General features: G+C 72.2%; 78 protein-coding genes and 1 pseudogene. 43 read left to right on the forward strand and 36 right to left on the reverse strand.

All coding sequences use genetic code 11. The annotated features are described in order from the left end of the window. Positions 1–481: 481 nt before the first annotated feature. Complete coding sequence (locus ACGF4F_RS30060) at positions 482–757, forward strand: CPCC family cysteine-rich protein (protein WP_357441830.1); 276 nt, start codon at positions 482–484, stop codon at positions 755–757. A gap of 348 nt (positions 758–1105) precedes the next feature. On the opposite strand, the gene ACGF4F_RS30065 is transcribed toward ACGF4F_RS30060, so the two are convergent. Next, positions 1106–1897, reverse strand: coding sequence for a DUF427 domain-containing protein (locus ACGF4F_RS30065; protein ID WP_393082535.1), 792 nt, complete (start codon positions 1895–1897; stop codon positions 1106–1108). Between the two features lie 164 nt (positions 1898–2061). Here ACGF4F_RS30065 and ACGF4F_RS30070 point away from each other — a divergent pair, with 164 nt between their 5' ends. Next, positions 2062–2595 carry a DUF4188 domain-containing protein gene (locus ACGF4F_RS30070; RefSeq protein WP_357441827.1) on the forward strand — a complete coding sequence of 178 codons (534 nt, stop codon included), beginning with the start codon at positions 2062–2064 and terminating at the stop codon, positions 2593–2595. A 517-nt stretch (positions 2596–3112) separates the two neighbouring features. On the opposite strand, the gene ACGF4F_RS30075 is transcribed toward ACGF4F_RS30070, so the two are convergent. After that, the gene (locus ACGF4F_RS30075; RefSeq protein WP_357441825.1) at positions 3113–4804 is read right to left on the reverse strand and encodes an MFS transporter; all 1692 of its coding nucleotides are present in this window, start codon (positions 4802–4804) and stop codon (positions 3113–3115) included. A 209-nt stretch (positions 4805–5013) separates the two neighbouring features. Between ACGF4F_RS30075 and ACGF4F_RS30080 the strand changes: the two genes are divergently transcribed. Next, positions 5014–6477, forward strand: a complete 1464-nt coding sequence (locus ACGF4F_RS30080) for an aldehyde dehydrogenase family protein (RefSeq protein WP_357441823.1) — start codon at positions 5014–5016, stop codon at positions 6475–6477. 267 nt (positions 6478–6744) lie between these two features. Then, a complete protein-coding gene (locus ACGF4F_RS30085; protein WP_357441821.1) occupies positions 6745–7206 on the forward strand; it encodes a hypothetical protein in 462 nt (153 codons plus the stop codon). 16 nt (positions 7207–7222) lie between these two features. On the opposite strand, the gene ACGF4F_RS30090 is transcribed toward ACGF4F_RS30085, so the two are convergent. After that, positions 7223–8359: an acyl-CoA dehydrogenase family protein gene (locus ACGF4F_RS30090; RefSeq protein ID WP_357441819.1), complete on the reverse strand. Its 1137-nt coding sequence runs from the start codon at positions 8357–8359 to the stop codon at positions 7223–7225. Between the two features lie 185 nt (positions 8360–8544). Between ACGF4F_RS30090 and ACGF4F_RS30095 the strand changes: the two genes are divergently transcribed. After that, positions 8545–9633 carry a methyltransferase domain-containing protein gene (locus ACGF4F_RS30095; protein WP_357441817.1) on the forward strand — a complete coding sequence of 363 codons (1089 nt, stop codon included), beginning with the start codon at positions 8545–8547 and terminating at the stop codon, positions 9631–9633. A gap of 193 nt (positions 9634–9826) precedes the next feature. Here ACGF4F_RS30095 and ACGF4F_RS30100 read toward each other — a convergent pair whose 3' ends face one another. The 4 genes from ACGF4F_RS30100 to ACGF4F_RS30115 all read right to left on the reverse strand — a co-directional run bounded on the left by ACGF4F_RS30100 (position 9827) and on the right by ACGF4F_RS30115 (position 13337). Then, on the reverse strand, positions 9827–10114 hold the full coding sequence (locus ACGF4F_RS30100; RefSeq protein WP_357441815.1) for a phosphopantetheine-binding protein: 288 nt from the start codon (positions 10112–10114) through the stop codon (positions 9827–9829). A gap of 46 nt (positions 10115–10160) precedes the next feature. Beyond that, a complete protein-coding gene (locus tag ACGF4F_RS30105; RefSeq protein ID WP_357441813.1) occupies positions 10161–10775 on the reverse strand; it encodes an NAD(P)H-dependent oxidoreductase in 615 nt (204 codons plus the stop codon). Next, entirely contained in the window at positions 10772–11872 is a 1101-nt protein-coding gene (locus tag ACGF4F_RS30110) for an LLM class flavin-dependent oxidoreductase (RefSeq protein WP_357441812.1), read from the reverse strand. Before ACGF4F_RS30110 ends, ACGF4F_RS30105 begins: the two co-directional genes overlap by 4 nt. Positions 11873–12035: 163 nt before the next feature. Next, complete coding sequence (locus ACGF4F_RS30115) at positions 12036–13337, reverse strand: condensation domain-containing protein (RefSeq protein ID WP_393082543.1); 1302 nt, start codon at positions 13335–13337, stop codon at positions 12036–12038. A gap of 58 nt (positions 13338–13395) precedes the next feature. Between ACGF4F_RS30115 and ACGF4F_RS30120 the strand changes: the two genes are divergently transcribed. Together ACGF4F_RS30120 and ACGF4F_RS30125 are read left to right on the forward strand one after the other, a co-directional pair. Continuing rightward, positions 13396–14352 (forward strand): ferritin-like domain-containing protein, encoded by a 957-nt coding sequence (locus ACGF4F_RS30120; RefSeq protein WP_357441808.1) that lies wholly within the window; start codon positions 13396–13398, stop codon positions 14350–14352. 28 nt (positions 14353–14380) lie between these two features. Continuing rightward, positions 14381–15376, forward strand: a complete 996-nt coding sequence (locus ACGF4F_RS30125) for a methyltransferase (protein ID WP_393082651.1) — start codon at positions 14381–14383, stop codon at positions 15374–15376. Positions 15377–15493: 117 nt separating this feature from the next. Here the strand turns inward: ACGF4F_RS30125 and ACGF4F_RS30130 are convergent, their stop codons facing one another. From ACGF4F_RS30130 to ACGF4F_RS30140, 3 genes are all read right to left on the reverse strand, one after another. Continuing rightward, positions 15494–16699 (reverse strand): cytochrome P450, encoded by a 1206-nt coding sequence (locus tag ACGF4F_RS30130; RefSeq protein WP_393082547.1) that lies wholly within the window; start codon positions 16697–16699, stop codon positions 15494–15496. Positions 16700–16762: 63 nt separating this feature from the next. Continuing rightward, positions 16763–17188 (reverse strand): VOC family protein, encoded by a 426-nt coding sequence (locus ACGF4F_RS30135; protein ID WP_357441803.1) that lies wholly within the window; start codon positions 17186–17188, stop codon positions 16763–16765. A gap of 43 nt (positions 17189–17231) precedes the next feature. Beyond that, on the reverse strand, positions 17232–17960 hold the full coding sequence (locus tag ACGF4F_RS30140) for a 4'-phosphopantetheinyl transferase family protein (RefSeq protein WP_393082550.1): 729 nt from the start codon (positions 17958–17960) through the stop codon (positions 17232–17234). Between the two features lie 157 nt (positions 17961–18117). On the opposite strand from ACGF4F_RS30140, the gene ACGF4F_RS30145 reads away from it, so the two are divergent. From ACGF4F_RS30145 to ACGF4F_RS30165, 5 genes are all read left to right on the forward strand, one after another. Further along, positions 18118–24672, forward strand: a complete 6555-nt coding sequence (locus ACGF4F_RS30145; protein WP_393082553.1) for an amino acid adenylation domain-containing protein — start codon at positions 18118–18120, stop codon at positions 24670–24672. Continuing rightward, positions 24669–29792, forward strand: coding sequence for an amino acid adenylation domain-containing protein (locus ACGF4F_RS30150; RefSeq protein ID WP_393082556.1), 5124 nt, complete (start codon positions 24669–24671; stop codon positions 29790–29792). The genes ACGF4F_RS30145 and ACGF4F_RS30150 overlap by 4 nt, the downstream gene beginning before the upstream one ends. Positions 29793–29877: 85 nt before the next feature. After that, a complete protein-coding gene (locus tag ACGF4F_RS30155) occupies positions 29878–30996 on the forward strand; it encodes a saccharopine dehydrogenase NADP-binding domain-containing protein (RefSeq protein WP_393082559.1) in 1119 nt (372 codons plus the stop codon). Continuing rightward, positions 30993–32126 (forward strand): Gfo/Idh/MocA family oxidoreductase, encoded by a 1134-nt coding sequence (locus ACGF4F_RS30160; protein WP_357441795.1) that lies wholly within the window; start codon positions 30993–30995, stop codon positions 32124–32126. Before ACGF4F_RS30155 ends, ACGF4F_RS30160 begins: the two co-directional genes overlap by 4 nt. Beyond that, positions 32123–32890 carry a thioesterase II family protein gene (locus ACGF4F_RS30165; RefSeq protein ID WP_393082562.1) on the forward strand — a complete coding sequence of 256 codons (768 nt, stop codon included), beginning with the start codon at positions 32123–32125 and terminating at the stop codon, positions 32888–32890. The genes ACGF4F_RS30160 and ACGF4F_RS30165 overlap by 4 nt, the downstream gene beginning before the upstream one ends. 7 nt (positions 32891–32897) lie before the next feature. Here ACGF4F_RS30165 and ACGF4F_RS30170 read toward each other — a convergent pair whose 3' ends face one another. The 6 genes from ACGF4F_RS30170 to ACGF4F_RS30195 all read right to left on the reverse strand — a co-directional run bounded on the left by ACGF4F_RS30170 (position 32898) and on the right by ACGF4F_RS30195 (position 39529). Next, entirely contained in the window at positions 32898–34523 is a 1626-nt protein-coding gene (locus ACGF4F_RS30170; RefSeq protein WP_393082565.1) for an AMP-binding protein, read from the reverse strand. Then, positions 34520–35536, reverse strand: a complete 1017-nt coding sequence (locus ACGF4F_RS30175) for a methyltransferase (RefSeq protein WP_357441791.1) — start codon at positions 35534–35536, stop codon at positions 34520–34522. Before ACGF4F_RS30175 ends, ACGF4F_RS30170 begins: the two co-directional genes overlap by 4 nt. A gap of 66 nt (positions 35537–35602) precedes the next feature. Then, positions 35603–35950: an MmcQ/YjbR family DNA-binding protein gene (locus ACGF4F_RS30180; RefSeq protein WP_357441789.1), complete on the reverse strand. Its 348-nt coding sequence runs from the start codon at positions 35948–35950 to the stop codon at positions 35603–35605. Positions 35951–35985: 35 nt separating this feature from the next. Next, positions 35986–37089 (reverse strand): acyl-CoA dehydrogenase family protein, encoded by a 1104-nt coding sequence (locus tag ACGF4F_RS30185; RefSeq protein ID WP_393082569.1) that lies wholly within the window; start codon positions 37087–37089, stop codon positions 35986–35988. 30 nt (positions 37090–37119) lie between these two features. Beyond that, positions 37120–38277, reverse strand: coding sequence for an acyl-CoA dehydrogenase family protein (locus ACGF4F_RS30190; protein ID WP_393082572.1), 1158 nt, complete (start codon positions 38275–38277; stop codon positions 37120–37122). Positions 38278–38329: 52 nt separating this feature from the next. Then, positions 38330–39529, reverse strand: coding sequence for a cytochrome P450 (locus ACGF4F_RS30195; protein ID WP_393082575.1), 1200 nt, complete (start codon positions 39527–39529; stop codon positions 38330–38332). A 156-nt stretch (positions 39530–39685) separates the two neighbouring features. Between ACGF4F_RS30195 and ACGF4F_RS30200 the strand changes: the two genes are divergently transcribed. Beyond that, a complete protein-coding gene (locus ACGF4F_RS30200; protein ID WP_393082578.1) occupies positions 39686–40960 on the forward strand; it encodes a condensation domain-containing protein in 1275 nt (424 codons plus the stop codon). An 86-nt stretch (positions 40961–41046) separates the two neighbouring features. Here ACGF4F_RS30200 and ACGF4F_RS30205 read toward each other — a convergent pair whose 3' ends face one another. Continuing rightward, positions 41047–41400: a VOC family protein gene (locus tag ACGF4F_RS30205; RefSeq protein WP_073834315.1), complete on the reverse strand. Its 354-nt coding sequence runs from the start codon at positions 41398–41400 to the stop codon at positions 41047–41049. 203 nt (positions 41401–41603) lie between these two features. On the opposite strand from ACGF4F_RS30205, the gene ACGF4F_RS30210 reads away from it, so the two are divergent. Continuing rightward, a complete protein-coding gene (locus ACGF4F_RS30210; protein WP_357441780.1) occupies positions 41604–42629 on the forward strand; it encodes an acyl-CoA dehydrogenase family protein in 1026 nt (341 codons plus the stop codon). A gap of 86 nt (positions 42630–42715) precedes the next feature. Here the strand turns inward: ACGF4F_RS30210 and ACGF4F_RS30215 are convergent, their stop codons facing one another. The 3 genes from ACGF4F_RS30215 to ACGF4F_RS30225 all read right to left on the reverse strand — a co-directional run bounded on the left by ACGF4F_RS30215 (position 42716) and on the right by ACGF4F_RS30225 (position 48691). After that, positions 42716–46633 carry an amino acid adenylation domain-containing protein gene (locus ACGF4F_RS30215; RefSeq protein WP_357441778.1) on the reverse strand — a complete coding sequence of 1306 codons (3918 nt, stop codon included), beginning with the start codon at positions 46631–46633 and terminating at the stop codon, positions 42716–42718. A 250-nt stretch (positions 46634–46883) separates the two neighbouring features. Further along, positions 46884–47120, reverse strand: coding sequence for an acyl carrier protein (locus ACGF4F_RS30220; protein ID WP_073834367.1), 237 nt, complete (start codon positions 47118–47120; stop codon positions 46884–46886). A gap of 44 nt (positions 47121–47164) precedes the next feature. After that, positions 47165–48691 (reverse strand): aldehyde dehydrogenase family protein, encoded by a 1527-nt coding sequence (locus ACGF4F_RS30225; RefSeq protein ID WP_393082584.1) that lies wholly within the window; start codon positions 48689–48691, stop codon positions 47165–47167. A gap of 150 nt (positions 48692–48841) precedes the next feature. On the opposite strand from ACGF4F_RS30225, the gene ACGF4F_RS30230 reads away from it, so the two are divergent. After that, entirely contained in the window at positions 48842–49900 is a 1059-nt protein-coding gene (locus ACGF4F_RS30230; RefSeq protein WP_357441776.1) for an MBL fold metallo-hydrolase, read from the forward strand. Positions 49901–49995: 95 nt separating this feature from the next. Here ACGF4F_RS30230 and ACGF4F_RS30235 read toward each other — a convergent pair whose 3' ends face one another. From ACGF4F_RS30235 to ACGF4F_RS30255, 5 genes are all read right to left on the reverse strand, one after another. Beyond that, the gene (locus ACGF4F_RS30235; RefSeq protein ID WP_393082587.1) at positions 49996–51405 is read right to left on the reverse strand and encodes an NAD(P)/FAD-dependent oxidoreductase; all 1410 of its coding nucleotides are present in this window, start codon (positions 51403–51405) and stop codon (positions 49996–49998) included. Positions 51406–51470: 65 nt separating this feature from the next. Beyond that, entirely contained in the window at positions 51471–52679 is a 1209-nt protein-coding gene (locus ACGF4F_RS30240; protein ID WP_357441772.1) for a cytochrome P450, read from the reverse strand. After that, positions 52676–53167 (reverse strand): VOC family protein, encoded by a 492-nt coding sequence (locus ACGF4F_RS30245; protein ID WP_357441769.1) that lies wholly within the window; start codon positions 53165–53167, stop codon positions 52676–52678. Before ACGF4F_RS30245 ends, ACGF4F_RS30240 begins: the two co-directional genes overlap by 4 nt. A gap of 23 nt (positions 53168–53190) precedes the next feature. After that, the gene (locus ACGF4F_RS30250) at positions 53191–54576 is read right to left on the reverse strand and encodes an FAD-dependent oxidoreductase (RefSeq protein ID WP_357441768.1); all 1386 of its coding nucleotides are present in this window, start codon (positions 54574–54576) and stop codon (positions 53191–53193) included. A 12-nt stretch (positions 54577–54588) separates the two neighbouring features. Then, positions 54589–56220: an AMP-binding protein gene (locus tag ACGF4F_RS30255; RefSeq protein WP_357441766.1), complete on the reverse strand. Its 1632-nt coding sequence runs from the start codon at positions 56218–56220 to the stop codon at positions 54589–54591. Positions 56221–56357: 137 nt separating this feature from the next. On the opposite strand from ACGF4F_RS30255, the gene ACGF4F_RS30260 reads away from it, so the two are divergent. The 19 genes from ACGF4F_RS30260 (at position 56358) to ACGF4F_RS30350 (ending at position 73696) form a co-directional block, all read left to right on the forward strand. Then, positions 56358–56591 (forward strand): ferredoxin, encoded by a 234-nt coding sequence (locus ACGF4F_RS30260; protein WP_357441764.1) that lies wholly within the window; start codon positions 56358–56360, stop codon positions 56589–56591. Continuing rightward, a complete protein-coding gene (locus tag ACGF4F_RS30265; RefSeq protein WP_357441762.1) occupies positions 56588–57763 on the forward strand; it encodes a steroid 3-ketoacyl-CoA thiolase in 1176 nt (391 codons plus the stop codon). The genes ACGF4F_RS30260 and ACGF4F_RS30265 overlap by 4 nt, the downstream gene beginning before the upstream one ends. Before the next feature lies 1 nt (position 57764). After that, a complete protein-coding gene (locus ACGF4F_RS30270; RefSeq protein WP_393082594.1) occupies positions 57765–58958 on the forward strand; it encodes a CaiB/BaiF CoA transferase family protein in 1194 nt (397 codons plus the stop codon). A 163-nt stretch (positions 58959–59121) separates the two neighbouring features. Continuing rightward, entirely contained in the window at positions 59122–59862 is a 741-nt protein-coding gene (gene fabG, locus ACGF4F_RS30275; RefSeq protein ID WP_357441758.1) for a 3-oxoacyl-ACP reductase FabG, read from the forward strand. Then, on the forward strand, positions 59859–60320 hold the full coding sequence (locus ACGF4F_RS30280) for a hypothetical protein (protein WP_357441756.1): 462 nt from the start codon (positions 59859–59861) through the stop codon (positions 60318–60320). The genes fabG and ACGF4F_RS30280 overlap by 4 nt, the downstream gene beginning before the upstream one ends. Then, positions 60317–60868 (forward strand): beta-hydroxyacyl-ACP dehydratase, encoded by a 552-nt coding sequence (locus tag ACGF4F_RS30285; protein WP_357441753.1) that lies wholly within the window; start codon positions 60317–60319, stop codon positions 60866–60868. The genes ACGF4F_RS30280 and ACGF4F_RS30285 overlap by 4 nt, the downstream gene beginning before the upstream one ends. Beyond that, complete coding sequence (locus tag ACGF4F_RS30290; protein WP_357441751.1) at positions 60858–61112, forward strand: acyl carrier protein; 255 nt, start codon at positions 60858–60860, stop codon at positions 61110–61112. Before ACGF4F_RS30285 ends, ACGF4F_RS30290 begins: the two co-directional genes overlap by 11 nt. 3 nt (positions 61113–61115) lie before the next feature. Further along, complete coding sequence (locus tag ACGF4F_RS30295) at positions 61116–62321, forward strand: beta-ketoacyl-[acyl-carrier-protein] synthase family protein (RefSeq protein WP_357441749.1); 1206 nt, start codon at positions 61116–61118, stop codon at positions 62319–62321. Further along, positions 62318–63391, forward strand: a complete 1074-nt coding sequence (locus tag ACGF4F_RS30300) for a beta-ketoacyl synthase N-terminal-like domain-containing protein (protein ID WP_393082599.1) — start codon at positions 62318–62320, stop codon at positions 63389–63391. Before ACGF4F_RS30295 ends, ACGF4F_RS30300 begins: the two co-directional genes overlap by 4 nt. A gap of 3 nt (positions 63392–63394) precedes the next feature. Next, positions 63395–64513: a beta-ketoacyl synthase N-terminal-like domain-containing protein gene (locus ACGF4F_RS30305; protein WP_357441745.1), complete on the forward strand. Its 1119-nt coding sequence runs from the start codon at positions 63395–63397 to the stop codon at positions 64511–64513. After that, a complete protein-coding gene (locus ACGF4F_RS30310) occupies positions 64510–65565 on the forward strand; it encodes a beta-ketoacyl synthase N-terminal-like domain-containing protein (protein WP_393082602.1) in 1056 nt (351 codons plus the stop codon). The genes ACGF4F_RS30305 and ACGF4F_RS30310 overlap by 4 nt, the downstream gene beginning before the upstream one ends. Next, positions 65562–66359 carry an alpha/beta hydrolase gene (locus ACGF4F_RS30315; protein WP_357441742.1) on the forward strand — a complete coding sequence of 266 codons (798 nt, stop codon included), beginning with the start codon at positions 65562–65564 and terminating at the stop codon, positions 66357–66359. Before ACGF4F_RS30310 ends, ACGF4F_RS30315 begins: the two co-directional genes overlap by 4 nt. Beyond that, complete coding sequence (locus ACGF4F_RS30320) at positions 66356–67294, forward strand: thioesterase family protein (RefSeq protein ID WP_357441740.1); 939 nt, start codon at positions 66356–66358, stop codon at positions 67292–67294. Before ACGF4F_RS30315 ends, ACGF4F_RS30320 begins: the two co-directional genes overlap by 4 nt. After that, positions 67291–68028 carry a DsbA family protein gene (locus tag ACGF4F_RS30325; protein ID WP_357441739.1) on the forward strand — a complete coding sequence of 246 codons (738 nt, stop codon included), beginning with the start codon at positions 67291–67293 and terminating at the stop codon, positions 68026–68028. The genes ACGF4F_RS30320 and ACGF4F_RS30325 overlap by 4 nt, the downstream gene beginning before the upstream one ends. After that, a complete protein-coding gene (locus ACGF4F_RS30330) occupies positions 68028–68762 on the forward strand; it encodes a class II aldolase/adducin family protein (RefSeq protein WP_357441738.1) in 735 nt (244 codons plus the stop codon). The genes ACGF4F_RS30325 and ACGF4F_RS30330 overlap by 1 nt, the downstream gene beginning before the upstream one ends. 2 nt (positions 68763–68764) lie before the next feature. After that, on the forward strand, positions 68765–70327 hold the full coding sequence (locus tag ACGF4F_RS30335; protein ID WP_393082607.1) for an AMP-binding protein: 1563 nt from the start codon (positions 68765–68767) through the stop codon (positions 70325–70327). Continuing rightward, positions 70315–71586 (forward strand): cytochrome P450, encoded by a 1272-nt coding sequence (locus tag ACGF4F_RS30340; RefSeq protein ID WP_393082610.1) that lies wholly within the window; start codon positions 70315–70317, stop codon positions 71584–71586. Before ACGF4F_RS30335 ends, ACGF4F_RS30340 begins: the two co-directional genes overlap by 13 nt. Positions 71587–71620: 34 nt before the next feature. Further along, positions 71621–72301 (forward strand): peroxiredoxin-like family protein, encoded by a 681-nt coding sequence (locus ACGF4F_RS30345; protein WP_357441733.1) that lies wholly within the window; start codon positions 71621–71623, stop codon positions 72299–72301. A 66-nt stretch (positions 72302–72367) separates the two neighbouring features. Further along, on the forward strand, positions 72368–73696 hold the full coding sequence (locus ACGF4F_RS30350; protein WP_357441732.1) for an LLM class flavin-dependent oxidoreductase: 1329 nt from the start codon (positions 72368–72370) through the stop codon (positions 73694–73696). A 66-nt stretch (positions 73697–73762) separates the two neighbouring features. Here the strand turns inward: ACGF4F_RS30350 and ACGF4F_RS30355 are convergent, their stop codons facing one another. Continuing rightward, entirely contained in the window at positions 73763–74830 is a 1068-nt protein-coding gene (locus ACGF4F_RS30355) for an LLM class F420-dependent oxidoreductase (RefSeq protein ID WP_357441839.1), read from the reverse strand. A 225-nt stretch (positions 74831–75055) separates the two neighbouring features. Between ACGF4F_RS30355 and ACGF4F_RS30360 the strand changes: the two genes are divergently transcribed. After that, entirely contained in the window at positions 75056–75733 is a 678-nt protein-coding gene (locus ACGF4F_RS30360) for a Crp/Fnr family transcriptional regulator (RefSeq protein ID WP_357441730.1), read from the forward strand. 248 nt (positions 75734–75981) lie between these two features. Continuing rightward, entirely contained in the window at positions 75982–77265 is a 1284-nt protein-coding gene (locus ACGF4F_RS30365) for a hypothetical protein (RefSeq protein ID WP_357441728.1), read from the forward strand. 140 nt (positions 77266–77405) lie between these two features. Here the strand turns inward: ACGF4F_RS30365 and ACGF4F_RS30370 are convergent, their stop codons facing one another. From ACGF4F_RS30370 to ACGF4F_RS30380, 3 genes are all read right to left on the reverse strand, one after another. Beyond that, positions 77406–77945, reverse strand: a complete 540-nt coding sequence (locus ACGF4F_RS30370; protein WP_393082615.1) for a cyclophilin-like fold protein — start codon at positions 77943–77945, stop codon at positions 77406–77408. Positions 77946–78126: 181 nt separating this feature from the next. Further along, positions 78127–78894 (reverse strand): SDR family NAD(P)-dependent oxidoreductase, encoded by a 768-nt coding sequence (locus ACGF4F_RS30375; RefSeq protein ID WP_393082618.1) that lies wholly within the window; start codon positions 78892–78894, stop codon positions 78127–78129. Positions 78895–79163: 269 nt separating this feature from the next. Then, positions 79164–79292: a hypothetical protein gene (locus ACGF4F_RS30380; RefSeq protein ID WP_357441723.1), complete on the reverse strand. Its 129-nt coding sequence runs from the start codon at positions 79290–79292 to the stop codon at positions 79164–79166. A 242-nt stretch (positions 79293–79534) separates the two neighbouring features. On the opposite strand from ACGF4F_RS30380, the gene ACGF4F_RS30385 reads away from it, so the two are divergent. From ACGF4F_RS30385 to ACGF4F_RS30405, 5 genes are all read left to right on the forward strand, one after another. Then, positions 79535–80818, forward strand: coding sequence for a phospholipase D-like domain-containing protein (locus ACGF4F_RS30385; protein WP_357441721.1), 1284 nt, complete (start codon positions 79535–79537; stop codon positions 80816–80818). Between the two features lie 371 nt (positions 80819–81189). Then, positions 81190–81807: a LuxR C-terminal-related transcriptional regulator gene (locus ACGF4F_RS30390; RefSeq protein ID WP_357441719.1), complete on the forward strand. Its 618-nt coding sequence runs from the start codon at positions 81190–81192 to the stop codon at positions 81805–81807. A gap of 198 nt (positions 81808–82005) precedes the next feature. Next, positions 82006–85227 carry a BTAD domain-containing putative transcriptional regulator gene (locus tag ACGF4F_RS30395; protein WP_393082623.1) on the forward strand — a complete coding sequence of 1074 codons (3222 nt, stop codon included), beginning with the start codon at positions 82006–82008 and terminating at the stop codon, positions 85225–85227. 130 nt (positions 85228–85357) lie between these two features. After that, a complete protein-coding gene (locus tag ACGF4F_RS30400) occupies positions 85358–91486 on the forward strand; it encodes a DNRLRE domain-containing protein (RefSeq protein ID WP_393082626.1) in 6129 nt (2042 codons plus the stop codon). Between the two features lie 29 nt (positions 91487–91515). After that, the gene (locus ACGF4F_RS30405) at positions 91516–92013 is read left to right on the forward strand and encodes a hypothetical protein (protein WP_357441712.1); all 498 of its coding nucleotides are present in this window, start codon (positions 91516–91518) and stop codon (positions 92011–92013) included. A gap of 129 nt (positions 92014–92142) precedes the next feature. Here the strand turns inward: ACGF4F_RS30405 and ACGF4F_RS30410 are convergent, their stop codons facing one another. Continuing rightward, the gene (locus ACGF4F_RS30410; protein ID WP_393082629.1) at positions 92143–97299 is read right to left on the reverse strand and encodes a PxKF domain-containing protein; all 5157 of its coding nucleotides are present in this window, start codon (positions 97297–97299) and stop codon (positions 92143–92145) included. Between the two features lie 64 nt (positions 97300–97363). Between ACGF4F_RS30410 and ACGF4F_RS30415 the strand changes: the two genes are divergently transcribed. Both ACGF4F_RS30415 and ACGF4F_RS30420 read left to right on the forward strand, forming a co-directional pair. Next, the gene (locus tag ACGF4F_RS30415; RefSeq protein ID WP_393082632.1) at positions 97364–97531 is read left to right on the forward strand and encodes a hypothetical protein; all 168 of its coding nucleotides are present in this window, start codon (positions 97364–97366) and stop codon (positions 97529–97531) included. A 133-nt stretch (positions 97532–97664) separates the two neighbouring features. Next, positions 97665–97838, forward strand: a pseudogene (locus ACGF4F_RS30420) (TetR/AcrR family transcriptional regulator); the annotation flags it as partial. A 22-nt stretch (positions 97839–97860) separates the two neighbouring features. Here the strand turns inward: ACGF4F_RS30420 and ACGF4F_RS30425 are convergent. From ACGF4F_RS30425 to ACGF4F_RS30450, 6 genes are all read right to left on the reverse strand, one after another. Next, positions 97861–100959 (reverse strand): alpha-mannosidase, encoded by a 3099-nt coding sequence (locus ACGF4F_RS30425; RefSeq protein WP_393082635.1) that lies wholly within the window; start codon positions 100957–100959, stop codon positions 97861–97863. Positions 100960–101152: 193 nt separating this feature from the next. Beyond that, positions 101153–102124: a DJ-1/PfpI family protein gene (locus ACGF4F_RS30430; RefSeq protein WP_393082638.1), complete on the reverse strand. Its 972-nt coding sequence runs from the start codon at positions 102122–102124 to the stop codon at positions 101153–101155. Further along, on the reverse strand, positions 102058–102579 hold the full coding sequence (locus ACGF4F_RS30435) for a hypothetical protein (protein WP_393082641.1): 522 nt from the start codon (positions 102577–102579) through the stop codon (positions 102058–102060). The genes ACGF4F_RS30430 and ACGF4F_RS30435 overlap by 67 nt, the downstream gene beginning before the upstream one ends. A gap of 76 nt (positions 102580–102655) precedes the next feature. Beyond that, on the reverse strand, positions 102656–102862 hold the full coding sequence (locus ACGF4F_RS30440; RefSeq protein ID WP_357441701.1) for a DUF899 family protein: 207 nt from the start codon (positions 102860–102862) through the stop codon (positions 102656–102658). A gap of 43 nt (positions 102863–102905) precedes the next feature. Next, positions 102906–103715 (reverse strand): dihydrofolate reductase family protein, encoded by an 810-nt coding sequence (locus tag ACGF4F_RS30445; RefSeq protein WP_393082644.1) that lies wholly within the window; start codon positions 103713–103715, stop codon positions 102906–102908. A 177-nt stretch (positions 103716–103892) separates the two neighbouring features. Beyond that, positions 103893–104273 (reverse strand): VOC family protein, encoded by a 381-nt coding sequence (locus ACGF4F_RS30450; RefSeq protein WP_357441697.1) that lies wholly within the window; start codon positions 104271–104273, stop codon positions 103893–103895. Between the last annotated feature and the right edge of the window lie 110 nt (positions 104274–104383).

Here is a 104383-nt window from a genome sequence, read left to right on the forward strand (position 1 = left end):
GCCACGTGCGGGCATCCAAGGCGACAGGGGCGGGACAAACCCACCCCCTCCAGCCCTCCGGGTTCCCGTCCCTGTCGCCGACCAACGAAGGCCCTGAACCGAACCGCAGACCTGGCCAGCAGCGGGAACGCGCCCGTGATACGCCGATGAGGCTGGGCCAGGTCCGGCTGGCCGCGCTGCTCGGCGCGGCTCTGAGAGCACTCCCGGCTGGCCCGCAGTGCTCCGCGGCGGTCCGTTGCCGTACGCGCTCGCCGCTCCCGATGCGCCAACGCGCCGCGCGCTGCGCCGCCAGCCTCACCACGCTCTCGGCCCATACCTGCTCGCCGCTGCCCTCCTCTCGACGGTGAGGTCTGACGGACTTCGGGCGGGGAGCGGGCAGTCGCCGCAGTTGCTGCAGGAACACGTAGGTTACGTGTGGACGAGTTCAGAGCGGTCAACGAAGGGACCGGCTACACCGTGGCGTGAGTCAGGCGAGGCGAGGATGCCTATTGGTCAATGTCATGGAAGGCTTGCCGACGTGATTCAACAATCCCTCGACCGCTGTCCCTGCTGCGCATACCGGACTGGGTGTACGACCTGCCCGGTCTGCTTCTGGACCGATGACGGACAGCGGGATGCGGACGCCGGCACGGTGGCCGGCGGCCCCAACGGTGATATCAGCCTGAGCGACGCCCAGCTCAACTTCGCCATCTACGGGGCCAGCCACCCACGGTACGTGGACGTGGTACGGCCGCCCCGCAGCGATGAGCTGCCATAGCTTCTCCCGCGCCTCGTCTAGGTCACCGTCGGCGAGTTCCTTCTCGACCTCACGCAGCCGCTTGCCCAGCTCGTCGCCGGCGTCTCGGGATATCTGCCGCTCCCGCACAAGCCAGTCGATCGTGGCCTGCATGCCGGCGATCAGCTCAGCCGGACGTGCGGGGCGGCCCGCAGATGGCCTGGGCGACGGCGACCGAGATGGCAACGCGGACGGGGAGGCGGGAGCTTCCTTTGTCACCGCAACATCGACAGCCTGTCCGGGGGCACTCGCTGGGCGCGGCGATCGTCGGTGCCGACGTCGTCCGCCGCTTCGATCCGCACCGGCCGCCGGAGCCGGTGGAGATCGCCTTCAGCCCCGTATCCGTGCGCTTACCGTCGGACTCACCGGCTCGCCGTCCACCAGTATCGTCACCCGATCCTGGTAGAACGCGGTCAGCCCGGCGATGTTGGCCACGCCGGGCAGTGGGTCGGGGTAGTACCACCCGATGTCGCGCCCGTCGCGCCCGGGTAGGTCGCCCAGCGACCAGTATGAGGCGACCCCCTTGTAGGGGCAGCGGGTGTGATGGTCGGAGGGTAGCAGCAGATCCTGGACCAGGTCGTCGGCCGGGATGTAGTAGCGGGTGGGCAGGCCGGTCTCGAACAGCAGCACCGGACGGTGGGTGTCGGCGAGCACGACGCCGTCATGTTCGACCACCACATGCCGTGAACTCGGCAGCGAGTCGACGCGAGAGAACGGATCACGTGGGTGCACGAAGATCTGCTCGTCTTCCTCGTACCACCGCTCGATGCCCTGGCCGAACCACTCCCGCCAGGCGAGGCACACTGTCTCGGCAAAGATGTCGCCAGGGTAGGTCCACGCGGCGTTGGGCAGGGTCAGCCCGGCGACGGCCAGATCGTAAAAGCTGCTGCCGGCCCGGCTGCCCGGCTCCGGCGGCCGCGCGGCGGGCCGCAGCGTTCCACCGGTCACGTCGGTCAGCGCGAAGGCGTAGAACGGCACGGGCAGCCCGGGCTCCCAGACCAGCAGCGGTCGCCGGCTGTCCACGACGGTGACCTCGCCGATGCTGCCGCGGACCCACCGCTCGCTGCGGTGGTAGGTGAGCCGGTCGTTCGGCGGGGCGAAACGCGGTGCGGGCCTGAGCATGGCCACCCCCTCGACAACACGCGGCTTTCCACGTGTTCCACAGTCAAAGCTTGTGTTTTCGACTCTCTACTGCTGTCCTGAAATCCTACATACGACTGCCGCCCAGCGGCACCCAGCGAGGGGAGCGATCCGGTATGGGCGATGAGCCGAAGCAGCGACCGCGGATGACCGCGGAGATCGAAGGTGACTTCGCCGTCTTCATCACCGGCATGCGGATCAATCGATACTGGAAGATCCACCAGTGGTACCCGAACTTCCGCGACATGCGCAAGATCCTGATGGCGCTCTTCAGCGACCCTGAGTACGGCGCGTTGTGCGCCCACCACGCCTGGACTCGCCGCGGGCCGATCCTGATCGGATACTTCCGCAGCGTCGAGCAGTTGGAACGATTCGCCAACGACCCGCAGCAGCCGCATGCCGAGGTCTGGGCACGATACTTCAAGCGGATGAAGAACAACGGCGACGTCGGAGTCTGGCACGAGACCTTCGTGGTCAGGTCCGGCGAGTACGAGGCTGTATACGACTACATGCCGTCGCCCACCGGTTTGGCGATGGGCACGTCTCACGTGCCGGTCGAGCGCCGCGGCGACCTCGCCGTGCAGCGCCGCGCCACCGGTGCCCGGCTCGCGAAACAGAAGGCGGCCGCCCAGACGGCTGTGGAGGAAAAGGCTGCCGCGGGCCGCGTGGACACGGAGTGAGATCGTCGTGCGGCTGGCGCGCGGCGTTCCGGATCGGCCCGCCGCACCGCGACCTCATCCCGCCTGGGTACCACCCTCGTTACCTTTTTGATCGTCCTCAGCCGGGCACCCCGCTGTCGCCCGGCCCGGTATGACTTGACTGCCCCTGTCGTACGAATGATCAGGGGGGTGTTGTCGCCGGGTCGGGTGGCGCCGGCGGACCGCTGACAGGGATCCGGTCGGCACCGGCGCCGGCGCAAACTCACCTCGATCGCGGTCAAGAACGCGCCCCCGTATGGGCGCGACGCTGGTCGCGGCGATCCTGGCCGCCTCGACGAGCAGACCGTTACCGTCCCCCGCAGGCAGGCAGGCAGGCAGGCAGGCAGGCAGGCAGGCAGGCAGGCAGGCAGGCAGGCAGGCAGGCAGGCCGAGCCGATCGTGCCCCGCCTCGCCGACAGCCTCCGCCAGGTGCCCGGAGGCCTGTCGGGTCCGCAGCCACGGCTGGCGGCGGACCCGACTCGGGCACTGGGCAGGCGACTCAACCCTGCTGCTGGACGCGGCGGGGAAGCAGGAAGCTGGCGGCGATGGCCAGCGTGAACACCAGGATCTGGAAGCCAAGCGCCCGTTCGGTGGTCTGCTGGTAGGCGGTTCGGTTGGCCAGGAACTGCAGCTTGTCGTGCAGGTCAGCGACGCCCGGGTCAGCGGCCCCGGACTGGGCCGACACGGCGCGGCACGGGTCCAGATCGGCAATCGGGTTGGCGACCTCGATCCGCCCGCTGAAGCAGGCCCGGGCGTTGCCGGCGGCGGCGTCGACGTTCGCCACCGGCAGACCTCGGGCGGTCAGCTCCTCCTTGACCGTGGCGCGGAGGTCGTCGCCGACGGCGGGGGACTGGGCACCCAGGACGAGGAAGAAGACCATGCTGCTCAGGGCGATGCCGATGGCCGCACCCATCTGCTGCACGGTGTTGAACACCCCGGAGGCGGCGCCTGCGCTGTCCAACGGCACGTCGTTGAGGGTGTAGGTGAGCAGCGGGGCGAAGGTCATGCCCATGCCCGCGCCGCCGAGGATGAGCCCGGGGGCCAGCGCCCACGGGGAGGCGGTGTCGAAGCGGTGGATCACGGTGATCAGGATGACCATCGCCGCGATCAGCATGACCAGGCCGAGTTGAAGGCCGAGCCGTCCGAGCTTCGGGGTGATGCGGCGCGCGGAGATGGCGGTGAACAGGGGGACGGCGAAGCCCCACAGCACGCCGATCAGGCCGGCCTTGATCACCGAGAAGCCCTGCCCGAACTGCAGGTAGAGGGTGTTGACCAGGAAGAACGGCATGACGCCGCTCATAAACAACAGGGAGACGGCGAGGCCGCCGCGGAAGGAGCGGTGGGAGAACAGTGACATCGGAATGAGCGGCGACACTGTTCGGCGTCGCTGCACCGCCACCAGCGCGGCGAAGGCGAGCACCGAGGCGGCCAGGCTGACGAAGGTCCACGCCGGCCAGCCCTGCTCCGGACCCTGGATGAGCGGGAACACCAGCAACAGCATGCCGAGACCCACCAGGACGGCGCCCTTGACGTCCAGCCGCTGGGCGGACTCCCCTCGGGACTCGGGCACCAGCTTCGCGGTGATCAGCAGACAAGCCACGGCGATGGGGAGGTTCACCAGAAAGATCGTGCGCCAGGTGAGACCACCGACGTTGGAGGCGGTGAGCAGGGCGCCCACGACGGGACCGCCCACCGTGCCGACGGCGAAGACAACGCTCAGTGCGGAGAACGCGCGTCCCCGATCATTGGGCGGGTACATGACCTGGAGGATCGACAGCACCTGCGGGACCATGAGCGCACCCATGCCGCCCTGCACGAAACGGGCCACGATCATCTGTTCGGGAGCTGCCGCGATCCCCGCGACGAGCGAGGCGGCGGCGAACCCGGTCATGCCGATGATGAAGATGCGTTTGCGGCCGTAGATGTCGCCGAGACGGCCACCGGTCACCAGCATGGTGGCGAAGGCGAGGGTGTAACCGCCCACCATCCACTGCATGTTGGCGCTGGAGGCGCCAATGTCCTCCTGGATGGTCGGTAGGGCTACGTTGACGATCACGATGTCGAGCAGGTCGAGCAGCAGGCCGACCAGAACGGCGAAGAGCGCGATGGTCCGCGCTCGACCGGCAATCGGACGTGGCTCCGCAGGGGTCTCTGCAGGGCTGGGGGATGGTCGCGTCCTCGGTCGTGTCATTCGCCGTACCTTCCATGATCGCTTCTCGGATCGTTGACCGGCCGGGGCGACCAGCGCGGACACCTCTGCCGCCTCGGCTGCTGGGAAACAGGCTATCTACGCTGTGTAGCAGTGTCCATCAAAGACGCCTCTAGTGTCCTACGAGGTTTCGATGGGATTCTTGAGAGACACGCACGACCGGTGGGAAGCCTCGACGTGAGGAGCGCGCGATGGGAATGACTCAACCGGCCACCCATCTCTTGCCCGAGCCGGCGCTGTGGATCGGCGGGGAGCGGGTGGTGGAGTCGTCTGGCGGGCGGGCGGAACACGTCTACGCCGCGACGGGGCGGCCGACGACGGAGGTGGTGCTCGCCGGCCCGGCCGAAGTCGACCAGGCCGTGGCGCTGGCCCGAGAGAGCCTGCCGCAGTGGCGGGACAGCTCGGCCGAGGTCCGGCGCGACGCGCTGCTGCGGCTGGCCGACCTGCTGCTCGTCCACGCCGAGTCCCTCGCCGCGCTGCAGAGCCTGGAGATCGGCCTGCCGACGCAGCTGGCGCGGCGGCTGCCGGCGCTGGCGGCTGACCACCTGCGGTACTACGCCGGGTGGTGCGACAAGGTCGGCGGCGAGGTGGTGCCCACCTGGCCCGGGCGCAGCCTCGACTACACCCTCGACGAGCCGTACGGCGTGGTGGCCGGCATCATCCCGTGGAACGGTTCGCTGATGTCGATGGCGCAACTGCTCGGCCCGGCGCTGGCGGCCGGCAACGCCGTCGTGGTCAAGCCGTCGGAGTTGGCGCCCTTCGTCGGCGTGCGGTTCGCCGAGATCGCGGTGGAGGCGGGTGTGCCGCAGGGTGTGGTGGTGGTCGTGCCCGGCGGGCCGCCGGCCGGGGCGGCCCTGGCGGGACACCCTGGCGTCGACAAGGTGCACTTCACCGGCAGTGCGGCGACCGGCCGGCAGGTGCTCGCCGAGGCGGCTCGGAACCTGACGCCGGTGGCGTTGGAGCTGGGCGGCAAGTCCCCGCACGTCATCTTCGAAGACGCCGACGTCCGGTCGGCGGCGCGGTACGCGATGAGCGGCGTGGTGGCCTTGTCGGGGCAGGGCTGCGCCAACGGCACCCGGCTGCTGGTGCATTCCGCCGTCCGCAAGCAGGTCCTCCAGACGCTGACCTCACGGTTGCGTCGCGTCCGGGTGGGCGATCCGGCCGACGAGACGACCGTGATGGGTCCCGTGGTGTCCCGGCAGGCGTGCGACCGCATCCTCGGCGTGGTCGACCGGGCCCGCGAGGCCGGCGCGCAGCTGCTGACGGGCGGCGGGCGCTGCGGTGGGGACCTCGCTGACGGCTTCTTCGTGGAGCCCACCGTCTTCGCCGACGTCGACTGCGACGCCGAACTCGCCCAGGAGGAGGTCTTCGGGCCGGTGCTGGCGGTGTCGAGCTTCGACACCGAGGAGGAGGCGGTGCGGCTGGCCAACGCCACCCGATACGGCCTGGGCGCCTATCTGCACACCAACGACCTGCGCCGCGCCCACCGGGTCAGCCGGGCCGTCGCGGCCGGCAGCGTATGGGTGAACGGGGCGCCGGGCCTGATGCCGTCGGCCCCGTTCGGCGGGGTGAAACAGAGCGGTTCCGCGCGCATCGGCGGCCTCGCCGGTCTGCGCGAGTTCCTCCGGCCGAAGAACGTGTGGATACCAGTCTGAACGCAGCCACAGGTAGGGTGATCTTGGTAACACGAGAAGTGTCTTTCGGGGCCTGGTCTGCGTGGTGGTGACACACAACGTGGTCTTTCGATAACCATCAGCGTTGATGGGCGTGTGTGGCGTCACCAGCCGTTATGATGACCTCACCCTGACCTGACGGGTGACCTTCTGATCACGTCCGGAACGACTAAGTGAACGTGCGGAAACGTATGACAGTGTCTTAGTGTCTTGCGGGCGCCGGATGCTGAGTAGGGAGAGGGCGGAAACATGGCTCAGTACATCGTCACGATCACACCGGTGCTTGGTGAGCAAGGCGCGGGAGAGGAGTCCTCCCGCACCACCATGCGCGTATTCGCCGAGGACGGCCAGGTCTACATCAAGGAGTTGACCGTCCGCGTCGCCGAGGACGTCAAGCTCGCTGCCGCCGACCTGCTCCAGGTCGACCTCGACCTGCTGATGCAGGCGTTTGCCGCCAAGCGTCCCGCGGCCGCCGCCGCGCCGGCCGAGAGCCTGGACACCGCCAGGCCCTACCGTATCGCCGCGCCGAGCCGGGCCACCAAGCCAGACCGCGCCTACCGGCGTATGCCGGACCCGAGCGAACTCAAGGACATCTACCTCAAGAACCGCACCGTCACCGGGGTCGCCAAACACTACGACGTGCCCACCCACACCGCGCAGGGGTGGATCACCCGCCTGCGACGCAAGGGTGTCATCCCCAGCGTCAAGTGACGACGCGGCCCACGAGTCACAGCGGGCCGCCGTCACCCCCCTCACCCACCAGGTGTGCGCCGAAGGCGACGTACGAGTTGCGGCTGGCCACGAAGTGCTGGCGGGCAGTGTTGACATCCCGCAGCCGCCGGGACAGGGGAGAAGAGTCGTACACCGCTGTCCCGCCAGCCAACTCGAAGGCCGCGTCGGTCGCCCTGACCGCCAGAGCGGTCGCCTGCGCGGCAGCCGCACGCACCTGCGCTCGCCGCAGCGCCGCGTCCGGGCCCGCGTACCCACCCCACTCATCGCGGCCCTGGTCGTAGAGCAGCGCCCGACCCGCCTGCACCACCATCCGCGCCTCGCCCAGCCGCTCCTGGAAGGCGGCTGAGGCCGCCAGCCGCTTCGCGCTCAGCGCCGGCCGCTTGCCGCCCGCCGCCAGCTCGACGACGTCCCGCAGGGCCGCCTCGGCGACGCCCAGCGCCGCCGCCGCGATGATGAGGCTGGACTGCGCGATGCTCATCGCCGCCCGCTCCGCTGTCGCCGACCCGGGCACCAGCTCCACGGCCCGCTCCGTCGGGCAGAAGCCGCCGGAGACGGCGAGGTCGTGGCTACCCGTGCCGCGTAGGCCGAGGGTGTGCCAGGTATCGACCACCGTGACGTCTGCGGCGGGCAGCAGCATGATCCGGGTGGCGGGCCGGTCCCCGTCCAACGCCACCGCGCGCCCCCGCACCAGGACACAGTTGAGGTACACCCAGGCGGCGCGCTCGCAGCCGGTGACGAACGGCCACTGACCGGAGATCCGCCACCCGCCGTCGACCTCGGTGGCCCGGCCCTTCGGGGCCACCGCGCCGGCGGCGTAGACGTCCGGGCCGTCGGCGAAGATCGCCGCGACGGTCGCCGCCGGCGCGCACCCGATGATGAGCTGGGACAGGGCAACCTGGCCGACCATCCAGGCCACCGACCCGTCCGCCGTGCCCAGCGTCTCGACGACCCGCAGCGTGTCCGGCACGCTCAGGCCGGTGCCGCCGTGCTCCACGGGCGCGAGCATGCGCAGGCAACCCGCCGCGCGCAGCCCGTCGAGCAGCTGCTCCGGAAGCCCCCGCACCCGCTCGACCTCGTCGGCGTGCTTGACGATCTCCGGAAGGAGATCACGGACCATTTGCAGAGTCGTCATGCCGATCCTCGCCCTCCGGTCTGGCGTGCCGGTCCGAATACCGGGCCGCGCCCGCTCGATCCACCCAGGCGCCCCGGAACGACCGATGACCATCGTACTGTCTGCCTGTATCGTCGCAACAGACACGAGACTGTTGTGTGTAGACACTCTGAAAAGCACAGCCGAACCGGCTGGGGAGGTACCTCATGACGGCGTCTGACGCGCAGACACACGTGTTCGCGATGAGAATGTGGAAGTCTCTTCTCGCCACCCAGGAGCTGCTGTCGGCGTACCTGGGGGTCAAGCTCGGCCTGTACGAGGCGCTGGCCACCGCGCCGGGACCGCTGCGCCCGGACGAGCTGGCCCATGCCGCCGGCGTCGCCCCCCGCTACGCCAGAGAGTGGCTGGAACAGCAGGCCGTCTGCGGCATCGTCGAGACCGACGACGCCCGGCTGCCGGCCGAGCGGCGAGCGTACCGGCTGCCCGCCGGGCACGCCGCCGTCCTGACGGTCTCGGACGACCCGATGTCCCTGGCCTCCCTCGCCGTGCTGCCCCTCGGGGGTGTCGCCGCCGCCCTGCCGGACCTCCTGGCGGCCTACCGCAGCGGTGCGGGCGTGCCCGACGACGTGTTCGGCGTGGACTGGCGCGACGGCCACTCCGGCGCCAACCGGGCCCTGTTCGCCCACCAGCTCGCTGGCTGGATCGCCGAGCAACTGCCCGACGTGCACGCCCGGCTCGACGCGCCCGGGCAGCGCATCGCCGACGTCGCCTGCGGGACCGGCTGGTCGAGCATCGCGCTAGCCCGGGCGTACCCGCGTGCCGAGGTGACCGGCCTGGACCTCGACGGGGCCGCCCTGCGGCAGGCCGAGCGGCACGCCGCCGAGGCGGGCGTCGCAGATCGGGTCCGCTTCGCCCGTCGCGACGCCGCCGACCCCCAGCTGGCGGGCGAGTACCACCTCGTGTGCCTCTTCGACGCGCTGCACGAGGTGTCCCAACCGGTCGCCGTGCTCCAGGCGTGCCGGCAGTTGCGCGCCGCCGGCGGCGCCGTGCTCGTGATGGACGCCAAGGTCGCGCCGGCCTTCACGGCCCCCGGCGACGACGTGGAGCGGTTCCAGTACGGCACGAGCGTGCTGCACTGCCTGCCCGCGAGCCGCACCGGGGAAGATTCGACGGGCACTGGCACGGTGTTGCGTCCCGGGATGGTGCGCGAGTTGGCGGTCAAGGCCGGCTTCTCGGGAATGACCGTCCTCGCCGTCAACGACCGCTTCCACCGGCTCTATCGACTGACGGGTTGAACGGCACCAGGCCGGCCGGGGTGACCAGCAGGCCGCCGCGTTCGTCGCGCAGGCGCGCACGGGAGGGGCACTCGTTCGGCCGCGGGAGCCCGCTGGGGACGAGGTGGTGCTGCCCCGACGGCCGGATGCGGACCCGCACGTCAAGTGGTGTGGGAGGGGTCCGGGGCGACCCGGACCCTGCCCCGATACGTGCTCAGGCCCCGTCGCGCTCCGCGAGCCGCTGGACCACCAGGTCCTGCACGGCGCCGACCGTGGTGATCTTGCGTGCGGTGTCCTCGTCGATGGGGTCGAGGTCGAACTCGTCCTCGATGGCGAACGCCACCTCCATCAGGGCCAGGGAGTGGTAGCCCAGGTCCTTGATGAGGTGGGAGTCCGCGGTCGCCTCCACGCTGTCCTTCGGCGCCATGTCGGAGATGATCGCCGCCACGGTAGCGCGGATCTCCTCCTCGGTACGGCGGGCGGGAGCGGTCTGCTCGGTCATGGTCGATCTCCTCCGTGCTGCTGGCGTGACGGTTGGGTGGGGACGCTCAGGAGGCCCGAGCGCCGGTCAGCGGGTGGGAAACGAGCGGCGGAGCACTTTGGTGCTGGTGGCGCACCACCGCCCCGAGCGCGGGCGCCCAGCGGCGCGACCACCCCGCGACGACCTCTGGCACGTCCTCGAACTCCTCCTCGAGGATCGACAGGCAGGGAACCGGCGCGGTCGCGCCGAGCTCCGTCAGCAGCGGGCGCAGGTACTGGTCCCCGGCGCCGCGGTGCTTGGCCCAGCCGGCGGTCATCGCCCCGACGGCGACGCAGTCGGCCAGCCCGTCCATCGGGAGCATGTCCAGGAACAGCTTCAGCAGGCCGGTGTAGGTGCCCTTGAATGTCGGGCTGACCACCATCAGCAGGCCGGCCCGGCGGACCAGGCCCAGGGACCGCTCTATCTCCGGCCCCAACGGCACGCTGCGGCTGGCGCGCAGCGGCAGCGCGGCACCGACGTCGGCGAGGTCGACGATGTCCGGTCGGGCGAGCTCGACGCCCTGCGCGGCGAGGGCTGGCGACAGTTCCTCCATCAGCCGGATGGCGATCCCGCCGGTACGGGAGCCCTTGCGAGGGCTGCCCACCAGCAGCGTCGTCTGCACCAGCGCGCTCCGGTCCCTCACGACGCCTCCAGCCCGAGCAGCCCCCGGCGCCGCAGCAGCGGCAGCACGCCCTCGGCGAAGTTGTACGCCTCCTCCAGGTGGGGCTGCCCGGAGAGGATGAGATGGTTCATGCCCAGCGTGTGGTACTCCTCGATCCGCTCGGCCACCTGCTCGTGGCTGCCGACCAGTGCGGCGCCGGCGCCCGGGCGGACCAGGCCGTAGCCGGCCCACACGTTCGGGTACACCTCCAGGTCGTCGACCCGGCCGCCATGCAGGGCGGCCATCCGGCGTTGCCCCTCCGAGTCGGTGCGGCGGAACCGCCGCTGGGCGTCGGCGATCCGGCTGGCGTCCATGCCGTCGAGCAGCCGGCGGGTCACCGCCCACGCCTCCTGCGCGGTGTCCCGGCTGATGACGTGGAACCGGGTGCCGAACTCGACGCTGCGGCCCCGGGCAGCGGCCAGCTCGGCGACCCGGCCGGTGAGAGTGGCCAGCCCGTCCGGTCGCTCGCCCCACGCCAGGTAGACGTCGGCGTGGGCGGCGGCCACCCGCTGCGCCGCCGCCGAGGAGCCGCCCAGCAGGATCGTCGGCCGTACGTCGTGTGGCCGGGTCAGCATCCCGGCCTTGATCTGGTAGTGGTCGCCGTGGAAGTCGAACGGCTCGCCGTGCCAGGCGCGGTGAAAGACGTCGAGGAACTCCTCGGTGCGGGCGTAGCGCTCGTCGTGGTCGAGCCAGTCGCCGTAGCGCCGCTGCTCGTCGGCGTCCCCGCCGGTGACGATGTTGAGCATCAGCCGGCCGCCGGAGAGCCGCTGGAACGTCGCGGCCGACTGGGCGCACACCATCGGCGGTAGCGCGCTGGGCCGGCAGGCGATCATGAAGTGCATGCTGCGGGTCTGCTGCGACAGCGCCGTGGACAGCAGCCAGGGGTCCTCGCAGAACAGGCCGGTCGGCACCAGCGCGCCGGCGAAGCCGAGCCCGTCGACGGCCCGGGCGACCTGGCTGAGATAGTTCAGCTCCGGCTCCCGCCGGATGTTCCTGGTCCCGTCCGCTCCGTCCGCGCTCTTGGCCACCTCCCGGCCGTCGCCGTGCAGTGGCAGGAACCAGTGCAGTCGCAGCGTCATCAACGGTCCCTTCCGCCTCGGGCCGGCCGACCGGCCCCGGATTGACCTGCTATCCCGGTGAGCACTTGCCTTTCCTGCTATCCACGTGCATTTACGAGTATGTGTTGAGAGGTTCTCAGGATGCCTGTGACGCTGTCAATACCGTTGGCGTTGCCGCGACCCGTCACCGCCCGGGCGACGCCAGCGCCATGTCCGGACGGCGCGCCGCCGCCGCCGCGACATCCAGGTAGCCGGCCAGGAAGTCCTGCCCGAGCGCCGGGTCGGCCCAACCCCCGGCGCGGAACAGCACGGCCTGCACCCGGTGCTCGCCCACCGGGGCCAGGGCCAGCTCGAACGGGAAGCGGCTGCCGATCTCCGTGGGAACCACCAGCTCGAAGCGCGCGCCGCCGCCGGTCAGGTCATGCCGCAGGGGCGACATCACGTTGAACATCACGTCGTCGGCCCGCCCGCCGCCGGTGTCGACGAGGCCGGCCGGCAGCAGATGAAAGGGCAGGTCCTGGTACGCGAACGCGCTGATCACCGCGACGTGCACGTGGCGTACCAGGTCCGTGAAGCTGCGTTGACGGGCGACCTGGGCGCGCAGCAGCACCATGCCGGCGAGCAGGCCGACGGTGTCGCGTACCTCGGGCCGGGACCGGTTGGCAAACATCGACGCTACCGCCAGGTCGGGCTGGCCGGTCAGGCGGTGCAGCTGGGCGTGGAAGGCCGCGAGCAGCACCGTGAACATGGTCGTCTTCTCCCGCCTCGCCAGCTCCCGCAGCCCGGCCACGGTCGCGGCCGGCAGCTCCGCCGCGACTGATCGGGTCGCCGCCGTGGCGGCGCCGGTGGCGTCCGCGGCCGGATAGAGCGCGTCGAGCCGGGGAATCTGGCTGCCCTCGAGCTGGCGTCGCCAGTACCGCTGATACCGGGCGAGCTGGTCCGAGGCCAGCAGCTCCTGCTGCGCCTGCGCGAAGCGGGCCATCTGCCAGCCCACCGGCGTGGGGACGCTGGCCCCGCCGCAGGCGGCGTCGTAGCAGGCAACCAGGTCGCGCAGCAGGATGCCGGTGGACCACGCGTCGGTGACGAGGTGGTGCAGGTTGAGGCAGAACAGGTGCTCTCGCGGGCCGACCCGCCAGACGCTCGCCCGCGCCGGCCACTGCCCGGGGTCGATCGGCGTCTGGAGCTCCCGGGCCAGCGCCGCGTCCGGCGACTCGCCCGCTGCCGTCGCGTCGGCCCAGACCAGCGGCTGCGGGCGCGGGGCGTGCACGCGCTGCACGAGGCGTGCGCCGCGGCCGTGGAAGGTCGTCCGCAGCGACTCGTGCCGGACCACGAGCTGGCCCACCGCGGCCTGTAACGCCCGCTCGTCCAGGCGCCCCACGATGCGGCAGACGACCGGGCAGTTCAGCGCGCCGAAGTCCGACCGGTAGTGCTTGATCATCCACAGCAGCCGCTGGGAGACCGAGGCGGGTGTTTCGAGTGCTTCCACAACGGCAGGATAGTCTTTCCATTGGCTTTGCGCGTATGGCGAACTAGTCTTTGCTGCTATGAGCGAGTTGGTAGTGCGCTCGACCCAGGACGCGCGGCTCAACTGGAACTACGAACCCTCGGACTCCCGCACCGGCTTGCTCTACCAGCGTGCCAAGCAGGCGCAGTGGAGCGTCGACGAAATCGACTGGCTCCTCGACGTGCCCTTCGGGGCGCCGCTGCCCGACGACTCCGCCTTCGCCATGGCCGCGTTCGCCGCGTCCCCGCTGGCCCGGCGGGGCCGGCCAGCCTGGGACGAGTTCCGCTGGGAACTCCAGGTGTGGATGGTCAGCCAGTTCCTGCACGGCGAGCAGGCGGCCATGGTCGTCGCCGCCCGGTTGGTGGAGATCGTCACCGGACTGGAAAGCAAGCTGTACGCGGCGACTCAGGCGGTGGACGAGGCACGCCATGTGGAGGTCTTCTCCCGCTACCTGAGGGAGAAGATCGAGCGGCCGTACCCGATCTCCGAGCCGCTGGCGCTGCTGCTGTCCGACATCCTCGAGGACAACCGCTGGGACGTCATCTCGCTGGGCATGCAGATCATGGTCGAGGCGCTGGCGATGGCCGCGTTTCGGTTGGCACACAGCACCTTCCACGACCCGCTGATCAAGCGGATCACCGGCCTCGTGGCGAGGGACGAGGCCCGACACGTGTCGTTCGGCGTGCTGTCGCTGCGCGGCCTGTACGACGAGATGACCTCTCGCGAGCGGGCCGAGCGGGAGGAGCTGGTGCTGGAGGCCGCCGCCCTGATCCGCCGCCGGTTCCTGCTCGGTGACATCTGGGAACGCATGGAGATCCCGATGGCCGAGGGGCTCGACTTCGCCGCCCGCAACGAGCTGATGGTCGCCTACCGGCAGGCCATCTTCTCCCGGGTAGGCCGGGCGCTGGACCAGATCGGGCTGATGACCCCTCGGGTGCGGGACGGGCTCGCCCGGCTGGATCTGATCCAATTCGTGGAGGGTAGGCGCGGTGGTTGAGCGAACGGGCGTCCGGCAGCGGCCGCCGATGGACCTGTCGTCGCTGATGCGGCTGGCGGAGCTGGCCGATGTCATCGTGCCGATGACCGTGCGGGCGGTCAGCGACCTGGGGATCGCCGACCTGCTCATCGACGGGCCACGGCCGGTGGCCGAGCTCGCCGCCGCGGTCGGTGCGCACGAGCGGTCGCTGTGCCGGGCGCTGCGGGCGCTGGCGGCCAAGGGCATCTTCACGGAGCCGGAGCCGGAGGTGTTCGCCCTGACGCCCCTGGCCCAGCCGCTGCGTAGCGACCACCCGCTGTCGGTGCGCGCCGTCTACACGCTGCTCGCCTCCGACGTGCAGGCATGGGCGATGCTGCCGCACAGCCTGCGCACCGGCGAGGCCGCCTTCGACCGGGCGCACGGCACGGACTACTGGAGCCACCTGGCCGGGAACCCGGACGAAAGCCGGCGGGTGGACCGCTGGATGCACGCCGTCACCCGGCTGCACCTGCGTACCGTGCTGCCCTGCCACCCGTGGGGGGAGCTGTCCCACGTGGTCGACGTCGGCGGCGGTGACGGCGGCTTCCTCGCCGGCCTGCTCGGACGGTACCCCGCGATGCGCGGCACATTGCTGGACCTGCCGCACGTCGTCGCGGCGGCCGACCGGGTCCTGACCGAGGCGGGGGTGCGCGACCGGTGCGCGATCGTCCCCGGCAGCTTCTTCGACCCGCTGCCCGCCGACGCGGACGCGTACCTGCTCAAGACGGTGCTGCCCGGGTTCGGCGACGACCAGGTGGTGGCGGTGCTCCGCCGGGTCCGGGAGGCGATGCGGTCGGACAGTCGGCTGCTGCTGCTGGAGGCCGTCCTGCCCGCCGGGGACACCTACGACGTAGCCAAGCTGTATGACGTGCACACGCTGGTGCTCACCGGCGGCACCCACCGCACGGCCGAGGAAACCGAGGCCCTGCTCGGCCGTGCCGGGCTGCGGCTGGACACCGTCCGGCCGACGGCCACGCTGACCATCCTCGCCGCCACGCCGGCCTGATCCGACCCCCGCCGGGCGGCCCGAGGGCCGTACGCGGGCTCGACCGCCCACCGATGTCGGCCCGGCCGCGCCCGCGCGGCCCGGCCGACCGGGGGCCGCGGCGGGCCGCCACCGGCGTCAGGCGGGCCGGACGGCCAGCGGCACGTGGGCGAAGGCGCGGAACGGCGTGTCGCTCTCCCGAACCAGGTCGCCGGCCTGCTCGACCGAGCGGGTACGACGCAGCACCCAGTCGAAGACGACCTGCGCCTCCGTGCGGGCCAGGAACGCGCCCAGGCACAAGTGCCCGCCGCCGCCGAAGGTGACGTGCGGGTTCGGGCTGCGGGTGACGTCCAGCCTGTCGGGAAGGCGGAAGACCGCCTCGTCGTGGTTCGCCGAGCCCAGCATCAGCACCAGCACCCGTCCGGCCCGCACGGTGCGCGACCCGATCCGCACCGGCTCCCGGACCAGCCGGGCGGTGCCCTGGATGGGCGCCTCGAAGCGGAGGAACTCCTCCACCGCGCCGGGCACCAGGCCGGGGTCGGCGCGCAGGAGGGCGAACTGGTCCGGCGCCCGCAGCAGCGCGGCGAACCCGTTGGTGATGAGGTGGACGGTCGTCTCGAAGCCGGCGAAGAACGAGAAGACGGTGTTGTCCACGATCTCGTCGTGGGTCAGCCGGTCCCCGTCGTTCTCGGTCCGCAACAGCGTCGACAGCAGGTCGTCCCCGGGCGCCGCACGGCGCTCGTCGAGCAGGCCGCCGATGTACTTGCGCAGCCACTCCACGGACTCGTGCGCCGCGCCCCGGGCGGCCTCGGGAACGATGGCGCTGAACGCCCGCCCGAGCCGCATGGCGTGCTGCCGGACGTCGTCGTGGGCCTCGGGCGGGATGCCCATCAACGTGGACACCACCAGCACCGGCAGCGGGTACGCCAGGTCGCGCACCACGTTGCAGGTGCCGGTCTCCAGCGCCGGGGTCAGGAGCTGGTCCACGGTCTGCTCGATGTAGCCGCGCATCCGCCGCACCACGGCCGGGGTGAAGGCGCCGCTCATCAGCCGCCGGAGCCGGACGTGGTCAGGCGGGTCGCGGTAGAGCATGATGCGCTGGAAAAAGTGGCTGGCCGGTCCCTCGCCCACCGACAGGTGGTGGTAGGCCTCGGGGAACTCGCTGCCGAGGCGGGGGTCGCGCTGCAACGCCATGACGTCGGCGTGCCGGGTGACGCCCCAGCTGCCGGGGCCGAACCGGCACAGCGGTCCGGCCTCACGCAGCCGCGCATAGGTCGGATAGGGATCGTGCAGGACAGCGGGGTCGAGCGCGTCGAACCTGGGCGGCAGACCGGAGGCATCCATGCCTGCCAGTCTTGGCCCGGACCCGCTGCCCGGGCAAGTGTTTACGCGTGTTTGCCGGAAACCCTATGCCGACGCTTCGCGGGGCAGGTAGCTGCCGAAGCTCCAGACGTGACCCTCGAGGTCGTACACCCCGTAGTCGCGGGAGCCGTACGAGGTGTCATGCAGCTCGTAGACCAGCTTGGCGCCGGCCTGCACCGACCGCTCGTAGTGCTTGTCGACGTCCGTCGCGTCGCCGACGCAGATGTAGACGCCGCCGCTGGTCGCGGGCAGCTCGCGTGGGCTGACCATGCCCAGCGAGTCGTTCGGGCCGCCGCCGCCGAGCTGGATCGTGGCGTTACCCCAGCTCAGCTCGGCGTGCACCACCTTGCCGTCGACCTCGGTGACGTCGAAACGCTCCAGGCCGAACGCGTTGACGAGCCAGTCAACGGCAGCCGTCGGATCCTGGTAGCGCAGGAAGGGGATGACCGGAGAGAACGAACGTTCCGACATGAAGCCTCTTCTCGTATGGAGTCAATCCGTCCGGTGTGGTTCATCATAGGTGACTCGCCTCTGCGCGAGGGTCAACATCACGCTCGACAACCGACAGTGGCCGGCCGAGCGTGGCCAGCGCGCCGCGGTAGTCGTCGCCGACGGCCAGGTCCCGCAGGTGCACGCTGATGTGCGGCGGCGGCCGGTCTGCCCAGCTCAGCAGGCGCGCGGGGGCATCCGGGGCACTGACGGTCAGGTCGGCCGGCGACGGCACGAGGCCGTCCCCGGTCGCCTTGAGGATGGCTTCCTTACGGGACCAGTACCGGATGAACGCGGCGAGTCGCCGCGGCTGCGGCAGGCCGGCCAGCACCCGACGCTCGGCGGGGGAGAGCGCCGAGACCGGGATCCGGCCACCACGCAGGGCCACCCGCTCGATGTCGACGCCGCAGACCGTGTCGCGGGCGATCGCCACCACGATCCGCTCGGCCGAGTGCGACACCGACACGTGCAGCACGCCCGCACCGGTGTGCACCTCCAGCCGGCCGTGCGGGCCGGCGCAGTGCCGGCACGTCGAGGAGAAGACAACCTCGCGCGGCGTTGTGCCGGCGTGCCGGGCGGCCAGCAGCCGCGCCGCGACGCGGCCCGCCACGAAGCGGGTGCGGGCAGCGTCGTGGCCCAGCCGCCGCGCCCGCGCGCGTTCGGCGTCGTCAAGCAGGGCGTGCAGCCGCTCGGGGACCGGCCCGGCGGGGCACCGCCACACCAGGCACTCGCCGCTGCCGAGCCGCTCGCCCACGCCGCTCCTCCGCCCGCCGCCCGTCGCCTTTCCCCTCGCCTGTCTGACGAGTCTTTCCGAGTATCATCGACTGTCTCTAGACCCAAGTCATGAGTCGCTGATAGCTTAGCGCCAGCCGACCGGAGACGTGGTAGAGGCTGACTGAGGAGACGCGACATTGGACGTTGCCGTCGACACCGATCCAACCCTGACCCTCGACCGGATGCGCGAGGACGTCGCGGAGGCCCTCGAGTGCCCGCCGTCACTCGTCGGGGACGACGACGATCTGCTGGTGCTCGGCCTCGACTCGATCGCGGTCATGCGGCTGGCCAGCCGCTGGCACAGCCGAGGCGTCCCCGTCACCTTCAGCGAGCTCGTCGAGTGGCGCACCCTCGCACAGTGGTGGCAGCTGGTCGCGAAGCGTCACGCCGAGACCCGCCCGGCGCAGCTGCCGCCGGTGGCCGTGGCTGAGTCCGCGCCGTTCGGCCTGGCCACGATGCAGCACGCGTACTGGATCGGCCGGGCCGACGGGCAGCCCCTGGGCGGCGTGGGCGCCCACTTCTACAACGAGTTCGACGGGTCCGGCGTCGAACCGGACCGGCTCGACGCCGCCGTCCGCGCCGTGCTGCACCGGCACGGCATGCTACGGGCGGAGTTCCACGCCGACGGCACCCAGCAGATCCGGCCGGAGAGCCCGTGGCCGGGCCTAACGGTGCACGACCTGCGTGAGCTGTCGCCGCGCCGGTGCGAGGAAGAGCTGGCGCGGCTGCGCCACCGGTTGTCCCACCGGCGGCTGCGGGTGGAGGAGGCGGAGACCTTCGACATCCAGCTGTCCCTGCTGCCCGGTGGTGCCACCCGGGTGCACGTGCACGTCGAGATGCTGGTCGCCGACGCCCACAGCTTCCGGCTCATCCTGTCGGACCTGGCGGCCTTCTACCGGAACCCGGACCGGCAGGTGGCCCCCGTGGGCCTCAGCTATCCCGCGTACCTGGCCACCATCGCCGCCCGGCCCGACGCGGCTCGGGACCGGGCCCGCGAGTACTGGCGCGAGCGGCTGGCCACGCTGCCCGGCCCGCCCCAACTGCCGACCGCCGTCGACCCGGCCACCGTGCAGGGCCACCGGGTGGTCCGCCGGTACCACTGGCTGACCCCGGAGCAGCAGGCGGAACTGGGACGGCGCTCGGCGGCGGCGGGAGTCACCCTGTCGATGGTGTTCCTCACCGCCTTCGCCGAGGTGCTGGCCGCCTGGAGCAGCAGCGGCCGGTTCGTGCTGAACCTGCCGATGTACGACCGGCGCCCCGTCCATCCCGAAGTCGGCGCGGTGGTCGGCGACTTCACCAACCTGATTCTGCTGGAGATCGACACGACCGGCCCGGCCGGCTTCGTCGACCTCGTCCGCCGGCACCAGGACCGGCTGCGCAGCGACGCCGCCCACTCGGCGTACAGCGGAGTCGACGTGCTGCGCGACCTGTCCCGCGCCCGGACCGGCCAGCCCGTCGGCGCGCCCGTCGTCTTCACCAGCGCGCTGAACCTCGGCGAGCTGTTCGACGCAGACGTCCGTGACTGCTTCGGCCCGCCCGGCTGGACCATGTCCCAGACGCCCCAGGTCTGGCTCGACTACCAGATCACGGAGCGCGAGGACGGCCTCTATCTCAACTGGGACGTCGTGGACGAGCTGTTCCCCGACGGGTTCGTCGACGACATGTTCGCCGCCTATCTGGGAATCGTCGACTGGCTGCTCGACCCGGCCACGGACTGGTCCCGGCGCGCCCCGATCGCGCTGCCCGCCCGCACCCTGGCCGCGCGGGCGGCGGCCAACGACACCGCCGGCCCCACCGACGACAGGCCGCTGCACCACGACGTCTTCGCCCGGGCAGCCCGCGAGCCCGACCGCCCGGCCGTGCTGCACGGACCGGACCAGGCGGGCGTGCTCACGTACGGCGAACTGGCGGGCCGGGCGCAGGCACTGGCCGACGAGCTGACCGCCCGTGGCCTGGCCCCCGGCGACGCCGTCGCCGTCACCCTGCCGAAGGGCCCCGACCAGATCGTGGCGGTGCTCGGCGTGCTGCGCGCCGGCGGCGTGTACGTGCCGATCGGCGTCGACCAGCCCGACGCCCGGCGCGAGCTGATCCGGGCCACCGCCGGGGTCCGGCTCACCGTCACCACCGCCGGGGCCGCGGCCGGGTTGTCGCCCGCCGACTCCTCGACGATGCTCACCGTCCCCGCCACCGGCGTGCCGTTGCGTGATGACGCGCTGGCGGTCGACCCCGAGCAGGACGCCTACCTGCTGTTCACCTCCGGCTCCACCGGTGTGCCGAAGGGGGTGCGGGTGCCCCACCGGGCGGCCCGGAACACCCTCGACGACCTCGTGCGGCGGTTCGCGATCGGCCCGGACGACCGCGTCCTGGCGGTCTCGGCCCTCGACTTCGACCTGTCCGTGTTCGACATGTTCGCCCTGCTTGGCGCGGGTGGCGCCGTCGTCACCGTCACCGAGGACACCCGCCGCGACCCGGCCGCCTGGCTGCGCCTGGTCCACGAGCACCGGGTGACGGTCTGGCAGTCCGTCCCGGCCGTGCTCGACCTGCTGCTGACCCAGGCCGAGACCGAGGCGTCGGACGCGACCGGGGAGAGCCCGCTGCCGCTGCGGCTCGCCGTACTCGGCGGCGACCGGGTCGGCCTCGACCTGGCCGGCCGGCTGGCCAGGCTGGCCCCGGCCAGCCGGCTGTACGGCCTCGGCGGCACCACCGAGACGGCGATCCACTCCACCGTGCAGCCCGCCCCCGTCGACCCGCCGCCGCACTGGCGGTCGGTGCCCTACGGCGTGCCGTTGCGCAACCAGCTCATGCGGGTCGTCGACGAGCACGGCCGGGACCGGCCGGACTGGGTACCTGGCGAGCTCTGGATCGGCGGGCGCTCGGTCGCCGCCGGCTACGCGGGCGACCCGCAGCGGACCGCCGACCGGTTCGTGGAGCACGCCGGGCAGCGCTGGTACCGCACGGGCGACCTGGCCCGGTACTGGCCCGACGGCACAGTGGACTTCCTCGGGCGCACCGACTTCCAGGTCAAGATCCGGGGACACCGGATCGAGCTGGGCGAGATCGAAGCCGTGCTGGAACGCGACCCGGACGTCTCCCGGGCGGTCGCCCAGGTCGTCGAGCGAGACACCCTCGCCGCCGCCGTCACCGTCACCCAGACCGGAGCCGACCCCCAGTCGATCCGCCAGCGCGCCGCCGAACAGCTTCCGCCCTACATGGTGCCGGCCGTCGTGGTGGTCCTCGACGCGTTCCCGCTGTCGGCCAACGGCAAGATCGACCGCGCCCGGCTGCCCGAGCTGCTCGCCGCGCGACCCGCGGCCACCGGCACCGCGCCCCGCGGCGGCGTCGAGACCACCGTGGCCGCCCTGTGGTCGGAGCTGCTCGGCGTGCCCGAGGTACGCCGCGAGGACAACTTCTTCGCCCTCGGCGGCGACAGCCTGGTCGCCACCCGGCTGCTGGCCCGGCTGCGCGAGGCCGGCATCGCCCGCGCCGAACTGCACCATTTGTTCCACGCCCGCGACCTGGCCGGCTTCGCGGCGCGGCTGCACACCGAGGATACGGCCGGCGACGCGGGCACGCCCACCGAGCGGCGTGAGCTGACCGCCGACCCGGCCCACCGGCACGAGCCGTTCCCGCCCACGGACGTGCAGCGCGCGTACTGGCTGGGGCGCACCGACGACTTCGCGCTCGGCGGGGTCGGCTCCCACTGGTACTGGGAGTTCGACGGCCGGGACGTCGACCTCGACCGGCTGCGCCAGGCGGTCGACACGCTCATCGCCCGGCACGAGATGCTCCGCGCCGTCTTCGACGACAACGGCGACCAGCGGATCCTGCCGGAGGTGCCGCCGTTCACCATCACCGTGCACGAGGGGCAGGAGCACCTGGCGACGCTGCGCGAGCAGCTGTCCCACCGCGTCCCCGACCCGTCCCGGTGGCCGCTGATCGACATCCAGGCCGTGCGTCACCCCGGCGGCACCCGCGTCGCGTTCAGCTTCGACTACATCGTGCTCGACGCGCTGAGCATCGTCATCTTCTTCTCCGAGCTGTCCACCCTCTACCGCGACCCCGGCGCCGAGCTGCGCCCGCTGGGGGTGTCGTTCCGCGACTATGTGCTCGGCGCGGCGCCGCCGCCGGAGGCGGTGGACCGGGCGGGGGCGTACTGGCGCGGACGCCTGGACGACATCGCCCCGGCCGCCGCGCTGCCGCTGGCCGTCGACCCCGACACCCTGGTCGCCCCGCGGTTCGTCCGCCGCGAGCGCAGCCTCACCCCCGAGCAGTGGGCGGCGATCACCCGCCGCGCCCGCGACCACCGGCTCACCCCGGCCGCGGTCCTCGCCACCGCGTACGCCGAGGTGCTCAGCGCGTACAGCGGGCAGGACGAGCTGACGCTGAACCTGACCATGTTCCAGCGCCACGACGTGCACCCGGACATCGGCGCGATCCTCGGCGATTTCACCTCGCTGGTCCTGGTCGGCTACCGGGGGGACGCGGGCGAGCCATGGCGGGAGACCGCCCACCGGTTCCAGCAGGACCTGTGGGCCGGGCTGGAACACAACGACGTCTCCGCCCTGTGGGTGCTGCGGGAGTTGGCGCGCCGGCGCAACAGCGGCACGGTCAGCATGCCGATCGTGTTCACCAGCGCGCTCGGCGTGGCCGCGGACCTGGTCAACATGCGGTTCCCGTTCGGCGAGCTGACCTGGGGCATCTCGCAGACCCCACAGGTGTGGCTGGACAACCAGGTCATGGAACGCGACGGCGGGCTGACCTTCAACTGGGACAGCGTCGACGAGCTGTTCCCCGACGGGCTGCTCGACGCCATGTTCGACGCCTACCACCGGCTGCTGTGCTGGCTCGCCGAGGGCGAGTGGGACCGGCCGCTGCCGGACATGCTGCCGCCGGCGCAGCGTGCCGTCCGGGCCGCCGTCAACGCCACCGACGCCCCGGCGCCCGGGCACACCCTGCACGAGCCGTTCTTCGCCCACGCCGCCCGCGACCCCGACCGGCTCGCGGTCGCGTACGGTGAGACATCGATCAGCTACGGCGAGCTGGCCGCACGGGCGCTGCGGATCGCCGGGGCGCTGCTACGCGCCGGGGTGGAACCGGGCGACGCGGTCGCCGTCACCCTGCCCCGCGGGCCGGAACAGGTCGCCGCGGTGCTCGGCGTGCTGGCCGCCGGCGCGTCGTACGTGCCCGTCAGTGTCGACCAGCCCGCCGCCCGCCGCGATCGGATCTACGCCAAGGCGCAGGTGACCGCCGTGGTGGGCCGCGCCGGCGCGCACCACCTGCCCACAGTGGCCCCCGACTTGGACGGGCCCCCGCTGCGCGGGCCGGTGACGGTCGCCGCGAACGCGCTGGCCTACACGATCTTCACCTCCGGCTCCACCGGGGAGCCCAAGGGGGTGGAGATCACCCACCGGGCGGCCGTCAACACGGTGACCGACATCAACTCCCGGTACGGGGTCGGCCCGGAGGACCGCGTGCTGGCGGTCTCCGCGCTGGACTTCGACCTGTCCGTCTACGACGTGTTCGGGCTGCTGGCCGCCGGTGGGGCGCTGGTCGTGCTGGCCGACGAGGACCGCCGGGAGGCCCGCCGCTGGGCGTGGCTGGCCCACCGGTGGCGGGTGACCGTCTGGAACTCGGTGCCCGCGCTGCTGGACATGCTGCTCGTGGCGGCCGGCGAGCACCCGCCGGCCGGCCTGCGGCTGGCCCTGGTCTCCGGTGACTGGGTGGGCCTCGACCTGCCGGGCCGGCTGGCACGGGTCGCCCCGCACGCCCGGTTCGTCGCCCTCGGCGGCGCCACCGAGGCCGCGATCTGGTCCAACGCGTGCGAGGTCGCGGCGGTGCCGGAGCACTGGCGCTCCATCCCGTACGGCCGCCCGCTGCGCAACCAGCGCTACCGAGTGACCGACTCGCGTGGCCGGGACTGCCCGGACTGGGTGCCCGGGGAGCTGCGCATCGGCGGCGCCGGGGTGGCGCTGGGCTACCGCAACGCCCCCGAGCTGACCGCCCGGCAGTTCGGCGTCGACGACGAGGGCCGGCGCTGGTACCGCACCGGCGACCTCGGCCGGTACTGGCCGGACGGGACGCTGGAGTTCCTCGGCCGGGTCGACTTCCAGGTCAAGGTGCGCGGGCACCGCATCGAGCTGGGCGAGATCGAGGCCAACGCCGAGGCCCACCCGCTCGTCGGGCGGGCGGTGGCGCTGGTCGTCGGCCAGGCGCCGGCACAGCACATCGGCCTCGCCGTCGTACCCGCCACCGAAGGTACGGAGCCGGACCTGGCCGGCTGGCTGGCCGAGCGACTGCCCGCGTACATGGTGCCCGAATACGTCGTGACGCTGGACCGGCTGCCGCTGACCGCCAACGGCAAGGTCGACCGCCAGCGGCTCGGGACACTGCTGCGCGCCGACCCGCTCGACGACACGGCCGAGCCGCCCAAGGGGCCCACCGAGGAACTCCTCGCCGGGCTCTGGTCGCAGCTGCTCGACCAGCCGGTCGACGACCGCCGGCACAGCTTCTTCGCCCTGGGCGGAGACAGCCTGCTGGCCACCCGCCTGCTCGAGACGCTGCGCCAGCGGCTCGGCGTGGACATGACATTGCGACAACTGTTCGCCGTACCCGCGCTCGCCCAGCTCGCGGCCGCCGTCGACGAGCAGCTCCGTGCGTCGGCCAACGACGACGTCGAGGAAGGTGTCATATGAGCAACGACCCCCGCATCCCCGTCGAGCGGCTGGTCACCGACCTCGAACGGGCCGGACTGCGGCTGTGGGCCGAGGACGGCACGCTGAAGTTCCGCGCGCCCGCCGGCTTCATGACCGACGAACGGCGCGCGCAACTGCGGGCCCGCCGCGACGAGATTCTCGCCCACCTGGCCAACGGCCGGCTGCCGCGGGTCCTGCCGGATCCGGAGCACCGCCACGACCCGTTCCCGGTGACGGAGGTGCAGTCGGCGTACCTGCTGGGCCGCGGCTCCACCTTCGCCTACGGCGGCGTCGCCTGCCACGGCTACGGCGAGCTGCACTACCCGGACCTGGACCCGGAGCGGATGACCCGCGCCTGGCGGGCGCTCATCGCCCGGCACGACATGCTCCGAGCTGTGATCGACATCGACGGCTCCCAGCGGGTGCTGCCGCACGTCGACGACTACCACGTCGCCGTACACGACCTGCGCGGGCGCGAACGCGGCGAGTTCGACCGCGGGGTGGCCGAGGTGCGGGCCGAGATGGACCACCGGGTGTTCCGGCCCGACGCCTGGCCACTGTTCGAGGCACGCGTGACCCGCGGCGACGACGAGGCCGTGCTGCACGTCTCGGTGGACTTCCTCATCGCCGACTTCGTCAGCATCCAGATCATCCTCGACGAGCTGCACCACCTCTACCACGGCAACGAGCAGCTGCCCGCACTGGAGATCGGCTTCCGGGACTACCTGCAGGCCGAGCGGAACTGGACGGCGAGCCACCGAGAGGCCGACCGCGACTACTGGCTGCGCCGCGTGGACGACCTGCCACCCGGCCCAGAGCTGCCGCTGACCAGCCGCGCCCGGCAGACCGACGGCCGGTTCCACCGGCTGGCCGCCACCCTGGAACCCGAGCTGTGGGAGGGGCTGCGCAAGCACGCCGGCCAGCACGACGTGAGCCCGTCCTGCGCGGTGCTCGCCGCGTACGCGCACGTCATCGCCGCGTGGAGCCGCCGCCCCACGTTCACCCTGAACGTCACGCTGCTCAACCGGCTGCCCCTGCACCCCCAGGTGCCCGCCGTCGTCGGCGACTTCACCGGGGTGGAACTGCTCGCGGTCGGCCAGAGCGGGGCGGAGACCTTCGACCGCTGGGCCCGGGCCGTACAGGCCCAGCTCTGGCAGGACATGGACCACCGGGCGTTCTCCGGCATCGAGGTGATGCGGGAGATCACCCGCCGACGCGGCGCCGACGCGGCGCTGTTCCCCGTCGTCTTCACCAGCGCGATCGGCCTGGGCGAAGCCGGCGCCCCGGCCGCGGCGTCGCACGGGCGGCTCGGCTACGGCATCAGCCAGACCCCACAGGTCGTCATCGACTGCCAGAACTCCGAGCGCGACGGCGGGCTGTCGACCAACTGGGACGTGCGCGATGGCGTGCTGCCCGACGGAGTCGCCGAGGACATGTTCGCCGCGTTCGAGCAGCTGCTGCGCCAGCTCGCCACCGACGACCAGGCGTGGCAGCGGGTTCCGTCGAGCCTGCTGCCGCAGCGGCAGCGGCGCCGCCGCGAGGAGGTCAACGCCACCGCCACCCCGCTGACCCGCGCCCGCCTGCACGACGCGGTATTCGCCCAGGCCCGACGGACCCCGGACGCCCCGGCGGTCATCCACGGCACGACCACGCTCAGCTACGCCGACCTGGCCGCCCGCGCCACCGGCGTCGCCGCCCGGCTCGTCGAGTCGGGCTGCGTACCCGGCGACCTCGTCGGGGTGACCCTGGAACGCGGCCCGGGGCAGGTCGTGGCCGTCCTCGGCGCGCTGCTCGCCAGCGCCGTGTACGTGCCGGTGGACACCGTGCAACCCGCGGCCCGGCGCGAGACGATCCTCACCGGTGCGGGCGTGCGGTACGTGCTGACCTCCCGCGACCTGGCCGCCGGGCCCTGGCCGCCCGGGGTCGTCGTCGTGGCGCTGGAAGAGGTGCCGCCGGCCGACCCGCCCCGCGAACCGGGCGGGGCGCGGCCCGAGGACCTGGCGTACGTCATCCACACCTCGGGCTCCACCGGGACGCCGAAGGGGGTCATGATCACCCACGAGGCGGCGCTGAACACCGTCCTCGACATCAACGCCCGGTTCGCCGTCGGCGAGCGAGACCGGGTGCTCGGCCTGTCCCAGCTCGGCTTCGACCTGTCGGTCTACGACATCTTCGGCCCGCTGTCCGTGGGCGGGGCCTTGGTCGTCCCCGACGCCGAGCGGCGCGCGGATCCGTCGCACTGGGCCGACCTGGTGGCCACCCACGGGGTGACCGTGTGGAACTCCGTTCCCGCCCAGCTCCAGATGCTCTCCGGGTACCTCGGGGTGGCCGGCACCGCGTTGCCCACCCTGCGGCTGGCGATGCTCTCCGGCGACTGGATCCCGGTGGCCCTGCCCGACCAGATCCGCGCCCAGGTGCCCGGCCTCAGCGTGGTGAGCCTCGGCGGGGCGACGGAGGCGTCCATCTGGTCGATCCACTACCCCGTCGGGGCGGTCGGCGAGGACTGGGCCAGCATCCCGTACGGTCGGCCGCTGGCCAACCAGACCTTCCACGTACTCGACCCGCTGTTGCGGCCCTGCCCCGACTGGGTGACCGGGGAGCTGTACATCGGCGGCGCCGGCCTCGCGCGCGGCTACCTGCACGACCCCGAGCGCACGGCGGAGCGGTTCATCGTGCACCCCGTCACCGGCGAGCGCCTGTACCACACGGGCGACCTGGGCCGGTACCTGCCCGACGGCGACATCGAGTTCCTTGGCCGGGAGGACCAGCAGGTCAAGATCCGCGGCCACCGGATCGAACTGGCCGAGATCGAGACGGCCCTGCAGAGCCATCCGGACGTCGCCGCGGCGGCGGTGCTGGTCGCGGGCGACCAGCCGCTGGAGCGTACGCTCGTCGCCTTCGCGCAGCCCGCCGCCGCGACGCCGCCGGCCGGCGACGTAGCCGACCTGGAGGCAGTCGCGGCCCGGGCCGGCGACGCCGCGCTCGCCGGCGTCGACCCGGACCGCTACCTGGAGTACGCCCACCGGCTCGACCAGGTGGCCCTGCCCGCCATGCTGGACACCTTCCGCCGCGCAGGCATGTTCGCCTCGCCCGACGACCGCCACACCGCCGCCGAGATCGTGGCCGCCACGGACGCCGCGCCCCGGCACCACCGGCTGCTGCGCCGCTGGCTCGCCGCCCTGGTCGCGGAGGGACTGCTCGCCGTCGACGGCGACCGCTACCGGCTGGCCGGCGCCGTCAGACCCGACGCGCTCGACGCCGCGTGGGCCGCGGTCGAGGCGGCGGCGGTGCCGGGCGAGGAGCGCCTGCTGGACTACTTCCGGGCCAGCATCCGCCACCTGCCAGCCCTGCTGCGCGGCGACGAGGACCCGCTCCGGCTGCTCTTCCCCGAGGGCCGGCTGGACGTCTCCCAGCAACTCTACGAGGAGGCGGTGTTCAACCGCTGGGCCAACCGGGCCGCCGGTGCCGTCGTGGCGGACCTCGGCGCCCGCCGCCGGCACCCCGGCCCGCTGCGCGTGCTGGAGGTCGGCGCGGGTGGCGGCGGCACCACCGCCGCGGTGCTCGACGCGCTCGCCGGGCAGGACATCGACTACCTGTGCACCGACCTGTCGCCCTACTTCGCGGGGCAGTCGCAGGCCCGCTTCGCCGACGTGCCCGGCGTCCGGTTCGGTCTGTACGACCTGGACGCCGACCCCACTGAGCAGGGCCTCGCGCCCAACTCCTTCGACCTGGTCGTCGCCGGGGACGTGCTGCACGCCACCGCCGACGTCGACCGGGTCCTGGAACGGCTGCGCGGGCTGCTCGCCCCCGGCGGATGGCTGGTGGCCCTGGAGATGACCCGGGACCACTACCAGATCATGACGTCGCTGGAGCTGCTGGTCCGGCTCGACGACGCCACCGGAGACTTCACCGACGACCGCGCCGGGACCGGGACGGTCTTCCTCGCCCGCGACCGGTGGCGGGACATCCTCGACCGGGCGGGCGCCGACACGAGCGTCTGCCTGCCGGCGGAAGGCACCTTCGTCGGGCGGATGGGCATGTGCGTGCTCGCCGCCCGGTTCAAGGCCGACCGCGCACCCGCGCACCCCCGGGCCCTCACCGATCACCTGCGCGCCCGGCTGCCCGAGTACATGGTGCCTGGCACCGTGGAAATCCTCGACGAGCTACCGGTCACCGACAACGGCAAGATCGACCGCCGGTCCCTCGCGGGACGGCTGGGCCGCCGGCACGGCGGTACCCGGGCCGGACTGCCCGGCGCGGCACCCGAGACCGAGCTCGAACGGCACCTCGTCGCGTTGTGGAGCGAGGCCCTGGGCACGCCGGTCGGGCGCGACGGCAACCTGTTCGAGCTGGGCGGGGACTCGCTGGTCGCCGCCCAGCTGGCCGGGCGCATCATCGAGGAACTGCCGCCGGCCCGCACGCTGTTCTTCGACGAGGTGCTGCGCAACCTGCTCGAACTGGCCACCGTGGCCCGGCTCGCGCAGTGGCTGACCACCGCCGCGGAGGCCGGGGAGCAGCCGCACGAGACGGGCCAGGAGCGGCCGGTCGAGCTGCTCGTCGCCGTGCACGCCGAGGGCACCGGCGTACCCCGGATCTTCCTGCCCGACGAGTCGGGGTCGCTCGACGGGGTCGCGCCGCTCGCCGCGGCGCTGCGCCCCGCCGCCCCCGCCTGGGTGTTCACCGGCGCGGGGCTGGAGCTGCTGCCCTCCGTGGACAACGCCGCCGCCGCGTACGCCCAGGCGGTCGTCGACGCCGACCTGGCCCAGGTGGAATTGCTCGCCCACGGACCGATGGCGGTCCTCGCCGTCGAGGTGGCACGCAACCTGACCGAACGCGGGGTGCTCGTCGAGGGGCTGCGCCTGGTCGCCGGCCACCGGCCCGGCCCGGGCGTCGCGGACGACCCCGCCACCCCGGTGCGCGACGCGCTCGCGCGCCACGAGCCAGCCATCTACGCCGGGGACATCACCCTGGTGCAGCCGGCGCGGGACGCGGAGATCGAGTTCTGGGAGGACCTCTGCCTCGGCAGCCTCGACGTGGTCGACACGGATCTGCCGGCGGAGCGGCTGCGCTGGTCGGCGGAGCCCGCCGCGCTGGCCGCCGCGCTGGACCCGGCGCGATGAGCCGCCCGGTGCCCCGCGGTCCCCAAGGGTCGCTTTTGGGGGCCGGCGGTTCCACAACACCGGGCGCGGTCGGCGAGGGCTCCCGGTGACCGGGCCGGCCCCCGTGGTGGGCGTCGTCGGCGCGGCCGGCGCGGTCGGCGCCGCCGCCGTGGCCGAGCTGCACCGTCGGGGCCGGCACGCGCTGCGCCTCGCCGGCCGCCGCCGCGCCCCCCTCGACGCGCTGTGCCACGGGCTCGCCGCCACCGGCGGTTCCCCGCCCACCGCCGAGGTCCTCGACATCGCCGACACCGACGCGCTGCACCGCTACTGCGCGGGCTGCGACGTCGTGCTCAACTGCGCCGGCCCGGCCTACCTCGTCGAGGACCGGGTGGCGCGGGCGGCGCTTGCCACCGGCGCGGACTACGTCGACGCCGCTGGCGACGACGTTCTGTGGGAGCAGGCGCGGGCCCTGCTGGCGCGGGCGCCGGGGCGGACCGCCGTGATCTCCGCCGGCATGATGCCCGGCCTGAGCGCACTGCTACCCCGCTATCTCGCCGCCACCCTGCTGGACCCGCCGCGCGCGCTGCTCGGCTACCTCGGCGGTCGCGACCGGTTCACCGCCACCGCCGCCGCCGACTACCTGCGCGTGGGAGAGGGGTTCGGCCAGGCGGGGGCGGCGCTGACCGGGGGCGGGCGAGCGCGGCACCCGCTGCCCACCCGCACAGACGCCGAGCTGCCGTTCTTCCCGGAGCCGGCCACGGCCGTGCCGTATCTGAGCACCGAGCTGGAACGGGTGGCCCGGGTCCTGGGCGTCACCGACGCCACCTGGCACTCCGTCTTCGCCGGCCCGCACGTCGCGCAGGTGCTGCGGCAGCCCCCAGCCGGCGGGAACGCCCCCGAGGCACTGTGCCGCGCCGCCGAGCTGGACGCCTTCGGGCGCGCCACCTACCAGCTGATCGTCGTGGAGCTGACCACCGTCGCCGGTGCCGCGCACACCGTCGTGCTGCGCGGCGACAGTGCCAGCTCGCTCACCGGCGCGTTCGCGGCCGTCGCCGTGGCGGCGCTCACCGAGGGGACCCTGGCCGCCGGCCTGCACCACGCGGGGGAGGCGCTCGACCCGCAGCTCGCGGTAGACCTGCTTGCCGGCTCGGCCGCGGTGAGCGGCCTGACGGTGTTCGACGGCGAAGCCGCCCACGCCGGCGGCCACGTGGAGGAGGCACTTTGACGCAGCGTCCCCGGGTCGTCGTCTGCGGCGCCCGATTCGGCCAGGTCTACCTGGAGGCGTTCCGCAACCCCGACCTGCCCTTCGAGTTGGCCGGAGTGCTCGGCGCCGGCAGCGAACGCTCCCGCGCCTGCGCCCGCCGCTACGACGCGCCGCTGTACACGAACCCGGAGCAGCTGCCCGACGACATCGACATGGCGTGCGTGGTGATCCGGGGCGGCCTGCTCGGCGGCCGGGGTTCGGAACTGGCCCGCGCGCTCATGGCCCGCGGCATCCACGTGCTGCAGGAACACCCCCTGCACCACGACGAGCTGGCGGAGAACCTGCGCGCCGCCCGCCGGCACGGCGTCGTCTACCACCTGAACCCGTTCTATACCCACGTCGCCCCCGTACGCCGGTTCGTGGCGGCGGCGCAGGAGCTGACGCGGCGGCAGCGCCCGCTTTACGTCGACGCGGCGGCCGGGTTCCAGCTCGCCTACTCCCTGTTGGACATCCTCGGGCAGGCCCTCGGCGGGGTGCGGCCGTTCGCCTTCGGCGACCTGCCCGAGTCGGCCCCGCCGGTGCGCGCCGCGACCACCCTGGACATCCCGTTCCGCAGCCTCGACGGGGTGCTGGCGGGGGTACCCGCCACCCTGCGTGTCCAGAACCAGATGGACCCCGCCGACCCGGACAACTACGCCCACCTGATGCACCGGATCAGCATCGGCACGGAGGCCGGCAACCTGACCCTGGTCAACACCCACGGGCCGGTCGTCTGGTCCGCGCGCCCCGACTTCCCCCGCGAGGTCGCCGACCCGAACGCCGACCCGCACTACGCCACCATGCCGGACGACGCGCAGGCGCCCAGTGCCGTCGTGCTCGGACCGGACACCGTGCCGTCGTACCGGCACATCTTCCGCAGCCTGTGGCCGGCCGGCATCGCGCACGCCCTCACCGAGCTGCACCAGGCCGTCCGGGAACGGCAGGACCCGCTGCGCCGCGGCCAGTACCACCTGTCGCTGTGCAAGCTGTGGCAGGACCTGACGCTGCGGCTCGGGCCGCCGGAGCTGCTGTCGTCCACCCCGCCCCGGCCGCTGACCGACGACGACCTCAAGGCCATCGCCGCCGCCGGTGACGAGGCGGCGCGGCCGTGAGGGCGACCGTGGCGGCCGCGTCCTGGCTGCGCCGCTACCGGCCGCGTCCGGCCGCGACCCGACGCCTGGTCTGCTTCCCGTACGCCAGCGGCAACGCGACCTTCTATCGGCAGTGGGCCGTGCGGCTGTCCCCTGAGGTCGAGGTCGTCGCGGTGCAGTATCCCGGCCGGCTGGACCGCATCCACGAGCCGTGCGTGCGGGACATGGCCACCATGGTCGACGGGATCGTCGCCGCGCTGCAACCGCTGCTGGACACCGACTTCGCCCTGTTCGGCCACAGCATGGGCGCCGCCGTCGCGTACGAGGTGGCGCACCGGCTCGAACACGGCCTCGGCGTTTCGCCGCGCCGGCTGGTCGTCTCCGGCCGCCCGGCCCCGCAGCACCACCGGCCGGGCGTCAAGCACCTCGGCAGCGACCAGGAACTGTGGGACGAGCTGCGCCGCCTCGGCGGCACCACCGACGAGGCGCTGGCGCACACGGAGTTGCGCAACGCACTGCTGCCCACGCTGCGGGCCGACTACCGCCTCGTCGAGACATACCGGCCCACCCTCGGCGCGCCGCTGTCGGTGCCGGTCACCGCGATCACCGGCGACGAGGACCCGGAGGCGCACGTGCCCGACGTCGCCGACTGGCGGCGCTGCACCACCGGGGAATTCCAGCTCCGGGTGCTTCCCGGGCACCACTTCTATCTGATCGACCGGCAGGCCGAGGTGCTCGACCACGTCAGCGAGGCGCTCGGGCTGCCCGCCGGCCAGCCCCGCTGACCGCAGGTCACGTCGCCGCCGGCACCCCCGCCGGCCGGTCATCCGTCGCCGGCACACTGAGGTCGAGCCGGCCGGCGAGGTAGTCCTGCCACATGAGCCGGCGGCGCGGCTTGCCGCTGCTCGTGCGCGCCACCGCACCCACCGGCACGACCACCGGCTCCACCGGCACCCCCTCCGCGGCGGCGGTGGCCGCGTCGCACGCCGCCGGCAGCCAGCCCGGCTCGGGCCGGGCCAGCAGCAGGACCACCCGAGGCGTGTCGCCGACCTGCCCGAGCAGGGCCGTGATCCGCCCGGCCGGCGCCCCGCAGGCCGAAACCGCCGCCGCCTCGATGTCCTCGGCGAGCAGCATCCGGCCGCGCACCTTGACGCCGTCGCCGAGGCGGCCCAGCACGAACAGCTCCCCGCTGTCGAGGAAACCCGCATCGCCGGTGCGTACCTCGCCATCGAGCAGCCGGGTGCCGCTGACGGTGCGGTCCGCGACCGCCGGCAGGTAGCCCGCCGCCACGGACGGGCCGCGCACCACGATCTCGCCGACCACGCCGTCGGGAACGGCTCGGCCGTCGTCGTCCACCACCGTCACCCGCGCGCCGGCGAGCGGGCGTCCGCAGCCCACCACCTCGCCCCGGTCGACGGTGGCGGTGCGCCAGCCGGTGTCCAGCGGCACGCCAGTCACCGACAGCGTTGCCTCGGCCAGCCCGTACGCGGGCAGCAGCGCCTCGCGGCGTAGCCCGTGCGGAGCGGCGAAGCGGGCGAACTCCGCCAGCAGCGCCGGCGGGATCCGCTCCGCGCCGACGATCACCGCCCGCCAGGCCGAGAAGTCCATCCCGGCCAGCGCCTCGCGGGGCACCCGCCGGACGATGTGGTCCAGTCCGAAGGCCGGCATCGCGGTCAGCCGGGCGCCGCGCCGGCCGAAGCACTCCAGGTAGCGCAGCGGCCGGCGGACGAAGTCGCCCGGCGACATCAGCCACAGGTCCGACCCCGTGGCCACGGGCGCCAGCAGGCAGCCCACCAGGCCCATGTCGTGGTGCACGGGCAGCCAGGAGGCGGTCGGGTCGTCGGGCGTCATCCGCAGCCACCGCTGGATGCCGGCGACGGTGGCCGCCAGCGCCGGATGGGGCACGCGCACCCCGCGCACCCGTCCGCTGCTGCCCGAGGTGAACTGCACCAGCGCCAGCCCGGCCGGCCGGGGCGTCGGCGCCCAGCGGCCGTCGGCGGCGGCGAGCAACTCCTCGCCGTCGTGCGCGGGCACGCCCGCCTCGGCGCACACGTCGGCCACCAGGGACAGCGCGGGGTCGTGCACGACCAGCCGCGGCGTGCTGGCCCCCAGCACGCCGCGCAGGTGCTCGGCCCAGCGTGCCCGGTCCCCAAAGGGCGGCGGTGGCGCCACCGGCGAGGCGGCGGCGCCGGCCAGCATGGTGCCGAACAGCAGCCCTACGAACCGGGGGCCGGTGGTCTCCACGATCGACACCACGTCGCCCGCGCCCACCCCGGCGCCGCGCAACACCCCCGCGTACCGGCGCACGAGGTCCGCCAGCTCGGCGTACGACCACAGCCGCCACGACCCGTCGGGCTCGGCGAACCGGATGCCGCGCCGGTCGTCGGGCCGGTCCAGCCAGCCGAGCGGACCGGTCACGCGGGCGCCGCCTCGATGATCGGGAACATGGGGGTGGAGACGTTGCGGACCAGCCGTAGCCCGGCCCGGCCCAGCAGTTCGCCCTGCTGCTCGAGGGTCCGTGCGCCGCCCGCGGTGAGGGTGTGCATGAGCAGGTCCATGCGGCGCGCCAGGGTCGGCACCTCGGCGTCCTGCCGTCCGGCCTCCATGACGAACAGCCGGCTGTGCGGCGTCATCGCGGCCCGGACCCGGCCGAGAATGCCCACCACCTCGTCGTCGCTCCAGCTGTAGAGGATGCGCTTGAGCACGTACGCGTCGCCGCCGGGCGGAATCGGCCCCTCCAGGAAGCTGCCCGGCACCACCTCCACCCGGTCGGCGACCCCTGCCGCGGCCAGGACCTCGGGGGCGTTGGCCACGACGCCCGGCAGGTCGAACAGCACGCCCCGGGCGCCCCGGACCCGGCGCAGCAGGCTGGCCAGGAAACCGCCGTTGCCGCCGCCGACGTCCACGATGCTGGCGAAGCGCCGCCAGTCGCAGGCCCGCAGCACCGCCAGCAGCTCCATCCCGGTGACCCCGCTCATCACCTTGTCGAACGCTTCCCCGTCCTCGGGTTGGGCGCTCAGGTGCTCCCACATGGACCGGCCGTGCACCACGTCGAACGCGGGCCCGCCGGTGCGGATCGACTCGGCGAGCCCCTCCATCGCCCGGGTACACGCCACGGGCGACAGGAAGATGTCCCGCGCCGAGTACGGGTGCCCCTCGCGCAGCAGGTCCGACAGCGGGGTCAGCGCCACGCCATCCGGCTCCACCAGCTCGAACAGCTCCCGGGTCGCCAGGTACTCCAGCGTCTTGCGGAGGGTGGGCTCGTGGGTCCCGGTCACCCGGGCCAGCCGGGACATCGGCACCGGCCCGTCCACCAGATGGTCGGCCACGCCGAGCAGGCAGACTGCCCGGATGGTGTACGGCAGGAGGTAGTCACCGAGTTCGAGGAGCTTGAAGATCGACTCGGCGTCAATGGTGCGCCTGGTGCCCAAGGGTGTCTCCGTCCCTTCGCGTGATGCTCCGGCGGCGCCGGGCCATCGGAATCGCGTGACGGGGCGTCAGGAAGCGCCGGCCTCGTCCAACTCGGCCTGCAACTTCTTGGACGCGAGCCGGCGCCACGCATCGGTGATCAGTTCTCGCAGCTGCGCGGGGTCGACCGTCGCCAGTTCGACGAAGGTCCAGCCGTTCTGCCCGTACCTGTTGTTCGGCGCCGAGAAGGTCGCCGGGTCCTCGCTGATGAGCGCCGCCTGCTCGGCGACGTCGATGCGCATCCCCATCACCCCGGGCTTGGGAAGGGTGCAGAAGATCTTGTTGCCGACGCGGAAGTCGGTCACGTCGAAGTGCGCCGACTGGTGCGCTCCGGGAAGCGACAGGGCGATGCTGCTGACGGTTTCGGGGCTGACCACTCCGACCTCCTCGGTTGTCGACGGACGGCTTCACGCTAACGCCCGTCCAGCGTGGTCGGGGTGATCCCGCCCGCGTCGCCGCGCCGCAGCAGCCGCTCCGCCACCCGACCGTGCGGATCGTCGCCGAACCCCGGGAAGGCGTCCAGCCACAGCGCCCGGCGCAGCCACCGGTGCAGCGGGTACTCCCACGTCACCCCCATCCCGCCCGTGATCTGCACGGCGGTCTCGCAGGTGCGCACCGCCGCGTCGCGCGCCACCAGCACCGCCTCGTCGACCGCCTGCGCGCACGCCAGTGACCCCTCGGCATCGTTCTGCACCAGCCAAGCGGCCCGGTACGCCAGCGACCGGGCCAGCTCGGTGCCGACGTACGCGTCGGTCAGTTGGTGCGCCACGGCCTGGAAGCTGCCGATCGGCCGCCCGAACTGCTCCCGCTGGCGGGCGTGGGTGACGGCCATGTCCAGCGCGCCCGCCGCGACCCCGACCGCCTCGGCGGCCAGCAGCGCGCCGCCACGCAGCCGGGCCAGACGCGCCACCTCCGGCGTGCGGGCCGGCTCGGTGAGCAGCCGCGCCGGCGTGCCGTCCCACCGGACCTGGGCCATCCGGCGCAGCGTGTCCAGCGTCGACAGCTCCTCCACGACCAGCCCTGGGGACCCGGTGTCGCAGGCGAACACGGCCGGCCCCTCCTCGGTACGGGCCCGTACCACGACGCAGCGCACCGCGCCCGCCTGCGGCACCGCCGGCACCTGCCCGGTCAGGGACCAGCCCCGACGCGAGCGGGTGGCCCGCACGGTCCCGGCGCCGGTTGGCGCGGCGCCGTCCGGGGCGCCGTCGGCGAACGTCGCCGGCACGGTCAGGGGCTCTCCGGCGGCCCGCGCGTACGGCGCGGCCAGCGCGACCGTCGTCCACCACGGCGTCGGGTGCAGGCACCGCCCGCTCTCCTCGGCCAGCAGCGCCAGCTCGACCATGCCCAGGTCGTCGTCCAGCCAGCCCTGCCGGATCAGCTCGGGCCAGGCACCCGCCTCGCTCCCGCCGGGGCCCTCCGCCAGCGCGCACACCCGCGTCGCCGGGTAGCGTCGCTCCAGGTGGTCGCGGGCGGCCCGGCGGATCTCCCGCTGCTCATCGGTGAGGGCAAAATCCATGGTCTTCTCCGTGTCGTCGCCGGCCGGTGGTCACTGGCGGGATCTGGGCAGGTCCAGCACGCGCTCGGCGACGATCCCGCGCAGGATCTCGGAGGTGCCGCCCTCGATCGTGTTCGCCCGGCTGCGGAGCCGCTGCCGCTGCCAGTACCCGTGCCAGGCGGCGTCACCGCTGTCGAGCAGCGCCGCCGGGCCCTGTACGCGCAGCGCGAGCGCGCAGACCCGCTGGTGCAGCAGCGACCATTCGAGCTTGAGGATGGACGCCTCCGCGCCGGGCTCGCCGGAGCGGCGCAGCGCGGCCAGCGACCGGTAGCCCGTGTACCGCAGCCCCTGCAACCGTGCGTGCAGCGTGGCCAGCTCGCGGCGGACGGCCGGGTCGCCGTCGGCGCCGACCTCTCGCACCAGCCGCAGCAACCGGTCGAACTGCGCGACCAACCGGGCGGTGAGGGTGACCCCGAACGTTCCCCTCTCGTGGGCCAGCGTGGACAGCGCCACCGACCAGCCCCTGCCGACCTCGCCCACGACGTCGGCGTCGCCGACCGGGGCATCGGTCAGGATGATCTGGTTGAAGTCGGTGTCGCCGTTGAGCTGCCGCAGGGGCGACACCTTCACCCCCGGCGCCCGCATGTCCAGCAGGAAGCACGTCAGCCCTTGGTGCTTCGGCTCGGCGGGGCCGGTGCGGGCCAGCAGCAGGCAGTGGTCGGCCAGGTGGGCGTAGGAGGACCAGACCTTCTCGCCGTCGAGCAGGTAGCCGTCCGGCTCTGCCCGCCGGGCCGTGGTGCGCACCGCGGCCAGGTCCGAGCCGGCCTCCGGCTCCGAGAACCCCTGGCAGAACAGGGTACGACCGGACAGGATGCCGGGCAGGTAGCGCGCCTTCTGCTCGTCGGTGCCGTGCGCGATGAGCGTCGGACCGACCATGTTCATTCCGATGATGTTGATGTGCTCCGGCGCGCCGGCGCGGGCGGTCTCCTCGGCGAAGATGGCCTGGTGGGCGGCGGTCAGGCCCTGGCCGCCGTACTCTTTCGGCCAGGTGATGCCGGCGTAGCCGGCCTCGGACAGGTCGTGGCTCCACTCGCGCAGCTGCGCGGTGCTCCACGTACGGGACGGGTCGTCGTCCGGCAGGCGGGACCGTAGCCACTCGCGCAGCCCGGCGCGGAACGCGGCCTCGGCCGGGTCGTCGTGCAGGTTCAACGCCGTCCTCGCTTCCTGGCGGCCGGGTGCGGGCGCCTCGTGCTGGTCACCGTCACGCCGCGCGCACCGTGAGCGGCACGTGGTCGTACGTGCGGAAGTTGAAGCGGGGCCGGCGTACCGGCTCGCCGTCGAACTCGATGGCGCTGGTGCGGCGCAGCAGCCGGTCGAACACGGCGACGCCCTCGGCGCGGGCCAGGGCGGCGCCCAGGCAGTGGTAGACGCCGGCCCCGAAGCTGAGGTGCTGGTTGGGTCGGCGGCCGACATCGAAGCGGTCCGGCTCGCCGAACTGCTCCGGGTCCCGGTTGGCCGACCCGACCAGCAGGTAGAGGACCCGGCCGGGGCGGACCGTTCGGCCGGCGACCTCCACCGGCTCCACCGGGCTGCGCATGGTCACCTGGATCGGCGCCTCGTAACGCAGCATCTCCTCGACCGCGGTGGCGGTGCTGGCGGTGCCCGCCCGTAGCCGGGCAAGCTGGTCGCGGTGCTCCAGCAGGGCGACCATGCCGTTGGAGATCATGCCCATCGACGTCTCGAAGCCGGCGTAGAAGACCGTGATGGCGTTGTCGACGATCTCCTCGCGGCGCAGCCGCTGCCCGTCCGACTCGGTCATGGCCATCCGGGTCAGCAGGTTGTCGCCGCCGGGGCCGTCCTCGACGAGGTCGCCGAGGTACGCGCGCAGCCAGCGCAGCGAGCGAACCGCCTCGCCGACGTCGCGGTCGCTGCGGAACGCCACGTCGCTGAAGGCCCGGACCAGCTGTGCCGCGTGCGGCCACAGCAGGGCCCGGTCGGCCGCCGGCACCCCGAGCAGATCGCAGATGACCATCAGTGGGAAGGGCAGCGCAAGGTCGGCGACCAGGTCCATCCGGCCGGTCGCCAGCACGGGTTCGAGCAGGTCGTCCACGAGGGAGGTCATGCGTTCGCCAAGCCGCCGGACCAGGCCGGGGCTGAACGAGCTGACCAGGACCCGGCTGGCGAGCCGGTTGCGTTGGCCGAGGTTCTGCCCGGACAAGAAGCCGCTCAGGTCCGGGTCCCCGACGGTGAAGCGGTAGTACTGCTCCGGCAGGGTCTTGGTCAGCCGCTGGTCCCTGAGCAGGGCGGCCACCTCGCGGTAGCCGGGGACCACCCACTGCCCCGGCCCGTTGCTCAGCACGGCACCGGTGCGGCGCAGCCGCTCGTACGTCGGGAACGGGTCGGCCAGCAGCCGCGGGTCCGAGACGTCGAAGCTGACCCGTGGCGCGCGAACGGCTGTCATAGGGGCCTCCCGGCGGACCGGTACGGCGTGCACCACCCGCGTCCGCCGCCGATTATTCGGGCTCCCCGAAACTCGTGTCAAGGAGTGTTTGCGGAGACTGTTGAAGTATCTGCCGGACACTCGTAACCACGCGCTTGCTGCGGTAGCGTCGCCGGCATGCGAGAGGAACCGGCTTCGGTGGGTCAACGCCTCCTGTGGCTGATGGACCACTATCGAGGGCAGCAGAACTCACTCAACGAGCAGGTGGTGTGGCACCTGCGCGGGGACTGCGACATCGCCGCCCTGCGCCGCGTCGTGGACCGGCTGCACGAGCGGCACGAGTCGCTGCGGACGACGTTCGTCGCTCGGCGGCGCCAGCTCGTCCAGGTGATCAATCCGCCGCGCCCGGTCGAGCTGCTTCGCGTGGACGTGTCCGGGCACGCCGATCCCCGGCGGGCCGCCCGCGAGCACATCGCCGCCGAGCTGACCACCGCCGTGGACATCGGCGTGTGGTCCACCCGGCCCACGCTGATCACCGTCGGCCCCGAGCACCACATCTTCGTGCTGACCATGCACCACTACGTCAGCGACGACTGGTCCAACGCGCTGCTGTCGCGCGACGTCCGCGCGCTCTACCACGGCGAGGAGCTGCCGGAGGTCGGATGGCAGTACGCCACGTGGGCGGCATGGCAGCGGGAGCTGATCTCCGGGCCGGATTCGGGGGCCCTGTTCGGCCACTGGCGCGGGCAGCTCGACGGGGCGCGGCTGGTGCGCCTGCCGGAGCGCGCCGAGGTCCCCCGGGGCCCCGGCGAGCCGGCCTGGGTGTCGGTGGAGCTGACCATCGACCCGCACGTGGCGCAAGGGCTGCACCAGCTCGCCCGCAAGCAACGCACCACCCTCTTCCCGGTGATGCTCTCCCTGTTCTACCTGGTGCTGCACCGGGCCACCGGCCAGTCGGACCTGACGGTCGCGTCGCTGTTCGCCAACCGCAGCCGGCCGGAGGTCCGCGACACGGTCGGCTTCTTCGTGTCCATGGTGCTGCTGCGGGGCCGGGTGGTCGCCGCCGAGCCGTTCACCGACCTGCTCCGGCAGGTGCGCAACGTGGTGATGGAGGGCCTGCGCCACCAGGAGCTGCCGGCGCAGCTGCTGCCGCCCGGGACGGTCACGGGGGAGGGCCGTACCGACGACGTCATGTTCCAGCTGCTCGGGTCGTTCGTGCCGAGGGCCGACATGAGCGGCGACGAGCTGGACGACCTCGAAGCGCAGCTGGAGCGCAGCCGGTTCGCGCTGGAGTTCGTCGTCGTACCCCAGGGCGACGCGCTCACCGCCGTCGTCATGTGCGACCGCGACCGGTTCACTCCGGACTGGGCGCGGCAGCTCGTCAAGGACTACGTGGAGCTGGCCGCGGCGGTGGTGACGGACCCGGGCCGCCTGCCGGGCACGCCTTCCTGAGGCGCGGATGCGTGCCACGGCGGTGCATCGGGGCCGGCGGGCGGCCGGCGCGCCGCCGACCACCCCCGTCGCATCCGGACGGCCGGTCACCCGGCCTTGGGCAGCTCCCGCAGGCCGAAGGCCACGCCCTGGTTGTCGCGGCACTCGGCGAAAGCGCCGTACTGCGGGCTCGGCGGCCGCAGCGGGCCCACCTCGCCGCCCAGCTCCTTGACCCGCTCGACGGCCTTGGCCAGGTCGTCCACCCCGAAGTAGACGATGATGTGCGGGGGGTCGGTGTCCGGGTGGGAGCCGGCCTCCAGGCCCGGGGCCGCGCCCGGCATCTCGATGTACGACCCGTGGGTGAGCATCGTGAACTTCCAGCCGAACAGCGCCTCGTAGAACTCCCGGGTGCGTTCGGGGACCGGAACTGCGAACTCGATGAACGAAGGTTCTCCTGCCACGGCGCCCTCCGGTGCGTGATCTGTCAGGGGAGATGTCCTAGCATCATAACGGGTATTGGCTCGTCTTCCGCAGACGCACGAGGATACTAGTGAAGGCGAGTTCCGGTGGCTGGCGGGCCAGCCACCGCGGCGGCCGACGCGCCACCGGGCCCGTGGGCCCGCACCACCGGCCCCCGAGGGCCCCATGAACGGAGGGCACTGCTGTGACTGTCTCCATCGACGAGTCCACGAGCCTGCGGCAGGCGCGCGAGATCGCCGACGAGGCGCTCTTCCCCGCCGCGCTTGCGGTCGACGGCGCCGACCGCGTCCCGATCTCCCACCTGGACCTGCTCGCCGAGCAGGGCTTTTACGGACTGGCCGCGCCCCCGGAGTTCAACCGCCTCGACCTGCCGAGCTTCCCAGCGGTGTGCCGCGTCATCGAGACGCTCGCCAGCGGCTGCCTCACCACCACGTTCGTCTGGGCCCAGCACCACAACGCGGTGATGGCGGCGGCCAACACCGGCAACGCCCAGCTTCGTGCGGCCTGGCTGGAGCCGCTGGCCACGGGGCGGCGCCGGGCGGGACTGGCGATCGGCGCGGCGGTGCGGCCCGGTCCGTCAGCGCTGGTGGCGACGCCGGCCGACGGCGGGTTCCTGTTCTCCGGCGCCGCGCCGTGGGTGAGCGGCTGGGGCCTGATCGACACGATCTACGTGGCCGCCCGGCTGCCCGACGACACGCTGGTCTTCGCCCTGGTCGACGCCGCGACGAGTGGCACGCTGGCCGTCGAGCCGTTGCGGATGTCGGCGGTGAACGCCAGCAGCACGGTGACGGTCACCTTCGACAACCACTTCGTGCCCGCCGACCGCGTCGCCAACCAGATGCCGCTCGAGGCGTGGCGGCAACGCGACCCGGCGACGCTGCGGTTCAACGGTTCCCTCGCGCTCGGGGTGGCCGACCGGGCGATCGAGCTGGCCGATGAGCCGCGGCTGCGCCAGCAGCTCGACGCCGTCCGGGACCGCCTCGACGCCGCCGACCCGGACACCATGCCCGCGGCCCGGGCTGCCGCCTCGGAGCTGGCGCTGCGGGCCAGCGCGAACCTCGCCGTGGCCGCCGGCAGCCGCGCGGTTCTGCTCGATCAGCACGCCCAGCGCCTGGTGCGGGAGGCGACCTTCCTGCTGGTCTTCGGCTCCCGCCCGGGCATCCGCGATGCCCTGCACACGGCGTTCGTCACCTCCGGCGGCGTCGCCTGACACCCCGGGGCGGCGTCGCCGGGCGCCGCCCCGGGGCTGGGCTCGCGACGCGCACGACCGGCGTCGCGGGCCTGCGCGCGTCCGGCCTACGGCATCCGGTCGACCAGCTGGGCCACGGCCTGCGCCTGATCGCGGTTCACCACCGTGAAGTGGTCGCCCTCCAGCACGTGGAAGCGGGCCTGCAGCGCCGCCGCGGCGTGCCGCAGCGGCGACAGGTAGCCCGCCGCCGGCCCGGTCAGCCCCCGCGCCGCCTCCACCACGTCCAGCTCCAGACCCTGCTCGGCGACGAACGAGTACCGCAGCAGCGCCCGGGTGTTGGCCTCGAAAACCCGGTACATGTCGTGCAGCTCGGCGTACGTCACCGACTTCAGCTCCTTGAGCTGCGGCGGCGGCGCCGCCCACGTCCGGCGTAGCGTCTCCTGGACAGTGTCCGTGGCGCACGGGTCGCTCGGCACCTCCACCGGCGCGCCAGCCAGGTTGTGCAGGAACGCCTGCACGAGGGTGGCGTCGTCGACCGGGCGGCCGGTGCCGCAGCCGACCCAGGGGTCGATGAGCACCACCGCACAATTCCGTCCCTGCCACCGCAGCCGCCGGGCCATCTCGTACGCCACCACGCCGCCCAGCGACCAGCCGGCCAGCCGGACCGTCCGGTCCGGTGGCTCGTTCGCGATGACCGGCGCGAGTTCCGCCAGGTAGCGGGTGGCCAACTCCTCGATGGTCACGCCCGGCTGCGCCGGGGACGGCGCGGACAGGCCGAGCACCCGGTGCCGCTGCGCCAGCTCGGCCACCAGCGGGCGGTAACACAGCAGGTCGCCGCCGACCGGGTGCACCAGGATCAGCGGGCGGTGCCCGTTGTCGGCCAGCGGGACCAGGCTGCGCGCCGGCCCGGTGCCGCCTGCGGCGTCGAGCAGGGCGGCGAGCTCCCCGACGGTGCCCGAGGTGTACAGCGTGGCCAGCGGCAGCCGCCGCCCCAACTGCTGCTCGATGCGGTTCATCAGGCGCGCCGCGAGCAGCGAACTGCCGCCGTAGGCGAAGAAGTCGACGGCGCGGCCGACCTCCGGCACGTCCAACAGCTCCTGCCACAGCGCGGCCAGGGCCCGCTCGGTGGCGGTGCGGGGCGCGTCGTCGCCGACCTGCCGGGCGGCCCCCACGGCGGCGGCCCGCTCGGCCAGCTGCCGCCGGTCGACCTTGCCGTTGGCGGTCAGCGGCAGCCGAAGCCGCACGTCGATGCTGCGCGGCACCATGTAGTCCGGCAACCGGGCCTCAAGGTGGGCCTTCAGCTGCGCGACCAGCTGCTCGGCCGGGGTCTGCGAGGCCACGAAGGCGACCAGCGACACGGCCCGTCCGTCGGTACGGGTGACCACGGCGGCGTCAGCGACCGCCGGATGAGCCAGCAGCGCCGCCTCGATCTCGCCGAGTTCCACCCGGAAGCCGTTGACCTTGACCTGTGGGTCCTCCCGGCCCAGGAACTCCAGCGTGCCGTCGGGCCAGTAGCGGGCCCAGTCGCCCGTGCGGTAGATCCGTTCCTGCCGCCGGGGGTGCACGAGGAACGACGCGGCGGTCAGGTCCCCGTCGCCCAGGTAGCCCAGGGCGAGGCCACGCCCGCCGATGAACAACTCGCCCGGCACCCAGTCGGGGCGGTCCATCAGGCGGGCGTCGAGCACCTGGAAGCGCTGGTTGCGTAGCGGATGGCCGTACGGGATCGAAATCCAGTGCGGGGGCACCCGCACCGGCACCGGGTGGTAGTTGGACCAGATCGACGCCTCCGTCGCGCCCCCGAGGCTCACGCACGCGGCGTGCGGCGCGATCTCCGCCAGCTCCGCGCCGAGGTTGATCGGCACCCAGTCGCCGCTGACCATGGCCAGCCGCAGCTCGGTGAGCGAGTGCCGGCCGCTCGTGCGTACGAACTCAACGAACATCGCCAAGTAGGCCGGGACGCTGTTCCACACCGTGACCCCGGCGGCCAGGCACAACTCGTAGAGGTGGGTGACCTCCCGTTCCTGCCCGGGTGTCGGCACGACCACCGCCCCGCCCGCGGCCAGCATCCCGAACACGTCCCACACCGACAGGTCGAATGTGTAGTCGGAGACGGCGAGCACCCGGTCGCGGGGGCCGAGGCCGAACCGCTCGTTGATGTCGACCAGCGTGTTGACGACGCTGCCGTGCGAGATCATCACCCCCTTCGGCGTGCCGGAGGTGCCGGACGTGAAGATTACGTACGCCAGCGACTCCGGGTCGACGTCCACCGCCGGCCGCGCCGCGCCGTCCTGGCAGGCGATGGCGGTGGCGATGTCGACGGTCCGCGCTCCCGGGTACGGCTCCTCGCCCTGGACGCTGCGGTCGGCCAGCAGCACCCGTAGTCCGCAGATCTCGGCCACCTGCTCCCGGCGTCGGCGCGGCCACCGCGGCGAGACCGGCACGTACGCGGCCCCGGCCATCAGAACCCCGATCAACGCGATGATCTGGTGCGCACCGCGCAGCGCCTGCACACCGACCACCTCGCCGGGCCGTACCCCGGCGGCGACGAGTTCCGCCGCGACGGCGCTGGCCTGGTCGCGCAGCTGCGCGTAGGTGATCTCCCGGCCGCCGGCGATCACCGCGAGCCGGTCCGGCTGTCGCTCGGCCTGCTCCTCGAAGAGCTCGTGCATGGTGACCACCCGGGCCGGCGCCGCCGTGTCGTTGACCTGCTCGCGGATCTTGAGCTGGGCCGCCGGGGTGAGATCGAACGATTCCGTCCCCCACGCCTCGTCCTCGGTGGCCAGCCGGATCAGCAGGGACCGGTACGCGGCGAACATGTCGTCGATCATGCCCGCCGGGTAGAGGTCGTCCGCGCTGTCCCAGGTGGTGACCAGAGCGTTGCCGGCCACGAACACCTGGTGGTCCAACGCGACCTGCGGCGTGCGGACCTTGCCCTCCAGCCGCTGCCAGCCGAGGTGTTCCAGGAAGACCCCGGTGTCCGCCTCCCCGACGCCGAGCATGCTGGTGAACACCACCGGCATCAGCGCGTTGCGGGCGTTGCCCTGCCGCTGGTTGAGCTGCCGGATGACGGAGACCCCGCTGAAGGAGGAGTGTTCCATGTCCTGAAGCAGTTGCCGGCGCCAGGCGCGGGCCCGGTCGAGGAAGGTGTCGCCCGCGCCGCCCTGGCGGCACTCCATCAGCAGGGTGCTGCTGAAGTTGCCGATGATCTTGTCGGCGTCCGGGTGAAACGGCAGCCGGTCGCCGTACATGATGTTGATGGTGAAGTCGGGGTTTTTCGACCAGTGCCGCAGCACCTCACAGAACGCCGCGCCGAGCACCATGGTGCCCGTGAGTCGACTCTTCCTGATGCGCGCGGCCAGGCTGGTCCACTGTTCGGGGGTGAGCTTGAAGACCCGGCGCACGAGGCGGGGGCTGGGGTCGCCGGTCATCCGGCGGCGGGGCAGCTCCGGCGCCGCGGGCAGGCTGTCCAGCCGGTTGAGCCAGTAGCGGCGGGCCCGCTCGTGCTCGTCGCTGTCCTTGCGCCCCTCGAACTCGCTGCGGTACTCCCGGAAGGTGTACCGCAGCGGGGGCAGCGACTCGCCGTTCAGCAGCGCCCGCAGCTCCTGGGCGAAGATCTCGCCCGAGAATCCGTCGATGGCCAGCAGCCGCGCGCACACCTGCACCACAACGTGGGTGTCCAGGGCGAAGACGAAGACCTCGAACGGGGCGTGCCCGTCGCGCGGTGGCCCCTCGTCGTAACAGCGCTCCCGATTGCGGGTGAGGATCCGTCGCCACACATGCTCCGGCTGGCCGCGTAGCGACCGGTAGATCAGCGGTACGGGAAGCTCGTCCTGGACGTGCAGCAGGCCCGTCTCGTCGAAGGACGCCCGGAGCATCTCGTGCCGGCGCATGAGCTGGTGCAGGGCCGCGCTGAACGAGCGGACATCCAGCTCCTGGCAGGCGTACTCCTCGTAGAACAGGGCGGGGCCGCCGAGCTGGAAGTCGCCCAGCTCGCCGAGCAGGTACGCGTACTGCAGGTCGCTCATGGGCGCCGAGCGGGTGCCCGAGGCGTCCGCGCGGGACGCTGCCGACCGCGGGGCCGGTGGGACGATGGCTGACGATGGGTGGTGCTCCGGTCCCGTGATGTCCATTACGTTCCCCCCAGGATGGTCGATTGTGGACAAGGTGGTACAAATAATCTGACCGGAGATGTGCTCCGGACGGTCCCGTGGAATGTGGTCGACCGGCGATGCCCGGCGACCGGGCAAGAGGGCGCAGGGAGGCGAGCGGCGGGGGCTATCGCGCGGCGGCGGCCCGCAGTTGGTGCACCGCCTCGGTCAGTTCCGCCGGGGTGGGCCGGTCGAAAACCTCGATCATCGGCAGTTGTACGCCGAAGACGATGTTCACCCAGTGCACGATGGCCGCCGCCGCCATCGAGTCGCCTTCGAGGTCGTCGAAGAAGTCGGTATCCGGGCGCACCTGGCGGCCGAAGATGTTCTCCCAGATGTCGACCATCTGCTGTTCATTTGTCACGATGCCTCCCCATGACGTGCCCGGCCGCCGAATGCGGCCGGTGCTCACCTCGGAGCAGGTACCGCCCCCCATGGGCGGGTGCCCAGGTCATTGATCAGTGTCTTTGTCTCCAGAAAGGCGTCAACGCCCGCCCTGCCCATTTCACGTCCCCAGCCCGATTCCCGCATTCCGCCGAAGGGCAGTGCCGGATCGAGAACGTGCCAACTGTTGACCCACACGGTGCCGGCCCGCAGCCGGCGGCCGACCTGGTGCGCCAGCCCCAGGTCGCGGGTGAAGACGCCGGCGGCCAGCCCGTACGGGCTGCCGTTGGCCAGCGCCACTGCCTCCTCCACAGTGTCGAAGGCCTGCGCCACCAGCACCGGGCCGAAGACCTCCTCGCGGGCCACCGGCGCCTGCGGGTCGGCCCCGGTCACCACCGCCGGGGTGCAGAAGAAGCCCGGCGAGTCCGGCGCCTGGCCGCCGGTGACCCGCGCGCCGCCGTCGCGCGCCGAGCGCAGGTACGACAGCACCCTCGCCCGGTGCTCCGCGGATATCAACGGCCCCATGTCCGTGTCCTGGTCCAGGCCGTCGCCGAGCCTGATCGCCGCGGCCCGCTCCCGGATCCCCGCGACGACCTCGTCGAACACCGGCCGCTGCACGTACAGCCGGGACCCCGCCACGCAGGTCTCGCCCTGGTTGTAGAAGATCGCATGGGCCGCGCCGTCCATCGCCCGAGCCAGGTCGACGTCGGCGAACACGATGCTCGGCGACTTGCCGCCCAGCTCCAGGGTCACCCGGCGGAAGTCGGCGGCCGCGGCCTGGACGATGCTGCGCCCGACCTCCGTCGACCCGGTGAACGTGACCTTGTCGACGCCCGGCTGCGCGGCGAGCGCTGCGCCGGTGTCACCGTCGCCGGTGACGACGTTCAGCACGCCCGCCGGCACGCCCGCCTCGCGCACCAGCTGTCCGAGCAGCAGCGCGGACAGCGGCGTCTGCTCGGCTGGCTTCAGCACCACGGTGCAGCCCGCTGCCAGGGCGGGCGCCACCTTCGCCGCGGCCATGTAGAGCGGGAAGTTCCACGGGATGATGGCCGCCACCACACCCACCGGCTCGGGCATGGTCAGGGCGACATGCCGCTCCGGGCTGGCGGTGTAGAGCGAAGCGTTCTCGCCGTTCAGCCGGCCGGGCCAGCCGGCCATGTAGTGGAACACCGCGGCGGCGGCCGGGACGTCGCCCGCCCGGGCCACCCGCAGCGGCTTGCCGTTGTCGAGGCAGTCCAGCAGAGCCAGCCGGTCGGCGTGCGCGAGGATCAGGTCGCCGACCCGGTGCAGCAGCCGGGCCCGGGCGGCTGGGGACATCCGGTGCCACCGGGATCCGGGCTGGCCGGCGGCGCGCGCCGCGGCGACGGCCCGGGCCACGTCCGTGGCATGGGCGTGGGCGACCGTCGCAAGTGTCTCTCCCGTGGACGGACATACGGACGTCAGCAGACGACCGTCGTTCGCGGGCGACCACTTGCCTCCGATGAACAACTCTCGAGGTAATTCGTCCAGACAGGACATACGTGGCCTGTCGGTGTCTGTGGTCGCCGACATGCACGACACGCTAGCGCAAATACCACGCTCGGCATACGGTCAATCGGACGTAGCTATGTGCGTAACAGGCCGCCAGACTCAATCTTTCCGACGAAAACATCGGGGTAGGGCATGAGGTATCCGCGGAGTGTTTATCGCGTCTTTGACAGGATGCTTGCCAAGAAGCGTGGTGGGCGCAGCTGGCCGACCAGCTTCGCCGACCGGCTGACCCATCCGGTGCCCGACTCCCGGGCGGTCCGCAAGCTGATCACCGAGGGCGGGATGCGGCCCGACCTCAGCCAGGTCGACCGGATTCCCGTCCACCCCACCGCCGACCGACTGCCGCCCGCCGGCGCGGGCGAGGTGGTGGCGACCTGGGTCGGCCACGCCTCATTCGTGCTCCAGATCGGCGGGCTCGTGGTGCTCACCGACCCGGTGTGGTCGCGCCGCATCCCCGGGGTGCGGCCGCGGTTCACTCCGCCCGGCCTGCGCTGGGAGGCCCTGCCCCCGGTGGACGCCGTCGTCATCAGTCACAACCACTTCGACCATCTCGACGCGCCCACCATCCGCCGGCTGCCGCGCCGCGTGCTGATGCTCGTGCCCGGCGGCCTCGGCTGGTGGTTCCGCCGGCTGGGGTTCACCTCCGTGGTGGAGCTGGACTGGTGGGAGAGCGCCCGCCTCGGCGCGGTGGAGTTCCAGTTCGTCCCGGTGCACCACTGGAGCCGCCGGACGCTCTTCGACGGCTGCCAGAGCCTGTGGGGCGGCTGGATGCTGGCGGCCGACGCCGGCCCCGCCGCCCGGGCCGGCGCCGACCCGGTGGACCCGGCCGCCGACGCCGGTGCCGGCCCCACCACCGGGGTCGGACCCCTGCGTGTCTTCTTCGCCGGGGACTCCGCCTACGGGCCGTACTTCGCCGAGATCGGGCGCCGCCACGGCCCGGTCGACCTCGCCCTGATGCCGGTCGGCGCCTACCTGCCCCGCTGGTTTATGAAGCCGCTGCACATGAGCCCACCCGAGGCCGTGCGCGCCTGTGGCGACCTGGGCGCCCGACGGATGGCCACCATGCACTGGGGGACCTTCGCGCTCTCCGCCGAGGCGCCGTTGGCTCCGCTGGAGCAGGCCAGGCAGGCGTGGCAGGCCAGCGGGCGGGCCGCCGAGGACCTGTGGGACCTGGCGGTGGGGGAGAGCCGTACCCTGCACCGCGCCGTGACCACGCCGGCCGCCGGCTGACCGGCGCCGGCCAGAGCGGCTCGCGATGGCGCCCGGGTGCGGTCCCACCGCACGCGGGCGCCGTCGCCGGGCGGGCCTCGGTCGCCGGTCGCGGGTCAGTCGCTGCCGCGTTCCGCGACGGTCCGGCCGGGGCTCGCCGTACGGCGGGCAAAGAACCGGTTGGGTGCCAGCGCCGCCCGGTACGGCAGCAGCAGCGGCAGCCGGTCGCCGACCCGTTGCCGCCAGATGAAGAACTCGCCGCCCTTGTCACCGAACGGGGCGGGCAGGAACTTGGGCTGGTTGACCGTCACGAACGCCAGCTCGGTGAACTCGGTCTTGCGGCCCAGCACGAGGTCGCGCAGGATCTTGCCGCCGGTGTGGCTCGCAGCGATCCCGCTGCCGGTGTACCCGTGCCCGTAGACCATGCCCGAGTCGGTTCGGCCGAACTGCGGGATGAAGCTGTGGCTCCAGCTGATGAGCCCGCCGTTGCCGTGGCTGAACCGGACGTCCCGCCACTGGGGGAAGAACTCGCGGAACGACTCGCCCAGCTTGTCGAACGCCTCGTCGTTGCGGCGGTGGCGGGGATCGGTGTCCCGGTTGGCGAACATGTACCACAGGCCGCCCGCCCAGAGCACCCGGTTGTCGGCCGTCAGTCGGGCCGCCGTGGAGAACGACAGCGAGTTCGCCACCCCCTCGCGCCCCGGCCAGGCCACCCGGCCCAACTGCTCCTCCGTCAGCGGCTCGGTGACCAGCAGGTAGCTCCACACCGGCATCTGGCGCGGGTACAGCTCGGGGAACGCGCCCTGCATGGCCTCTGTCGCCACGACCACCTCGTCCGCGGTGATCGTGCCGTGCGGGGTGCTGATCTGCCACTTTCCGTCGACCTTCCGGATCGTCTGCGCCGGGGTCTGCTCGTGCAGCACCACACCCTGTTCCTGCACCACCCGGGCGAGCCCGCGCACCAGCCGGTACGGGTTGAGCAGCGCGCCGCTGACCTTCAGCGCCCCGACGACGGTCGGCGAGCCGATCCGCTCCTGCGCCTGCGCCCGGTCGAGCAGGCGGAACGATGTCACCCCGGCCCGCTGAGCCCGCTTGATCTGCAGCTCCAGTCGCGCGAGCTGCTTGGTGTCCGTGGCGACCTGGAGGATGCCGGTGTTCTCGTACTGGGCGTCGATGCCGTTCTGCCGGCAGAATCGGCCGATCTCCAGGATCGACCGGGCGACCGCCCGGTAGACCCCACCTGCCTTCTCCGCCCCGTAGTACCAGAGCATCCGGCGCAGCACCTTGCCGGCGGTCATCTGCACGAACCCAGCGTTCATCCCGGACGCGCCGCTACCGGCGAACTCCGCCTCCACCACCCGCACCGAGATGCCCGGGTCGGCCTGCTTGAGGAAGTGGGCTGCCCACAGGCCGGTGTAGCCCGCGCCGACGATGCACACGTCGCAGGAGGCATCCCCGTCCAGCGGCGGGCCGACGTCGGTCGGTTGCGTGGAGTGCCAGTACATCTCTGTGGACAACTGCGCCATACGGGTTTCTCCTTAACGGCTGTCGCGGGCAGGAACGGCTGTCGCGGGGTGGGCGGGTGGCGGCGTCACGCGGGGCGGACGGCCAGCGGAAGGCGCTCGAAGGAGCGCAGGCTCCCGTGCTGGCGGCGGCGGGCGTCGCCGTCGGCGGCGAGGTCGCGGAACCGCGTCGCGAGCGCGGTGAACGTCAGCTCGCCCATCAGCCGGGCCAGCGCGGTGCCCAGGCAGTGGTGCAGGCCGCCGCCGAAGCCCAGGTGCGGGTTCGGGGCCCGGGACAGGTCCAGCTCGGCCGGCCGGTCGAAGACCGCCGGGTCGCGGTTGGCCGCGCCGAGCAGCAGCATCACCGACCGGCCCGCCCTGATCTTGTGCCCGCCGATCTCGACGGCCTCCCGGGCCACCCGGATCGCGTTCTGGATCGGCGAGTCGAACCGGAGGAACTCGTCGACGGCCGACCGGACCAGCGTGGGGTCCCGGCGCAGCCGGTCCAGTTGGTCGGGATGCTCCAGCAGCGCCATGCATCCGTTGGAGACCAGCCCCATGGTCGTCTCGAACCCGGCGTGGAACAGGAACAGCAGGTTGTCGACGATCCCGGCGACGTCCCCGCGTTCCTCGGCCGGAGCCGCCGCGAGCATGCCGGCCAGGGTGGCGTCGCCGGCGGGGGCGTCCCGCAGCAGGTCGGTGACGTACTCGCGCAGCCAGGCGACGGCGGCGTCGACGCCGCCGCGCTCGTCGGGCTGGAGGTTCGCCGCGTCGAACACCCGGGCCAGGTCGATCACCCGGGGCAGCACCTCCGCCCGGTCGGCGTCAGGGATGCCGATCAGCCGGCAGATCACCGTGACCGGCAGCGGCACGGCCAGCTCCGCGACGAGGTCGAGGCGGCCGGCGTCGCGGGCCGGGGCGAGCAGGTCCGCGACGAGCGCGGTCACCGCCGGGGTCATCGCCCGCACCCGGGGCAGGCCGAACGCCTGCCCGAGAAACCGGCGGGCGCGGGTGTGCTCCGGCGGGTCCTGGGTGAGGACGATGCGGGAGGGAAACTCGGCCGCGGGCCCGTCGCCCAGGGTCAGCCGGATGAACTCCCGGGGGAAATGGCTGGCCAGCCGGCCGTCCCGCAGCAGGGCGCTGACCGCGGCGTGGTCGACCACCAGCCACTGTCCGAACTCGCCCCGCACGACCGGGCCCTGCGCACGCAGCCGCTCGTACTCCGGATAGGGATCGTCGGCGCAGGCCAGGTCGACCGCGGCGATCCGGGGCCGGGCAACGGCGTCGGGGAGCGTCACGGCTGCCCGCCGACGCGCTCGGCCCGCCGGGCCCGGTGGTGCTTCCGCATCTGCCGCATGAAGTAGTCGGCGTTGAGCCAGTACAGCTCCAGCCAGATGTTGTCCGGGTCGCGCAGCCACACGCCGTGCCCGGCCTCCAGGAACAGCTCCTGCACCCCGCCGTGGCTGACGCCCACGGAGTCCAGGTGCGCCACCCAGGTGTGCAGGTCCTCCCGCTCGGGAACGTGGAAGGCAAGGTGGTGCAGCCCCACCCGGTGCTCGTCGAACGGCTCCTCGACCGGCCGTTCGGCCTGTCCGAGGACGATGGAGGTCAGGGCGCGGGAGTGCAGTAGCGTCCGGAACGTGAACCCCGATTCGGCCGGCCGGGCGTCGCGGACGACGGTGAAGCCCAGCGCCCGGCAGTACCACTCGGTGCTGCGGTCGAGGTCCCGGACCGTCAGGTTGATGTGGGTACCGCCGTTGAGCGGGGGTACGGAGTCGTTGACCACGGGGTTCCTCTCGCAGAAGACGATCACAGGACGGTTCGCATGACGGCTGCCGCCAGGGGCGCCGTACGCCGGAGCCGGTCCTCGTACCGGTCCGCGGCGGTGGCCAGCGCGCTGACCGTGCGGACGCCGACGACCCGCAACGGTTCCGGCTCCCAGCGGCGTGGCCGGTGCCCGGCCCAGAACAGCCGCGTCTCGGGCCGGTTCACCCCGGCCACCAGGGCAGCCAGCGTGCGGCCGGCGAGGTTGCTCAGTGCGATGCCCTCGCCGCCGTAGCCGCCGGCGTGGCCGAGGCCGCTGTCGCGGTCGTACACCACGGCGGGCTCGCCGTCGCGGTGCATCCCGTACGCGCCGCTCCACTGGTGGCTCACGCGCGCGTCGGCCAGGGCGGGGAAGCTCTCCGCCAGGGACTCGCGCAGCCGGGCGAAGACCCGGGCGCCGGAGCGGGCGGTCGCGTCCGGCCGGGACCCGGCGCGGTAGCCGGCCCCCCGGCCGCCCACCAGCAAGCGGCCGTCGGCGGTGCGCTGGAAGTAGGCGAACTGGTAGCGGGAGTCGGCGACGGTGACCCGGTCCCGCCAGCCGGCCTCGCGCCACCGCCATTCCGGCAGCGGCTCGGTGGCCAGTACGCGGGAGATCACCGGCAGCACCCGGCGGGCGTGCCCGGGAAGTCCCCCCGTGTACGCCTCCGTGGTGCACAGCACACTGCGGGCGCGGATCGTGCCCCGGTCAGTGACCACGACGCCCGGCCGCAGCCCGACCGCGCGAGTGCCCTCGACGATGGTCACCCCGCGCCGCTCGACGGCCCGCGCCAGTCCGGCGGCGATGACCGCGGGTTGCACGGCCGCGCAGTGCGGCGTGAAGCCGGACAGCAGCGCCCCGGCGACGCCGACCCGGTCGGCGGTCTCGGCGGGCGACAGCAGCGCCATGTCGGTGATGCCGAGCTTGAGCCGCATGTCCTGCCAGTTTCGCAGCCGCGCCACCTGGGGTTGGGTGCGGGCGACGTAGAGCGAGCCGTCGCGCCGCCACCCGCAGTCGATGTCCTCGGCGGCGAGGACCCGCTCGATCTCGTCGAGGGTGCGCCGGCCCGCACGGTAGAAGCGCATGGCGTCCATCGGGCCGTAGCGCTGCACCAGGTTGGCCAGCAGGGCGGGCATCTCGGTGGTGCACCAGCCGCCGTTGCGCCCACTGGCCCCGTAGGCCACTCGCTCGGCGTCGATGACCAGCACGGAGGCCTGCGGCACCAGTTCCGTCAGGTAGTAGGCGGTCCACAGGCCGGTGAATCCGGCGCCGACGACGACCACATCCGTCCGCACGTCGCCGGACAGGGCCGGCCGCCGCTCGCGCAGCGGCGCGGGCAGCGTGTCCAGCCACAGGCTCACCGGCCGCCGACGCCGGTCGGGGGAAGCCGTCATGCCGCGCCGCCGCTACCGGGTGACGCTCAGGTCGCCGAGGACCGCGGCGGCCAGTGCCCGCTTGTCGACCTTGCCGACGGTGGTCAGCGGCAACGCCTCGACGATCTCGAGCCGGTCCGGCAGCTTGTAGTCGGCCAGCCCCCGATCCCACAGCAGCTTGCGCAGCTCCATCAGGCTGGGCGCCGGGTCGTCGGCGACGACGACCGCGCAGGTCTTCTCGCCCAGCCGCTGATCGGGGATTCCGACGACGGCCGCCGCCCGGACCCGGTCGTGGGCCAGCAGGTGCCCCTCGACCTCGTCGGCCATCACCTTCTCCCCGCCCCGGTTGATGACGTCCTTGATCCGGCCGGAGATGACCAGGCGGCCCGCATCGTCGATCCGCGCCAAATCGCCCGTGCGGAGAAAGCCGTCGGGGGTGAAGACCGTCCGGTTGTGCTCGGGTACGGCGTAGTAGCCGCGCAGCGCGCACGGCCCGCGCACCAGCAGCTCGCCGACCTCGCCGGGCGGGACGGCGGTGCCATCGGCATCGACCACGAGAAGTTCGTCGTCGGCGCACATCGGGGTGCCCTGGGTGGTCGCCGCGGCCTCGTCGCCGTCGCCGGGGCGGGTGAAGCAGAGCATGCCCTCGGCCATGCCGAACCAGTGGGTGAGCGTGGCACCCAGGGCCGGGCGCACGGCGCGGGCGAGGTCGGGGTGCAGCACGGCCCCACCGACCTCGATGACCAGCTCGGACAGGTCAACGTCGAACAGGCCGGCGGTCTCCACCCACAGCGACAGCACGGCCGGCATGACGGTGGTGAGGGTGACCCCCTCCTGAGCCATGAGCGGGAACGCCTCGTCCGGGCTGGGGCTGGACGACAGTACCGCTCGGCCGCCCACCCTTAGCGCCCCGAGCACGCCCGGGCAGCCCAGGGCGGCGTTGTGCGCCACCGGCACCGCGGCGAGGTAGGCGTGCCGGTGGTCGAACGACATCGCCTCGGCGGTGGCGCGCAGCTGGAAGGCGTAGTCGTCGTGGGTGCGGGGAATCAGCTTGGGCAGCCCGGTCGTCCCGCCGGAGAGCAGGAAGAAGGCCACGTCCTGCGGGTCGGGCCGGGGCAGTTCCCGGGCCGGGGCGCGCACGTCCGACCAGGCCAGGAACGGCCCGGGTTCCCCGACCACGAGCACGTGTCGCAGGGTGGGGCAGGCGGCGCTAACCTCCTGCGCCACCGCGCGGTGGTCCACCCCAGGCACCCGGTCGGAGGTGACGAGGGCGACGGCCCCGACGTACTGCGCCAGGTAGGTCAGCTCGGCCCGCCGGTGGGCCGGCAGGGCCAGCACCGGCAGGGCGCCAGCGCGGAACAGCGCCACGCAGGTCACCACGAACTCGACGGTGTTGGGCAACTGGACGACCACGGCGTCGCCGGGTCGCACGCCCAGCTCGATCAGGCCCGCAGCCAGCTCGTCGGCGCGTGCGTCGAGTTCGCCGTACGTGTGCCGACCATGCCGGGTGACGACGGCGGTGCGCCCGGGATCGCGGGCCTCGGCGTCCCAGTCGGCCCAGGGGCGGAGCAGGTCGCCGAGCACCTCGCCGCGCCAGTAACCGGCCTTGCGGTAGCGGTCGGCGAACTCCGCCGGCCAAGGGGTGAAGCCTTTACGAGCAGCCACGGAGCCTCCCGTACGCCGATCACCGGCTGGAGCCGGCCAGCTGGTATCCGTACGCACGGTATCGACGGTCCCGAAGACACACAAGAGCCTTCACAAAGACGATGCTCGTATTTCCCAGATACGAGTACTCCACTACGGTGGAACACGAGCACCGTGACCGAGAGGGGATGGCGGCGATGCGGGTACGGGTGGACTTCGACAGGTGCGACAGCAACGGCCTCTGCGAGCTCGCCGCGCCGGCGGTCTTCGAGGTGCGCGACGACGACTTCCTCCACGTGCTGCAAGAGAACCCGCCGCAGGAGCTGTGGAACGAGGTGACGCAGGCCGCCAACGCCTGTCCGAAGCTTGCCATCACGTTGGAGGACCGGTGATCGCGGAGGACCGCGAGCCGGTCGTCGTCGCGGCGGTCCGCACCCCCATCGGCAAGCGCGGCGGGGCGCTGGCCGGGCTGAAGGGCGTCGAGCTGCTCCGGCATGTGCTCAGAGCCGTCGTCAACGCCGCGGGCGTCGCGCCCGACGCCGTGGAGCAGGTGGTGGGCGGGTGTGTCACCCAGGCGGGCGAGCAGAGTTTGAACGTCACCCGCAACGCGTGGCTCAGCACCGGGTGGGATCCGGCGGTCGGCTGCACGACCGTGGACGTCTCGTGCGGCTCCGCCCAGCAGGCCAACCACCTCGTCGCCGCGCTCATCGGCAGCGGCGCGATCAGCGTGGGCATCGCCTGCGGGGTGGAGTCCATGAGCCGGGTCCCGATCGGCGTCAACCTCTACAACGGACCGGGCCACTACAAGACCGCCGACTACCCGTGGGACGACCCGCCGCGCGCGCAGTTCGGCGGCGCCGAGCGGATCGCCGCCCGGCAGGGCATCACCCGCGCCGACGCCGACGCGTACGGGGTGCTCTCCCAGGCGCGCGCCGCGGCGGCCTGGGCGGCCGGGCGCTTCGACCGGGAGGTGGTCGGTCTCGACGCGCCGGCGTCGGACGACGTCAGCTCCGCCGGGCGCCACCGGGTCGACCGGGACGAGGGGCTGCGCGAGACCACGATGGAGGGCCTGGCCAAGCTCGCGCCGAACGTGCCCGATGGCGTGCACACCGCCGGCACCACCTCCCAGGTGTCGGACGGGGCGGCGGCGATCCTGTGGATGTCCCGCGCCCGGGCCCGGGCGCTGGGGCTGCGGCCCCGGGCGAGGCTGGTCGCCCAGGTGGTCACGGGGGCCGATCCGTACTACCTGCTCGACGGGCCGGTGGCGGCGACCGGCCGGGCGCTGGAGCGCGCCGGCATGACCCTGGCCGACCTCGACCTGGTCGAGGTCAACGAGGCGTTCGCGGGCGTGGTGCTCAACTGGGCGCAGCAGCACGACACCGACCTGGAGCGGGTCAACGTCAACGGCGGGGCGATCGCGCTGGGCCATCCGCTCGGCTCCAGCGGCACCCGGCTGCTCGTCACCGCGCTGCACGAGCTGGAGCGCCGCGACTCGCAGACGGCGCTGGTCACGATGTGCTGCGGGGGATCGCTGGGCACCGCGACGATCCTGGCCCGGGTGTGACGTGCGGCGCGAGGAGTTCTACCGGGAGGCCCGCGACGACCGGGACGGCCCCCTGCACGGCCTGTCCGTCCTGGACGTGACCAAGGTGTGGTCCGGCCCGTTGGCCACGAGCCTGCTCGCCGACATGGGCGCGAACGTGGTCCGGGTCGAGCTGCCGCACGGCCGCGACGGCGAGGTGCCGCCGGAGATCCCCGGCACGGGGCTGTCCTGGTTCCGTGAGACGGTGAACCGGAACAAGCGCAGCGTGGGGCTGGACCTGCGGCACCCCGCCGGCCGGGACGCGTTCCTGGAGTTGGTGCGCGATGCGGACCTCGTGGTGGAGAACTACAAGCCCGGCACGCTGGACGGCTGGGGCGTCGGCTACGCCGACTGCCGCCGCAGCCGGCCGGACATCGTGGTCGTCTCCATCACCGGCTGGGGACAATACGGCCCGGACGTCGACCGGCCGGCATACGACCCGGTGGTGCAGGCCGCGAGCGGCTGGATGTCGCTCAACGGTGAACCGGCGGGCCGCCCGGTCCGGGCGCCGACGTTCCTCGCCGACGAGCTGGCCGGCCTGCACGCGGCCGTCGGCGCCCTGGCCGCCCTGGCGCACCGCGACCGCACCGGCGAGGGGCAGCACGTCGACGTGGCCATGCTCGACAGCCTGCTCGCCAGCAGCTGCGGCCTGTTGACGCTGGCCGCGGCCGGCGCGCCGCCGGCGCGGTGGGGCAACCAGACCGATTTCGCGGTCCCGTCGAACGTCTACCGCTGTCTCGACGGCGACATCTACTTGTCCGTCGCCCTCGACAAGCACTGGCGGGCGCTGGCGGAGACGATCGGCCGGCCGGAGCTGGCCCGCGCGCCGGGCTACGGGCGGGGCGCGCAGCGCCGGCAGAACCGGGGCGCGGTCGACGATCTCGTGGCCGCCTGGTGCCGGCCCCGCCCGGTCGGCGAGGTGATGGCGGCCTTCCGCGCCGCGGGCCTGGTGGCCGAGCGGGTGCGCACGCTGGCCGAGGTCGCGGCCGATCCGCACGTGCGGGAGCGGGACATGCTCCAGCCGACGGTGCTGCACAACGGTGCCACCGCGCCGCTGACCGGCCCGGCGGTGAAGTTCTCCCGCACGCCGACCCGGATCCGCCGGGGCGCGCCGGCTGCCGGCGCGGACAGCCGCGACGTGCTGGGGGAGGCCGCCTCGCGCCCCGACGGGTCATAGGCTTTTCGCTGCTGTCTGCATAGTATCTACGAGTGTCTTCCGTGTCTCCTGCTGCATCTATTGATGTCGAGCCGAAGATGCTTCAACATAGGAGCACGGGATACGAGTTCCCGTCGCCGATCGGGGGCACCCGGCCGGGGCGCGGCGGGCGAAGGAGGCGTGTGTGAGCGAGCAACCGCTGGCACTGGTGACCGGCGCCTCACGGGGTATCGGCCGCGCGGTGGCCGTCCGGCTCGCCGAGCAGGGCTACGGCCTCGCCTGCTGCTACAGCAACCCGAGTGAGGCCGCCGAGAAGACCGAGGCGCAGGTCGCCGCGACCGGGGTGCCCAGCTACTTCGCCCCCTGCGACGTCGCCGACGACGCGGCCGTGGACGCGTTCATCGCCGCGGCCGAGCGGCGGCTGGGCCCGATCAGCCGGCTGGTCAACAACGCCGGCATCACCCGGGACAGCCCGCTGGTGCTGGCCCGCCGCCCCGACTGGGAAGCGGTCATCGACACCAACCTCGGCGGCACCTGGAACTTCTGCCGCGCCATGGCCTTCCGGTTCATGAAGCGCCGCGCCGGGGCCATCGTCAACCTCTCCTCCATCGCCGGCATCCACGGCAACGCCGGCCAGACCGCGTACGCGGCCAGCAAGGCGGGCATCATCGGGCTGAGCCGGTCGCTGGCCAAGGAGCTCGCCCCCTACGGCGTACGGGTCAACGTGGTCGCGCCCGGGTTCATCGAGACCGACATGACCGACGCGCTGGACGCCAAGGCCCGGGACCGGGCACTGGGCATGATCGGCCTGCGCCGGTTCGGCCGCCCCGAGGACGTCGCGGCGATGGTGGACTTCCTCCTCGCCGACCAGGCCGGATACGTCACCGGCCAGGTGTTCCAGGTGGACGGGGGGATGACCCTGTGACCGCCGCGACCGCGGCGCCGGCCTGGCGGCCCGCTGCCCCCGTCCCCTGCGCCGCCCCGTTGCCGGCCGTCGACCGGCTCCGGGTCGCTCCCCGCGCCGGCGGATGGACGATCACCGCCCGGGTCGCCGTCGACCCCCGCGACCCGAACCTGGCCGGGCACTTCCCCGGCCAGCCGATCTACCCGGGCGTGTTCGTGGTCGAGACCCTGTGCCAGGCGATGGCCCAGGCCGTGCCCGGCGCCCCCCGGCTGCGCGCGGTCACCTCGATCCGGTTTCTCGCGGCGCTGCTCGGCGGTGACGAGATGGAGCTCACCCTCGACGTGGATCCGGCGGCCCCCGCCGCGGGCGCCGCTTCCACGGCGGAGCCCGGCTGGACGGTACGCGGCACCGGCCGGCGGCACGACGGCACGGTCACCGCCCAGCTGCGCGCCGTCTTCGACGCCGGAGCGGGCGCGTGAACGCCGCCGAGATCCGGGCCGCCCTGCCACAGCGTCACCCGCTGCTGCTGGTGGACCGGGTGACCAGTCTGGAACCCGGGGTCGCCATCGAAACGGTCAAGGCGATCACCGCGACCGAGCCCTGCTACGCCCACCTCGACGACGACGCCACCGCCGAGGACTACGCCTACCCGGCATCGCTGCTCATCGAATCGTTCGGGCAGAGCGCCGCGCTGCTGTGGCTGGACGGCTCCGCCCCGTCGCACCGGCTCACCGACGACGCCGTGCTGCTCTTCGTGGGTGCCCGCGACTACACCGTCGAGGGCCGGGCGTACCCGGGCGACGTCGTCCGGCACGTCGTACGCCTGGAACGCGTTGTCGCCGACACCGCCTTCGCCACGGGCGAGAGCTGGGCCGGCGAGCGGCGCATCGCCACCGTCGGCTCACTCATCGCCGCCCGCCGCCCCCGTGCCGCGGTCGCCGAACCCGCACCCGGCCGCACCGGCACGGGCGCCGACCGCACCATCCCCGCTAACACCAGTGCCCAAGGAGGCCGACATGTCCGGTGACAACGAGCGGTACGAGCAGCTCCGGGAGATCATCGCCGAGGTGTTGGAGGTCGAGACCGACGAGCTGACCGACACCGGGGACTTCGCCGAGGAATACCAGGCGGACTCGCTGCGCGCCATCGAGATCCTGGCCCGCATCGACAAGGAGTTCAAGGTGGAGATCCCGCAGTCGGAGCTTCCGGAGCTGCGCAACCTCAAGGCCACCTACGACGCCGTCGCTCGGCACGCCGGCTGGCAGGACTGAACGGTGCGGCGCGTGGTCGTGACGGGCCTCGGCCCGGTGTCGAGCATCGGAACGGGAGTGACCGCGTTCGGCGCGGCCCTGCGGGCGGGCCGGTCCGGCATCTCCCGGATCACCAGCTTCGACCCGTCCGGGTTCCCGCACCGCAACGGCGGTGAGGTCCGCGACTTCGACCCCGCCGCCTGGCTGCACCGGCTGCCGCCCGAGCGGTGGGGCCGGTCCAGCCAGTTCGCGGCGGCCGCCGCACGGCTCGCGGCGGACGACGCCAAACTGGACCTGGACACGGTGGACCGGGGCCGGGCGCACGCCGTGATCGGCACCACCAGCGGGGAGTCCGTCGTCGTCGAGGCGTTCACCGCGCGCCTCGTCGAGGCGGGCTTCGACGCGGTGCCGGCGCAGCTGGTCGAGCAACTGCCCGCCGGCCGGCTGGCGCACGCGGTCAGTGAGGAGCTGGGCCTGCGCGGCGAGTCGCTGACCCTCGCCACCGCCTGCTCCGCCAGCAACTACGCCATCGGGTACGCCTACGACCTGCTCGTCACCGGCGAGGCGGACGTGGTGTTTGCCGGCGGCGCCGACTCGGTCTGCCGCTGGGCGCACGCCGGGTTCTTCCGGCTCGGCGCCCTCACCGAGAGCGCCTGCTCGCCGTTCGACCGGGACCGCTCCGGCATCCTCACCGGCGAGGGCGGCGCGGTGCTGGCGTTGGAGACGCGGGAGCACGCCGAGGCGCGGGGCGCGCACATCTATGCGGAGGTGCTCGGCTACGGCCTCAACTGCGACGCCAACCATCCGGTGGCCCCGGACCGGGACAGCATCGCAGAGTGCATCCGCATCGCCCACCGCAACGCCGGCGTCACCCCGGACCAGGTCGACTACATCTGCGCCCACGGCACCGGCACCCCGGCCAACGACCTGGTCGAGGCGCAGGCCGTGCTGGAGGTGTTCGGGCCGAAACCGCCGCCCATGAGCTCGATCAAGTCGATGATCGGGCACACCATGGGCGCCGCCAGCGGGTTCGGCGCGATCGCCTCCGCCCTGGCGATCGACCAGGGCTTCCTGCCCCCCACGATCAACTGGTCGCACCCGGACCCGCAGCTGGCCGACATCGATCCCGTGCCGAACGTGGCCAGGCCGGCCACCGTCCGGCTCGTGCAGAACAACGGGTTCGCCTTCGGCGGGAACAACGCGATCGTGCTGCTCGGAGCCGCCCGATGACCCCGCTGACCATCAACGGCCTCGCGGCGCTGAGCGCCGCCGGTGACCGGCCGGAGGCGCTCGCCCGACGGGTCGCCGCCCTCGCCGGGGAACGCCATCCGGGCGTTCCCGTCGGCGGGATCGTCACCGAACCGCTGCCGCGCGCCGAGGGCCACGCCCTCACCGACTTCGACGTGCGGGCACGGCTCGGCCGGCGCGGCACGAGCTTCTACGACCGGGCCACCGCCCTGGCCGTGGTGGCCTGCGGCGACGCCCTCGCCGACAGCGGGCTGACGGTGGACGACACCAACCGCGCCCGCGTCGGCGTGGTGCTGGGCACGACCGTCGGCAGCCTGAAGTCCACCAGCGACTACACCCGCGAGACCCTGGTCCAGGACAAGCCGTACCTGGTCAACCCGATGCTGTTCCCCAACACCGTGATGAACTGCGCCGCCGGCCAGGCGGCCATCCGACACGGGCTCAAGGGGATCAACGCCACGGTCACCGGCGGGCCGCTGGCCTTCTTCAACGCCCTGCGATACGCCGGCAACGCCATCCGCCGCGGCTACGTCGACACCATGCTCGTCGGCGCGGTGGAGGAGTTCTCGGCGCACCGGGCCTGGGCATCCGCGCTGAGCCCCGCGGGCGGCGAGGTCGCCGCGGGCGAGGGCGCCGCCGTGTTCGTGATCGGCAGCGACGCCGGCTCCGCCGGGCGCGCCGCGGTTTGCGCCGTGGCGACCGGGTACGGCCCCGACGGCACGGCGGAGCAGGCCCTCACCGACTGTGTCGCCCGTGCCCTGCACGTCGCGGGAGCTGCCCCGACCGACGTCACTCTCCTGGTTACCAGCGAGACCACCAGTTCCGGCCGCCGCCCGCAGCACGCCGCCGCGCTGCGGGCGCTCGACGGGCATCGGCCCGCCGACCTCGTCGTCAGCCGGGCGGCGGGGGACTGCGGGGCCGCCACCCCCGCCCTCGCCCTGGCCGTCGCGCTACGCCTGCCCGGCCACGGCGACCGGCCCCCGTCCGGCCTGGTCCTGCTCACGGCCCAGGGCACCGACGGCGGCGTCGGCGCCGCCCTGGTCCGGCGGTAGCCCGTGCCGGCGCTGATCGCGGCCAGCAGCCTGCGCACCTGTCTCGGCGACGGCGCGCGCACCTTCGCAGCGCTGCTGGACGGCCGTACGGGGGTGCGCGAGCTGCGGCACCCGCTGGCCGGCCGGCTCAACGTGACGGCCGGCTACCAGATCGACGAGCCCGCCCCCGGGGCCGCGCTGCGGGCCGGCGCCTGGCTGCGGGAGTGCGTCGCCGAGGCGCTGGCGCGGGCAGCCGTCGACCCTCGGCGGGGCCGGGTGGTGGCGCTCGTCGGCACCGGGCTGCGGGAACTCGCCGCGGTCGAGGAGTTGGCGCTCACCGGCGCCGCCACGGCCCCGTCCCGCCTGCACTTCGGGCCCGCCGTCCGGGACGCCGCGCCCGGCCTGGCCGAGGTGGTGACCATCGCCAACGCGTGCAGCGCGGGCGGGCACGCCCTCGCGCTCGCCCAGGACCTGGTCGACGCCGGCGAGGCCGACGCGGTCGTTGTCGGCGCCGCCGACACGATGACCGCCTCCATGCTCGCGATGATCGGCAAGGTCGCCCCGACGCCCACCGCGCAGGTCCGCCCGTTCGACCGCGGCCGCACTGGCGTGCTGCTCGGAGAGGGTGCCGCCGCGCTCGTCGTGGTCCCCGAGGACTGGACCGGGCCGGCCGTCGGCCGGCTGCTCGCCACCGGGCTGTCTTGCGACGCCGTGCACGAGACAGCCCCCGATCTGGACGGCATCTGCCGGGCGATGCGCGATGCCTGGGCGCGGAGCGGCCGCGGCCCGGAAGAGGTGGACCTGGTGGTGGCCCACGGCACCGGCACGGCCCTGAACGACCCCACGGAGTGCGCCGCGTTGCTGCGGTGCCTGCCCCGGCCCGGAGCGCCCCTGATCACCGCCGTCAAGGGCGCCGTCGGCCACCTGTCGGGCGCCGCCGCCCTGGCCAACCTCGACGTGGCGCTGCGGTGCCTGGCGAGCGGCATGGTGCCGCCGGTCGTCGGGCTGGTGGACCCCCTGCCCGAGGGCGACGGGCTCACCTTCGTCCGGGACGTCCGCGCCCGCCGCGGCGTCACCCTGGCCCAGGTCAACGCCTTCGGCTTCGGCGGCGTGAACGCGGTGACCCTGGTGGAGGCGCCGTGACCAGCACGCCGGCCCCGCCGGCCGCCGGTGCGGCGCCGGCCTCGCTCGCCGTCGGCGCCGCACCGGGATCCGCCCCGGCCACCGCCGTCGCGGTCACCTCCTGGAGCATCCACCTGCCCGCGCCGCCGGCGTCCACGACTACGCCGTGCTCTGCGGCGCCGACCTCACCCGGCGGGCGCGTCAGCGCGACCTCGGCACCCGGCGCGGCCGTCGTCGGCCTGCCGCCGGTGGACCCCGCCTGCCCGCCCGATCGCGCGCACACCCTGCTCGGCCGCAAGGGGCTGCTGTACAAGGAGCCGGCCACCCGGCTCGCGCTGTGCGCCGTGCACCGTGCCCTGGGCCTGCCCGACGGCGTCCGCCCCGATGCCACCCTCGATCCCGGCACCGCTGTCGTGGCCGCCAGCAACCTCGGCAACGTCGGCACGATCATCGACGTGACCCGCGCCGTCGCCCGCGAGGGCAGCCGGGGGGTCAGCCCGATGGCGGCGCCCAACGCGTCCAGCAACGTCATCGCCAGCAGTGTCGCGCTGTGGTTCCGGTTCGGCGGGCCGAACCTGATGGTCTGCTCCGGCGAGACCGCCGGCCTGGACGCGCTCGCCCTGGGCGCCCTGCTCCTGCGTGCCGGCCGGGCCGACCGGGTGCTGGTCGTCGGCGCGGAACCCGACGACGAGACGGCCGTCGCGGTGCGCCGGGGCCCCGCCGCCGGCGCCGCCGCGCCGCCGCTGCGCGCCGGGGCCGCCTGCGTGGTCCTCGAACCCGCCGCGCGGGCCGCCGTCCCGCTGGCCACCCTGACGGTCGGGCCGGCCGTCCGCCGTCGCGCGGACGTACCCCCGTGGCCGGCCGGGCCCCGGGTCGTGGTCGGCCCCGGCCACCTCGACCCCGCGGCCGCCTGGGGCGACTGCTACGGCGCGCAGGGAGTGCTCCAGACGGCGCTGGCCGCGCGGCTCGTCGCCGAGGGCGCGGACGGCGTCGCGGTGCTCTGCGGCGGCGACGACGACGGCTGGCGTACCGCCCTGCTCACCCCGGCCACCACAACCGGGAGGCAGCCGTGACGACGCCGGCCGTACGGGAGCTGCGCCGGCCCACGCCGGGCGGCCCGCTCGTGGCCTTCGTCCACGGGCTGGAGGACTCCTGGGAGAGCTGGCTGCCGTTGAGCCACGCGCTGCCGCCCGCGTGGTCCCCGGTCGCCCTCGACCTGCCGTGGCGGCCCGGCAACGACTACCAGTGGCGGCGCCGCCCCTCCGCCCAGTGGCTGGCCGACGGCCTCGACCGGCTGGGCCGGCGCCCGGACCTCCTCGTGGCCCATTCCTTCGGCGCCAACGCCCTGCTCGAACTGCTCTGCGTCCGCGACCAGCGGGTGCCCGACACCGTCATGCTGATCTGCCCGCTGTACCGGCCGCCGGACGTCGCCGTGACCTGGCGGGTGTTCGAACGCGCCCGGCGGGCCTTCGAACGGCACATCCACGACTCGCTGCGCAGCCGGCTCGGCAAGCGGCTGCGAGCCATGGAGGCCGAGGTGGTGGACCTGATGATCGCCAAGGCGGTCGACCGGATCGGCCCCGCTGGCTTCCTGACCGTGTTCGACCAGTTCTGCGCCAGCGCGTCACTGCGGCTGGACCGGGTGACGGCCCGGGTGCTGGTGCTCGCCGGCGGGTCGGACCCGACCCTGTCCCCGGAGGCCGCACGGACCCTCGCCGACGGCATGCCGCACGCGTCGCTGTCGGTCGGCGACGGCTACGACCACTTCTGCTACGCCCGCCAGCCCGAGGATGTCGCGTCCCGCCTGCGGGCCTTCGTCGACGCGATCCCCGTCGTCACCGGTCATCCCAAAGGAGCAGCCACGTGACAACCCTCGCCCCGCACCCGCCCACCTCGAGCGTCCTGTCCGGCCGGCCGCGCTACGAAGGCGCCAACATCCGCACCTGGATCGGTTTCAAGCACTTCATGTACCTGGTAGAGGAGGCGGTCCTGCAGTGGCTGCTCGACCAGGGCCACGGCGCCCGCGCGCTCTTCCACGAGCACGGCCTCGGCACCGAGATCATCGACTGCTCGGTGCAGCTGCCCGCCGTGCTGGAGGTGGACGACGAGGTCCGCGCGGAGGTGGTCGCCGGCACCGGGAACCGGCTGCGGGTGCAGCTGTCGGTGAGCCGTGACGGGCAGGACGTCGTGGTGCTGCGGGGACACGTCACGGTCGCCCTGGTGCCCGAGACCGACGCGTCGGTGCACCGGCCCGCCCCGGCCGCCATCGCGACATGGGAGGCGCCGGGACTCGGCGCGGCGACCGGCCTGCGCGCGGAGCTCCCACTGCCGGCCGGCGCCGACCCCGTCTCCGTGTTGACCCCGGCCGGCTCGGCGGCCTTCCTGTGGTCCTGGCGGGCGCCGTACTTCTACTGTCACTTCTCCGACCGGGTGCAGCACTCCGGCTTCGTGCGCGCCCTGGAGGAGGTCGTCGACCGGTTCCTCGCCGACCGGGGCATCTCTGTGGGGCGCATGCTGCGGGAACGCGCGTGGATCCCGGTGGTGTCGCGGGCCCGGGTACGCCTGGCCGAGCCGGCCCACATGGAGGAGACGGTGCACACCGTCTTCCAGGTCGACGACGTCCTGCGGTCGATGATGTTCACCGGCCGGATGGACTGCTACGTCCAGCGCGACGACCGGCTGGTGCTGGTCGCCACGGCGAGCATCCTGCACGGGTACGCGATCAGCCGGGGACCGAACGCCGGTCAGCTCGCCCAGCTCGACCCCGAGGTGTGCGCGATCCTCACCGGGGGGCACCAGTGACCCGCGCGCCCGCCCGCCCCCGGCTCTTCTTCTCCTTCCGCAGCCCGTACAGCTGGCTCACCATCCGCCGGCTGCGCGCAGCGGTGCCCCAGGCGTTCACGGAGCTGGACTGGTTCCCTTACTGGGACCCCGACGCGCGCACCTGTGCCGCCCTCGACGAGCGCGGCGCGGAGTTCCACTACGTGCAGATGAGCCGGGCCAAGCACCTCTATCTGCTGATGGACACGAAACGGCTGGTGCAGCGCGAAGGTGTGCCGATGGCGTGGCCGATCGACGTCGACCCGCACTGGGAGGTGCCGCACCTGGGCTGGCTGGCGGCCCGCCGCGCGGGCCGCGCGGAGGCGTTCTACGACGAGGTGGTCGCCGCCCGATGGGAACGCGGCGAGAACATCTGCGAGCCGAAGGTGGTGGCCGGGTGCGCCGAGCGCAGCGGCCTGGACCCGGAACTCGTCACGGGCGCGGTCGACGACCCACAGCTGCGGGCGGAGGGCGCGGCCTGCCTCGAACGCGCCTACCTCGACGACGTCTTCGGGATCCCGTACCTGAAGTGGGGGCGGCACCGGTTCTGGGGACTGGACCGCCTCGACGGGTTCCTGCGGCTGTGGCGGCCCGACGCGCCCCCCTTTCCCGTTCCCGCCGACGCCGGAACGGACGACGCGGGGCTTCCTGACCGGGCGGAGGCCATCGTGACCTCCGGCGGCTACGACACCGACACGACGGGCGGGTGTGGATGATGTTCCCCCTCGACACACAGGCCATCCGGCAGCAGCGCATGCAACGGCTGGCCGCGACGCTGCGGTTGTTCGCCGAACTCGGCTACGACGAGGGTGCCGGCGGGCACATCACCGCCCGCGACCCCGAGCGGCCCGACTGCTTCTGGATCAATCCGTTCGGCATGTACTTCGGCCACGTCAAAGTCAAGGACCTGCTGCTCGTCGACAGCGACGGGCAGGTGCTCGCCGGCAACGGGCGGATCAACCCCGCCGGGTTCGTCATCCACTCGGCGGTGCACGCCGCGCGGCCCGACGTCATCTGCGCCGTGCACACCCACTCGGTGTACGGCCGGGCGTTCGCCACCCTGGGCCGCCTGCTCGACCCGATCACGCAGGACGCCTGCGCGTTCTACGGCGACCACGCCCTCTTCGACGACTACAGCGGGGTGGTGCTCGACGAGCGCGAGGGCAAACGCCTCGCCGACGCGCTGGGCTCGGCCAAGGCCGCGATCCTGCGCAACCACGGCCTGCTGACCGTGGGTGGGACCGTGGAGGAGGCCGCCTGGTGGTTCGTCGCCATGGAACGGTCCTGCCAGGTGCAGCTCGCCGCCGAGGCCGCCGGCAAGCCGGTGCTCATCGACCACGAGGAGGCCGAGCGGACCCGCGAGGTGATCGGCTCGCCCGGCATCGGCCGGTACAACTTCAAGCCGCTGTACGAGGGTGTCCTGCGCCGCCACCCGGACCTGCTGGACTGAGGATGCCGCGCGTGGAGCTACCGCCCGCCCTGCTCGCCGCCCGCGTCGCCGCCGCCCCCGACGCGCCGGCGCTCGCCGACGAGGCCGGCGCCCTCAGCTGGGACGGGCTGGCCCGCCGGGTCAACCGGTGGACGGGCCTGCTCGCCGGGGTAGGGGTCGTCGCCGGCGACGCGGTCGCGCTGATGCTCGGCAACCGCCGGGAGGCCGTGGAGGCGCTGCTGGCCTGCCTGCACGCGGGCGTTACCGCGGTGCCGGTGAACTGGCACCTCACCGCGCCGGAGGTGACGTACCTGCTGGAGGACTCCGGCGCCCGGCTGCTCCTGGTCGACCCGCCCCGGGCAGAGGTGGGCGCCAAGGCGGCGGCCGAGGCGGGCACCGTGCGAGCTCTGGTCACCGGCGACCGCGACGCGTACGGCCTTGCCGCGGCGGAGCCGGCGCTCGCGGCGCTCGACCCGCACGCCCCACCGCTGGCGCAGAAGTGCGGGCAGCTGATGATCTACACGTCGGGCACCACTGGACGACCCAAGGGCGTGCTGAACGGGCTGTTCGTCACCGGGGCGCCGTTCGAGCGGGTCACCCGCCTGCTCGACTACGCCACCGGCACGCTCGGCGTGCCCACCGATGGCCGGGTCCTGCTGGTCGGGCCCTGGTACCACTCCGCCCAACTGTTCTTCGCGCTGCTGCCGCTGCTCAACGGGGCCGCACTGGTGCTGCGGGAACGGTTCGACCCCGTCGCGACGCTGGCCGCCATCGACGCCGAGCGGATCACCGAGTGTCATCTCGTGCCGACCCAGTTCGTGCGGATGCTGCGCCTCGACGAGGCCAGCCGGGCCGGCTTCTCGGGAGCCAGCCTGCGCCGGATCTGGCACGGCGGGGGCGCCTGCCCGCCCGACGTCAAGCGCCGCATGATCGACTGGTGGGGCCCGGTGCTGGTCGAATATTACGCGGCCACCGAGGGGGGAGTGGTCACCCTCATCGACTCGGCCGACTGGCTCGCCCACCCCGGCAGCGTCGGGCGGGCCGTGCCGCCGAACCAGATCCTCGTCATCGACGACGACGGCCGCGAGCTCGGCCCGCACCAGCGGGGCCGCATCTTCATCCGTCGGCCCGGCCGCGGCTTCCGCTACCACAACGCCGCGGAGAAGACGCGCGCCGCGCACCTCGCGCCGGGGGTGTTCACGTACGGCGAGGTGGGGCACCTCGACGACGACGGCTACCTGTACCTCACCGGCCGCGCCCAGAACATGATCGTTTCGGGGGGCGTGAACGTCTACCCGGCCGAGGTCGAGCAGGTGCTGCTGCGGCACCCGGAGGTTCACGACGCCGTCGTGCTCGGCGTCCCCGACGACGAGTACGGCGAGCGGGTGGCCGCCGTCGTCGAGTGGAAACCGGGCGGCGGGCAACGGTCCTGGTCGGCGCTCGACGCCCACTGCCGGCGCCACCTGGCCGGGTTCAAGGTGCCCCGCTGCTGGCGGTCGGTCGACGCCGTCCCGCGCGAGCCGACCGGCAAGGTCCGCCTCGACCAGTTGCGCACGCTCTGCGGGGACGACCGATGGGAGCGCTGAAGGACATGCCAGCCACGCGACCGGCCCCGGTCGACATCGCCCACCCCGCGACCTACGCCGGCGGGGTGCCGCACGAGGAGTTCGACCGGCGCCGCCGCGAGGAGCCGGTCGGGTGGGTGCCGGAGCCGGCGCTCTGGCGGCACAGCGCCGCCGGCCGCATCCAGCAGCGGGGCGCCGGGTTCTGGGCGGCGACGACCCACGAGGCGGTCGTGGAGGTGTCCCGGCAGCCCGAGGTGTTCTCTTCCGCGCTGCGCGGGGCGTTCCTGCACGACCCGCGCACCCCGGCGGACCTGGAATTCATGCGGCAGCTGCTGGTGAACATGGACGCCCCGCAGCACGTGCGGATCCGCCGCCTGGTGACCTCGGTGTTCACCCCGCGCGCCGTGCGCTCGCTCGCCGACACCGTCACCCGGCACGCCCGGGACCTCGTCGAGGCCGTGCGCCGGCGGGACACGTTCGACGCGGTCACCGACCTGGCGGCGGAACTGCCCCTGCTCGTGCTCGCCGACCTGCTGGGCCTGCCCCGCGGCGACCGGCATCTGCTGTACCGCTGGAGCAACAACCTGGTCGGCTTCGACGACCCGGAGTACGGCGGCGGCGACGTCGAGGTCTACCGGCAGACGTTCGCGGAGGCGTTCCAGTACGCGCTGGCCGTAGCCGTACGGCGGCGGGCCGCGCCCCGCGACGACCTGATCAGCCTGCTCGCCGCCGCCGAGGTCGACGGGCGGCGGCTGACCGACCGGGAGTTCTGCCAGTTCTGGCTGCTGCTGGTGGTCGCCGGCAACGAGACGACCCGCCACCTGATCTCCGGCGCCCTGCACCTGCTGCTGCACGACGAAGCGCTACGCCGGCGCTGGCTCGGCGCGCCGCTGTCCACCGCCACCGCCGTCGACGAGTTCCTCCGGGTGGTGACCCCGATCATGCAGTTCCGCCGGACCGCCACCCAGGACACCACCCTGGCCGGCACCAAGATCGCCGAGGGCGACAAGGTCGTCATGTTCTACGTCTCCGCCAACCGCGACGCCGCGGTCTTCGCCGACCCCCATCGGGTGGACCTGGAGCGGGCACCCAACCCGCACCTCAGCTTCGGCATGGGCCCGCACTTCTGCCTGGGCGCCCACCTGGCGCGGATGGAGATGGCCGCGCTGCTCGACGCCGTCGTCCCGCACCTTCCCCGACTTGCTACCACGGGCCCGGTCGTCCGACTGGAGTCCAACTTTGTCAACGGCATCAAGTCGATGCCTGTGGGCTGGACCTGAGATCCAGGGCCGGACCAGCGGAGAGGAGAGCTCGATGTCCCTCAACGAACGGCTGCGAGAGTACAAGTCCCGCCAGGAGGCGGGCGAGGTGCCACCGATTACGCCGGCCCACCTCGAGGTGATCTACCGGGAGGCGCACGCACTGGCCGCCTCGGGCGCCGAGGACCGGGTGCTGAAAGTGGGCGCGCCGTTCCCGTCCTTCGAGCTGCCCGACGAAAACGGCGAGCTGATCTCCTCCGCCGACCTGTTGTCCCGGGGACCGCTCGCGGTGGTCTTCTACCGGGGCGTCTGGTGCGACTACTGCAACTTCGAGCTGGAGGCGCTGGAGGAGGTCTACCCGCGGATCAAGGAACTCGGCGCCGACCTGGTGGCCATCTCGCCCGTCACCATGCCCATGCTGCGCGCGGCCATCCGCCGCAACAATCTCTCGTACCGAATCCTCAGCGACCGGGGCAACATCTACGCCGCGCGGTTCAACCTGACCTACACGATGAACCAGGACCTGCTCGACGTGTGGGGCAGCTTCGGGATGGACTTCTCGAAGATCAACGGCGACGACAGCAACAGCATGACGATGCCCGGGGTGTTCCTCGCCGACACCGACGGCGTGCTGCGCTTCGCAACGGCGTACGCGCGCCACTGGGAGCGAACGGAGCCGGCCGACCTGCTCGCGGCCATCGAACGCCTGAGCCCGGACCGCTCGGTCCGGTCCTGACCAGCGTCAACGGTCGCGTCGCCACCTTGCGCCGGGTGGCGGCGCGACCCTCGCGAAGGGGGAAACATGCATCTCAACGTGTTCACCGAATGCTCGCCGTCGCCCCAGTTCGTCGGCATGTGGCGCGCGCCCGGCGACGCCACCGGCACCGGCTACCGGTCGCTGGACTACTGGGCGGCGGTCGCCCGGCGGCTGGAGGCCGCCTGCGTCGACGCGCTGTTCTTCGCCGACATCCACGGCACCTACGACGTCTACCAGGGGTCGTGGGCGACCGCGGTCCGGCACGCCGTGCAGATCCCCTCGATCGACCCGGTGCCGGTCGTCGCCGCGGCGGCGATGGCGACCACCGACCTGGGCTTCGCCGTCACGTACTCCACCACCTACCACCAGCCGTACGAGTGCGCCCGGCTCTTCTCCACGCTCGACCACCTCACCCGGGGCCGGATCGGTTGGAACATCGTCACCTCGTATCTGCGCTCGGCCACCGACAACGGGCTCGGCGAATATCTGGACCACGACCTGCGCTACGACCGGGCCGACGAGTACCTCGAGGTGGTCCGCGCGCTCTGGGAGCGCAGCTGGGACGACGGCGCGGTGGTCCGCGACACCGACGCCGACGTCTTCACCGACCCGTCGCGGGTGCACGCGATCGACCACCGGGGCGACTGGTTCACCGTGCGCGGGCCGCACCAGTGCGAGCCGTCCCCGCAGCGCACACCCGTGCTGTACCAGGCGGGCGCGTCGGGCCGGGGGATGGCGTTCGCCGCCCGGCACGCGGAGGTGATCTTCCTGACCATGGCCGATCCCGAGAGCGGGGCCGAGACGGTCCGGCGGCTGCGCCAGCGGGTGGCCGACGCGGGGCGCGACCCGCGCGGCGTGCGCGCCCTACAGGGCACAATGGTGATGGTCGGCGCCGACCGGGCGGACGCGAAGCGCAAGGCGGCGCAGTACCACGACCTGTGGAGCCCGGAGGGGCAACTGGCGAAGTGGTGCGGCTGGATGGACATCGACCTGGCCGCGTATCCGGATGAAACCCCGGTCGACGAGGTGAAGAACCAGGGCAGCCAGTCGTTCCTGGGCTTCCTGCGCGGGCTGAGCCCCGAGCGGTCGTGGACCATCGGCGACGTGCGGTACCTGGTGTCCCGCCCCCGGCGGGCCCGCCGGGACGCGCCGATGACCCTGTTCGGCACGGCCGAGGAGATCGCCGACCGGATGGAGCAGTGGCTGGAGGTCGCCGACGTCGACGGGTTCAACCTGATCCCGTGCAGCCCCTCGGACGGCCTTGGCGACATCTGCGACCTGCTCGTCCCCGAGCTGCAACGACGCGGCATGTTCCGCACCGCCTACCGGGAGGGCGAGACGCTGCGGCAGCGCTACTTCGGCCCGGAGGCCTGACGACAAGGACTACTGAGCGTCCGCTCGACCTGGTCCTTCAGGGCGCGGGTAGCCAGTCGTTCGTGGTCAACGGGGGCCGCCAGTCGTAGACGGCTCGGCGAGCAGGTCGCGCAGCCGCTCGACGAGGCGCAGCCTGTCCCGGTGCGTGCGGGCCAGCGGGGTCACGTTGAGGGTGCTCACCCCCGCCTCTCGGTACGCGGCCAGCCGCTCGGCCACCCAGGAGGCGGGCCCGATCAGGCAGGTGCCCTCCACCAACTCCTCGGGCACCGCCTCGGCCGCCGCGTCTCGTCGCCCGGCCAGGTACAACTCCTGCACGGTGCGGGCCGCCGCGCCGAACCCGTACCGCGCCGCGAGGGTGTTGTAGAAGTTTGCGCCCACCGCGCCCATGCCCCCGAGATAGAGCGCCAGTTCCTGCCGGGCCAGCCGGCGCAGGTGGGTGACGTCGTCGCCGATCGCCAGCAGGGCGTTGACGTTCACGTCGAGCGGCCCGAGCGACGGGTCGCGCCGCCCGGCGCCGCGGGCCAGGCTCTCGCCCCAGACAGCGGCGGACCGCTCGGGGTAGAAGAAGGCCGGCTGCCAGCCCTCCGCCAACTCCGCGGCCAGCTCGACGTTGCGCGGCCCGATGGCGGCGAGGGTGATCGGGATGCGTTCCCGGACCGGCTTGTTGATCAGCTTGAGCGGTCGGCCCAGGCCGGTGCCCTGGTCGGCGGGGAGCGGGATGCGGTAGTGGGTGCCCTGGTGGACCAGCCGCTCCCGGCGCCAGACCCGTCGGCAGACGTCGATCACCTCGCGCGTACGGGCGACGGGCGCGTCGAACGGCACGCCGTGAAACCCCTCGATGACCTGCGGGCCGGAGGTGCCCAGGCCGAGGGTGAACCGGCCCGATGAGACGTGGTCGAGCCCGGCGGCCGTGGTGGCGATCAGCGTCGGGGTGCGCGTGTACAGCTGCATCACCCCGGAGGCGATCCCCAGCCGCCGGGTCCGTCCGGCGATGAACCCCAGCTGGCTGACGGCGTCGAACGTGTACAGCTCGGCCACCAGCACCAGGTCCAGTCCCGCCTGCTCGAAGTCGACCAGCTCGTCGGCGATGTCGGTGATGCCGGCGCGATAGTTGAGAGGCATGCCCAGCCGCATCGACGACACTCCCGAGATCGTATGTATGAGTATGTGCAAGCCTTCCTACGTCATCCCGAAGGGTTTCCACAAGTTCCGGGGCCGGTGTCCGAGCAGACAGAACCGGCCGACGATCAGGCGGGCCGCCTCCTCGTGTTCTCTAGTGTTTAGCAGGCTTAGCTAGTATCTATGGGCGAGGATGTGGTTTCCTCTACGTGTGCTGTGCCGGGCGGAAGGTGAGCCGACGTGACACAAGCCGAGCCCCTGCCGAGACTCAACATCTCGGATCTCCGGGCGCTGACCGGGCGAGTGCCCGGGACCTCGCTGATCGAGCTCTCCCGCAACGATCACATCTACCGTGCTGGATCACCCGACGCCCACGTCTACGTCGTCGAGCGTGGCCAGGTGAAGACCCAGATGGTAGCCGCGAGCGGCAAACGCTGCCTGCTCTCGGTGCACGTGGCGGGTGACCTGTTCGGCGAGACCGCCCTGCTCGGACTGGAGCGGCTGGAGTCCGCGATCGCGTTGACCCGAACCGTGCTGCGGCGGATCCCGGCAGCGCGCGCCGCCGCTGTGCTGACCGCCGAAGGCTCCGCCGGCGTGCTCGCGCGTCACCTCAGCATCCGTCTGCAGCACCAGCAGAAGGTGGTGGCGGACATGGTGACGATGCCAAGCGAGCTGCGCCTCGCGGTGCGCCTGCAGGATCTGGCCGAGCGCTTCGGCCGGCGCGGCCCGTTCGGCACCCGGGTGGACATCGCCCTCACCCAGGAGGACCTGTCCGAGATGGTCGGTACCACGCGGACCCGAGTCGGCCAGTTCCTCAAGCGATTCCGCGAACTAGAAATGGTGGATTTCACCCCTCGGTCACATTTGACGGTGCACGAGGAGCGCCTTTCCGAGTGGATTGCGACCGCGGCGCATTGACTGCTCATTAGTGAGCAGACTGTCGGGCGGGCAACGGTAGAAGATGCCTTGCAACAGCTCACTCGTAAGGGAGGTTAGCCATGAAGAAGCTTGTTGTTCGCAAGCTGGAGCCGATCAAGACCAGCGCCGCCGCGGACTGCGTTCCGTCCGCCGCCTGACAAGGCCCGATGATCGGCGGGAACCGGCGCGAGCGATCGCCCGGTTCCCGCCGAGCGCCGTCTGCACCGCAGAAGTGAAGGGATCACCCCATGGCCGTCAACACGGCTGACTCCGTCGTCACCGTCCGCCCGTTCGTCTCGACCACTGACGGCGCGGAGGTCATCATCGGCGACACCGACCGCAAGGTCTATCTCGCCATTCCGGCCGAGGGGCTGGACATTCTGCATGCGCTCGCCGAGGGCCGGACCATCGCCGAGACCGCCCGGATCTACGAGCGTAAGCACGGCGAGAGCGCGGACATCGAGGATTTCGTCGCCGTGCTGGCCGACGAGGGTTTCATCACTCGCGGCGGTGAGCCCGCCCCCGCCACCGAACCCGCCCACGAGCACGGGCATCGGGCGATCAAGCGGTGGAGCTTCGACTGGATCTCGCCCGCCACCGCGCGCCGACTCACCGGTCCTGCCGTGATCGTGCCGGGCCTCGCGGTCATCCTGGCCGGCGTGGTGATGGCGGCCAGCGATCCGGGCCTGCTGCCCGGCGCCCGGGCGCTGCTGTTCACCGGCGGAAACTTCGCGGTGCTCACCGTGGTCAGCGTCACGCTGGCGATGATCGGGCTGTCGCTGCACGAATTCGCGCACGCGCTGGCGGCTCGTTCAGTGGGTGTGTCGGCGACCCTCGGCATCAGCAACCTGATGTACATCCTGGTCGCCCAGACGGACATCAGCGGCATCTGGATGGCATCGAAGCGCGCGCGGTACAAGGCATTCCTCGCCGGGTTCTTCGTGGACGCGTTTTTCAGTTCCCTGCTGATCGCGTTCCTGTTCGGCGCCCGGCACGGCGTCCTCGATGCGCCCAATTGGTCGGTCCTGCTGGCCAGTGCGGCTCTGCTCACCTTTCTGGTGCGCATCGGATTCCAGTTCTTCTTCTACCTACGGACCGATATCTATTACGTGATCGCGACTGCCCTGAACTGCCGCAACCTGATGTCGGACACCGAGCGGTTCCTGTCCAACGGGATCAAGCGGTTGACCTTCCGTCGAGACAAGGTGGTCTCGCAGGCGGGTATCCCGCGCAAGGAAATGCGCAAGGTGCGGGTGTACGGAGCGATCTGGGTGTTCGGCCGGATCTTCTCACTGTTCGCCCTGGTGTTCACGATCCTGCCGGTGCTGTGGGTCTATCTCGAACAGTTCGTGCTGCTGGCGATGGGAGAGCCGACGCGGTTCTCGTCGGCCGACTTCGCAACAGTGGCGGTGCTGGCTGGGCTGCTCAACGGCGGCGGCCTGGCGATGTGGGGCCGTAACCTGTGGCGCGGCTGGCGCCGCCGGCGCGCCGAGGACGTCAAGATGCTCGCTCGGCAGGCCGCAGCCGGCTGACCCGCCCGACGACGCCGGGCCCGTGCGGGCCCGGCGTCCCGGCGTTCCTGGGCTCCTGGATCTGCACCCGGTCATCCTGGAAGCGATTACGGAGACGAGCGGCCGGTGCTTCGCGCGGAGGAGCGGGCGGAGTGTTGAGTTCAGCGCACGATCGCTGCGGTCGCCTTGTGACCTTCGAGGCGTTCGAGTTCCTCGGCGGTGGCGTCGTACGTGCCGAGGTGAAGGGTCTGATCGGAATACCCGATGCCGTCGGTGTTGTAGTAGAAGCCGATGTTGCCCCACGGAATGAAGTAGATGAGGTCGCCGTCCTTCGGGTCTGAACCTGGCGATCCCTCGTACCTCAAAGCTCGCGGAAGATCGGCGATCTTTTCGCGGCCGTTGAATTCCTCGAGCGTGAGGGTGAGTGGCAGCATGCTCAGGAAGTCACGGGTGGCGGGGCTGTCTGCACCGATGGTCACGTCCACTGACTCGGAGCCCACGGTGAACCGGACAATGGTGCCCACGATGGTCTGATCGGTGCTGGGCGGTGCCAGGCTTGGGCCGCTCTGGGGTGCCGACGAGGAACCCGGCGTGGACGGCGCGGCTGTGGGAGTGGCCTCGCCGGCGGAAGGCGCACCGCACGCGGCGAGGGAAAGGGCCAGCACGAGCGCTGCCGCCGCCCTGAGAATCTTCTTCCGCATGCGATGAAACCCTTCCGGTCAGGCCTCGCCCGTTCAGGCCGTGGACAGTCCGCTGCCATCCAACGTGCCTCCTCCGCCCGCAGGGAGTCCCTGTCGAGAGACGTACTGGCAGGGCACCTCTGACGCCCGCCCGGCACAGGACTTGAAGGCCATGAAGGTCGCGCTGTTCAGAGGCGCGATGTCAGCGGGCGGTGTAGCCGCCGTCGACAGGAAGTGCGACGCCGATGACGAAGCTGGCACCGGGGCTGCACAGCCACAACACCGCAGCGGCGATCTCTTCGGGTTCGCCGAGCCGGTTGATGGGTTGGTTGGCGATGGCCTCGGCGCGGTCGAGCTCGCCCTTGTCGATCATTTCGGTGACCATCGGGGTGGCGATGGTCCCGGGGCAGACCGCGTTGATCCGGATACCGTGCGGCGCGTATTCGAGGGCGGCGCTGCGGGTGAGGCCCAGCACGCCGTGCTTGGACGCGTGGTAGGCGGCGCGGCCGGGCAGGCCCACGAGCCCGCCGAGGGAGGAGCAGTTGACGATGGCGCCGTTGCCTTGGCTGCGCATCTGGGCGAGTTCGTGTTTCATGCAGGCCCACACGCCTCGCAGGTTGACGGCGTTGACCCGGTCGAAGACCTCGGCAGGCTCATCGGCGGCATCGCTGGGCGGAACTTGAATGCCGGCGTTGTTGAACGCCATGTCGAGCCGGCCGAACTCCTCGACCGTCGAGCGGACGGCGGCGGCGACGCTGGCCTCGTCTGTCACGTCGCAAGACACACCGAGCACCCGGTGACCGGCGGCGGCCAGAGTCTCGGTGGCGGTCTGGACAGCGGCCCGGTTGATGTCGGCGAGGGCGACCGCGGCGCCGGCCTCGGCGAAAGCGCGGGCGGTGGCCAGGCCCATGCCGGAGCTGGCGCCGGTGATCAGGGCGACCTGGCCGGTGAAGTCGTAGTTCGGGTTCATCGTTGCGGTTGCCCTTTCAATGAGCAGCAGGTTTGTTGGCAGGCGATCCGGCGGGCGAGTCGGGCGGGGGCATGCGGGGCCAGGTGGCGCATCGGTGCCGGTGACATCGGCGGCGACCACGTCAGCGATGCGTTCCCTGCGCTTCTACCGTGAACCGGCGCAGGCCGATGGTCGGGGTAGGCACTGTCCAGCAAACCCGATTTCACGACCGGGTGAGGAGCTTCTGCTGGAAGGTGTACTGGTAAGGCATCCCGACGCCGGGTCGCAGGTCAGATCGGTGGGTTGGGCTTCTCGGGTGCTTCGCCGTGGGCGCGGAGTTCGGCCAGGACGACAACCCCGAAGAGCACGGCGGTGGCGACGTCGCCTGCGGCCAGCGCGTTGGGTGCTGACCTCGACACGCGGCAGCCTGGCCTCGCGCGGATCACTCATCTGCCGAGACGACCACTGCGCCCCCTTGGAATCAGTGATCTGAAGACCCAACGAGGTAGGCCAACCCCTGTTGTGGGCACATCCACGTTCCGAGCGCTCACCTCCGAGCGGACCGTGCCGCGTGGCCGATCCGTACCGGCAACGGAGGTTCCGCCGGTCAGGGGTTCGATGGGACCATCTAGCCATGCGGATACGTAGATTTCCTCCACGCTTGGCCGCACGATTGGCGCTCGTCTTCATGCTCACCGCCGGCGCGCTCGGGGTACCGGCGTTGGGCGCCGGGCCGGCCAGCGCCGCCGAGCCGGATCCGACGATGAACGACGCGGTCTTCAGCCGGCCGACCGGGACGGCCGCCCAGCAGAACGCGATCTTCATCCAGCTCGCGCGGATCATCGACCGCGTGCCGGCCGGCGGCGAGATCCAGATGTCCTGGTTCGGGTTCGACGTCACCGACGTCGTCGACTCGGAGACCACCCCCGACCTGCCCGGACGGCTGCTGAACGCGCACCGGCGGGGGGTACGTGTCAAAATCATCCTGGATCACGAGCAGGTCAGCCAGCGGCCGTACCAACGGCTGCTGCCGGTTCTCGGTAGCAACGACACCGCCGGGTCGTACATCGTGCACTGCGCCGACAAGTTTCCCGGCGCCGACCGTGGCTGCATCGGCACCCGCCGGATCGACTACACCGACTCGTCGGTGACCGCCTACAACCACAACAAGTTTCTGATCGCGTCCAGCATCGTGCTCAACAACGGCTCGATCGTGTCCAACGTGGTCTTCCAAGGCTCGGCGAACCTGGGCTGGTGGGACGCGAACGAGGCGTACAACAACGGGCTGACGTTCAGCGACGCCACCACCTACCAGGCGTACCGGCAGTACTTCGCGGACCTGCGGTCGTACCGCTACAGCTCGGCCGGGAACAACGACTACTACTGGGGCACCCCGACAGGTACGACGTTCCGGGCGTACTTCTTTCCGCGGCGGGAGCGCTCCGGGCAGCCGGTCAGCGACCCGGCCACCGACACCATCGTCAGCGTGCTCAACTCGGTCGCCTCCTGCTGGTACGACGACAACGGCACCCGCCGGCAGACCGACGTACGGGTCAACATGTTCTCGTTCAATCGGCCCGAGGTGGCCAAGCGGCTCACCGCGCTGCGCAACGCCGGCTGCTGGGTCGACGTCGTCTACAGCGAGGCGAACGCGCAGGTGCTGAACGCGCTGGGCAGCAACGTCCAGCTCACCAAGTGCAACTACAACGTCGGGCCGGGCCGGGACATCCGCACGCACAACAAGTACATGCTGATCGACGGCGCGTACGACGACGACATCGTGCCCCGGGTCTTCACCGGCAGCCACAACTACAACGTCTCGGCGCTGCGCCAGGCCGACGAGGCGATGCTGCGCGTCATGGGCCGGGGCATCCACGACGACTACCTCAGCGACTTCTGGCACGTCCGGGACACCTGCCGGGCCAACGGCGGGGCGATCCGCTGAGCCGGTGCACCGTCACGATCCCCGTGATCCGGGTCGATCACGCCGCCGGGACGCCCGGAGCGCCGTACCCTGATCACGGGGATCACCTGGGAGAAGGCCAACTTGTCGGGGAGACCGCCTCACCCGCCCTCATGCCCCGCCACGCCCAACCGCAGAGCCAAGTGACGTTGGCAGATCAGGTCGCCCTCAAGGTGGCGCGAAGCGCCTGGTATGCGGCGAGCATGCGCCCTTTATGCAGGCGCTGGCGAGACTCGCCGTAGCGATTCATCGGAATGCCCGAATGTCCACCGTGCGCCGCTTCATGGCGGGCGAGCCGATGATCCGGCCGCGGCGGACCGGATGGCGGTGGCGGAAGGTCAGGAGGAGGCGGGATGGATAAAGTCAGCATCTTCGATACGAGCCCGGTCTTCGCCCGTGGGCTCGCCGGGTTGCTGGCGGTGGAGGGTTTCGAGGTGATTGAGGTCAGATCCAGCACGGAGGGGGACTACTGCCGGCAGGCAGACATCTTTCTGGTCGACCCGGCAGCGGTCCGGGTGGGCACCCTCTGGGCCTTCGTCGCGGAGGTGTCGTTGGTGGCACCCGTGTTGGTGCTCGCTCCCTTTGGTGGTCACCGGACGCCCGGCGAGCGCTGCCCCGGCTCGGGCAAGGTGAGCTACGTGGACCGCTACGCGCCCGCCGACGTCGTGGTGCGGGCGGTCCGGGCGGTGGTCGACGGTGGACGGTTCTTCGGCAGGGCGGAGCCGGCGGGCCAGCCGAATCAGCGCGGCGTCGAATCCGTTCCGCTCTCGATGCGGGAACGGCAGGTGCTCCGGCAGATCGCGCGAGGATTGACGCACACTCAGATCGCCCGGGTGCTGGGTATCAGCCGACACACCGTGGACACCTACGTCAAGCGGATCAGGTCCAAGCTCGACCTCGGCAACAAGGCCCAGCTGACGCGGGCGGCGCTGGTCGGTGCGTTCCCCGAGGCGGCCGCCGACGCCTCCTGACCGGTCGTGCTACCGGCCGCGCCTTGGTACCCGCGGGGATAACGGACCGGGCCGTGCCGACTGAATGCACAAAGCGACGTCTGCCAGATTCGGGCCGTTCGCGGGCCAGCCGGAGAAACGGGGTGAACAATCGGCCGACGTGCGGTCACAAATCTATGATCTTGTTGTCCGGGATCGGGTGGGGCAGGATCAAACAATGTGACCATCGTGGGCGGCGACGGTGAGTGGGAGTTCCGCCTGCTCGGCCCGGTTGAGGCGTACCGGGGAGGTATTCAGCTCCCGCTCAACGGAAAGCAGCGCTCGCTGCTGGCAGTCCTGCTGCTCAATGCCAATCGGGTGGTCGCCACCAGGCAGCTCGCGGAGGCGGTCTGGGGTCAGCGGCTGCCGGCGTCACCCGAGGCGCGGGTGCGGCTGCTGATATCCGAGCTGCGCAGAGCGTTCGCCAGTGACGGTCAAGGGCTCATTCTGACCCGGCAGCCCGGATACCTGGTGCGCGCGCGCCCCGGCCAGATCGACGTGGACATGTTCCGGCACGCGGTCGACCAGGCCCAGGAGGCGGCGGCCCAGGGCCGGCCGGAGATCGCGGTCGAGCAGTACGACAAGGCGCTCGCGGTGTGGCGTGGCGTGGCGCTGGGCGGCGTGAGCGGCGGGTTCGTCGAGACCGAGGCGGCACGCCTGACCGAGCTGCGGGAGCGGGTCGCAGAAGACCGTACCGAGGTCATGATGACGGTGGGGCGTCACGCCGAACTCGTCTCCGAGTTGGGGCATCTGGTCGCTGAGCATTCGCTGCGGGAGAGGCCCCATGCCCAGCTGATGATGGCCTTGTACCGGTCGGGCCGGCGCGGTGATGCACTCGAACTCTACGCCCGCCTGCGGGAGCGCCTGGTCGAAGAGCTGGGGCTCGAACCGACGCCACAGCTGCAGCGGCTGCAGCAACAGATTCTCGCCGGCGACCCAGCGCTGAACCCGCCGGTCCCCGTGGTGCGGTCGGCCGCGTCGACCGTCCGCCAGTCGTCGCCGCCGGCCAGGATGCCGGCGCGCCAGCTGCCGCCGGCCCCTGGACGGCTCGTCGGCCGCGTGCGGGAGTTGGAGCAGCTCGACGCGCTCGCCGCGCGGGGTGACGGCCCGGTACTGGTGGTGGGTCCAGCCGGCGCCGGCAAGACCACCCTGGCCGTGCACTGGGCCCACACCGCGATGGATCGGTTCCCGGATGGTCAGCTCTTCGTGGACATGCGTGGCTTCGATCCCGGTGCCCGTATGTCGCCCATGGACGCACTGCCGCAGTTGCTGCATGCGCTCGGGGTGGCGACTGGGGAGATTCCGGTCGGGGGCGATGCGCAGATCGCCCAGTACCGCTCGGCCCTCGCCGGGCGGCGGCTGCTGGTCATCCTCGACAACGTGGCCGAGCCGGACCAGGTGAGACCACTGCTGCCCGGCGGCCCTGGCTGTCTCGCCCTGGTCACCAGTCGGGATCGGCTTGGTGGCCTGGTGGCGTTGAACGGTGCGTGCCGCATGACGGTCGACGTGCTGCCGCCGCTGGACGCGATCGAGGTGCTGGCTCACGCGGCCGGCGGCGAGCTGATTGAGGCGGATCCGGACGCCGCGGCCGAGCTGGCGAGGCTGTGCGGCCACCTTCCGCTGGCGTTGCGGATCGCCGCCGGCCGGCTTGCTGACCAGCCGCACCATTCGATCCGCCGGCAGGTGGACGAGCTGACCCGGCGCGGGCGGATGGCCGGCCTGCGGGTCTCCGGTGACGGACGGGCGTCGGTCAGAGGTGCCTTCGACCTCTCCTACCGGGCGCTTCCGCGCCCGGCGCAGCGGCTCTTCCGGCTGCTGGGCCTCGTGCCGGCGCCAGCCGGGTGGCCGGCCGAAGCGGGCGCCGCGCTCGCCGGGCTGGCGGTGGACGAAGCCGGCCAACTGCTCGACATCCTGGCCCGGCTGCACCTGATCACGGCCACCGCGGCCGGTCGGTACGTCTGCCACGACCTGCTGCTGGAGTACGCCGCGGAACTCGCCGCCGGCGATCCGCCCGCACAGCGGGACGCTGCCGTGGACCGCCTGCTCGCCTTCTACCTGCACACCACCGATCAGGCTGCCGCCGCCACCGCCCCGGCCGTCTCCCGACTGCCGCGTCCACCTTTGCCGGCCGGCGTAGTGCCGTTGGCGTTCCCCCACGTGGCCGGTGCCAGGGAGTGGATGATCGCAGAGTGGGACAACGTGGTCGCCGGGCTGCGCCACGCGGCGGCGCGGGGGCTGCGCCAGCTGGCCTGGCATCTCGCGGACGCGTTGCGCAGTCACCTGTATCTGACGGCGTCGCGGCCCCAGTGGCTGGCCATCGCCGAGACGGGCTTGGCTGCTGCGACAGCGGAGGGCGATGTGGTCGGCGAGGCGGCCATGCGCTTCTGTCTCGGCTTCCTGCGTTACCAGGCGGCGGAGTTCGCCGAGTCGATCCGCGAGCATGAGCGGGCCGTGGAGCTCTACCGGCAGGCGGGGTGGAAGCCGGGCGAGTCCACGACGCTGCGCAGCATGGGCGTGTCGCTGGCACACCTGGGGCAGCTGCGGCCGGCTCTGGACCGGTTCACGCAGGCGCTGGCGCTCGACCGCGAGATCGGCAACGAACCTGGCGAGGCGGCCAGCCTCCAGAACATCGCCGGAACCTACAAGGATCTCGGTGACCTGGAACTCTCGGCACGCTACCTCAGCGTGGCGATCCCGTTGCTGCGTCGGGTCGGTCGCCGGCCCGGCGAAGCGATTGCCCTCATCAATCTGGGGGAGCTCCGGCGCGAACAGGGCCGCCTCGACGAGGCCCTGGCCGCGGTCCGTGAGTCGCTGGCGATCTGCCGGGAAGTCGGGCTGCGTCACGAGGCGGCGGAGGCGTTGATTACCGCGGCAGAGGTCCATCGCGATGCCGGCAGGCACCGAGAGGCTCAGCAGGCGCTGGACGAGGCGCTGGACATCGCGCAGCAAACCGGCAACCCGCGACTCCAGATGCTTGCCCTCAACGGACTGGCCAGCATCGAGATCCGGGCCGGCCGGGTCTCGACCGCGGTGGCACGGCTCGACACCGCACTGGAGGTAGCGGCGCGTACCGGCCACCGCGGCGGTCACGTCAAGGTCCTGCTCACGCTCGCCGAGGCGCACTGCGCGCTCGTCGAGTACCGATCCGCGCACCGCTATGCATCCCGGGCCTTGAGCCTGGCCTCGGAATCGGGGGCGATGGCCGAGGTAGCCGCCGCACACGCCGCCCTGGCCGCGGTCTACCTCGGCCTGGGTGATCCCGATCAATGCATCAGCCACTGCCAGGAGGCCCTGCAGACGCAGCGGAGGTCGGGCCAGCGGCGGGCGAAGATCCGGACCCTGGCGATACTCAGGCAAGCCCGTCGATTGCGACGGGGGGAGGGCGCCGCGCGGCGTCCCTGACGTTGATCGCGTCCCGTGTCCCGTAAATCGGGGACACGACGTCCGGCCGGCACGTGCCCTACGGTCCGCGTGGGCGAGAACCCCATTGATGGCAGTGATTTGCCATCGGCTGCGCCCGAGGGAGGTCGTGATGAGAGGTCGCGCACGCGGACGGAGATCAGGCGTTCGGCTCGATCAGTTACCCACGGGGAAGGTCGGCTACGGGCTGGCTGTCGGCCTGTCCACGACGCTGGTGGCCTCGCTGCTGGCCGGCGTGGTCTCGCGCCCGGCGCAGGCAAAGCCGGCGGTGACCCAGGCACAGCAACCGGCTGAGCCGTTGGAGCGCCCCGACGAGGCGGCGGCCGTGGTGACGGCGCGGATGACCGGCAAACGGGTGCTGATCAGCGGGCTGACGACGGAGACCACGGAGTTCTGGGCGTTGCCGTCGGGGTCGGTGGAGGCGAAGGTCAGCGCCGGGCCGGTGCGGATGCGCGATGACCAGGGCGGCTGGGTGGACGTCGACCTGACCCTGCAGCGGAAGGCGGACGGCTCGGTGGTGCCGAAGGCACACCCGGCCGGGTTGACGCTGTCCGGGCCGGCCGGCCCCGGCGAGCACGACCTGGTGTCGCTGGGTACGGCGGGGCGGCGTTCGACGTTGGGTTGGACGGGCGCGTTGCCGGCGCCGGTGCTGGAAGGCGCGAAGGCGACGTACCCGGAGGTGCGTCCAGGTGTCGACCTGGTCGTGTCGGCGACGCGTACCGGGTTTGAGCAGCTGCTGGTGGTGAAGGACCGCAAGGCTGCCGCGCACGTGCGGCAGTTCCGGATGCCGTGGCGCCCGTCGGGCGGGAAGGCGACCGCGGCGCGGGTCGGTGAGTTGCCGGCGCTGATGTGGGACGCGCGGGTGGACCCGGCCTCGGGTGAGCACGTGCGGCGCGCGCCGGTGGGCACGCGACTGGACGGCCTGGGCGAGCGGACCGGGCTGGTGTTGACGCCGGACGCGACGTTCCTGGCCGACGAGTCGACGGTGTATCCGGTGACGATCGACCCGTCGCAGTCGATCGGGCCGAACTTCGACGCGTTCGTGCAGAACACGTACACGTCGGACCAGTCGACGGCGACCGAGCTGAAGCTGGGTACCTACAACGGTGGAACGGACAAGGCACGGTCGTTCCTGCGGTTCGACAACATGAGCTGGTTGTGGGACAAGCAGGTGCAGTCGGCGACGCTGAGCCTGTGGAATCACCACTCGTACTCGTGTACGGCGCGGGAGTGGCAGGCGTGGCGGGTCGGTGATGTCACCAGCACGGTGCGGTGGACGGCGCAGCCGGCCTGGTTGCAGCAGGTGGGCACGTCGACGCAGACGAAGGGCTACAGCAGCGCCTGCGGTGGCGGCTGGGTGACGATCCCGGTCACCGGCGCGTTTCAGAGCACCGCGACCGGGCATCTGGCCAAAACGACCATCGGTATCCGGGCGACGAGTGAGACCGACAGCTACACCTGGAAGCGGTTCAACTCCAAGGAGGGCACCTACCCGCCGTCGGTGACCATCACCTACCAGTCGGGGGCGCAGGTGACCGCGATGGCGACCGCGCCGACGACGGTGTGCGCCACCGGGGCGCAGCGGCCGTACATCGCGAGTTTGACTCCGCAGTTGCGGGCACAGATCACCGATTCCGCGGCGGCGTCGGTCTACGCCACGTTCGAGTGGTCCGTCGCGGGCGGGTCGCTGATCGGTTCGGCCACGGAGGGGCCGGGCGCGTCCGGGTCGTGGTTGGCGACGAACGTGCCGCCTGGCGCGTTCGTGGAGGACGGCTCGTACGCGTGGCGGGTACAGGGCAGTGACGGCACGAAGGCGGGTTCGTGGTCGCAGTGGTGTGAGTTCACGGTGGACACGGAGGCGCCCGGGGTGGCGCCGTCGGTGTCATCGACGGCTTACCCCTCGGGCGCGTGGTCCGGCGCGGCGGGCACTGCCGGTGGTTTCACGTTCGGCGCCGGCGGCATCGCCGACGTGTCGGCCTACGAGTACGGCGTGGACGTCAACCCGCCGAACCAGACCGTGAACGCGCCCAGTCTCGGTGCCGCCACCACCATTTCGATCACGCCGACCTCGGACGGCCCACACACGCTGTACGTACGCACCCGCGACCGGGCGGGTAACCTGTCGCCGATCCGCTCCTACGCGTTCTCGGTCGGCGGCGGCGCGGTGACCGCACCGAAGACCGGTGACATCACCGCGGCGAAGACCGCGATCAGCGGGGTGGGACGGCCGGATGCGACCGGGGTGACATACCAGTGGCGGCGTGGCGACAGCGACACGTGGACCAACATCCCGGCCGGGCACGTGACGGTCGCGGCCGGGGGCGGGGCGGTGATCTGGCCGCTGCCGACCAGCGGCGGGGGCCAGTTCCCGAAGCTGAACTGGGACGTCGAGGCCACCCTCGCCGCGGTGGACGTCCAGCAGGTGCCCCGGGACGGCCCCCTGCAGGTACGGGGCAGCTTCACCGGCGGTACGGCCGCGTCCTCGGGCGCAGTGAAGATCACCTTTGACCGGAACCAGGCGTCCGCGGCGGCCGAGAAGATCGGTCCGGGTGAGGTGAACCTGATCACCGGCAACTACACCCTGTCGGACAGCGATGTGTCGGTGGCCTCGTACGGCACCGAACTGACCGTGGAGCGTTCGTACCACAGCCGACGGGCGACGGAGACCGACTCGGCGAACATGTTCGGCCCGGGCTGGGTGTCCGGTGCGACGGTGGACGGGGCTGAGGCCAACTACACGTCGCTGACCGTGTTCGGGTCGCTGGTGCAGGTGGGTCTGCCGGACGGCGACACCATCGGCTTCACCAAACGCACCAGCACCGCCTTCGACCCGGAGATCGGGCTGGAGTCGATGACGTTGACGTACGACAGCGCGACCGACTCCTACGCCCTCACCGACGAGGACGGCGACACCGTGAGCTTCACCCGCGTCGCGGGCACCGCGACCGGCAAGTACTTCCCGACCCTGGTGGCCGAGTCAGCCAGCAACCAGACCACCACGTACAGCTGGGAGCGGGTCACCGTTGCCGGAGCGGAGGTGGTCCGGCCGACCCGGATGCTGGCACCGGTGCCGGACGGGGTCAACTGCGCCACCCTGACCCGGGGCTGCCGAGCGCTGACCTTCACCTACGCCACCACCGCCACCGCGACCGGCACCACCGAGGCCACCTGGGGTGACCACCCGGGCCGGGTCAAGGAGATCTCCTTCACCGCCTGGGACCCGGATCTGCCCACCCCGGCCATGCGTACCGTGCCACTGGCCCGGTACGCATACGACAACACCGGCCGGCTCCGTGCCGCCTGGGATCCGCGGCTGGACTGGACCGACGCCGGCACGACCCGGCACCTGTGGAAGACGTACGACTACGACGCCACCGGTGTGCTCACCGCGACCAAGCCGGTGGGCGAGGAGTCGTGGCAGTTCAGCTACACCACGGTCCCGGGTGACCCGGGCGCGGGACGGCTGCACAAGGTGACCCGCACGGCCCTCGCCGCGGGTACTGCGACGAGCGCCGTGGTCTACCAGGTGCCGCTTTCGGGCGCCGGTGCGCCGTACGACCTGTCGCCCGGGCAGACCGCCCGGTGGGGTCAGCCGGAAGCGCCGACCGACGCGACGGCCATCTTCCCGGCCAACCAGATACCGAACGGCAACCCGGCCACCGGCACCATGCCCTCGTCCTGGGAGCGCGCATCGTTGACGTACCTGGACGCCAACGCCCGCGAGGTCAACGCCGCCGCGCCGGGCGGATACCTCGCCGCCACCTGGTACGACGAGTTCGGCAACACCGTGCGTTCGCTGACGGCGGCCAACCGGGCCCGGGCACTGGCCGACTCGTCCACCGACGATGCGGCACGGGAGACGATGCTGGCGCAGAGCTACTCCACCCGCAATGTCTTCAGCAGCGACGGGCAGCGGCTGCTCTACACCCTCAATCCCGAGCGGGACGTGATGCTGGCCGACGGCAGCACGGTACGCGGCCGACCGATGACCCGGAGCACCTACGACGAGGGTGCGCCGCTCACGGGCGGCCCGTACAACCTGGTCACCAAGCAGGAAGAGCTGGTGCGTTACTGGGGACCGACCGGCACCGAGACCGACGCCGAGCTGCGCACCACCACGACGAAGTACGACTGGTCCCTGCGCGAGCCGACGGTGACCACCGTGGACCCCGGCGGCCTTGGCCAGACCACCCGCAGCACCTACGACCCGGGCACCGGGCTGGAGGTGCTGAACACCACCCCGGCGGGCGGCACCAGCACGAACACCCCGGCCACCACCCGCGCGATCAACTACCGGGCCACCTCCGGCTCCGGCTACAGCGAGTGCGACCTCCGGCCCGAATGGGCGAACCTGCCCTGCCGGGTGCAGCCGGGCGGCCAGGCGGCCGGCGGACCGGAGCTGCCCGCCACCGTGACCACCTACGACATGTTCAACCAGCCCCGAGTGGTCACCGAGAAGACCAGTGCCGCCACGCTGCGCACCACCACCACGACGTACGACGGCGCGGGGCGGGCCTACGAGACCACGGTCACCGGCCCCGGCACGGCCGTGCCGGTCGTGCGTAGGATCTACGACCAGGCCAGCGGCCAGCTCTTGCGTACCCAGTCGATCAGCGGTGGCACGGTAACCGCCCAGATCATCCGCGGCTACGACAGTCTGGGCCGGCTGACGTCGTACACCGACGCCGACGGGAACGTGTCGACCACCACGTACGACCTGCTCGGCCGGGTTGCCACCAGCACCGACGGCAAGGCCACCCGCACCTACACCTACGACGGCGGCAGCGAACGACGCGGCCTGCTCACCTCCGTCAACGACAGCCAGGCCGGCGTGTTCGCCGGCAGCTACGACGGGGACGGCCGACTGAAGTCGGAGAGCTGGCCCAACGGCGTCGTGGTCAGCCGTGACATCGACGCGACCGGCGCCGAGGTCGGACGGTCGTACGTCAGGACCGGCTGCGGCGCCGCGGACTGCACCCTCTACCGCGAGTCCGTCCAGACCTCGCCCCGCGACCAGGTGCGGGTGCACAGCTCCACCCTCTCCAACCAGGAGTACGCCTACGACCCGGCCGGTCGGCTGACCCAGGTCCGCAACATCCTGGGAGATCGCTGCACCACTCGGGCGTACGCCTTCGACGCGGCCACCAACCGCAAGTCGTCGACGGAGTACGCCCCGGCCTCGGACGGGTCGTGCCAGACCACGACGGCGGCGGCCACCCGGGCCTGGACCTACGACACCGCGGACCGGGTCAACACCGCCGGGTACACCTACGACACGCTCGCCCGCACCACCACCGTCCCGGCGGCCGACACCGCGAACCCGGCCGGCGGCAACGTGACCGTCACCTACCACGCCACCGACCTGGTCGACACCATCACCCAGGGCGGACGCACGACCGACTACCTGATCGACGTCGAGGGCGAGCGGGTCCGGTCGTGGACCGACAACGTCTCGGGTGCGGCCGCCACGTCAATCCACCACTACGCGGACGACGAGGACAGCCCGGTCTGGACGCAGGAGACGCCGAGCACCTACACCCGCGCGGTCAGCGGGCTGGCCGGCGTGGCTGGGACCTGGAACAGCGACACCGGCGTGGTCGACTGGCAGATCGCCAACCTGCACGGTGACATCGTCGCCGCCATCAGCGGCAACGACGCCGGCCTGAGCAGGACCAGCGAGGCCACCGAGTACGGCACCCCGCTCGACTCGACGAACGTGGGCAACCAGCGGTACGGCTGGCTCGGCGCCGAACAACGCGCCGCCGACACGCCGGGCGGGATCCTGTTGATGGGTGTCCGCCTCTACAACCCCACCACCGGCCGGTTCCTGCAGGTCGATCCGGTGCCGGGTGGCAGTGCGAACAACTACGAGTACTGCGTCGGCGACCCGGTCAACTGCACCGACCTCAACGGGCAGTACGCCACGGGGAAGTGGCAGTGGCTCCCCAACAAGGTGTGGCAGAGCGGCTGGAAACAGATCAAGCGGGGCATCTACCGCGTGTATATCAAGTTCCGGCAGCGCGACATGCGCCTGTTCCGCTGGATATACACCAGCAAGCGTCGCACCTGGATCGTCGGTTACCAGATCCTCACCAAGCGGTCGTTCTCCTTCAAGACCAAGCACTGCGTGTGGCGCTGCAAGACGACGCCCTGGATCCCCATACCGGTCCCGAAGTTCGGCGGATACCTGACCTGGATCCAGACCTACATCTACTACCGTCCGATCCGAGTCCGCCGCTAGTTTCTGCTGTCGCGGAGTTGGGCCTAGCGGTGGCCGCCAAGCCAACCAGGCTTGGCGGCGGGGCGGGCCTGCTGATGCCGGCCCGCCCCGTCGCCGCACCTGGCTCAGCCCTGCCGAAGCTCACCCGCAGCTCCCTGTGCCTGCCCCTGTACCTGCTGGGCAGCCGACTTGGCCTGGCCCTGAACGGCGGACGCGCCGCGTACGGCGGTGGATCCGATCGACTGGGCCGCGTGCTTCGCGGGCTCGCGCAGGTTGTCCCGCATCTGGTGGCCGACCTGGCTGGCCTGCTCGCGCAGTTCGCCGGAGTGCTGGCGGGCCATTTCCTTGGCCTGGCCGGCCCACTGCCGCTCGGAGCGGCTGGGTGGGATCAGCGCGGAGACCAGCAGGCCGGCGCCGAAGGCGACCAGGCCGGCCGCCAGTGGGTTGCCTTGAGCCTGCTGCCGGGGCTGCTGCCCGAGTTCGCGGGCCTGGTTGAGCTACCACGATGGTCACCCGTAGTCGCCTGCGCGGGATATCGAAACCACTGAACGTGGGGTAGGCAGAAGCCCGGCACCACCCTCGGTGCCGGGCTCCTGTCTGCGCGGTCGCGCCTCACGGACTAGCTCGGTCTCCCGACCGGCCGTTCGACGGACACGACGTCAACCTTCCTGGGGTGTTCAGCGGAACCGGAATTCGGCCCAGTGCTGGGTGCCGTCTGCGAGGGTGACGATCAACCGGCGACACTGTCCTGCCCACGTCTTGTCGGTCTTCCAGACGTAGGTGTAGTGGTCGCCGTTCGCGTCGTACGACACGGACGATCCATTGGCGGCGTCGGCCTCCTCGAGGGAGTTGGGTTCGCCGCCACCGCAGCTGACGGGGCCCGAGGCGGGCGACCCCGGCGCCAGGATGTCCATGCCGCGGTATCCGCCGAGCCCGAACTTGATCGGGATGGCCCGGCCGGCGTTGACCACGTTGACCGCCGGTGGGTTGTCCACCGGAGGCAGGAACCCACGGAAGGGCCAGGCAGGCGCCTGGACCGTGACGGTACGGGTTACCGATGCCGAACCACCGTCATCGTCGCTGACGGTCACCGTCGCGGTGAACGTGCCCGGGCGGTACTGGTGCGGCAGGTAGCACGGCGACAGCGCCCCGGCGAGCACGCCGGGGGTCGTCTCGTCGCCCCACTGCACCGTGCAGGTGTGCTGGTCGTCCACGCCGGCGTCGGTGAACTCGATTCGCGCGCCGGCGGCGTCGACAGACACCGCACCGAGCACGGGGGAGGCGTTGGTGACGGTCACGGTGGTGCTGTCGGACGCCGCGGCCCCCGCCACATCCGTCGCGGTGAGGGTCGCCACGAACGTGCCCTCGTCACGACATGTCACCGTCGCTTGAACGCCCTCGCCGGTGACGGTGCACGGCCCGTCAACCGCCCACGACGAGGTGACGCCTGCCGCGTCGTCGCTGACCGAACCGGCCAGCGCCACCGCCGACCCCTCCACGGCGGTCACGCTGTCGCCAGCATCGACGACGGGCGGCTGGTTCGCCTTGTCGTTGTCGGTGATCCAGGCCGCAGCGCTCTCGCCGCGGTGCACCGTTCGCCCATCGGAGGCGGTGAGGTCGCCCAGCTTGAGCAGGAACGGCTCCGGCGGCTCAACCTCCGTGTCGTCGACCGTCGTTGCGGTGACCACTCCGACCGGCTGCTGCGCGGTGAGGCGCAGCGTCCCGCCGGCGGCGACGATGTCGCCCGGCTTGTCGCCGGACCCGGCCTTCGGCTCGGGCTCTACCAGGGTCCACGGCACCGACACGGTCGTGCCGGGGAGCGGGGCTGGGTCGACGGTGACGACGAAGTCCCCGGTCTCGCCTTCCGTGATGATGGGTGCGGCCACCGATACGGTGAGTACCTCGTCGTCCTTCACGGTGACCGTGCCGGACTCGCCGGCCGTGCCGTTGGTGACCTCGCCGACGGAGACCGTGAAGGTCTCGTCGGGCTCCTGGATCGCGTCGCCGTTCACCGCCAGGTGGACCACGTCCTCCGCCTCACCGGGTGCGAATCGGATCATCGCCGCCGATGCGACGTAGTCGTCGCCGGCCTTGGCGGTGCCGTCGGCGGTGGCGTACGCGGCCACGACCTCCTTGCCGCTCGGCTTTGACAGCCGGAAGGTGACGGGTGTGTCGGTCAGGCTGGTGCCACCCTCCACGACGGACGCGTGCTGCACGGTGACCACCGGCGGTTCGTCGTTGTCGGCGATGGTGCCCGTGGCCTGGGCCCGAGTGATCGTGAGGCCTAGCCGGGCTCCGGTCAACGCCAAGGTGATCGTCTCGTCGTCCTCGTCGATGGCGTCGTCGGCGACCTCGACCGGTATCGACGCCTGCATCTGCCCGGCCGGCACCACCACGGTGCCGGTGCCCAGCGTCACGTCGTCCTCGCCGGCGGTGCCGGGCTGCAGCGCCCAGTTCAGCGCGACGTCGTCGCTGAGCGCCTGGTCGAGCTTGACGGTGAAGGCTCCGCCGTTCGCCTCGGACAGCGTCGCGTCGTCCACCGTCGCGTTCACCCACGACGCGGGCAGTTCCAGGTCCGGATCTGCCTTCGGTCGGGTGAGCGCGAGGCCGTTCCAGCCGCTGGCGGAGACCTGCAGGACCGCCTGGCCGTCGATCGGGACCACAGCCGGTGCCAAGACGAACCCGGAGGTCCCCGTACCGGCGGCACCGAACGTGTTACCGCCCCAGACGATCATCGAGCCGTCCGCGCGGATGGCCAGCGTGGTAGGTGAGTCGCCGTTGTCGATCCCGACGATCGGCGGACCGGCTGGCATCGGCGCCTGGGTCGGCACCAGCAGCGTGCCCTTCCGGTCGCCGAGGATCGGTGCGAGCCCGGCATTGGTGTTCTCGCCCCACATCCAGACCGCGCCGTTCTCCTTCAACACCACGGCCTGATCGCCCGAGATCGTGATGTCCACGACCTTGCTGGCTCGGCCGAGGGTGTCAACCGGCCGCGGAAGCCACGGGCTCGTCGCCGGATCCGACTGGTTCCACTTGCGGCCCAGCTGTACGTCGGTCCCGCCGCAGGAGAGCACCGTGCCGTCCTTCTTCAGGAACAGCACGATCGCCGGAGACACGGCGATCTGCCGGACGTCGGTGAGGTCCGGGATACGCGCCGGATAGAGGGTGTCCTCCAGGGCGCCTGAGCCGTCACAGTTGACCCGGCCCCACGCCATGACGGTGCCGTCCTCCATGAGGGCGTAGTCGGACGAGACGCCGGTCTGCACGTCGCGTACGCCCGTGAGGTGGTTGCCCTGGGCGTCGGCGAGGACGTAGTCCGGGAAGGAGCGATTCCCGCTGCTGGCCCCGTTGCCGAGGTTGCCCGCGGCGTTGCGGCCCCAGGTCAGCACCTTCCCGTCGGTGCGGACCGCGGCGACGTGGTCGGACGTCGCGGAGAGCTGGCGCACACCGGACAGCAGGCCCTGCCCGCCCGGACCGAGCGGCTGGACCGGCTGGAGCCGGGCGTTGGTCGTCCCATCGCCGATTTCGCCGGCGTGCTGATAGCCCCAAGCCCGGACGGTGCTGTCGGCGAGCACGGCGTAACCGGTGGCCGAGCCCATCTCGACCTGGACGACGTTCGCCGGCAACACCGACTTGGTCGGCTTGGTGTAGTTGGTGCCGATCTTGCCGTTGCCGATCTGGCCCTGCGTGTTGCTGCCCCAGCCGTACATGTCGCCGGTCAGGCCGCCGGGCGGCGCGTCCGGGGAGCCGGCATCGCAGTCGTCGTCCACGCCGTTGCCGAGGAACTCGATCTGGCCGGGATGCACGGCCGCGTCGGTGTCGTTGCAGTCGGTGGTCAACGTCCACCCGTCGCCGTCCCCGTCGGCCTTGTGTACGAGGACGTCCCAGCCTCGCGTCGCCGTGTGGCCGTCCTCGTCCGTCGCCGTGGCGACCACCTCGTGTGCACCAGGCGTGCCCGGAGCGGTCCAGGACAGGGATCTGCCGTCTCCGGCCGCCTTGCCGTCCACCGTCCACGTCACGGCGGGCGTCCCACCGTCGTCGGTCGCGGTGACCTTGAATTCGGCCGCTTCGCCGGTCTCGACCATTCGCTGGACGGTGTCCGGCGTGGCGCCCGGCAGCTGCGGGTCGGCCCCCTTGCGCTGCACGGTCGCGCTGGTCCAGCCGTACGCCTCGCGGCCGGCGCTGTCGGTCACCCGGAGGCCCACCAACGCCGTACCTGGCTCGTCGAAGACCACGGCCGGCTTGTCGCCGGTCGCGTCGTCGAAGTCACGGTCGCCGTCCAGATCCCAGGCGTACGCCAGCGGCTTCGTCCCCGTCGAGGCGGAGGCGTCCAGCGTGACGGAGGCGCCTTCGTTCGAGGTGTACGGGCCACCGGCGTTGCCGACCGGGCGGGTGTCCGGCACGCGCGGGTCGCCCGCCAACGCGTCCACGATGGCGCTCCAGGCGGTGCGGCCCGCGTTGACCGCCGCCACCGTCTTGCCGTGGGTGGCCACCTGCGCGTCCAGGACCTCCCGGACGTTGGCCGGCGTGTAGGCGGGCACGTACGCGTTGCGGATGTCCACCTCGAGCGCGGTGATCTGGGGTGGGGTCATCCCGTTGTGGCGCAGCGTGCGCCGCTCGTCGGGAGTGAAGCCCTGCTGCCGGATCCGGCTCAGGAACTGGTGCCCGAAGGCGAGACCATCCTTGGCGTTCTCGTCGGCGTAGCGCGCCTTGAGGTCGCCGAGCTGGCGCGATGTCGCCGCGAGCTGCCCTGCCAGGGCGTGGTGCAGGTCGCGGACCTCGCGGGCGTGCACCAGGGCCCATTCCCCGCTGCCCGCGTGTTGGGCACCCTTGTACGCCTCGACCGAGCGCAGCAGCGCCTCGACGAGCGCGCCTTCACCAGCGATCGCGTCGCTCGACGCGCCCGCCTTGCCCGGCACCACCGGCTGGTCGAAGTCCGGGTTTGGCGGATCTTCGTAGATGCCCAGGTAGTGCTGGCCCTGGTTGAGCAGCAGCCCGTTGAACTGCTCCTGGATCGGATTGAAGTAGTTGCCGTACTTGAGCGCGCAGGCGGTGGGGTTGCCGGCCTTGCAGCCGTTCTTGAGCGCCTTCTGGACCAGCTTCCACACCCCGTTCATGATCCGCTGGGTGTTCTTCCAGGACTCGTACTCCTGGTACGCCGCAGCCTTCAGCGACGTCAACGCCGCATCGGGCGGTGGCAGCTCGGCGGGAATCTCCACTTTGATGGCCCGGGAGAACACCGCGTCGTCCTCGGGCTGGAACACGCCGTCCTGGCAGGTGTCGAACACCACGTCGAACTCGCCGGCGGGAAGGCGGCCGGCTGGCGTGGTGATCCCGATGATCTCGTCGTCGAACACCGAGCCGTACTGCACGACCGTGTTCGGCTTGCCGCCGGTCACGTCGACCAGGTGCCCCATGGCCGTCCCGGGCACCACGATGTAGACATCGCTGGTCGGGTAGACGAAGTCCGGCACCCCGTCCTCCGGGCACCCGGAATTCTTGAATGCCAGGTCGCCCCAGACCCGGATCGCCGCGTTGGCACCGAACGTCCCGTGCGTCTCGCCGATCTTCCCGACCCACAACGCGTTGCTGTTGGCGTACGCCGGTGACCCGACAGCCACCAGGCCCGTCACCGCCGTCGCCGCTACCAGGGCGGCCGCTGCCGCCCGTCGCCACCTGTTCACATCAACCCTTTTCTCTCGTCGCCGGTCGGGCCAGGGCCGACCGAGCCAGGGAGAGAGTCGCCGCCGGCACTTGCCGAGGACTTGGACGCGACTAGCACCCGAGCCACCCGCCATGACCACCGGCGCAAGCCGGCGGTAACTGTCGGTCAAGTCGTCTGGGCGAACCTGAGGGCGACCCCGGACGGACCGGGCGCAGAGTGCGAGAGGTAGCAGCGTGAAGCAGTCGATTCGCGTCCTGATCGTGGCGCTGATGGCGGCCATCAGCCTGGTCCTGGCAGCCAACGCCGCCAGCGCCGGCGACCCGTCCCAGTGGGGCGCCAGCGTCGGCGACCCGTCCCAGTGGGCCGCTTGGGCCGGTGCCGGCAGGGTCGTCCTCCGCTAGCGCCGACTGGAAGGTACGGCCACCGAGCCTGCCTCGGCGGCCGTACCTGACCACGGCGCGCACGTCCTCCCGGGTTGCCCTTCGGGGGACGATCTGGCCCTGGTCGGGGTGGTGCTTGGCAGGTCAGATGCCCGCGGCCCGGTTCCCGCACCTCGCGGAGATCGCCACAGCGGCGTCCCATGACAACGCCTCGGTCGTGGGGCAGGGCTGCGACGACCAGTTCGAGCTCGAGTTCGCGCTGGACCTGCTGCTGGACGCCGAATGGCTGCACCAGCAAGGCTGGACGTCATCGCGCCGACCCCGGTGAGACGGTCAGACGGGGGTCGGGATCAGCCTTGTGCCGGGCGAAGCCGGAGGGTGACGACCTGGAACGGTCCCAGGGCGAGATCCACCACGTTGCCCTCGACCGAGACCGGGGCGAGCGCGCTGACCTCGGCGTCGTCCCGTTCGAGCAGGTCACAGACCCGCACCTCGGCGAGATCGAACGATGCGGTGAGCCGGGTACGGGCGCGGCCGCCGTGCGCCTCGTAGAGCCGGATGATCACGTCACCGGACCGGTCGTCGGCCAGCTTCACGGCCTCCACCACGACAGCGGGGTTGGTCATCTCGATCAGCGGAGCGGCCGGTCGCGCGCCCAGGTGCCGGCGGATCGGCAGGTTCGCCCGGTAGCCCTCGCGCACGGCGTCGGCGATCTCTGCGCCGCAGACCAGCGCGTACCCGAAATGGTGCGAGCCCTGGTCGGTGTTCGGGTCGGGGTAGCGGGGACCGCGCAGCAGGGAGAGTCGTACCGTGGTCGGCTGCGCCCCCAGTACGTCACCGGGTGGTTGGCGAGTCACGTCGTGGCCGTACGTGCCGTCGTTGACCAGCGCCACGCCGTAACCGGGCTCCCCGACGTGCAGCCACCGATGTGCGCAGATCTCGAACCTCGCCGCGTCCCACGATGTGTTGGTGTGGGTCGGTCGCTGTACGTGGCCGAACTGGATCTCCGAACTGGACTGCGCGGCCTGGACGTCGATCGGGAATGCGACCTTGAGCAGCGTGTCCCGCTCGTGCCAGTCCACCTCGGTGGTGAAGCGCAGCACGCGCTCGCCGGCCGCGAGCGACACGGTCTGGACGTACGCGGAGTTCCGGTCGTCGCGGGTCACCCGGACCCGGGCCTGCCGGGGATCGTCCGCCTCGACCACGATTTTCGTGACCTCGGTCAGGTCGCGGCGTCGGTTGCGATAGAAGTCGTCGATGTCCCAGGCGTCGAACTTGTTGGGTGTGTCCGGGTGCAGTTGCAGGACGTTGGCTGCGGCGCCGGGCCGAAGCACGTCGCGGTCGGCGACCAGGTCGCGGATCGCGGACACCGTCCCGTCGGGGTCGAGGCGCACCCGGAGCAGGCCGTTGTCCAGCACCGTGCCGTCCGGTCCGGACCGCACCGACACCTCTGGGGCGCCGCCGTCGCGGCCCGCTGAGACCCCGAGCGCCGGTACGCCGTCCCGCTCCTGTGGCGCGGCGTTCGCGATCAACGGCACCGACCCGGGGCCGGTCAGGGCGGTCAGCGCCGCGTCGATCATCCCTTCCAGCCGGTCCGCCAGCTTCGCGTACGTCTGCCGCGCCTCGCTGTGCACCCAGGCGATCGAGCTGCCGGGCAGGATGTCGTGGAACTGCAGCAGCAGCGTTTCCTGCCAGATGGCGTCGAGTTCGGCGTACGGGTACGGACGGCCGGTCCGCAGCGCCGCGACGGACGACCACAACTCGGCCTCCCGTAGCAGGTGCTCGGTGCGCCGGTTGCCGCGTTTCATCGCCGACTGGCTGGTGTACGTGCCCCGGTGGTGTTCGAGGTACATCTCGCCGCTCCACACCGGGGCGTCCGGGTATTCCCGCTCCGCCTCGGCGAAGAACTCCGCGGGGGTGCGAATGGCGACCCTGGGTGAGCCTTCGAGGTCGGCCACCCGCCGGGCCGTTTCGAGCATCTCCCTGGTCGGGCCGCCCCCGCCGTCCCCGTAGCCGAACGGCAGCAGCGACACGGAGGAGCGCCCGTGTTCGGCAAAGTTGCTCACCCCGTACGCCAGATCCTTTCCGGACAGCTCCGAGCTGTACGTGTCGGCGGGCGGGAAGTGGGTGAAGACCCGGCTTCCGTCTATGCCCTCCCACCAGAAGGTGTGGTGCGGGAAGCGGTTGGTCTGGTTCCAGGACATCTTCTGGCTGAGGAACCAGCGGAACCCGGCCAGCCGGGCGAGCTGCGGCAGCGCCGCCGAGTAGCCGAACGAGTCGGGGAGCCAGACCTCCTGCGGCTCGACGCCGAACTCGGCGGCGAAGAAGCGCTTGCCCTGGGTGAACTGGCGCACCATCGCCTCGCCGCCCGGCATGTTGGTGTCGGCCTCCACCCACATGCCGCCGACGGGGAGGAATTGTCCGGTGACCACCTTCTCCGCGACGCGGCGGTACACCTTCGGGTGGTGCTCCCGCAGCCACGCGTACTGCTGCGCGGAGGAGCAGGCGAAGACCAGTTCCGGGTACTCGTCGGCGAGCGCCACGACGTTGGAGAAGGTCCGGGAGCACTTGCGGATGGTCTCGCGTACCGGCCAGAGCCAGGCCGAGTCGATGTGGGCGTGCCCGACGGCGGTGACCCGGTGGGCGCTCGGCACGGCGGGGGACGCGAGCGCGCCGGACAGGCGGGCGCGGGCGGCGGCGGCCCCGCCGGAGACATCGGCGACGTCGAGCTCGTCGAGCATCAGTTCCAGGGCCCGGCGGATCTCGTGGTGCCGGGGGTCCGTCTCGGCCAGTTGCAGCGCCAACTGGTGCAACACCTGTACGTCCAGGACGAGCGCGTGCACCTCCTCGTCCAGCACCGCGAGCTCCGCCCGGTCCAGCCGATAGAGCGGGCGGTCGGGAACCGTCTCCGGGTCACCGAGCGGGGAGACATTGCCGTCGAACCGGGGGTTGGCAGCCGCCTCGACGTACACCTCGACCCGCTCGCCACCGGCGGCGGGCCGGGCGATCGGTACATACGCCGTCCGTGGCTCGATGCCCTTGATCGGCGTTCCGTCGGCCGTGTACGCGAGGCCCTCGGACCGGAATCCCGGCCCGGCCCGCTCGAACCCGAGATCGACGAGGAGTTCGACCCGGCCGCCGCGCATCCGCGCCGGCACCTCTCCGGTGAACCGGAACCACGTGGTGCTCCAGGCGCGCCCCCACGGCTGGCCCACCGCGAAGGGCGCGTACGCCATCGCCAGTCCCTCACTTGCCGGCACCGGCTCGCCGGGCAGGTGTGCCGCCTCGACGTGTACGGGTTCGGCGTCCCGGTATAGCGCCGGGATGAGCCGTTCGTGGAGAGTGCGTTCGATCCGTTCCGTCAGGTTGGACAGCGACCGGTGCATCCGGAACTCCGGGGTCGGGGTGGGGCGGGAGCCCGCTGGGGTGGGCCGCAACCGTATCCGCACACCACGCTTCGTGGCCACGCCGATGCGCTCTGGTGTGAGTGCCTCGCCGCGTCGCTCGCCAATCCCGGTGACCTTTGCGGCCCCTATTTCTGGTATCGACCCCACAGGGCGAATCCCAGCGGGCGAATCTCAGCCGCCGTCACGTCGGCGTTGGCTCGGTCCGCGGCGCATCCCCGACGGTTCGAACTACTGATCACGCCACCTCCGTCGGAGCGCGGTGGCCGTCCAGCTGCGCCGGCCGGCGTGCCCAGCGCCGCCGGACGGCCAGCCCACCGGCGAGCAGGGCCAGGCCGGCCAGTGCCAGGACGACCGGGCGGAGGGTGCGCTCCCAGGGCCAGCCCCGGCCAATGAGCGTGATGTCTCCGGCGGGATACTCCAGCAGTTTGGCCCGCCACGCCGTCGAGGCGACATCGACGTTCGCCGCGATGTCGCGCAGCGGCCCGTCGGAGGCGAACCCGGGCGCCGCGTGCAGATACGTCGGCCGGAGGTCGTGCGTCGTGGGCGCGTCATGCCGGGCGGCGGTCGCTGCGCCGGGGACCAGCAGCCGGTCCAGCTGCGCTGCGTCCGCGAGCGTCGCGCGGGGCACGAACGTCAGCCCGTGCCGGGAGCGGACGGTTGTGGCCCCTGACGACACGGCGAGCGTCCGGGCGGCGTAGACGGCCTCGGTGTAGGTGACGAACACCGAGGCGAGCTCGAGCTCACCGACGCCCTCCGTCAGCAGGACTCCGGCCGTCGGCGCGTCCCAGCGGTACGACCGGTTCAGTGCGGCGATCGCGTCGCCGGCACCGAAGCGCTGCACGGGAATCGGCAGCGGCGTTCCGGGTGAGTAGTGGCGCCAGCCCACGGCCTCTGCCGCGACGGCGGCCACGTTCGTGCCGGCCAGGCGCTCGATCACCCGCAGCGTGCCGTCGATGCCGGAGAGCACGCCGGCCGTGCTGATCACTTGACCGTCGTCGACGTAGCGGACGCCGCGCTGCCACCGCACCTCAGGGAAGTCCTTCTCCAGGCCGTCCAGGTAGTACCAGTGCGACGTCGCGGTGTGCCCGTCGAGCACCCCGGCTGCCGCGGCGACACCGCCGCCCACGCACACGCTGAGTATCAACGCGCCGCCGCCGGCCTGCCGCCGGAGGAAGTCGAGCACCGCCGGCTCGTCGGTGCGCGGCATGGCAGGCACCACGACCACGTCCGCGGCACGGCCACCGAGCCGATCCGTACCAAGACGCGCGGCAGCCGGTGCCCGCCGTGCGTGTACTGCGACCGCCGCCGCAGCATGACCGCGACCATCGCGATCACCATCAGCACGTGGCCTCCGGTCATGACGACACCGGCAGAGACGGCGCCGAACCAGTACGGCACGAGCAGCACGATGAACGGCGCGTACATCGCGGTGGTCATCTCGCCGATGCCGGCCCAACCGTGGCCGCGTACGCGCATCCACACCGCCATGCCGATGGCCATGTCGGTCGCCATCGTCAGCGTGTGCACGTCCGTCTGCTCGATCGCGCCAGGCAGCGCAAATGCCCACAGTGGTCCGAGCGCGAACATGCCGGCCAGCATGGCCACGACCATCTCGAGGAGATGGACGCAGAACCGGAAGACGGGTTGCACCGTGGTCTCCAAACCGTTGATTGTGGGGACGGCACCGTGGGCTCGGCCCGGCACCAAACACCTTGCCGACGCCGTCGACGAAGGCCCTTCAGAAATGGTGGCCGTGCCGGCCGAGGGACTCCCCGAGGGCTGCGCCGGGGCAGGTCCACTGCGGTACGGGCCGGCTGGTCGGGCCCCAGGTGGCTATCGGCAGGCGGCGGCGGGCCGCGGCGATGGCAACGCCCTCGCGGGTGTGGGCCTGCTCGCGGACCAGAAGCGAGTCGCGAGTCGGCTGCCAGGTGGTCAGGTCGACCACGGGCGGGCGGCCGGGCAGCGCGATGGTCGGTCCGGCGTGGTCGTCACGATGTCCTCCGGGTGTCTCGTGGCAAGCGATAGGTCACGTGCGTGACCGAGCTGGCCGCCCGCGACTCCACCTGCTCGAGATTGAGCGGCGGGACGCCGTCGAAGAGCCGCGTGCCGCCGCCGAGCGTCAACGGCACAATGTGCAACCGCAGCTCGTCGATCAGGCCGGCGGCGAGGTACTGGTTGATCGTGGTCGCGCCACCCAGGATCGATACGTCGCCGTCCCCGGCCGCCTCGCGGGCCTGTCGCAAGGCGAATTCGATTCCGTCGGTGACGAAGTGGAACGTGGTGCCGCCGTCCATCGGCTGCGAGTCGCGCGGGTAGTGGGTGAGCACGAAGACCGGAGCGTGGAACGGCGGCTTGTCGCCCCACCAGCCCGTCCACTTCCGATCCCACTCGCCACGCAAGGGGCCGAACATGTTGCGTCCCATGATGAATGCGCTGGGTACCGCCCTCTGGTCGACCTCGGCCCGGTTCTCCTCGGGGGTTTCGAAGATCCAGGCGTGCAGCTTGTTGCCCCAGCCGTCTCCGCCGTCGTCACCGAACGGGCGCTCCTCGGTTTGGTTGCGCCCGGCGGAGTAACCATCGGCCGAGATCGACAGGTCGCAGATCACTTTGCTCATTGCTCTCTCCTCTACGGGCGCGCTGACGGTTTGGGAACTCTTGCGTTGCCGCACAGCATCGAACGCGGCGACCTGGTCTGCGGCCTCGACGAGCGTGGCGACGCCCTCGGTCGTCCATGGCCCGGTCGTGATGACGCTGACGTGATCGATGCCCAGGTCGGCGAACGTCGCGCAGCGGGTCACGAAGGAGGCCGCAACCTCGCCGCCTCCTGACACGCGCGCTCGCCTGACTCGTTGCCGAACGCGTACACGTCACGCTCGGGAACGAACAGGAAGCCGCCGGGTGCCGGTGGCCAGGTGGTGAACCGGGCCGCTCAGTTCGCGATGTCGCGGTGGTACCTGAGCTCGGGGTAGGCCACGTCAACCTCCGTTGCCGTAGGGACGGGTGATGATCTCCAGGCTGTGGCCGTTCGGATCTTCCCAATACACGCCGCGACCGCCGTCGTTGGTGTTGATCTGGCCGGCGTGCCGGTGGAAAGGATCAGCCCAGTACGGCAAGCGGCGCTCGCGGATCCGGCCGAAGATCGCGTCGAAGTCGGACTCGCCGACGAGGAACGCGTAGTGCTGCGGCCGCACGTCGGTGACGGCCAGGAAGTCCAGCGAGACGTCGTTGTCGAGTTGGACGACCATGAAGTGGCTGAACGGGGCCGGCTCTGGCAGGCCCAGGATGTCGGCCAAAAACCTCGCCGACGCGGCGGCGTCGTGCGCATGGACGATCGTATGGTTGAGCTGTACGGCCATGGCGTCAGGTTCCTACCGGGGGTCGGAAGGCACCGATCGGGCTGAGCTGAATGCCGGCGAGCTGCCACCGATCGCCCGCGCGGACGGCGATGTGCGTCGCACGGAACTGC

The sequence above is a fragment of the Micromonospora sp. NPDC047740 genome (genome assembly GCF_043204735.1).
GTDB lineage: Bacteria > Actinomycetota > Actinomycetes > Mycobacteriales > Micromonosporaceae > Micromonospora.

What these genes read in the sequence shown, in the direction of transcription:
- ACGF4F_RS30135 (WP_357441803.1), bottom strand. Translation starts at nt 17,188, where the DNA reads ATGTCGGAACGTTCGTTCTCTCCGGTCATCCCCTTCCTGCGCTACCAG.
- ACGF4F_RS30225 (WP_393082584.1), bottom strand. Translation starts at nt 48,691, where the DNA reads ATGTCGGCGACCACAGACACCGACAGGCCACGTATGTCCTGTCTGGAC.
- ACGF4F_RS30340 (WP_393082610.1), top strand. Translation starts at nt 70,315, where the DNA reads ATGGGAGCGCTGAAGGACATGCCAGCCACGCGACCGGCCCCGGTCGAC.
- ACGF4F_RS30060 (WP_357441830.1), top strand. Translation starts at nt 482, where the DNA reads ATGCCTATTGGTCAATGTCATGGAAGGCTTGCCGACGTGATTCAACAA.
- ACGF4F_RS30215 (WP_357441778.1), bottom strand. Translation starts at nt 46,633, where the DNA reads ATGAGCGACCTGCAGTACGCGTACCTGCTCGGCGAGCTGGGCGACTTC.
- ACGF4F_RS30150 (WP_393082556.1), top strand. Translation starts at nt 24,669, where the DNA reads ATGAGCAACGACCCCCGCATCCCCGTCGAGCGGCTGGTCACCGACCTC.
- ACGF4F_RS30355 (WP_357441839.1), bottom strand. Translation starts at nt 74,830, where the DNA reads ATGCGGCTGGGCATGCCTCTCAACTATCGCGCCGGCATCACCGACATC.
- ACGF4F_RS30075 (WP_357441825.1), bottom strand. Translation starts at nt 4,804, where the DNA reads ATGACACGACCGAGGACGCGACCATCCCCCAGCCCTGCAGAGACCCCT.
- ACGF4F_RS30120 (WP_357441808.1), top strand. Translation starts at nt 13,396, where the DNA reads ATGAGCGAGTTGGTAGTGCGCTCGACCCAGGACGCGCGGCTCAACTGG.
- ACGF4F_RS30095 (WP_357441817.1), top strand. Translation starts at nt 8,545, where the DNA reads ATGACGGCGTCTGACGCGCAGACACACGTGTTCGCGATGAGAATGTGG.
- ACGF4F_RS30390 (WP_357441719.1), top strand. Translation starts at nt 81,190, where the DNA reads ATGGATAAAGTCAGCATCTTCGATACGAGCCCGGTCTTCGCCCGTGGG.
- ACGF4F_RS30400 (WP_393082626.1), top strand. Translation starts at nt 85,358, where the DNA reads ATGAGAGGTCGCGCACGCGGACGGAGATCAGGCGTTCGGCTCGATCAG.
- ACGF4F_RS30195 (WP_393082575.1), bottom strand. Translation starts at nt 39,529, where the DNA reads ATGACAGCCGTTCGCGCGCCACGGGTCAGCTTCGACGTCTCGGACCCG.
- ACGF4F_RS30450 (WP_357441697.1), bottom strand. Translation starts at nt 104,273, where the DNA reads ATGGCCGTACAGCTCAACCATACGATCGTCCATGCGCACGACGCCGCC.
- ACGF4F_RS30375 (WP_393082618.1), bottom strand. Translation starts at nt 78,894, where the DNA reads ATGAACCCGAACTACGACTTCACCGGCCAGGTCGCCCTGATCACCGGC.
- ACGF4F_RS30070 (WP_357441827.1), top strand. Translation starts at nt 2,062, where the DNA reads ATGACCGCGGAGATCGAAGGTGACTTCGCCGTCTTCATCACCGGCATG.
- ACGF4F_RS30200 (WP_393082578.1), top strand. Translation starts at nt 39,686, where the DNA reads ATGCGAGAGGAACCGGCTTCGGTGGGTCAACGCCTCCTGTGGCTGATG.
- ACGF4F_RS30065 (WP_393082535.1), bottom strand. Translation starts at nt 1,897, where the DNA reads ATGCTCAGGCCCGCACCGCGTTTCGCCCCGCCGAACGACCGGCTCACC.
- ACGF4F_RS30080 (WP_357441823.1), top strand. Translation starts at nt 5,014, where the DNA reads ATGGGAATGACTCAACCGGCCACCCATCTCTTGCCCGAGCCGGCGCTG.
- ACGF4F_RS30100 (WP_357441815.1), bottom strand. Translation starts at nt 10,114, where the DNA reads ATGACCGAGCAGACCGCTCCCGCCCGCCGTACCGAGGAGGAGATCCGC.
- ACGF4F_RS30130 (WP_393082547.1), bottom strand. Translation starts at nt 16,699, where the DNA reads ATGGATGCCTCCGGTCTGCCGCCCAGGTTCGACGCGCTCGACCCCGCT.
- ACGF4F_RS30250 (WP_357441768.1), bottom strand. Translation starts at nt 54,576, where the DNA reads ATGACGGCTTCCCCCGACCGGCGTCGGCGGCCGGTGAGCCTGTGGCTG.
- ACGF4F_RS30230 (WP_357441776.1), top strand. Translation starts at nt 48,842, where the DNA reads ATGCTTGCCAAGAAGCGTGGTGGGCGCAGCTGGCCGACCAGCTTCGCC.
- ACGF4F_RS30370 (WP_393082615.1), bottom strand. Translation starts at nt 77,945, where the DNA reads ATGCGGAAGAAGATTCTCAGGGCGGCGGCAGCGCTCGTGCTGGCCCTT.
- ACGF4F_RS30330 (WP_357441738.1), top strand. Translation starts at nt 68,028, where the DNA reads ATGTTCCCCCTCGACACACAGGCCATCCGGCAGCAGCGCATGCAACGG.
- ACGF4F_RS30125 (WP_393082651.1), top strand. Translation starts at nt 14,381, where the DNA reads ATGGACCTGTCGTCGCTGATGCGGCTGGCGGAGCTGGCCGATGTCATC.
- ACGF4F_RS30335 (WP_393082607.1), top strand. Translation starts at nt 68,765, where the DNA reads ATGCCGCGCGTGGAGCTACCGCCCGCCCTGCTCGCCGCCCGCGTCGCC.
- ACGF4F_RS30185 (WP_393082569.1), bottom strand. Translation starts at nt 37,089, where the DNA reads ATGGATTTTGCCCTCACCGATGAGCAGCGGGAGATCCGCCGGGCCGCC.
- ACGF4F_RS30235 (WP_393082587.1), bottom strand. Translation starts at nt 51,405, where the DNA reads ATGGCGCAGTTGTCCACAGAGATGTACTGGCACTCCACGCAACCGACC.
- ACGF4F_RS30300 (WP_393082599.1), top strand. Translation starts at nt 62,318, where the DNA reads ATGACCCCGCTGACCATCAACGGCCTCGCGGCGCTGAGCGCCGCCGGT.
- ACGF4F_RS30090 (WP_357441819.1), bottom strand. Translation starts at nt 8,359, where the DNA reads ATGACGACTCTGCAAATGGTCCGTGATCTCCTTCCGGAGATCGTCAAG.
- ACGF4F_RS30110 (WP_357441812.1), bottom strand. Translation starts at nt 11,872, where the DNA reads ATGACGCTGCGACTGCACTGGTTCCTGCCACTGCACGGCGACGGCCGG.
- ACGF4F_RS30350 (WP_357441732.1), top strand. Translation starts at nt 72,368, where the DNA reads ATGCATCTCAACGTGTTCACCGAATGCTCGCCGTCGCCCCAGTTCGTC.
- ACGF4F_RS30345 (WP_357441733.1), top strand. Translation starts at nt 71,621, where the DNA reads ATGTCCCTCAACGAACGGCTGCGAGAGTACAAGTCCCGCCAGGAGGCG.
- ACGF4F_RS30085 (WP_357441821.1), top strand. Translation starts at nt 6,745, where the DNA reads ATGGCTCAGTACATCGTCACGATCACACCGGTGCTTGGTGAGCAAGGC.
- ACGF4F_RS30365 (WP_357441728.1), top strand. Translation starts at nt 75,982, where the DNA reads ATGGCCGTCAACACGGCTGACTCCGTCGTCACCGTCCGCCCGTTCGTC.
- ACGF4F_RS30290 (WP_357441751.1), top strand. Translation starts at nt 60,858, where the DNA reads ATGTCCGGTGACAACGAGCGGTACGAGCAGCTCCGGGAGATCATCGCC.
- ACGF4F_RS30430 (WP_393082638.1), bottom strand. Translation starts at nt 102,124, where the DNA reads ATGCCGCGCACCGACGAGCCGGCGGTGCTCGACTTCCTCCGGCGGCAG.